Here is a 96,193-nt window from a genome sequence, read left to right on the forward strand (position 1 = left end):
AAACCGTCTTGTTCAACAGACAGCCCTGCGACCTGAATCTGCGTCTTTCCGGGGGCGGAGAAACAGGAGGGCTGTGGGCGCTTCGGGCGGTATGGTGGAGCCAGCGCGGGCTGCTGAACAATGCGCTGCAATTTTTCGACGCCAAGCTTGCCGGCCGCAGGCTTCCGATTACGATTGCCGTATGGGAGGGCGGAACGAAGCAGTTGGAAGCTCATGCCGAGTGGATTGAAGCGACCTGCGCTTCCGGCCGGATCGCGATGGTGCTCAACCCGACGGGAATCGGCTCGCTGCTGCCGTACCTGAATTCGCCCGAGGAGCGCCCCTTCAAACGCTTCGGCATGATGGACCGGTACAGCGACGAGCTGATGTGGCTGGGCGACAGCATGGCCGCTGTCCGGACTTACGACGTATGGAGAGCGGTCGAACTGGTGTCCGGCATGAAAAACGTCGATCCGGATGACATCAGACTGTTCGGCGGCGGTCGGTACGGCATCTACGCGGAACTCACCGCTTTGCTGGAACCGCGCGTCCGGAGCGTCGGCACGGATAATCGCATGAGCAGCATCGCCGATTGGATCAGGGAGCCGTTTTACGATGAGCACGATTCCCTAAGCTTTATAATGCCGGGAATGCTGCGGCATTTCGACCTCCCGGATGCGGATCGCTGGCTTGCGGAAGAAGGGAGGCTTGCCGATTCATACAAGACGATCGGTTAGTCTGCGTTATAGTCCGCAGGTTCCCGGCGCTAACGAACTGGTCCGTTTAAGACTTGTACGGCTCGTCACAGCTTTAGGCCTATGCTTGGATAACCGGCCCGCCGGTGGAGACCCGCCATCGGCGGGGCTTTTTCCCGCTGAACCGGGCAAATCGGCAACGAATAAAACGAAAGCGGTTTCAAGCTGTTTGCTCTGCCGGTTTTCAAATCATTTGCTCTGCGGCTTCAATTCATCAGACTTTCAAATCATTTGCTCTGCCGGATTCAAACCGCTTTCAAACGATCTAATCCATGGAGGTGTCATTCATTGTGCGTAGTCTGATTTCGCGTATGTTATGCTTCCTGCTTTTGCTCCAGACGTTCCAGGCGGTCTGCGGGGGCGGGGCATGGGGCGCATCGGCCTCTGCGGCGGCAAGCGGATCGTCCTCTGTGACGAACAGCGCCTACGAGCCGGTCACGATTTTTAACAAAGATTTTTCGCAAGCGGTTATAGGGCAGACGGCTTCCCAGCTCGGCTTCGATTATTCCTCTTACACGGCGGGCACGGCGACGGCGGTCATTGAAGCCGATCCGGTGACGCCCGAAGCGAACGCGCTGCACCTTACGGTGTCGGGACTCGCTTCCGCGCTTAACAACGAATTTCAAATCAGCAAATCGTTCAGCGAGCCGCAGACCGGAACGATTTCGACGGAGCTGACCTTCATGCAGTACGGAACGGCCAAGCAAAAGGACCGCATCCTGCAATTCGTTCCGTCCACCGGGACGATCAATTTGATCGGCGTCGGCGCGGATAAGTCGAAGGACGGCATCGTGTATTATGCGACGACGGCGCCCTCAAGCTCCCTCGCATCTTACACGCTGAATCAATGGCATACGCTGCGGGTCGATTTTAATACGATTAACCAGAAATACGACATTTATTTGGACGGGACGCTGTACTGGGCGCGGCAAAAGCTCAACAACGTAACCAAGTACGACCTTAAAAAGCTGGTCATCGCCACGCCGCAGGAAAACGGCGATCTTTACATTCGCAGCGTTAAAGTGACCCGCACCGCTTTTAACCCGAAACCCGCACCGCCGGAAATCGTCAGTGTCACCGGGCGCAACGCGAAGATTGCCTGGTGGTCCAAATCGTACGTCTATGCGACCAAATACCGGATGCGGATCAGGGAAAAAGGTCAGAGCGCGTGGCTTATGCAATCCGCGACGGTCAATTACAAAGATTTGGCGAACAAAACGAATATCGTTCCCGCTTCCGACATCAGCTCCTACTACGATCCGGCGCAAAACAAATCCGTAGCGCTCACGAACGGCAAAACGTACATTCTCGGCTTATCTGTAGCGATCCGGGATGAAGCGGGCTTGTATACTTCAGGTGTCCCGCAAGATTATGAAAGCGATTCCGTGGAGGTCGAAGTGACTCCCAATACGACGACGCCGATCGATGCGCCGGATGCGAGCGTGTTTGGCGGCGTTACCGCTTTTGCCAACTATAACGCGTACCAGTGGTCGGTCAATTCCGGTTTAAACGCGGGCGATCTGGTGTTTGCCGATAAAACGATTCTGTTTACCGACATTCCCGCCAAATACGCGGGTATGGATTGGCTGAGAACTTCGCAGGCCGATACGATGATTTATCCGCTTACCGCCGAAGGCGCCGTGCAGCCGCAAATCGCCCAATTCCGGGTGCGGGACCGCGCATCCGTCTACGTGGCCGTCGACGAGCAGGAAACGCCGCCGCCTTCATGGCTGTCCGATTGGACCGCTACCGGAGATACGATCAAAATGGGCGACAAGGCAACGGCCTATTCGTTCAAAGTCTACAAAAAAGATTTCGCCTCCGGCGATAAAGTGACGCTCGGGTACAACAACTACAATGACTACAAAGCGGGCAAAAACGCCGGTTACTTTGTTATGGCGCAAAGAATTCCGACCGGCTTGACGATCGATCCCGTACAGGAGTGGGTGCCCTCGCCTTTATATTCGGTGACGGGAACCGTAGCCGAGAATGTGTATGCGAGCAGCGTCATATTGAACGTGTATCAAAATCAAAATCCGGTTCCCGTATACAGCGGCCAGCTGGCGGACAACCGGTTTAAAATCGACTTGAATTTGCTGCCCGGAGCCAATCTCATTGAAATGTACGCGATGCGCAGCGATTCCGCATTCACCGATAAAGCGGCCGTGACGATCCACTACGATAACGTTCCGCCGGAAATCCGCATCGCCGCACTGCCGGCCGCGGTCAAGGATGCCGTATATACGCTGCAAGGCTCATTAAGCAAGGCGGCGAATTTGACGGTAAAACTGAACGGGGCAACAATCGTCGATTCCGTAGCCAAAGCGGTGTACGAACCGTTTGCTTATCCGCTGACCCTGACGGAAGGAAGCAATTCCATCGAAGTTTCGTCCGTCGATATCGCTGGAAATACAGCGTCCGCCAATTATTTGGTCCGCTATGAATTTTGGGCCGGGCAGGCTGCGGCTTACGATTTCAGCGGAAACCGCCATGACTCGATAGCGGCTGCCGCAAACATTTTTGCCCAAAGACAGGTCACCAACACGACGGCGTCCGCCAAGCAAATTACGCTGTGGTTCGTGCTCTACGGCGGGAACCGTACGATGCTTGATTATTCAAGCGCCGCCGCCGATTTCGAGCCGGGAGAAACCAAAACGTTAAGCGCCGGTTTCACGCTGCCTGCCCAGGTGAGCGGCTGCTATGTAAAAGCGTTTATTTGGGACAGCCTGAACGGCATGAAGCCGCTGTCGGACGAATTTATTTTGCAGTGATTGCGGAAAAGGAGGTTGCAAAATGAAGAAAGCGATTCAAATAACAATTTGCATGTTGTTATTGATGAATGCCTGGCTGTTTCCCGTCATGGCTGCCGCCGCAGATGCGGCTTCGGTGCTGGGAAGCCCTGCGCAATTGACGGCCGCCCCCGGCAATAATCAGGTAGTCCTGACGTGGAACACGGTAACGGGAGCCGTCTCCTACAAGCTCAATCGCAGTACGGTAAACGGCGGGCCTTACGATACGACGGTAGCCGCGGGCGTAACGGGTACGGCTTATACCGACACTTCCGCCGTGAACGGCACGGCGTATTATTATGTGGTGACCGCTGTCAATTCGGCCGCCGAAAGCATGATCTCCAATCAGGCGAAAGCCGTTCCGTATGCGCCGATTGCCGGCGCACCGCCGGTTCCCGCCGATTTTGCGGCCACGGCCCGCGACGGCAGCGTCGATTTGACGTGGTCGGCGTCGGCAGGGGCGGCCTCCTACACGGTCAAAAGAAGCTCTGCGAGCGGGGGGGCGTATACGACGGTAGGAAGCGCGCTGGCTTCCACGTCTTTTACCGATACGACGGTCGTTAACGGGAACGCGTATTACTATGTCGTCTCCGCTGCGAACGCCGGCGGCGAAAGTCCGAACGCGGAAGCGCTTATCGCGGTGCCCGCTCCGGTCATTACGGTGGCCCAGGACGGCAGCGGCGATTTTGCCAATATCAAGGAAGCGATTGCCTCCATTCCCGCCGCGAATGCGAGCCGTAAAGTGATTTATATTAAAGCGGGCGTTTATCATGAGAAGCTTTCGATCACGGTCCCTTATGTCAGTCTCGTAGGTGCAGGCAGGGATCAAACGAAAATCGTATACGACGACAACGAAACGACCGTCAATCCGGCGAATCCGGGCGTCAAATTGCAGCCGCTGGAAACGGCAACCGTCTCTGTCGGGAGCAGCGCGAGCCCGGCCAACCAATTCAGCGCGGCGAATCTGACCATTGAAAACAGTTCCGCCGCCTCCAAGGGGCGTGCCCTGGCTGCGCTGGTCGTTTCCGATCAAGTCGTCTTTGAAAACGTCCGTTTTGCCGGGTACCAGGATACGCTGTACGCAGGGGTCGCCTACAATACCAAAAAAGGCCGGCAGTACTACCGCAACTGCGAAATTATCGGCCGTACCGATTACATTTACGGGCCGGCTACCGCAGCCGTGTTCGATCATGTCGATGCGGTCAGCATCAACTCGGCTGATGCGGCCGATTCGGGCGGGTATGTGACGGCGGCGTCCACGCAAAATCCTGGCGGTGACGTTCCGGGGCTCGTCTTCGTCAACTCCCGCCTGCTGAAGGACGGCACGACCAAAGGCAAGCATTACTTGGGCCGCACATGGCAGGATCAGCCTACGGTTCGTTTTATCAATACGGAGATGGGGGATCACATTCATCCCGAGGGCTGGACGACGATGAGCGAGCCGCTCAGCACGTATTATTTGTCGGAATACAACAGCACCGGCCCCGGAGCAAGTCCGTCGAAACGCCAAATGGGCATGCAGATGACGGCCGGGCAAGCGAGCGCCCTGACGATTCCGCGCATGTTCGACGGGTGGGACCCCGCGCAAACGGCAGCCATTCCCCAAAAGTCCGGCTCCGTTGCGCCGATTGTCGACCCTGCGCTGCCGGACGGGCAGGCGGGATCTTACACGAAACCGGTGACCGTCTATATGGAAGTGAACGGCGGGCTGCCGGAAGCGGGCCGGGTGCAGTACCGGATCAACGGCGGTCCATGGACGGCGTATACCGCTGAATTTGCAGTCGGTCAAGCGGGCGCGAACGTCATCGAATACCGCTATGTGGACAGCTCCGGAACCGCAGCCGCCAGCAAAACGCTAACGTTTGCAATCGATCCTCGCGAAGCGGCCAAAGTTCCCGCTTTTCCGGGCGCAGAGGGCGGGGGCATGTATGTGAAAGGGGGCCGGGGAGGCACCGTGTACGTCGTCAGCAATCTGAACGATTATGCCGCCGACGAAGCGCCGATTCCGGGATCGCTGCGGGATGCCGTCAGCGCGGGCAATAGGACGATCGTTTTCAGCACGTCCGGTACGATTCAACTGAAGCGCGAGCTGGCGATAACGCAATCGCACATCACGATCGCCGGGCAAACCGCTCCTGGAGATGGAATCGCGATCGGCGGCTACATGGTGAAGATCGGAAATAACGATACCGGAACGGACATTATCGTCCGGTATATCCGGTTCAGGAACGGAACGAATTCGTTAAGCGACAGCGTGGACATTACGGGCGACAACGTCATCATGGATCACTGCTCGCTCAGCTGGAGCACGGACGAAGCGTTTTCCGCCAAAAACCGCAAAAACTTTACGCTCCAACGGAGCTTTATCAGCAACAGCCTGAACCACTCGATTCATACGAAAGGACCGCACGGGTACGGGGGCATCTGGGGAGGCACGAACGCCACTTATACGCACAACCTGATTATGAACCATACGAGCAGGAACGTGCGCTTTGACCGGGCCACAGATCCCGACAATTACCCTACGAAGGTCGATTACCGCAGCAACGTGATTTACAACTGGGGCTTTAATTCCGCATACGGCGGGGAGCAGGCGACAGGGATCAATATGATCAATAATTATTACAAGCCGGGCCCCAATACGTTTGACGGCGTAAAAAGCCGCATCGTCAACCCTTCGGCCGGCGATGGAGGGGGCGGCGGAACTTTTTACATCGACGGCAACTACGTGGAGGGCGCGCCCGATGTGACTGCCGATAACTGGGTGCCTGCAACCGGCGGCAAATATGCGTGGAAAGCGATCAACCCGGATCAGTCGTTCACCCGCAAATACAAACCGATCGTCATTCCCGATGCAAAAGATCCCGTCGGCGGGGCGGTTACGACGGATTCGGCAGAGGCCGCCTACGAGAAGGTGCTGCAAAGCGGGGGCGCTTCTTTACCGAAGCGGGACTCCCTGGATGCCCGTCTCGTGAACGAAGTCAAGAACGGTACGGGCAGAACCGTCAACACGATCGCAAGCGACGGCGGCCTGCCGGAGCTGAATTCGCTCCCCGCGCCCGTCGATAGCGATGGCGACGGCATTCCCGACGCCTGGGAGAGCACACATGGTCTGGACCCGAACAATAGCGCAGACGGCGCTTTTACAAGCAGCAGCGGGTACACGAATCTGGAGCTTTACTTGAACTCGCTGGTCGTAACGCCTCCGCCCAATCCGAACGCCGCTATCGTGAGCCCTGTCATGCATCAGGCTTTTACCGCCGGCAGCGCGATCCCGGTTACGGCAAGCGCATCGGCGGCTGCCGGCGGCGCGGCTATCGCCAAAGTGATCTTTTATGACGGCGATCAAAAAATCGGGGAAGCTGCGGCGGCGCCTTACACGTTCACATGGGCGAATGCTTCCGAAGGCCAGCATTACTTGTACGCCAAAGCGGTGGACGCAAACGGCGTGATGACGTTGTCCTCCGCCGCCGTGATTTACGTGAACGGCCCGAATAACGTGGCGCCGTGGACGACGCAAGATATCGGCCAGGTCAGCATCCCGGGTGCGGCGAGCTTGAGCGGGACGACTTATACGGTCAAAGGATCGGGGAAAATCGGCTCGTCATCGGACGCTTTTCAATATGTATACCAGACGGTTCAGGGCAACTTTGAAATGGTCGCGAACGTCGACTTCGCTTCCGAAATCGACGAGGATGCGAAAGCGGGATTCATGATCCGCGACAGTCTGGACCCTGCATCAAAGGCGGTCGCACTGGCCCTGTCCACCGATCCGACGAGCGATTTCGGCGTAGATACGAGCGGGCGGAAAATTTCGTTCCTGAACCGCAGCGAAAACGGGGGAAGCTACAAAGAAAGCCTGATCAGGGGCGCATCGCTGAAAGCGCCGTTCTGGCTGAAAATCGTTCGCGACCAGAACACGATTTACGGTTACGAGTCCAAGGACAAGGCGAACTGGCTGTTGGTCGGCTCGGCGGCGGTCAGCTTTTCCGACAAAGTGTACGTAGGCATGGCCGTTGATGCCCCGAAATCGACGAGCAACATCGATTATGTAACGGCGGCGACTTTTGCCGATGCGAAGTTCACCCGCTCAGCGCTCTTTACGCTCAGCAACCCGGCGAGCGAGACGGTGGATATTCCCGCTTACACCATAAAGGCGCATGCCATGGACCGTGCGCAGTTCTCGGTAACGAACAATGGCGCCGCCGTCACCGATGCGGTGTATGTCGAAGCCGGGGCCGATTTCTCGGCCGCCATTAAGCTGACCGAAGGCGTCAACACAATCGTCTTCTCGGCCCGCAACAGCGAGTTGTTCGGAGACGCCGTCAACGCCAAGACGATTACCGTGACTTATAACAAGTCTGCGGTCGTGTTTACGCCTTCGGCGGAGCTGCCCGATGCGGTCACTTCTTCGGCTTTCGTATTAACGGGAAGCGTCAATCGCAACGCGGCCGTCACCGTCCGGTTAAACGGAACGACGGTTCTCGACCATAGCGCGAAGCTTGCCGCGGTGCCGTTCGAAATTCCGCTCGTTTTGCAGGAAGGCGTCAACGAAATTGTCGTCTCCGGCGTGGACGATTACGGCAACACCGGCTCCAAAACGTACCGGATCACCTATAACAAAAACTGGGGCGCGGGCGTCTTTACGGTTAAAAGTTTGATTTTAAGCGATCTCGGCGGCAATGCGCTTTCGGGTCTGACCCGATCCACCGATACCGTAGCGGACGTGCTGGTGTACAACAATTCTTCGGTCAGCCAGAGCGGAACGCTCGTCATTGCGCTGTTCGATCAGCAGGACCGGATGGTGCGGTATTCCTTGCTCGCCCATTCGATTTTGCCCGGGAAAACCGCTCATTTGAAGGCGCTGCTGAAATTGCCGGATATCGTCATGGGCTGCAAACTGAAAGCTTTTGTATGGGATTCTGCGCTCAGCCAAACTTTGATTTCCAATGTAGTCGCAATGCCTTAGCGCCTGATGGATACAATTGAGCGGGCAGATGGGGAGGCGGACGTGCCGCCCTTTCCCATTCCCCCATTCGGAATTCGGAGGAGGAATCTGTTTGAAAAGAACGATCATCGTCCTGCTGACGGCTTTGATGTGCTTTGGCATTTGCATTCCGGGCGCGTCGGCTTCGCAGGTCACCGTACAAGCATCGCTGGATGAAAATTCGGAAAAAGTGACGATTTCGGGCTCGCTGGGGACGGCCGCTGGAAGCATCGTGACCGTTCAGGTGCGGAATCCGCTGAATCAACTCGATTATTTGGACCAGGGAACAACTGCGGCCAATGGACAATTTCAGTTCAGCTATACGCTCAGGCAAAAAATAAACGGAACTTATACCGTGAAAGCGGGCGGGCAGGACGCCGACGCGGTGGAGAGCGCGGCTTTCAAAGTCGCGACGGATTCCGGTTCCGGCTCCTCTTCTTCGCCATCGCCGCCGTCCGCTGCGAGCCTGCCTTCGGCGCAGGGGGAAGTGAACGGCAGTGAGATTATTTTGGAGGCGCAGCTGGATAACGCGACCGGCATGGCGTCGGCCAGGCTGACTGCCGACATTTTGAACAAAGTGAGAGAAGCCGGCGGCAACGATGTTACGGTCAAAATTGCCCGAATCGCCGGGGCCGACCGGTATGAGCTGATTGTCGACGCCGGCCTGTTCTCGCCCGCATCGAAGGGCCTGACCTTGTCGCTGATCACCGATATTGCGGCCGCGACGATACGCACGGACATGTTGAGCGGCGTCGATTTGTCCTCGGCCAAAGAGGTCGGTTTACGCATCGGCCGGGCCGACACGAGCCGGTTGCCGGGCGAACTCCGCAGCAAAATCGGCGGCAGGCCGGTTATAGAGCTGCATGCTGCCGTAGACGGCAGCGTCATCCCGTTCAGCAATCCCGATACCGCCGTGACGGTTGCGATCCCATATCAGCCTGCGGAAGGAGAGTTGAAAAATCCGGAGCATATCGTCATCTGGTATCTGGATGCGCAAAACCGGGCGCAGGCGATTCCCAGCGGCAAATATGATCCGGCTAGCGGAAAAGTCAGCTTCACGACGACCCATTTCAGCGCCTTTGCGATCGCTTATGCGGTGAAAACGTTCGACGATCTCGGTTCGTTCGGCTGGGCCAGGCGAGCGATCGAAGTCATGGCATCCAAAGGAGTCATATCCGGTACCTCCGAGACGGCCTACAATCCGGGCGCTATCATCACCCGGGCGGATTTTATGATTTTAATAACCAAAGCGCTCGGCTTGAGCGCCCGGGTTACAAGCAATTTCAGCGATGTCGCTTCCGCGGACTATTATTTTGAAGCCGTAGGCGTTGCCAAGCAGCTGGGGCTTGCGGAGGGCGAGGGGAACAATCGCTTTAATCCGCAGTCGCCCATTTCCAGACAGGATATGATGGTGCTCATGTCAAGAGCTATGAAGCTGGCCGGCAAATCGAGTCCTGGGGGCGCCGAGGCGGACCTTGCGCGGTTCGCGGACAGGGCGGAAGTCGCTTCCTACGCGGTGAACGACGTAGCCGCCATGGTCAGAGCCGGAATCGTGGAGGGGGACGGCAGCGCTTTACATCCGCTAGGCAGCGCCACGAGAGCGGAAGCGGCGGTTTTGTTATACAGAATTTATAACAAATAACCGCCAACCGTACGCGCCCCGGGTCCGGCCCGAGTCCGGCTGATCCCGCCCCGGATTTCTGCGAGTGTCTCGCCGAGTCGCGAAACGCCAAACAAGAGGCTACCCCGCAACTGAGGATAGCCTCTTGTTATGTCCGTCGGCCGGCCGCGCCTACACATCCGTTAGATGAGCCGGGCCCGTCATTCCGCAAAACTAGTCAGACTGCCGTGAAACTCGTCCGCCGAAGCCTGGCTCTGACTCCTGTCAATGCACTGCTGAAAACCTGTAAAAAATTAGACTGAAAAATCGCCCGCCAGGAGCTGGGAGTCTGTCCGACGGAGCTACTTTTGTGGTTCATCGGACAGACTCCCAGCACATCTACTTGCAACGCGCAGAAAACCTGCAAAAATACATCTTTTTGTTCCGTAATACGCTTGCCTGAGAATATTCCTGCAAATGTGCAGCTTTTTCTACTAAAACTTCGCGATGAGCCCTTCATGAGCGAAAAAGCCTGCACATTTGCAGGCTTTTCCCAAAATCGAGCCATTTCCATCGAAAAAGCCTGTACATTTGCAGGCTTTGCACGCCACCGGGGCACTTGGTGGATCCCCCGGTGCCTGAGCGACCTCCCGGCGTCCGGCCGCTGCGCGAATGGCTTGGACGTCGCTTTGGCGGCAGCCCGAGACAGTGCTGCTTCGTCCTTACGCGTGGAATGTTACACGAGCCGGACATTCAGGCAGAGGGCAGAAGGCCCTCCGCCTCTGCTATTTCGCTCCGCCTTCGGCCAAAATCGTCTCCCAAATCGCGCCTTTGCCGTACAGCTCCTTATTCACCTGGTTCCAGCCGCCCAAGTAGTTGATATCGAACAGGCCTTCCGGCGTTTTGTAGTTTTTCTCATACTGCTTCGCGATCTCGGGATCGACGGAGCGGAAGCCTTTTTCGGCGAAAATCTTTTGCGCTTCAGGGCTCCACAGGAAGTTGAGGAACGCTTCGACGGCTTCGCGGTTGCCGTGTTTGTCTACATATTTGTCGATGAGCGCGACCGGATTCTCGATGGAGGTCGTATATTTCGGCACGACTTCCTCGTATTTTTGGCCGCTTTTGATGCGGGCGATCAGCTCGTTCTCGTAAGTGACGATGGCGTCGCCAACCCCTTTGTCAAAAGTCGTCAACGAATCCGCGCCGCTTTTGTCCAGCACCTTAATGTTTTTGTACACTTTGGTCAGCAAATCTTTCGCTTGCGCGGGATCTTTTTTGCCGGCTGCTTCGGAAATTTTGAGGCCAGCTCCGTATATGGCGTTGATGTCCCATTTGGCGCCGCCCGACGTGCTCGGGTTCGGAATCAGCACTTCGACGCCCGGTTTCGTCAAATCGCTCCAATCCTTGATCTGCTTGGGATTGCCTTCGCGCACGCCGATGGCGGCAATGGAGGCGGTGATCATCCCGCCGTGCGGTTTGCTTTTCCAGTCGTTCGTGATCAAGCCTTTCTCGGCGATTTTCTGGATATCTCCTTCCAGCGACAGCGGTGCGATGTCGGCTTCAAAGCCTTGAATGATTGCCGTCGCCTGGGAGCCGGATGCTTGATACGACTCTTTGAACTCGACGGTTTGCCCGGTTTTCTTTTGCCATTGCTCTTTAAAAAGCGGGATGATGGCGTCAAGCGAATCTTTCAAAATCGAGTAAGCGCCGATGGAAATCGTCACTTTGCCGCCTTCCGCCGTTTTAGGCGAACCGGCTGCAGCCGGAGCGCTGCTGCCCGCCGCAGCCGCAGGGCTTGCCGCCGCCGGCGAGCTTGCACTGTTCCCCGCAGAACCGCATCCGGCCAAGGCAACGCTTGCCGTCAATAGTGCGGCCGCCATCATGCCTAACGTTTTCTTGCTTTTCATAAAATCCAACTCCCCTTCGCTTGATCAATTTGTTTAGATAAAAACAGGCATCGGATCTTGCTTCGCCTGATTTTCCAGCAGCTTCGTTTCATTTGCCGTAAACACCGATAGGTGATGGATTAAAATGTTGACTTCATCGCCGGGCCGGTACTGCCTTTCTTTAATGGACTGGTAGGCGAAAAGCTTGAGCGAACCGGTCTCGATTTCGAGGTACCACGAGTCGCCCCGGAAATGCGCATGCGTCACGGTGCCGGGCTGCCCCGCCGACGCCAAATACGTCGTATCGTGCGGGCGCACCTCGATCGCTTCGGGCCGGATCAGCACCTTCGCGTCGGTTGGCCACCGGCCGTCCTGCTGCAGTTCGTCCAGATAAGGGAAGCCGTTCAGCGGCACATAGTGCGAAACCGTATTCGATTCCCCGATAAAAGTAGCGACGAACGAGGAGGCCGGCTTCGTATAAATTTCCCAAGGCGTGCCCTGCTGCTCGATTCGGCCCTGCTGCACGATGATGATCTCGTCGGCGACTTCGATCGCTTCGTCCTGATCGTGAGTGACAAACAGCGTCGTCACCTTGAACTCGTCGATCAGGTTGCGCAGCCACAGGCGCAGCTCCTTGCGGATTTTGGCGTCGATCGCGGCGAACGGCTCGTCGAGCAGCAGCAGCTGCGGCTCCGGAGCAAGTGCTCTGGCGAACGCGACCCGCTGCCGCTGGCCGCCAGACAGCTGATGGGGGTATTTGCGCTCGCTGCCGGCGAGCCCCATCAAGCCGAGCAAGTGCGATACGCGGTCGGCGGTGTAATCGCGGGGCTTTTTCAACACTTTGAGCCCGTAAGCGACGTTGTCGAACACCGTCATATGCTTGAACAGCGCATAATTTTGAAAGACGAAACCGATGCCCCGCTTTTGCACGGGCAAATCCGTCGCAAGCTTGCCGTCGAAAAAAATGCTGCCGGTGTCCGGGCTCTCCAGGCCTGAGAGCATGCGCAGGATGGAGGTTTTGCCGCCTCCGCTGGGACCGATAAGCCCGACCAGATGCCCTTTGGCGATGCTGAAGTTGACGTCTTTGATCGCGTGAAACTGTCCGAACGATTTGTTCAGGTTATTGACCTCAATGTGCATGGAGCTGCCTCTCCCTTCGTTTTTTCATCCATTCCAGTATGAGCAAAATCGTAATCGAAACGAGACCAAGCACGAATGCCAGGCTGTTTGCGGCAACGAGATTGAAATTTTCCGCATCTTGGTACACGAGCGTAGTCGCCGTCTGGGTTTGGCCGATGACGTTGCCGGAGACGACCAGAATCGAACCGAATTCGCCGAGTGAACGCGCAATCGTCAGCACGAGTCCGTACAGGACTCCCCAGCGGATGGAAGGCCACGTAATTTGCAGGAACGTGCGCCAGGAGCCGGCGCCGAGCGTCGTGGACGCTTCCTCCGACTGCGTGCCGATTTCCTCCAGCAGCGGAACGACTTCGCGCACCATCAGCGGGAAGGTGATGAACATCGTAGCGATGACCATCCCGGGCAGCGCGTACACGATTTTCATATTGTGCGCCTCGAAGAAAGTGCCGAGCGCTGTGTTCGGACCGAACAGCAGAATGACCATCAAGCCGACGATGATCGGCGAAACCGCAAACGGCAGGTCGACGACCGCATTGATAATCGGCTTCAGCCAGCGGGCGATCCAGGCGCCGCGGACGATTTCTATCGATAAGTAGATGCCGACGATCGCATTGAGCAAAGTAACGATGACGACGATAAGCAAAGAGATGTACATCGCGTGCAAAGCTTCCGGACGAGACAGGGAATCGAAAAATTCGCCGGCCCCGTTTTGAAACGCGCTGAAGCCGATGCCGAGGAACGGTAAGATGATGAGCAGAAAAATGACGGCAAAAGTAAATCCGATCAGCAGCCTTCTCATGCCAGTCGCCCCTTTCCGCGCGTCAGCACGTTGATCGCCCACAAAATGAGGAAAGACAATGTCAGGAGCACGATAGAAAGCGCGGCCGCGCCCTCCGGGTTAAAATTTTGCGTCTCGCCGTAAATGTAGACGGAGACGACCATCGTCTTGCCGGGCAAGTTGCCGGAGATCAGCGAGATCGCGCCAAATTCGGCGAGCGCCCGCGAGAAGGCCAGCATGCTTCCGGCGACGATGCCGGGGACGATGGCGGGCAAAACGATTTTGCGGAAAGTGTGAAATTTGCCCGCGCCGAGCGTGAAGCTGGCCTGCTCCTCCGCAGGATCGAGCTGTTCCAGCAAGGGCTGCACCGTGCGCACCACGAACGGAAAAGTGACAAAAACGAGACCGATAACGATAGCCGTCTGATTGTACAGCAGATGGATTCCGAGCTGATCCAGCCAAATACCAAGCGGGCTCTTCGGACCGAGCAAGGTCAGGAACATCAGTCCGGCTACGGAAGTCGGGAGCGAAAAGGGGAGGTCGACCATGCTGTTCAAAAGGCCCTTGCCCGGAAAAGAGTAGCGCACGAGCACGTAAGCAATCAGCGTGCCGACGACCGCTTCGATCAACGTGGAGAAGACGCTGAGCTTAATCGTCAGCAGCACGGATTTCCATGCGAGCGGGCCCGTCACTTCCGCCCAAAAAGGCTGCCATCCGAAGGAAAAGCCTTTTACATAAATGGATCCGATAGGCAGCAGCAGCAGAACGATCAGATAGCCTATCAGCACGGAACGAACCGTGGCTTTGAATACTTTATTACCCACCGTGACACCACCCAATTGCGATTAATCTCATTAGATTACTTGGAATTATACATTGAATAATAACAGGCGTTTTTCTTTCTTGTCAATCATAAAATATTTTTGAAATAAAGTGCTGCGCGGTGGGCATCGGAGGGCGTTGTCCGAAATGCAGGGATCTCCGGGGGGCTGGCCGCCGATCGGAACGCAGATCATGGGGATTGCGGCAAAAGCAGCACGCCACCCAAGAGAAAGCGGACGCGGCGGGCTGGGCCTGTACTTTGTACCAAAAGTATAAGAACTTTTTTGGCGCGCCCTGCCCGTAAGTTCGCCGTTTTCGCGCAAAATCGAACGGCGGAAATAAAAATGTAACAAAACTGGAACATTGCCGTTACGCTCCGATAACAATTGCAGGGTATGATGATTAACAAGACCCCCTTTTTAATATAAACTCTTTGGACCCGACCCCGCCGGTTGGGTCCCCTTTTTTTGTTCGGGGCGATTGGTGCACTTCCTGAGGATGGACGAGGCGATCTCGATGGACTAATTCAACTTCGATGCTTTGGTAATGATATACCGTTTGTGCTCTTTGTTGAGCATCTTGGTATAACTTTCGAAACTAAGATCGGCTGGGCAAATCGACGCCTTGTCAGCTTGTCGTTCTTCTATGACGAGAATCTCAGCATTCAAAGAAGGCTGATGAATTCATCCTTTATCCAATACACAATTTGTTTTTCTGATGATTTTATTGACTATGAAACTTAGATAGTAAGGAGTTATGCTATGGAAAATAATATTTCAATTAAGAGCGCAACTAGAGTATATTTCTCGGTCCAGCATATTATTTCAGCATCTTATATGGCAAAGAAGAGCTATGAAGTTGAGAATCAATTTCAAAACGATTTTATTCAATTTCCCTCAAGCTTAGTATCAATAAACAAAGCTTATGTAACAGGAAGCATATTTTCGGCAACATCTTTTTTAGAGGCATCAATAAATGAGCTTTTTTGTGATATACAAGAGATGCATGCTGGCATTCATCCACGAAATGAAAAGTTTGCAAGGTTAGATTTGAGGTCAGTTGCTATGATGGGTGGTATGTGGGAGTTGGATTTTGAGCGGAGACCGATTTTAGAAAAGTATCAAATTGCACTTACACTGGCCAATAGAAGTAAGTTTGATAAGGGACAACAGCCATATCAAGACATTAACTTTTTGATTAGTTTAAGGAATGATCTTATACATTATAAACCAGAATGGATTGCTGATGAAACGCTAGATGGTTCTACTCCGCGGCATAAGTTTGAGAAAAATTTAAAAAACAAATTCGAATCTTGCAGAATATTTTCACAATCAGGGAATGCTTATTTTCCAGATAAGTGTCTTGGATTTGGATGTTCAAAATGGGCAGTGGAATCTAGCATTAAGTTTACAGATGAGTTTTTTAATAGGTTGGGGATAAAACCTGCATATGATTTGATCCGTGAGAATCTGTTATTTGAGAGATGACATGTTAACGTTAAGGATTGGTGTTTCCGCGGGATTAATCGGGATTCTACTCTCCTAACTTCCATCATTAAAGAAGCCACGATAGGCACTTCTTCAATGTATGGAAGGCTACACGAGAACCATATTTCACTTGGGGAAATGGCTTTTTGCTGTATGGTACGGTGAAGCACTACTAAGAATATTCAAGCTCATCAGTTCAGCCTAATCGTTACTAACGCAATTTATCGAGAAGATTGTAATAGTAATATGTTTTAGATCTTTGTTTGCCATCCGAAAAAATGATTCTTTGGGTTTCAAGAATTGACAAATATCTTCTGCAGGTTGCTTCTGATAACTCAGCGGTTGAAGAAATAGAGTGCACGGTGAATATTGGTTTTTGAAAAATTGCATCAATCAATTTTTTCACGTTACTACTGTTTATTAACGACTGGGCGATATTCAAATCATGCTCGTAGAGTTGGTTAACATCATTGATTAAATGGATATTTTTGTTAGCCTGGAGTATAATCGCCTCTAGAAAAAATTTGATCCACTGGTTCCAATCCCCTTTATATCTTGTATCATTTAGGAATCGATAATACTTATGTTTATCCTTTTCTAATGCTTCACTTAAAAAGAAATTAGGATAATCAATGACTTTTTTATTAAATAAGTATAAAGGTATTAGAATTCTTCCAATTCTCCCGTTGCCATCAAGAAACGGATGGATAGTTTCGAATTGAGCGTGGATGATGGCAACCCGAATTAATTCATCAAAGTCGTCTTTAGGCTCGTTAATATATTTTTCAAGATTACTCATAAAGTGATCTACTAATTGAGGCGAAGGAGGGATATAAGTGGCTGTCTCTATCGTACAACCTTCAGGACCTATAAAATTTTGTATTTTTCTATACTCTCCAGGAGAACGATTGCTCCCGCGAACATCATTCGACATTAATGTAATATGCATCGTCTTGAAAAGCCTTGTAGAAATGGGGAGGAACGCTAACTTGTCCATTCCTTCGCGAAGTGCGTGATAATAGTTTAAAACTTCTTGAATGTCTTTATTGTTTTTCCTGCTCTGGGCCTCGACCTCCAAAACCTCATCAAGAGTTACCTGGGTGCCTTCGATTTTGGTTGATTGAACGGCCTCATGCAACATAACAGGATTCAATAATAATTGTGAAGGGAGTTTGGTGTTTTGCAGCAACACCTGATACTGAGCTACTTTTTTGTTTGCTTCAATCAATTCCCGGATAAAAAGCAGCGGATTAATTCGTTCATTTTTTAATGGCAGCTCTTCTGCAGCAAAGGGTGTTTTTGCCATAGTCATACCTCTTTTCTCAAAACCTTATACTTTATCTTTATTATCATCCTAACCGATTTGTGACGATAAATACAGAAAATATATAAATAATAAACAAAAATATAGAAAAATGATTTTAAAGTATCGGATATATGAGCTATCGAGGAGTTGTTAGAGAAAACAGCAGTTTACGTTTTTTTAACATTCGATTTATCATAAGTTGATAAAAGCTTTCTACAATTAAACAAGTCTAGACATCCTCGTTTTACATAATCCGGGTGACGATGAATTCGCTGAAGCGATATTTTACGATTAGGGCGGTTGAATGCGGGAATGAAGCACAATTACATCAAGATCAAAGAGGAATTGGCGAGGCAAATTAGGACGGGCGAGCTTCCTGTGGGCGCCAGGCTTCCGTCGGAGATGGAGATGGCCGACCGGTTCGGCGTCAGCCGGGAGACGTTCCGCGCCGCGGTTAAGCAGCTTGAGCGCGAGGGCCTGCTTCGGGTGAAGAGCGGCATCGGGCGCTTCGTCATTCGTCCGGTGCAGCCTATACCGAGCGCTCTCGACCGGCTGAGCTCGACGTCGGAAATGATTCGCAGCGCGGGTTTGGAGGAAGGCGAGTGCGAGGAGAGCATTCGCATTCTTGCGGCAGAGGAGGAGTGGGCGGACTTTTTGGAAATCGCTCCGGGATCGAAAGTGATCGTGAACGAGCGGGTCCGGACGGCCAACGGCGAGCCGGTTTCCTACAATGTGAACATCATGCCGTATGCAAAAGTAGGCGAAGCGTTCGCGCGCAGCAAGCTGAAAGGCTCGCTGATGCAGTTCCTCGAATCGGAATGCGGAATCCGCCTGGTCAGCGCCAATGCCGAGCTGATCGTGCCGCCCCAGGATGATGCGGGAGCAGCCAAGCTTCGCATGCATGCGGGCACGCCGGTGCTGTTGATCAAGCAGACTCATTACGATGAGGATCATTTGCCGATTTTGTTTTCCAACGATTATTTTCGCAACGATGTGTTCAAATTTTGGGTGCAGCGCGCCCGCTGAAGCTCATAGAAGCGGCGAACAAGGTTATCCGGGTCGTTATCGGCCCGGGTAGCCTTTTTTGTTTGGGACTCGCCCGCAGCCGAGCCCATACGAACCGGGAATCGGGCGGCATCACGCCTCCCCGCACTCCGATTTACTAAAGCTTAACCTGAGGATGATATTGGAATAATACTTCATTTGCATAATAGGACATACAGGGTGTCTAGACAGCATACCTGGCAAAAAATTTGAATGCAAGGATGGGGAATATGCGTAGAGGAATCCAAATTGCGATGGCCGGTATCATGATGCTCTCCCTGCTGGCGGGCTGCGGAAAGGCCGACAATCAGGCAAGTTCGGCTCAGACGGCGGAAACGGCCGGGACGGCGAAGAAAGAAGAGAACAAAAGCGCCCGGATCGGGGCAATCAGCGTCGCCACAGCCGGGGACACGAACATGACGGAACTGCAGGAAAAATCGGTCGCTCCCGAATTCAAAAAGCTGCACAGCGGCGCCGAGGTGACTGTCGTAGGCACAGGCCCGGGGGATGCGGGCTCGCAAAAGATTTTTGAAAAGCTGAAAGCCCAGAAGGACGCCGGAAAAACGGAATGGGACATCGATGTGGCGGTCGTTCATCAAAGCATTATGAAACAACTGATCGACAACGATTTGCTTGAAAAATGGGTGCCTCAGTCGGCCAATAAATCTTACGTAGTATCCGCGGACAGCAAGAACAGTCTCGGAACGAATGTCGACGGCTACGTCATTCCGCTTTTTCACAGCCAAGTGGCGCTGGCCTACAATCCCGATAAAATCAAGCAGCCTCCGAGCAGCATGGAGGAAGTGAAGAACTGGATTCAGGCGAATCCGAAGCGCTTCGGGTACAACGGCGTTAAAAACGGCATGAGCGGGGTTGCCTTCGCGACGGCTTATACATACTGGAAAACCGGCGATTACAAGACGCTGAGCGAAGGTCCTTTCAAAGCAGATCCGGAAAGCAAATGGCCTGCCGCTCTGAAAGAGCTCAAAAGCTTGCCGGTCACGATAACGAACGGAAACAACGGCACGCTCGACATGCTCAACCGCGGCGAGATCGACATGGGCCCCGTATGGGTGGATATGTTTTACCTGTGGAAAGAAGACGGGCGTCTGAATCCGAATATGCGCCTGAAAGTCGTCGATCCGGGACTGCCCGGTCAGCCGATGTACGTCGTCGTCACCAAAAACGCCAAAAACAAAGCGGCTGCCGCTGCGTATGCGGACTATCTCACATCCCCGGAAATTCAGGCTTCGGTCATTGTGGAAAAAAACAGCTGGTATCCCGGAATCGATGCCACGGCCGTGCTTCCGAAAGTGAGCGACAAAGGCAAGGAGAAGCTGTTCAAGGATGTAACTGCGGAAGATCTCAGCAAACGCGGACAATCGTTCCCGCTCGCTGAATATTTGAAAGACTTGCAAACGGCATACGAAGCGAACTGAACATACTGACGCATAGGCGGTGAAGACGAATGCAAGCAGATGCAGGCAAACTGCAGACTGTTCGGCAGGCGTCCGGCCGAAGCGCATGGCTGGGGGCCGCTTGGGCGGCTCCCGCTGTCTGCTTGGTGGGCGCGTTGTTTGTGTATCCTTTTTCCAAATCTTTTCTTGCCAGCCTTCAAGCTGCAGACGGCGGGTGGACCTGGCAGCATTACCAAACGGTATTTCGGCTGTACGCCGGGGATATCTGGTTTACGCTGGTCGTGTCGGCCGCAAGCCTCATCATCCTGCTGGCGCTGTCCGTTCTGCTCGGAGGGCTGCTTCGGCTGCAGGCGCGGCCGTTTGTCGAGTTTTTGTTCAAAATTCCGCTGTTCGTGCCGTTTGTCGTGGTCGGCCATGCGATGCGGGTGTTTTTGGCCCCCCACGGGACGCTCAATTCGGGGCTGATGACGCTTCATCTGTTCGACCCGGATCAAATGCCGTCGATCGCTTTTACGACCGCTGGCCTTATTATCGCATTGGTGTGGAAAAATATCGGCTTTGCGCTGCTGCTCATTCTCGGCTCCTACAGATCGGTCAATGAAAGCTACCTGGATGCCGCCAGAAATATGGGCGCGGGCCGGATCAGGCTGATCAAGGACATTTTGCTGCCTATGGGTAAAGGCTCGCTGGGCGTCGTAACGGTGTTGACGTTCACGTCGATGATGGGCAGCTTTTCCATACCTGCCATGATGGGAGACGGGGGCGGCCGTCAGATGCTGATGATCGATCTGTATTATCAGCTTATTTATCAGCAAAATTCGGGTGCGGCCAATGCCATCGGCGTTATTGCGTATATCGTTTCCATGGGCGCAGCCGTTTACTATATAAGGAGGGTATCGAAAGTATGAACATAGGGCGGTTGTCGCTGCGGTTGGCCGGATATGCGGCGGCGCTGTTTTTTATATTGGGCCCGATTGCCAGTCTGGCGCTGTGGTCTTTTGCGCATAAATGGTTTTGGCCGCATGCCTTGCCGACGGAATGGGGGCTGCGCTACTGGAGCAAAGTGTTCGAGGGCAAAATGGTGCATGCGCTTTCGCTCAGCTTCGGCATTGCCGTCGTTGTCACCGTCGTGTGCCTGCTGATTTCCGTGCCGGTCTCCTATTGGATCGCACGGTATCGGGTTCCGGGCCGTTCGGTGCTGCTGCTGCTGTTTTTGCTGCCGCAGGCGTTCCCGCAGCTTCCTGTTTTTACGAATACGATGGAGCTGATGTACCGCTGGGACCTCGTCGGCACGAAGACCGGACTTATTTTGATCCATCTGGTCGGCGCCGTCGTTTTCTGCGTCTGGACGATGGTGTCCGTGTTCCAATCCGTCTCGCTGTCGATGGAGGATGCGGCTGTCAATTTGGGAGCGTCGCGCAGCCGGACGTTCTTCACGATTACGCTGCCGCTCAGCGTTCCGGGGATGATCGCGGCGGCGCTGCTCGTATTCCTGTATTCTTTGGACGAATTCACCGGAAGCCTGCTGATCGGGGCGCCGTTCCAGCTGACGATGCCGGTGTTTATGTACAATGCGGCGATGGGCTATGAAATGCAGGTTGCTTCCGTTACCGCCCTGCTGCTCATGGTTCCGGGCATCGCGCTGCTGCTCTTGCTGCAGCGATTCATGCGCTCCGAATATTTGAGCGCTTTCGGGAGGGTGTAAACCGATGCAAATTCAGCTTCAAAATTTGACCAAAAACTACGGCGGCAGCCGGGGAATTGCCGGCATCAGCCTGGAGCTGCCTTCAGGGGGCCTGACGGCGATCGTAGGCCCCAGCGGCTGCGGCAAGACGACGCTGCTCCGCACGCTCGCCGGCTTTCTAGCGCCGGACGCTGGCGTTATCCGCTTCGGTGAGCGGGACGTCACCTATGCGAGCCCGCAGCAGCGCGGCGCGGCGATGGTGTTCCAAAACTATGCGCTGTGGCCGCATATGTCGGTTTTCGATAACGTCGCGTACGGACTCAAGCTGCGCAAAGTACCGGCCGCCGAGCGGGAGCGGCGGGTGCTGGACGTGCTGCGGCGGGTGGAGATCGACGTCTCCGAAGTCCGCCGCCGGCACCCGCAGCACTACTCCGGCGGCCAGCAGCAGCGCATTGCGCTGGCCCGGGCGCTCGTCGTGCAGCCGGACCTGCTGCTCATGGATGAGCCTTTGTCGAATCTCGACGCCAAAGTCAGACAGCGGCTGCGGGTGGAGATCCGCAGCATTCAGCAAGCTTTCGGCATCACGGCGCTGTACGTGACGCACGACCAGGAGGAGGCCCTCTCGATGGCCGACTACGTCGTCGTCATGAACGAGGGCCGCATCGAGCAAGCGGGCACGCCGCAGGAAGTGTACTGCCGGCCTGCGACTTATTTCACGGCTCACTTCCTCGGCGAGAGCCATACGCTGTGCCTGCTGCGCGGCAAGGAAGAGCAGCGGCTCGTCGTCCGCGCCGGCGATGCGCGCATCGGCGAACGTCTGGAGCAGCCGCATAGCGCGCAGCCGCTGCAGGCGATCGAAACCGACGGCGAGGTCGTATTGACCGGCGCCGTGCGGGGCCATCTATTCCTGGGCTCCGCGTACAGGCACATCGTTCACATCGGTTCGCAGTCTTTTTTTGCGGACAGCGAAGTGCCGCATCCCGAGGGGACGTACGATATCCGCATCCCCCGGGACAAAGCTTACTGGTTCGCAGCCGAGGCCGGCGAACCGCACAAGGAGGTGTCCGCATGAGCAGCGCTTGCGTACACATGTTGAACGTCGGATGGGGCGATGCCCATTTCATCCGTCTCCCTTCCGGCAGCCTCACCCTCATCGACGGGGGCGACGGCGCACCGGGCGAGCGGGAGGATACCCCGCTCGCCTGGATGAACCGGAACGGCGCTGACCGGCTCGACTGGATGATCCTCACGCATCTGCATGAGGATCACGTCAACGGCCTGCTCGAGATTGCGGCCCATAAGCAGGTGGGCTGCGCGATTTTGCCCTATGCCCGGTTTGATCTGCCCGCCCGTTCCGTCGTACAGCCGGAACGCGATCCGGGCGTCGAACGGGCGTACCGGGTGCTGGAGCATTACATCCGGCTGGTCGATCTGCTGCTTGAGCGCGGCGTTCCGATCGTTTGGCGCAGCGTGTACGATCAGGAAGCTTCCGACGTCGTCTGGAGCCGGGAAGGTTTCACGCTGCGCCATCTGTACCCGTGGTCGGACGATCCGCTGCCCGGGCTTGCGATGCTGGAGGCCGCGCTGGACGCTTACGAGCGGAGAACCGCCGATGCGGACGGGCTGCTCTGCGAGTTTTTCGAGCTGTCCAACGACGACAGCTCGGTGTACAGGCTGTGCGCCGCGGAAGGAGACGCGGCGTCTGCGGTGCTGTTCGGCGCCGATCAGGTCGAACCCGGCTGGGCGCGCCTCGCCCGGCGCGCCGATCTGCACAGCGCCGTGTGGAAAGCCTCCCATCACGGCATGGAGGACGGACTGAGCGGATTGACGCTTTCGCTGATCCGCCCCGGGCATGTCGTCGTGCCGATCAGCGAAAGCCTCTCGACGCCGCTGCTGGCTCGCTGGCGGGAGCTCGAGGCTGCCAGCGGCAGCAAGCTGGTGCGCACCGGCGACGTACCCGCCGGTAACAGGCGGCACGTATTCACGGCGGGCGCCATTGAAGTTTACATCGGCTGAGGCTAGGGCCCGGCTGATGAAAAAACGCGCAGGCTGCGGGCATTGACCGCAGCCTGCAGGCCGTGGCCCCAGCCAGCTGCGAGGGTCACAGCTAGCGTCGCGAATGCGACAGCTTGCGGCGAGAGCCACGGCTAGCGTCGCGAAGGCCAGAGCCAGCGGCGAGAGCCACGGCTAGCGTTGCGAAGGCCCCAGCTAGCGGCCAAGACCACAGCTTGTGCGTTAAATTTTTGTTCGTATCCTTCCAGAATTTATGATAGTGTTGGAGTGGAGACAAACGGTTATTTCTTCATTTTGTTCACTATAAAACGATGACGGGGGAATGGATTTTGCAGCACTATCGACAGGAACTTGAGCTTGTATGGGACGGTAAAGCGACGCTCGGCGAAGGGCCTGTATGGGACCATCGTACCCGGCAGCTGTTGTGGGTGGATATTATGGGCAAGCGCGTACATACGCTTAATCCCGTTACCGGTGAGGAACGCGCCATTCATGTCGGCCACTTGGTCGGGGCGGCGGTTCCGCGGGAGCAGGGAGGCTTGGTGCTGGCGCTGCAGGACGGGTTCTACTCGCTCGACCCGGCGGGGGAGCAGTTAACCCGGCTGGCCGGACCGGAGACCGGCAACCCGGGCAACCGGTTCAATGACGGCAAATGCGATCCGGCAGGGCGCTTTTGGGCCGGTACGATGGACATGACGGAGCAGCGCCCGAGCGGCTCGCTGTACTGCCTGGACATTCACGACGAGTGCCGCAAGGTGCTGGACAACGTCACGGTATCCAACGGGCTCGGCTGGAGCCCCGATAACCGCGTGATGTATTATATCGATTCGCCGACGAAGCGGGTGGTCGCTTACGATTACGATCTTGAGAGCGGGACGCCGGGTAATCCTCGGGTTGTGGTGTCGATCCCGGAGGGAGAAGGATTCCCGGACGGCATGACCGTTGACGCTGAGGGGATGCTGTGGATCGCGCAGTGGGACGGTTGGCAGGTGTCGCGCTGGAATCCGGCAACGGGAGAGAAGCTGGGCTGCGTCCGCATTCCTGCGGCAAGAGTATCTTCCTGCTGCTTCGGCGGGGAGCGCTGCGACGAATTGTACATAACGACGGCGCGCATCGGGTTAAGCGAAGAGCAACTGAAAGAGCAGCCGCACGCCGGGGGCGTGTTCCGGGTCAAGCCGGGCGTGCAGGGTATGCCCGCCAGCTTTTACGCCGGGTAGGATGCGGCCGGCAGCGATCGGTAAACGGCTCGGGCAAGCAGCTCCGCGGGCGAAATTGCCGCACTGCCGCGCTCGGACGCGGCGGCTGCTTCTCCAAGGGGCCGTCCCCAAAGGCCCCCTCACGCCGCGACATGAAGGGAAGCCTGTCCGGCAGCGCGAAAAACGGGCACCACTGGCAGTGCGCAGAAACCTGCGCTTTTGAGACACTTGGAAAGCTGCACCCGCTAAGGCAGCGCAACTATTTGGCAGCGCGGCGTGCAGAACTGCTGCAAAAACACCCAAGACGTCACCCCACACGGTGCTGCAGCGAGCAAAAAGCCTGCAAAAGTGCAGCTTTTTGCTCGTCAATACGCCTGCAGCAAAATATTCCTGCAAAAGTGCAGGCTTTTCTGCCGATACGCAGGGCTCAGGCCATTTTGAGCCGAAATTCCTGCACAATCGCAGGCTTTTCCGCCAAACGGGCCGTTTCCATCGTAAAAGCCTGCACTTTCGCAGGCTTTTGCCACGTCCGCCAAACCGCTAGCACCCGCGCCGGCTCAAGGCGGCGAAGTACACCCGCCCGCCCGGTGCGGCGAATTCCAAAAACGCAAGCGCTTCGCTAGCGCAGCGAGCAAAAAGCCTGCAAAAGTGCAGCTTTTTGCACGCCGATACGCCTGCAGCGAAATATTCCTGCAAAAGTACAGGCTTTTCTGCCGGTTGACAGGATCGGGCCGTTTTGAGCCGAAATTCCTGCACAATCGCAGGCTTTTCCGCCAAACGGGCCATTTCCACCGCAAAAGCCTGCACTTTCGCAGGCTTTTGCCAACGTCCGCCAAACCGCTAGCACCCGCGTCGGCTCAAGCCGGCGCTCTCGCCGCACCGCCGGCGCTGTAGCGGATACGCTCTTGCCGCACCGCCGGTGCGAGAGCGATCCCGGCGATCTCCGCTTCGCGGCCCGCCTTCGCGCGCGCCGCAAAATTTGTTTCGCCGCAAGCACAGGTCCGGCGAATCTCCCTATGCAAGCCGCCCCCGGCGGCTTTTTTTATATTGATATTGATAATTATTATCAATATAATATTTTTAACCGAACTTACAGTTCCAATGATTGAAGAAGGGGAACGCAGACAATGTCTTTTCAGGATCATATGCTGTTGTGGAATCATGCGGCTCTCCGCGTGCTGGACGTAAGGCAGGCCGTGTTGCAGCCTGGCGATAGCTTGCGTGCTTATCAGCTCCCGGCCAACGTGTTTTTGTTTGCGGCTTGCGGCAGGGCTCAGGTGCTGTTGGAAGAGATCGCATACGCTGCGGACAAGTGCTTTGTTTGCCACGCGGGCAAAGGCGCATTTTTGGATATCGTTCAGGTGATGGAGACCTTCGAGTATTTCATGGTTTACTACAACGCGGTGATGGTTCTGCCGTGCCGGCAGGAGCTGCTGCGCCTGTACAAGGAAAGCAATCCCTTCCAACTGCAGTACGGTTTGGCGCCGCATTATCCGATTCCCCTTTTCACGCATATAGAGCAAATGAGCCGTCAATGGCAGCAGGGAGGCCCCTTGCAAAAATTTCATGTTAAAGGGCTGTTTCACCAGTTTGTTTATGAGCTGCTCGGGCAGCTGCAGGCGCAAGGGGGAAAGACGACGCAGCCGGATTTGGCCGCCCGGGCCATCCGTTATTTAGAGGAGCATTACGCGGAGCCCGTCACGCTTCATTCCCTGGCCTCCGTATTTCATTGCACTGCACGGCAGCTGCAGCGAATGTTCAAAAAGAGGCTTCAGATGGGGCCGATGGATTATTTGATCCATATCCGGATGCAAAGAGCCAAGGCTCTGCTGCAGCATACGGACGCTTCACTGCCGCATATCGCCGAATCGGTCGGTTATACCGACAGTTACTATTTCAGCAGGATGTTCAAGAAATATACCGGGGCTTCTCCGCTTCACTTCAAAGAGCAGGCACGGACAACGGAAGTTCGTCGTTTTAATCCATCCCGTCCGTCGCGATTTCCCATTGGCGCAGGGAAGCTGCGAATGTATAGTTTTACTGGTGATGAAAATCATTATCAATACAAAGACGGAGGAACTGCACCCATGTACAAAAATTTCATAGCGGCGCCGACGGTAGGTCTCATGCTAACTTTGCTCCTGCTGCTTGGTGCCTGCTCCAATGCGGCGGGCGGCAGCGCCGGGGCGGTGAGCGGAGGAACCGGCCAGACGGCTTCGCAGGCGGCTCCATCAGGGACAACTTCCCAAACGCCGGCCAAGCTGAGCGCTCCCGTAACTATCAAGCATCTTAAAGGCGAGTTGACGCTGGAACGCCGGCCCGAGAAGATGGCTGTTCTCGATACCCAGTTCGCGGATCAATTGCTTGCGCTGAACGAAAAGCCCGCCGGCACGGTCATTACGACGTTCGACACGGCACAGTTTCCGGACTATTTGGCCGATAAGCTGAACAATGTCAAAGTATTGGGAACCAAGGAAGAGCCGAATCTGGAAGCGATCATAGCCATGGAGCCGGATTTTATTATATGTACCGAGTTTCAGGAGAAAATTTACGACAGGCTCGTCAAGATTGCTCCGACTGTCATGATGAACCGGAATGAAGATTGGCGCGATACGCTGACGACGTTGGGGAAAATGGTCGATAAGGAGAAGGAAGCCGAGAAAGTACGGAATGACTACGATCAAAAAATCGGCAAGCTGAAAGCCGAGCTGGCGGCTAAACTGAAAGATCGGACCGTAGCCTTGATCCGCCCAAGGGACAACAGCATCAGACTTCACACGACAGGGCACCGCACGGCGTCCATCTTGTATAAAGACCTGGGGCTTACTCCGCCCAAACAGGCCGTCAATGATAAAGACACGAGCACGATGATTTCGTTAGAGGCTTTGAGCGAAGTGAATGCGGATCATATGTTTTTATTGACGGATAATCAGTTTCAAAAGCTGACGGAACAGTTCCAAAGCACTGCCGTATGGAAAAATCTGAAGGCGGCCAAAGAAAATCATATTTATCCGGTCAATTCGACCTTGTGGATCGCTTATTATGGCCCTATAGCCATGAGCATGGTCGTGGATCAAATCGCCGAGGCGCTGCACGTTGACGTTTAGGATCGTCGGAAGCAAATATTTGGCGGTTTGCAGATTGCCGATGATCCCGCTCGCGCCGAAAAGAACTAATATGATGCTGACCGCTTTCCCCATAGGATAATTTGCCTTTGACCGGCAATGATGGAATAAAGGCTAGAATTCCAAGCAGGGCAATTGCACCCATTTTGAAAAAATGAACGGAATATAAACGAAAACCTATTTCGTGAGACCCAAACTCCACATAATTTATTACAAACATTTGTGGAGGGGCAATGACATGAAAAAAATACCGGTAAAGGGTTTTGTTCTGCATTCAGAAGAATCCGGCAATAAACATTCTCATGGACTATATATTACTTCCTGGGACGGTCGTCCTGTAAAGCATGTACATCCTTTTTCAGGTGTTACTTCCTATGAGGATGGACACGTCCATGAATATGCGGGAGTAACAGAACCGGCTCCAACGGGCGTCCCTCATGTGCACAATTACCATACCGTGACGACTAACAATCATGGTCATACTCACAGCATTTGCGGGATAACGGGTCCGGCAATCGACCTCCCCGGCGGCGGTCATATTCACTTTTTTGAAGGGTTTACAACCATAGACGGCAGGAGTCCGCATGCCCATCATTATCAGGGAACTACCGGTAATGAAGCTTAATATGATTTGCCCATCGAAACGTAAATTTGGATATATGTACAAGCAAAAGTGAAGTCGACGACATATGAATATGACGGGTTTAAAAATGGATTGCGAAAGGAGGATATGAACATGGGCGCTAGTTGTGCAGGTTACGGTATGGGAACAAATGTGGCTGCTATCTTGGTTCTTTTTATTCTTTTGGTCATCATTTCGGTAACTTTCGTTTGGTAATTTAATGTGATCTTCTCAGCCCAAATAAACGAGATGCATGTGTGCATCTCGTTTATTTGGGCATTGAAAATTGACCGACTCAGCTTTAACGTTGAGTCCCCTTTGTCCTTATCGTATGTAATTATCCAGGGCTTTTTGTAAATCAGATAATACTTGGCTTCGATGCTCATCTTGAACGGAAGAGACCACGCAATGTTCCAAATGGTCTTTTAATATTACTTTAGCGACACCGTCTAATGCTTTTTTAACTGCAGCAATCTGAAGAAGTATATCCGGGCAATCTCTGCCACTATCAGACATTTCTTTTATAGAACGAACATGGCCTTCTATTCGAGCTAATCGATTGGTCACTTGTTTCCTTTGCTTATGAGGGTGCGTGTGATCGTGACTATGTTCGTGTTCTTTATCCGGATTGTGTTCATGTTTATGCATAAGCGCCCTCCATTCCACTAACGTATATTGTATCCCCCCTTGTATAAACGTGTCAAAGTGAAGAATATCATGAGTTGACTCCTTGTAAATTTTGTACATTAAACAAGCGGAAATACGCCCCGCCTTCCTTCATCAACTGTTCATGCGTTCCTTTTTCTTTGATCTCGCCATTTTCTATGAGAATAATTTGGTCTGCGTGGGTAATGGTCGAAAGTCGATGAGCGATGATTAAGGTCGTTCTGTTCTTCGCCAATTTTACGAGAGATTCTTGGATCAAATGTTCGGATTCTAAGTCAAGAGCGGAAGTCGCCTCATCCAGAATCAATATGCTTGGACTTTTAAGAAAGACCCGAGCAATGGCGACCCGCTGCTTCTGTCCTCCTGATAATTTTACCCCGCGCTCACCGATTTCCGTATCGTATCCGTTTGGCAGATTCAAAATAAAATCATGAGCATTTGCAGCTTTAGCCGCATGTATAACTTCTTCCTCCGTAGCGCTTGGCTTACCGAAAAGTATATTTTCACGAACCGTTCCGCTAAACAAAATATTATCTTGTAACACCATGCCGATTTGGTCGCGCAGGCTCTTTATTGTGGTGTCCTTAATGTCCGTATGATCAATCAAGATGCGTCCTTCTTGAATATCGTAAAAGCGAGGAACTAGACTAATTAGCGATGATTTTCCGCCGCCGCTCATTCCTACAAAAGCAATGGTTTCGCCAGGCTGAATTTGGAGCTGAATGTTTTTTAGAACCCACTCCGATGAACGATCATATTTAAAACTTACATTTTCGAAATCTATTTTTCCTTTCATCTTTTGAAATGCTTTGGCATTAGGTGAGTCAACGATATCGTAGGGTTCATTCATAAGTTCTACAACACGATCTAATGAAGCGCTCGCTTGAGTTAATTCAGTCGAGGAATTCACCAAACGGCGAAGCGGACTGTACAAACGATCCAGATAGGCAAAGAAGGCTATAAATGACCCTATGGTCAGGTTCCCTTGGATAACTTGATAGCCGCCGTAGGCCAGTACAAGCAATGGAGCAATATCGGTTAGTGTATTTATAATGGAATTGGTCAAAGCATTCCATTTCGTTAGAGCAAGTGCACGCTCCAGAAATTTATTATTTCTTTGGCCGAATCGTTCTTTCTCGACCTCTTCTAACGCAAAGCTCTTAATAACCGGAATACCATTAACCCGTTCATGCAGGTATCCTTGCATTTCGGCAAGAGCTTGAGAACGAGCCTTGGTTAGCGTTCTAAGCTTTTTATATAGCTTTTTTACGGAGAAGGCATACAAAGGAAATACGGCTATAGCGACAATTGTCAGCCAAAAATCCATTTGAATCATAAATGCCGCAGCGAAACTTAGAGTAAATAAATCGATCCAGATATTCATTAAGCCTGTTTCGACGATGCTTTTCGTTTGCTCGGCATCATTGATCATACGTGAGATAATTTCGCCTGTTTTATGATTCTGATAATAACGCAAGGATAGCTTTTGAATATGTGAATACAGATGGTTTCGCAGGTCGTAAAGGATACGGCTTGTTGTTAACTGGGCAAAATATTGGCGAAGATATTCGATTGGAACCCGTATGATAACAAATAGGACAAAGGCACCTAAGAGCACCTCAATTAGTTTTCTTGTCTTTTCTACAGAAGAAATGGAACCTAACAATATATCATCAACGATATATTTCATTATTAAAGGCAGAGTCAAAGGAATTCCGAATTTCACCATTCCAATGAGTACAGTAATTAGAACAAGCTTCCAATAAGGTGTGATAAACTTGAAATAGATCTTGAAACTGGACATTTAATACTTCCCCTTTTGTAAGACATACCACTTGCAACTAATTATCGCCTATAATTTCCCAGTGGATTGGGTCTGATATTTATTATAATATCCCCCTATGGGGGATATGTAAAGAGGGGGATATAGCTGTATTTCGCGAATGGTCCTAGACAAATAACCCCAAAGCCTTAAAAAATGGCAATGGGGACATTCATTGAAATGAAAAAATGTGTGACATAAGACGGCGGCTTCCCGCTGTAAGTGCTACGACAGCATATCCAGAAGACGACGGGCTGCTGTGGAAACGGGGACGTCGTTTAATGTAATCAAGCCTATCTTGCGAGGAGGGGGTGGGTTTTTCAGCAAAAGCTCTACAACTTTCCCCTGCTCCAATTCATCTCTGGCAAAATCGCGAATGATGCATGCAACACCGAGTCCCGCTTGCGCGAATTGCAACAATAAATCAAGGCTGCCCAATTCGATTTCAGGACGAAGAACGGCTCCTTGACTCTCTGCAAAATGATCTATGAAGGCGCGGGAATTGCATCCTCGTTCCAGCATGATAACAGGATAGGAGCTTAATTCCGCCCAACCTATCGGCTTGTCAGCAAGCTCTTTATAGGCTCCCCCGACTACAAAGCAGTCATGGATCTCGATACTCTCGCGAATACGCAGCTGCTTGTCGTTTAGCGGCAAGTTTACGATGCCGAAATCGATTTTTCCTTGCTTGAGCAATTCTACGGTTTTTCGAGATGTACGGTTCGTTACCTGGATTTTGATTTCCGGGTACGCTGTATGAAAAGACGATAAGAACGGCAGCAAGTAATGTTTGCATAACGTATCTCCTGCACCGATTCTGATCTCTCCGCTAGTGAACTGCTGCATCTCGGCTATTTTGCTCTCTCCGGTTGTGATGAAATGATACGCCTGCTCGACGTATTTGAACAATACCTCTCCTTCGGCAGTCAACTTGACGCCTCTGGGGGTACGGAAGAAAAGCTGGCCGCCTAAGCGAGATTCCAGCTGTTTAATCGCATGGCTGACGGCCGGTTGTGTAATGTACAGTTCTTCCGCCGCTTTGGACAGGCTGCCCCATTTTGCCGCGAAATAAAAGGTCCTATACCATTCCATGTTTGCGAGCATCGGCAATCATCCTCGTGATCATAAAATATTTTATACCAGATATAATTAATATTAATTTCATTTATGTCTACTTGCTCCATTATAATCATCCTTGGGCGACAAAATCAACGTTAGCTTCTGAATCATACGAGAATGCGAATCCAAAATATGAGGTGACAAAATGGAGCCAATGTCTCAACGCCAAAAAAGAAAGCTATTCGCCATGAATCCGGTCATTATTGTTCTCGGGTTTGTCAGTTTACTTACTGATCTTTCCAGCAACATGATCGTGCCCATCTTGCCGCTGTATTTAACGACTGTACTGCATGTTCAAGTCGGGTCCATTGGAATCATTGAAGGAATCGCAGAAAGTACCGCGAGCATTTTAAAGCTGTTTTCGGGTTGGATGACCGACCGCACCCGAAAGCATAAGCTTTTGATGTTGGTTGGCTATGGATTGTCGAATCTGACAAAGCCGTTCTTTGCTTTAAGCAGCTCCTGGGGACAGGTACTCCTGATTCGATTCTCCGATCGTTTCGGAAAAGGAATACGCACTTCGCCGCGCGATGCCTTAATCGCCGATTCCACTACGAAAGAGGAACGCGGAAAAGCATTCGGATTTCGTCGCGCGATGGATGCGTTAGGGGCTGCATTAGGTCCGTTAGTTGCTTTTGGTGTACTCGCCATATTTACGAACAATTACCGCCTTGTATTTTGGCTATCCGTAATCCCTGGGCTTATAGCGGTAGCTCTTATCTTCATTTTCTTAAAAGATAAAGAGCCTGGTGGTAACGGAACCCAAGCGAAGCTTCCCAAAATCGGGTTTAAAAACTTAAATCGGCGCTTCATATGGTTTTCCTTAATTTCGACACTATTTGCGGTCGGCAATTTCTCTGATGCGTTTTTGGTGCTGCGCGCCCAAGATGCAGGGATGCTTCCTGCCTTAATTCCGCTCACTTTCTTCGCATTTAATATGAGCAGCAGTATCTTCTCAATGCCGGTAGGCATGCTGTCTGACCGAATTGGCCGTCGACCGGTGCTTATTTCCGGATTCATTATCTTTGCGCTGATTTATTTTGGATTTGGGATGGTTAATAGCGTCATTTGGATCTGGGTGTTGTTTGTATTGTACGGACTTTACTACGCATTTACGGATGGTATACAAAAGGCATATATTGCCGATATTGTGCCGGAAGGGCAGCGTGGAACTGCGATGGGTACATATAACGCATTGACCGGAATAGCCGCATTACCGGCTAGTATAGTGGCAGGGTTTTTATGGCAAACGTTTGGTCCTATGGTTGCTTTTAGCGCCAGCAGCATCATTGCGATATTGGCTGCACTTTTAATGATTATTTTTCGGATTTAAGGAGTTCAATAATAGAGGAAGTGAGCAAATAGAACAGTCTTCCAATAGAAATATAAAAGGCCATCCAACACTGTTATCGTTACCAGTGTCGGATGGCCTATTCTGCTTTTAGGAAGTACTATGATATTTTGTACTTTCCCTTAGAAGAAAAACGGGGATCTTCTAAAAAAGAACGGAGATTCCTCAATAGCCAACAAGTCAAAAAGTACAAGTGGAGTGAACGGGTTGAAGAAAGGAGTGAACGCGCTCGTCTTAACCGACTTTTTATTTTGCTGAAGGTAGAGTTTATCTCCGTTGACCTTGTGCAAAACACCATCCAAAATTTGTCCATTTCGTGTCATGACGTACACATGTTTTCCAATGTGAGGCTTAACCTGTTTTTTAGTAATTGCCATTTCTAACACACCTCCTATCAAGTATGAAGAGAACGAAGATCGGTTGTCATAAGAAATTTACGGAACCGAAATACCTTCCCTTTTATAACATAGATTATGAAATACATTAAAAAAGCGCTTGGACACTATGATCTGATAATTGATGGGATTCTGCTGATTTTGTCAATGACTGCCGTAGTGCCCTGCAAGCTGGATATTCCTTATGCAACTGTAATCCGCTAATTAGCGTTTATACATAAAATTCCCATAATCGATCACAACGATTTCACCATTAGGCTTTAGACGTATATTTTGATAGTAGGGGCCATGAACATCTAAAATTTCATAAGGAATAATTTTATTTTTTCTAAACTTAGCTTTCATTGCGGAGAGTTTTTGCCTATTTGTTGTTGTATTGCGATATGGACGATCATACTTTTTCATGATTATCCAACAATATCCTTTCCCATACTTAACTACAGGAGCAAGGTGTTTTTTTAGCTCAAGCGGAGACAATTTGTACATTGTAACTTCTTTTCTATTGCTTTTAATCCCGCTTTTGGCTTTAGCCAGCTTTAATACAAAACCATTTCCCAGGTCGTACACAACACGCCTTGCGCCCGTACCAATAATGTTTTTTCTACGAATCATTTTATGATACGATTTTTTACTAAACAACCGAACTCACCTCTTCAGGACACGGATAAACTTTTTTTATTATATTCAGACAAAGTAATAAATCACAGTGCGTTAATACAACTCCAATCGTGCATTTTCTTAAAGTGAGTCGATAGGATCGATTAATGTTCATATATCCAAACCGATCTACAATCCGCGGCATATACTAGATTTGACAAGAGAAACGGTAAACGGTGGATAGCGGGAGATCATGCGGGGAAATGGAGGATATTGCCTTGATGAAAATGACAGCGTACATGAAAAGGAAAATAAAGGGGAAGAAATGCATTGGGGAAGGCGTTACACGAGTTGTATACGATTTAGGCAACGGCTATGTACTGAAAATGGCCAAATCCAAGAACGGGATTATATGCAACCGGACGGAAGTAAACCTGTATAAATCATCTTCGAAGCCGATTAAAAAATATCTTGCCAAAATTATCGAATATGATAAGGCAAATCGCTGGTTAACTATGGAAAAGCATAATATAAAATTTCCCAATAATCCTGTATATAGAAGAAAACTTATGATAGTAGTGAAGAAGTTTGTGGAAAATGGAATTATTCCGTCAAAAGGTGTTAGTCGTTATAGCAGCCCATATTGTCCTAACCTACGTTTAAAGCGGAATAAACAGATCGTGGTCATTGATTACGGCGGCTTTAAAATTAACCGTTAACGGTTGCGTTAAACACCGTCACGATTCAATGATATACTTAAAAAGGAGCTGCCATGGCAGCTCCTTTTGCTTCTTAACAACTCATACGATTTTGTGCATTTACCAGACGAAAGTTACCGAGATGATGACCAAAAGAATAAACAGAACCAAGATAGCAGCCACGTTTGTTCCCATGCCGTATCCTGCACAACTAGCGCCCATGTTTATATCCTCCCTTCATAAATCCATTTTCAATACGTCATATTCATATGTCGCCGACTTCACTTTTGCTTGTATATATGTCCCCAAGTTACGTTTATGTGTCATTCTCAAATAACGCCGCGTTCTGACCGTCTTGTGTTGCTCGCTAAAAAATACAAATATTTCCCCTCTTGAAAGGCGAATATTTGTTCGGTATTCTATATATAATGAATAAGAACAAATATTCTTATTTTGGAGTTGGTGTTATGTCAAAAGTAGTGATGATGTCGGATTGCCAGTCCTTCTATGCATCGGTCGAGAAAGCCGCACATCCGGAGTATGCCGATTATCCCGTCATTGTTGCAGGCGATCCGGCGCGACGGTCGGGCATTGTTCTGGCCGCTTGCCCAATTGCAAAAACGTTTGGCATCACTACGGCTGAAACTGTAGGAGAGGCGGTTGCAAAATGTCCCGATGTAGTTGTGCTGCTTCCGCGCATGCAAACGTACCTCACTTGTTCTTTGCTAATTACTGAAATTTACGAAAAATTCACGGATCTGGTTGAACCCTTCAGTATCGATGAGCAGTTTATTGATATAACAAACAGCACAACAATTTTTGGTACTGCAATTGAGATCGCGAAGCAAATCCAAGAGCGAGTTCTGGTATCAACCGGAGTGTTTGCAAGGCTGGGCATTTCGGAAACCAAAATCCTCGCTAAAATGGCCACTGATATACATGCAAAAAAACGTGAGGATGGCATTTACGTACTACCTAAATCTGAAATTGAATCCTCATTATGGCCGCAACCGGTGAACAAGATGTTCGGAGTGGCCGGCAAGATGACTGCACATTTTGCAAGAATGAGTATTTATACGATCGGAGATATTGCAAAAATACCACTGCCTGAGCTCAAAAGAAGAATGAAGATTCGCTTCGGAAAAAATTGTGATATTCAAGCAGAGGTGTATTGGCGAACAGCTCAAGGCTTGGATGACTCACCGGTATCTCCAGGAACTTTTGACCGAGGACATCAGACTATCGGTCACGGAATGACGCTGCCGCGTGATTATGGTACTAAGGAAGACATCAATGTTATTCTTCATGAACTTTCAGAAGAAGTATGCAGGCGCTGCAGATCAAAAGGGTATGCGGGACGGGTTATCCATGTGGGAGTGCAGGGGGCTAACTTTGACCTTCCTACAGGATTTTATCGCCAAGCTACTTTACCGGATCCCACCAATATTACTCGAGAAGTTTACGAAGGAGCCTGCCGCATATTCTATAGACACTGGGATGGTTTGCCCGTACGAAAGCTTTATCTCACACTTTCCAATTTCAGTAAGGACACTGAGTATCAGATTTCACTATTTGGCAACCGAGAAAAACTCAGAGAGCTGGAGCGTACAACTGACGAAATTAAAAATCGTTTTGGAACAACGTCTATACTCCGTGCATCCTCTCTCTTGCAGGCCGGGCAAGCGCTTGACAGGTCTCGAAAAATTGGAGGACACTACAGATGAATAGCAAGAAATTATCCGGGAATGGATTGTGGGAATCCAGCAGAATGCTTTTGCCTGAACACCGCGAGGCTCTTATTCAGAGGAGACAGAAAGAACCGGAGCGTAAGGAGCAGATGCCCTCTTTTGAAGAATTGGTTTTGGTTAAAAATTCAATGATTTTACCCATTATGCTTACAGTAGCTGAAAGCAACCTCCGTAAAATTGAACTTTCCGATTATTCTTTGAAAAAGCTTTATACAGTTATAACAAACATACTGGTAGATCGAATTATTCAAGATATTTCGGAGACAAAAAAAATGCTTAAAACACAAGGAATAAAGATCTATGAAGAGGAGAAAGTGGATGATACCCTTCGAGTTAAATTCAATTGCCGCGGCTATGAAGACAGCATATCTATAATACGCGATGTAGTGAAGTCAGAGATTAGAGTCAAAATTCAAAGATATATGGAGGAAATTTTAAAGCCACTTATGGCAAAAAAATAAGCAGGGAACTTGCTGTCATGGTAGTGTAGAAATTCCTACTATGGAAAGGAAACTGTTACAGCATACGCATCACAGGTTTATTCGACTTATAGCATGAAGCATTATTGACATAAAGTTTAAGAGTTAGAAAATGATCAAGTTGAAGTCGCAAATTGTCCCGAATTCTGGTGCTGGTAATCGCTTAACAGCCGCTGCATTTTTTCCACCGTGCCGTCCCGATGGGGAACGTGGATGGAAACCATCAAGCTTGGATCCTCCAAATATTGAAACGAAACATGATCGAAATTTAAGATCCCGAGATTCGGACAACGAAGCGCCTTTGGGGCATCAATAGCGTCGAGAACCTCATGCGACTCCCAAAATTCCCGGAATTCGGGGCTGGCTTGGCACAGCGCTTCGAACTGTTCAGACCACCAAGGGTCGTCAACGTGACGCGCATACCCTGCATGGAATTTAGCGGCTATCCGACGCGCATGCAGCTCCCATTGATCTCCCTTGATGTAGCGAAAACGGGGAGAAGTAAAAGTCATCCAAACAAAATTTCGCTCTTTGTCCGACAAGGCGGCGAGATTCCCGTTCAATGCGCAGTAGGCCGCATTCCAGGCAATGATGTTCATGCGTGCATCCATGACATTCGCCGGAGAAGTGTGTTGGCTATCCAAAAAACTTTGAAGCGCCTGGCTCACCTGAGCAGATATCTTCGTTTCTGCTAAGGGGAGTTGTTTGCGTGCAAGAAAAAAAAGGTGCTTGCGCTCCGATTCATCAAGCCTCAACACAATGGCTATTCGCTCAAGGACCTCAGCGGATACGTTGATATGACGGCCTTGTTCCAAATAGGTATACCAATCCAATCCTACGTCCGCCAACAAGGCAACCTCGCCGCGGCGAAGTCCGGGCGTGCGTCTGCGTCCGGACTCCGGCAATCCTACTTGCTTAGGGGTAATCCGTTCCCGGCGTGTGCGCAAAAAACGGGCTAATTCCTCATAACGGTCCAGCTTGATCGACATGATCGCCATCCCTCCTATCGAACGATGAAAGTAGGACTCCCAATCCTACGATAACCAGATCTCTTCCTAGCTTAGTCGAGTCCATATACACTAGCTTATATCATCCTTCTGGATGAAAGCAAGAATGGCAAGGGGCAGAGATCAGCGGTTGAACCTTGATCTCGTAGCGGAAAACTTCGTGGAATGGATGAAGGAGCAATCCCGTATGAAGCAACTGCAAACCGTAGAATGAACATTCTCAACAGAAACCGTGGAGGGCAGAAAGATGTATGAACATATCGTATTATTGAAACTTAAGCCTAATGTTACGATTGACGAACAAGAAGAAGCGGTGAAGCAAGTCCAAGCCTTTAAGAATAAGATCCCGGGCATTGTAGACCTTAGCGCCGGGATTAACGTCACGGAAGAAGTGGAGCATAAGCAAGGCTATACGTTAGGCATTCGGGTAACCTTTGCGAATCGGCAGGCTTGCCGGGATTATACCCAGCATCCGCTGCATCAGAACTTATTGCAGCGAGTCGGCCCATTTGTGGAAGGGATCGCTGTCGTGGACTACCCGTTTTCTTGAACGCATCCCTTTATCGCTCTTACGCAAGCGTGGTTGCTGACATTATCCTTCGGCTTTTTGGCCATGCTGTTTTATGGCATTACGGCGTGGCTGCCGCAAATCATCCAAAGCATGGGATTCAGCAAAAGCTATGCGGGCAGCGTATTGACGATTTTCGTGATCGTTCAAATCCCCGGGAGGCGCCGCGAGTAATCGATGCGCTCAAGGCGGGCCAGACGAAAGGACGCGTGGCCTTCCTGATCGACTAGGCTCTTTGCTTTTACCTGTCGACGCTACAACGTCTGCAATGGATGTTGCTGTATACCCCTTTTCTATTCGGTTAGCAAGAAAAACAGAGCAGCGAGGTTAACCCTCCTGCTCCTGTTGTTTTATGCTATGGTTTCAACTCCGATGGGGATAACTTAATCACGCTTTACTGAATACTTCATCCACAAGCCGTCATTATCGAGCTTTTCAACATCATTCAAAACGAAGTTTACTGACTTGAAGTTTTTAAGGGCAGGATTCGTATCAAAAATTGTCTTGGAATTAGCCGAACCATCCACAACCGGCAATACCAGCAGACTCAATTCATCAATTAATCCCTCGTTCAAAAGGGAGCCATTAATAACGCCGCCGCCTTCTACCAATATTTGATCGATATGAAATAAATCTTTTAGTTTTTTTGCTACAACATTGAAATCTAATGATTCTTTTCCACCGAAAATATAGGAAATACCTAGATTTTGCAGGTGGGCTAGATACGCATCGGAAACTTTTTCTGTAAGAATCTCTATTATATGGTCTCCAATAGCGTTTTCTCCTCCTTCTGTAATATGTTCATATTTCCAATCAAGTTTACCAGTAGAATCGATTACAACAATATACTGATTCGCATTTTCGTTTGCAACATAGTCAGTTCTAGGGAAATTTGGTGCATCATTTGTTCCCGCAATAAAATCGCTCATACCTAACATTTCTTGCAAAGTAATTCTTCCTAATATCGATGCTTTACACCCGTAAGCAGTATGAATTTTTCCGTACTGCTCTAAAAAATATGCCGTCCCGTCCTCGTTCATAAAATCTCCAACGATTTTCCCGTCCAATGACGCCATCATGTGGCAAATAAAGTTGTGTGAATTAGCATTAAATATGGATGTTAAAGAAGCAAATCTTGTTTGGTTTAAATACTTTGAAAGCAATTATTTATTCTTTTCAACGATGATAACAGGCCAAGGAATATTTGCTTTCCGCAGTCATTTTCTTGAGTTTGTCATTGAGGAAATAAAGGGAAGAGTGGATACAACCAGAGGGAAGAATAAAGGACTAAATGAAGATGTTATTCTTAGATTCTTTGGATCAGCTATTGTAGGAATAGTAGAATCTTATTTCACAGAAGGTATACCTAAATCACCTGAAGTGGTAGCAGAACAAGTAGGGATTTTATTAGATAGGAACCTTTACTAGCTTCACGATCTGCGCTTAATTTGTTTTGGTACGATAATTCCCGTAAAAACTTCCAACAAGCAACTTTTTCAACGGCCGCGCGTTTAATTAAAAGGAAACAAATGGATGATGGAGGCGCTATGAATAAGCTATCGATTATGCTGCTAAGTGTGTTTCTGCTATCAATCGCTGCCGGATGCAGGGAAGAAGCTGTGAAGAAGCCGGAAATTGACACCATATCGCAAATACCTCAAACTTCCGGGTCTCCACCGAAAAAGACGCCACTAGAGTCTGATAAAGAAGGGCTGGAACATAAGAGTAATACTTCTTCCCAGCAAGCTTCGGACTCCTCCGAAAAGTTGAACTTGGATCGAATCGTATATTACAATAACGGCGAATTGTTCTGGGCTTTGGGACACGGGGCGGTTTATTTCTCAGATAACATCGGTAAGCAGTGGACCGATATGACGCCAAAGGGAGTTAGCATCGATACAGCTGGTGCAGGGTTCGACTTGTTTGCTTTTCATCACGGAGCGGATCGAATCGATGTGTATGAACACTCTTTCGACCCGCAGCAAGAGTGGACGCACTCTGTTCTTCCGACCAAAGAAAAGTGGGAGATCTCCGGCACTTTACTATTTGCAAACTACTTGGTCGGGGCTGACAATTGGCTTCTCGTCGAATCTGATTCTACGAATGGGACGGAAAAAAAGGCGCTGTATCGAATCTCAGAGGACGACAGACAATGGACGAGGATCCAAGATATAAGCGGCCAAGTTGTCGGGAGAGCGAGCGGCATCACAATCCGCAGCTCCAAGGAAGGGTGGATCACTTGCAGCGGCGGGAATAACGATATCATTCTTTATCATACGACGGATGGAGGGCTTCATTGGACGAAAGAAAAGCTCCCCGTTCCCGAAGAAACTTCGAAAGTATCTTTTACAGCAAATGTATTTGCACCGGTATTCGATGAGGAAGGAGATTCAAATTTGATTCTCCCAGTCGAGATCATCTATGGCTCTGAACAAATGATGACGTATTACTATACCTACGATGCCGGGAAGAGTTGGATCTTATCGACAAGCCGCTATAAGAACGTCAAGCCCCCGCCTGCTTACTACCCGGATCAAACATACGGCAGAGGGACGGCGCTTGGCGAGCAAGGGGAGAAATTATACCATTTTGCTCTTGACGATTACAGCGATTTTTTCGATGGGCCCGTCCCTCAGCCGCTCGAAATCAAGCTAAAAACAAATTTAAGAAAGGCAACGCAGCTCTTTTTTCGCGTAGAATCGAACGAGGGCAATGATAGGGTGGGACGGGGCTGGGCGTTGCTGGACGGCGAGCTTGTGGTCGCTCAGGACGGCGGAGCGATTTGGCAAAGACAGTAACATATCATAGCATTTACCTTTAGTTGCATTGAGGTGAAAAACCAGTTGCATTCCCCACCCCTCTCCAATATGTAAAAGAGGTCATTTCGTACCGTCATAATCCGGATCTGCGTCGCGACTTCCTCTTGGCTTAGCAGGTTTCGTCAATCCTAGCTCAAGGGAACGCTCATTAATAATACTTAGCTGGTGGGATGATACCGTGGAAGGGATAAAGTGTTCCTTGATTTTTAAAGGCAGGTGCTCGTACACATCAGATGGGCAGGTGAATAACATATTATCGGCGACCAAATTAATCAAATCATCGTCAAGGTTCTCAGCCGTAATATATTCGCCATCATCCGTTTCATCCATATCTTCATTGTTCCTATGAATTTCCTCCAATTTCTTAACGACTTTTTCGGCCACACCTTCGTCATCAAAATTAAATGCCTCTTGCAATGCTTCAAGCATGTTTTGAGTCGTCTTTGTTTTAGGATTTAACATCTTCGATAACATCTTTCTTGCATGTTTGCGACGATTTTTGTATTCTCTTTTGTAAGCAGCGACCATAGCAGCCATGCCGCCGGAAATGTGAGATTTGTCTTGACCAAATGGCCCGCCCGGAAAGTTTGTCAAGAAATCGATTCCGGAGAAATTGGATTGAAAGGCATTCGTTGAGATTGCTTTCGTTTCTTCCATAGCTGAGTCTGCTAACGTTGTACGTTCAAACACATTGCCCTGGAACTTGGTCAGCGATTGGGGACCTTTATTATCTTCAATTCTTTCTTCTGCCATTTCTATTTCAGGCGATACAGCCTCTTCAAAATGGTCCAGTTCCTCCTGCAAAGGAAAGTAATCTATGTCTACGTCGTCCTCATTTCCGTCCATATACTCACCGTTCTCCAGAGCGTCCTTTAATTCTGCTGCCGCTTTTTCATCGTAGAAATTCAGAAACTCTTGAACGCGTTTCAAAAAATCCCGGGTATATCCCTCCGTTTTGAATTCCTCAAGTGTGCCGTCTTGCAGAATATTAACCGGAATTTTACGCATCTGAATAAGCCCCGAGGCGTTATTCGGAATCGGTGCGCGCTTCGCCTGCAAGGGCGGTCTTGCCCCCCCTTGCTGCAGCATTTGGCCCACGGCCCTGTTGCCGATCGTTCGCTGCAGGTAAGTAATGGGAAGTTGCCCGGCCAGTTGGACGTTCTGCTCCAACGTAGAGCCAATCTTTATATTTTCTGATGATTGCGTTGTGCTCACATTGCTCGTTTTAAGCTTGGATTGGAAGCGTGAATGTTCCATATGTCCTCCGGACTCTAGGATTCGTTTATATTCCTTGAATGGATTTGGGTTAATAATAGAATGGCTTCCTCATTGACAGGATCATATATAAGCACTTTCTCCAACAAAAGTTCGGCTTGCTCGAACTCTTCAAGCAAAAAATAACATAACGCCATATTATACAGCGTACCCGTATGCTCCCCGTAAATATGAACGGATCGTTGAAAATAATCATTGGCTTGCGAATAACAGCCCATCTCGTAAAACATAGCTGCTATATGATAAGCCAAGTCCATATCCTCGCCTAACGAAAAGTACGTCGCCCAAACCTTATGAACCGTATCGATCACCAAGGCACGTTCCCTCTCGGAAAAAGTAGGCGCCAACTCGAACAGTCTCGGTAAATAGTACGAGAAATGGTGGCTATCATAACAGCTGAGGCGAATATAGGCCATCATTTCCTTCAGGCCCATGTCTGAATATCGGTTTCGTGCATGCTTGGCAATATTGTAGAAATCGTCCGGACCATATTCATTGACATACCGCTCATAAGCCGCACAGGTATCTATATACTGCTCCGGATTGTCCAGCATCAGGAGGCATCCTACATCGATATGATGATGGGGATGTTCCGGAAATAAGGCCCGCCCCCTGTTTCTCTCGCACAACCAGCGGAAAGCATGGAAATTAACAGGAAGCGAAAAGCTGCCGTGACGCACCAGACCGGAGGCCGGCTTGTATGGCAGTAAAGTGGGATCGTGGTTGCCTTTGTCGGCGGTAAGCAGCATTAGCCCTTTACGCGATAAGGACTTCATATTCTGCAAGCAGCGCAAGCCGACGGTTGGAACTAACAAGTGGGTGCTGTTCAGCATATTCCCGTACTCCAGAATGAGCTGATTCCAATCATGTTCTGGAAAAGTCGGTGTCTGGATAGAACGATGCGTGTATTTCACATGCACATTCGATAGTACTTCCTCAGGCGCAAGCGTGTCCGGATCTTGGTCGTGGGACAGAGTCACTAAGCATTGAAACCAGTTGCGTTGTTCGAGATAATACAAATCCTGAGGGATACTATCGAATACGTAATTGGCAATCACCACAAGCGGATTGGCCAGTTCGTTTGCGGCGATCTCCCGGTTGCTTATCTGTAATTGAAGCCGATTCGATTTATTTATATCAAACAAGGCCATATCTAATAAACCGCGGTGAAAAAAAGGAGCAAACTGAGGATGCCGCTTCCAAAAAGCAAGATTGCTGCAAGTAAAATCCGTCATTACATAACAAATCGGTATCGTTTCCTGTTGAAATTGTTCGCAGATCTTGACAAACCGCGTTATAAAATGAAATGCAAACCGCCCCGACCCGGCGCCTAATTCGCAAATGTAAAGCGGTTCATCCCGAGAATGCCCTAAACTCTCTCCGGATGACGTCATCCTCTTCCGGTCGCGCAAAAAAGCAAATACGATCTCGGCGTAGCTGTTTGCCAACGTGGGACTGCTTGTCACATAATGCGGCACTTGGCCGGATTGCCAAGCAGCGGCCCCCTTTTCGTCGAAAAAATCCCGCTGTAGCTGCCAGAGTAACGATTCGGAAAAAACTTGCTCTTCTTCCAGCAAATATTTACGCTTACCGCGTACTTTCGCTATTGAACCTATGTTATCCATAGGTAACATGTCATCACCCTTTGTATCAGCCTTGCAAAACGCATGAAAGCTATAATGTAAGTGTAGATCAGCCCAATAAAAGAATAATGAAAGATTCTGCCGATAATTAGCAAAAAACCGCGCAGCATCAAGCCTTCACGGTTTTTTTAAAATGGCGATTTTTTCCTGTACGCCAAATAAGATTATCAATTAAAAGCGACATAAGCCAAAGAGGTGATTCGGTCGAAAATACAATCCTTTAGTTCACCGCAACCGCCCCCGCATATTCATCAGCGCAGTCATCAGCTCCGCTTTGACCAGGCTCCTCAGCATGGTGAAATGACGAACGTAGCCGCGGACTTTGTATTCGACGTGGATGCCTGAAGCATTCGTGTTCGTACTGAGCACTTTCATGTCCCGTTTCTTCATCTTGCTTTTGATGTTTTGCAATTCGGGATAAATGGAATTTTCAACTTCCCGAAGATAAAAAATAAGATGATTATACACGATCTTATCCTTGTAAACTTTCAATTCGTCGATATCCCTCGCCAACATATCCAGCAAAATAGGCAGCAACGTGTATTCCTTGATGATCTGAACATCTTCTTCCGTTTCGATTCTTGAATTAACACTCATAATGAACACCACCATAATACGAACGTTTATTCTTATTATATACCGAACATACGTTCCTTATACAGTGGTATTTTACGGAATTCCGCTTTCTGCCCGAGCGAGTGCGGCAAAGCGGTGGTATCGGCTTGCGCAGCCGCGGCGAGCGGGTCGGATCGCTTTTCGCATTGCCTGTTTGTTAGCGAAATCCGGAAGAGGGAAGCGGAAAAAGGTTGGGAGGTAGAATTTGGTTTGTTTTTGCCCGGGAAGTACATAAAGAGCAGGGTGGCATGATCGGTTTACCGCATGGAAAATCGTCTGTTTCCAGATTTTATACTTCCGGGTTATAAAGGAGTTGTTGCATCGACTGAAGGAGGACGCGGTTACGCAACATAGGAGCAGCTTAAAAGCCGCTTCGGATGCATGCCTGGAACGGAAGTTTTCCGGGAATGCTGTGCGGTGCGCTTCTATGCAATCTGTTGATCGGCTGTTCCGGCGGATCGAAGATTGCGACCGGACGGAAAAGGGAGGGGAGAATAGCGCCAAGCCGAAAGATGAGGTCGCGCTTAAGGTTAAAATCTATGAGCGCGGTACAGCGCCTGCAGGCGTATCCGTCGCGAAAAACGGCTGGGCAAGCGCCCGACATTATTTTTTACTTATGATGAAAATTTGGTGTACAACTACGCCGGGCAGGACGGTATTTTACCGGCCGTGAAGAAGCAGACGCCCGCAAAAAAATTCGTGAATATAAAAGGAGATGTAACTGTGATGCGTAAAATCGGAAGTAAGATTTTGACCTTTAGTTTGATGTTGGCACTGGCTGTGCCTTGTATCGCGCCGGCGGGGCTTGTTTCCAAGGCGGAAGCGGCGACGGCAGAGGAACAAAGCAAATTTGCCGAAATTTGGTCCCCGCTGCTTTACCAAGATATCGGCAGCGATCCGCAGCAGGATATCCCGACGCGCGTTGACTACGACGGCGACTGGAATACGACAAACAACTGGGAAAATATCGATCAATACGGTCTGGGCGGCAAAGCGTTGTATCCATCCGTGTACTATTCTTTCGTTTCGTCCAAAACGCACTGGTTCATCGGCTACTATTTCTACTACGCGAAGCAGGATGTTAGAGGCGTTGTTGCAGATCTCGGGAACGGTCTCGGCGACCATGAGAACGATATGGAAAGCATGATGCTGGTCATCCGCAAACCCGGCGGCACGGACTTGAACGGCAACAAAGTCGACGATCCGAACGGCAAGCTGGAAACGGTGCTCATGGGACGGCACAAAAAGCTCCGCATGTATTCGTCCCCTTGGTCTACTGACAAGACGTATACACCAGGGCTGAGCACGGTTTATTTTGACGGCAAATACAGTATGTCCGGCAGTCATCCGAAAATTTACAGCGCCCAAAACGACTCTCCGATTACGGAAAGCGAGCAGGATTTCGGCCATGCGCTGCGGGTGTATGACGATAAAGGAGCAAAAGGCAACAGCGGTATCGTGTTCAAATCGGGCACCGATGTACAAAACATGAGCGACCGCAGCAAAAACTATTACGCCAACTATTCCAATGACTTCAAAAGCGCGCCGCTGACCTACGGTCTGATTCCGCTGGAAACTTCCCTATGGCCGCATCGCAACGATAACAACCCGAATCTTTGGTCCAGCTACGGAACGTTTGCCGGAGATAACGGCAGCGGCGACGCCAGCGCGCCATGGGGCCGCTCTTTCGAAAATTACCGCGACCTGGGCGCAGGCACATTGCTGACCGATCCGGCGCGCTTCGTCGACGCGCTCTTTGACGGGCTGGGAGAGTTCTCCCGCGAGTATGTTACAAACGTTTATCGTTAAGAGATCTAACGAATAGTTTTTTGAAAAAAAGTCTGCTTGCCCTGTCCATATGGGGGAGCAGGCTTTTTTAGCATACAATTCCGCCAATAAACTCTCGTTACACTACCCGATACGATAAGAAAAATCATTGAAAAATTGGAAATGGTATTATTTTCTTCTTGGAGCTATTTTCATTACAAATGATAAAATAAACAAATGTAAATTATTGTTTATTCAAAATTTCACTTTTTCTATTCTATCATGTAGTTATTGGTATTATGCATAGTTTGCGATATTCGATAAGGCAGATTTCCAAATATTAAGATTATGCCAAAAACCGCCTTAACAATCCCTTAACGCTGTGCTAATATACACAAAACAAATGAAGTCTAGAATAGCTAAGGGACGTTTGAAAAAATGTTTACAAAGTGATGAATTAATGTCATTGGAATCAATTGTAAAAAAAGTATTTTTCAAATGTTCACTTTAGCAATTAGCAGGTTAATTCCTGAGGAAAATGGGAAAGCGCTTTCGTTGTGGGGTGCTTAATTCTATTGAGGGGGTAGATAGAGGATTAGGCGGCGCTTGTTGTGTTGTTTTTTTTGTTATGCAATTTTATAAGGGAGGTAATCGCCTTAATGTTAAAAAGGATAGGTAAGTACAAGAAATGGTACAGCCTTATGATGGTTGTGATGATGCTGGCCACGATGATTTTGCCTAATGGATTGGTTCAGAAGGCATATGCAGGCGTACCCGAGACTGTAGCAGGGTGGACCTTTTCGTCGACGAACGTGGATACTGCAACTGCCGGTAATGCCAATAATAAAGGCATCGCCAAGCTGACATTAAGCAATAGTAGAACAGCTACTTACTCAGCTACAGGCAACACTATATATAAAGATGGCTGGGCTACTCCTGCAGGAGGGTATTGGCAAGCGCAATTCAGCACGGCTGGATACTCTGGATTAACACTTTCTTCAAAGCAATATGGTACAAATGGCGGTCCGAAGGATTTTCAGCTTCAGTACAGCCTAGATGGTACTAATTTTGTTCCATTTTCAGATGTCTATTCACTTACGACAACGATTGCACAAAAAGATGTAAATCTGCCTAGCGAATTGGACAATCAACCAACTGTTTATATTAGATGGGTCAATACGTCTAATTCTTCGATTAATTCATCAAATGCCGGTACCAATGGAACAGGGACGATCTCTCAAAGTAATGGCAACAGCAGAATCGCTGATATCGTCATCAATGGGACCTCGTTGTCGGGCACCGTTAGTGTAACTGGCGTAACGCTCAATTCGAATACTGTCAATATGACGGTCGGGGATGCTGTGTATGGTCTGGTCGCAACGGTAAGCCCGGCGAATGCGACAAACAATGCAGTGAATTGGAGCACAGATAATGCTGCTGTAGCTACGGTGAACACCAGTGGCGGAGTGACGGCAGTGTCCGCAGGAGCGGCAAAGATTACAGCGACCACGGTAGATGGCGGTTTTACAGCAAGCAGCATGGTGACGGTTGCGCCTGCCTCCGGTAAGACGAAAAATCCGGATTCTTCAAAAATCACGTTTTCGAGTTTGAACGCAGTTAGTGGTTTGGCGGGAGCTGTTGGAGCCAGTGTACAAGTAGCCGTATACTGGGACGCTGCATTGACTACGTTAGGTGGAACTGGAATTGCGGCAGCGGATGGGTCGTTTGCAATTTCAAACCTGAATAACGTTCTATCCAAGACGACGGCTTACATTACGGCGCAGGGAACTGGGCAAACGCAGAGCGATCCGATTTCGGTCAATCTTACCGTTACTCAGAGTATCAAACCCGGCGATGTCGTTTTCAGCCAATTGTATGTAAATGGCGGTAACAGCGGAGCCTTTTATAATACGAAGTTTTTCGAGCTGTACAATACAACAAATCAGGATATCAATTTCAATAATCAGTGGGCAATCATTTATGTGTCATCATCAGGTACAAGCTTTGGAGCAGGCACCAAGCTGACCGGCACAATTAAAGCTCATGGATATTATCTTGTATCAGGTAATGTTGGAGCAACGGGTGCAAGTCTTCCCGTAACACCGGACCAAACAAGCACCCTTAATCCCAGCGGGTCTGCAGGGGGGATTCTTGCCATTGCTAATTCAACAACCGGATTAAGCAGTCAAGATGATCCCAAAGCGATTGATATTGTTACTTTCGGCAACGGAACCAACTCCAGTTTTACCACGAAAACCGATCATTGGGGATCGCCCTTCTTTAACACCGGTGTCGGAGGCGGGACTATACTGCGTAAAACAGATGCAGGCTCCGATCCAAGAGTAGCACTTGGCTTGGGCAATGGTTTTTTCTCGAAGGATCCGTCCAAGGATTTTGTTTTGAATGCACCAAGCAGCCCAAGTAATCCTGTAGAAGTTAACATCCGCAACTCGAAGTTCATGGGTTCTCCCAACGCCGCGAAAATCAGCTTCACGAATTCAGGCGGCAATGCAACCGCAACAGGAATCGCAGGTTCTGTTCCTGTTTCGTCGACAGTCAAAGCCTATGTGGTAAATGCCGGCATCGTTTCTTCAGCGGGACAAACCACGGCAGCGGCAGATGGGTCATTTTCACTGAATTTCTCAGATTCGAATAATAATCAAACGGTTTACCTTACTTATACGGATACAACGCAGCCTGTGCCAAAAGAAAGCATCTATGTGCGTGTTGACGCAGCGGGAAACCCGAACGCGATAGTTCCTATTAATCAATTGCGTTACAATGACACCAACGGGCTGCCGCTTCATATCGGATTCTCTACGACCATCGAGGGCGTAGTGACATCGGATAATAACGCGCTTGGAACTGAAAAAGCAAATTTCTACGTACAAGACGCTACAGGTGGAATCGAGGTTATTTCCGGCCAAGCACAATCAGTCACGATCGGACATAAAGTTAAAGTTGCCGGAAAATTCGTATCTACTTCGGGTATGGCACAATTTGTTCCGACCATGATTACGGATGAAGGGTTGGATACGGCGCCTGTTGCGAGCGTGATTACGTTACCTGCTTTAAGCGCTTATGCAACAGCGGAACCGTTGGAAGGGAAATTGGTCTCTGTTAGAGGAAAGGTATCCAATATTCCATCCACTGGTCCGGACTATAACGTGACGATTATTGACGATTCAGGCAATACAGCTATCGTCAAAATATTGGGGTCTACCGGGATTGATATTAACAGTGCAATTGCGCTGGGCGATACGTTAACTTTTACAGGGATCGTGGGTCAATCCAAGTTAGCTTCTCCTTATACGAGCGGATACTATGTTCTGCCAAGGAAAGCTTCTGATATTAAAGGGGATCTGCAGTTCAATCATGTTCCTCTGACGAAATATTATATCGGTTTGGATGTACCTATCAAAGCAACGGCGAAATATGCGGATTCCATTACCCTTTACTATAAGTATTCGGGGGATTCCTCTTTTGCTTTAATCCCATTGCTTACGGCCGCTAATGACAATGTGAATTACAATGCCAAAATACCGGCGGCAACGGCGCCTGGAAAGTTGTCCTACTATATTGTAGCTCAAGGCAACGGACAGACGCTGACTTCCGGAGACTCTAATACTCCAAACAGCGTGGATATCGTAGAAGATACGGACGGCCCGGCGTATTCCAACGAGCTTCCGGCTAATAATGACAATATTGAATCATCCCATCCGGTCGTTTCCGTCAATTTGGACGATCCAAGCGGCGTGGATGTGAATTCTCTGAAGATTTCCATTGACGGCAAAGATTTCACTGCGCAAGCTGAAAAATCGATTAGTCAAATCAAGTTAACTTTAACTTCGAACGATGATATGGCTGTCGGGACTCATACTGTCCAAGTTTCGGCCAAAGATTTGTCTTTACGAGGCAATCTTTCGACATATTCCTGGTCATTCCAGATTGTTCCGAGGTTTACCGGAGGCAACCATTATCGGGGAACAATGCATAATCATACCAGTATCTCACACGATACTGTGAAAGATGCAACAGGCACCCCTGAAATGGCTTTAAAAGCGGCTCTGGCTCATGGTTACGACTACTTTGCTTTCTCCGATCACTCGCATGATATCGATTCTTCGCTTGTTGGTACAGATAGTGTCGATCATAAAGGGATGCCTGAGCGAACAGGCGGATCTGATTGGCAGCTAACGAAAGACCTTGCGAAAGAATATACGAAAAACGGAAGCTTTGTCGTATTCCCGGGATTTGAAATGACTTCAACCACTTGGGGTCACTCTAACGTCTTTGGAACCGAAAACTTCATCGATCGTGTCCAAGATGGAGGGAAATATCAAAATCTTCAAAATTATTACAATTGGACGTTGACTTATGATAATATTGTAGCGCAGTTCAATCACCCGGCGATGTCGGCGAATGCGTTCGACAATTTCATTCCTTATGATAAAAATGTCGACAAGCTCTTCACAATGCTTGAGGTAGGCAATGGGTCAGGACAGTATGCATATGTCAACGCGGAAAACAAATTTTTCAGCGCCCTCGACCTGGGATGGCATGTAGCGCCGACGTACGGTGAAGATAACCATAACGCGACTTGGGGACAAACGAAGAAACGTACGATTATTGTCGCTAATGATCTTTCTACGGATTCTTTGTTTGATGCAATGCGCAAAATGCACGTTTATTTCAGTGAAGATCCGAACTACCAACTGGATGTATTGGCAAACGGATACTACATGGGTGCTACGGTCGACTCCAAGACGCTGAACTTTAATGTTACAGGCAGCGATAAAAGCCCCTCCGATCCGAAATATATTTCTGTACCGGCAAGCGATAATACCAACATTGCTAAAGTCGAGTTGGTTACCAATGGCGGCAGAGTTTACGACAGTTACACGCCAGACGGAAATACGTCGTCGTTTAACTGGAAGCCGTCAGTCAATGTCATAGGAGGACAGCAATGGTTCGTTATTCGTGTCACGCAAAAGGATGGCGATAGAATCTACTCTTCGCCGATCTGGTCGCCGGAAGATCCGTTGTCCGTGAAAGTAAACGATTTAACAGTTGTAGAAGGAGCTGCCATAGCCGGCATGCCTGTCACTTTGAAAGCTGGCGTCGCCAATCTTGGAACGATCAATGTGACAAATCTTACCGCACATTTCTATTATGACAGCATTGATTCGGCTCATTTAATCGGAGATGCTACGATCGCTTCACTTGCTGCTAATAAAAATGCAGATGCCAGCGTCATTTGGTCGAATCCGCCTTCAGGGAGTCACAAGTTGATTGTCGTGCTTGCGGCTGGGGACGGGAATGACCTGGGAGATAATAAATATGAACAAACGATCACTGTGAAACCGCCGCTCGGCATCAAAGTTATGATTGATGCTACGCATAATAATGAAAATACGACGAGCGATACCGGTACGTACGGCGATAACCTTAAAAACTTCACACTCAATTTGAAGCAACAGGGATATACGGTTATTGAAAATAAAACTGCGCTTACCGATCAACTCTTAAGCGACGTCAATGTATTGATGGTAACTCATCCAAGCAGTGCGTATTCTGCAAGTGAAATCACTGTATTAAAAAGTTTCATTGATCGCGGCGGATCGTTATTATTGACCGAAAAGAGCAATTACAACGGAACTCCCCAAAATCTAAACAGTTTATTATCGGGTATTGGTTCAAGTATTTTAATTAACAACGATGGAGTCTTTGACGAAACAACAAGCGGTAATTTCTGGGGGACTCCGTTAACTTCTAATTTTTCAGTGCGGCTCCATTTGAAGCCTGTAAGTAACCGTTTGACTGATTTCGTATCCTTATTGGACTTTTACAGTGGAGCGAGTCTTGCCCAAAACGATGGGGCAGGAAACAAAGTTCCGCTTACGGACAGCAGTTCAGTTACTGTTCTTGCAACGGGGAACGAAACAACGTTTCAAGACTCTCCTCAAGTAAAAACTGATACGGTGAAATATAATGTCCGAACAGCTAATGGCAAAAATGGTCCAGCTTTGACCGATGTAACCGGCGGGTCGGCTATACCGTTAGTAGCTTCGGAGCAGCTTGGAACTGGCAGGATTGTTGTGGCGGGAATGAATATTTTCAACGACAAGCAAATGACACAAAACGACGGCCCGACTAACAATGTTCCATTCGCGTTAAACGTAGTCAATTGGTTAGCGAAGAATGAACAGAAAGTGATTCCGATCGCCGATGCCCGCAAACTGTCGGATGGTACAAATGTGGTTGTCCAAGGGAAGGTAACTGCTCAGGCAGGGATATTCTACGACGCTGCTTACATTCAGGACGATAGCGGCGGAATTATGGCATTTAACGAGGTGCCAAAAGATTCGTTACAACTTGGAGATACGATACGAATATACGGTTATATCGGCACTTTCGACAATGACAAGGAAGTCATGTTTAATGGGTTTGATAAAAGTATCGTTAAAGTAAGCTCAGGACCGCCTGTTCCACCTAAGCTAGTCACAACGGGAGAATCGATTTCCGATCAGTATCAGGGTCAGTTGGTTCAGGTAAAAGGGAAGGTAACTTCCATTCCCGACAGTTTTTCATATGTAATTAACGATGGCAGTGGAGATGTCCTCGTATTCGTAGACGGATATGTTCTCGAAGAAACCGGAGTGGCGATTCCTAAGCTATCCATTGGGGATACGTTATTAGCGACAGGCATGAGCAGCAAATACGCTAACGGCGACCGGATTCGCGTCCGCGATACAAGGGAATTGATGAATGCGACTGAAATAGTCTCAGTTACCGGAGTGGGGCTGAACACGAGCGCAATCAACCTGACGGTGCAGGGGGCTGTATATGGACTGACAGCAACGATCGCACCTGCGAATGCGACGAATCAAGCGGTCACTTGGAAATCGAGCGATACATCGGTTGCGACGGTAGATGCGACAGGAAAAGTTACGGCAATTCGTACAGGAACGGCGACGATAACCGTAACGACTGTTGACGGAAATTATACAGCTTCCGCAGCAGTAAATGTAGCGATTCCAACAACCGGAGGAGAAACCGGGGGCGGAAGCGGAAGTGGAAGTGGAAGTGGAAGTGGAACCGGAAGCGGAACCGGAACCGGGACAGGCAGTACCACCCATAATACAAGCGATGGAGATCATTCTTTCATGATTACGGCGGATATGCTCACCGGGAACGGCAAAACAACCGTCGAAGTTCCGGCAAGTACTTGGGAAGTTAAGATTCCATCGAATACGGTCGATCTGATTAAACAAGACAACTTAGCGATCAAATCGGATAAAATCGTTATGAATGTACCTTCCGATCTGTTCAAGCAGTTAATAAACAAGCTTTCTACAGCTGAGTCGAAAGACAGTACAATTTCGTTGAAGCTAAATCCTTTGAACGATGCCGAGGCGAAAAATATCGTAGACAAAGGCAGAAACATAAGCAAAACGGACATTAAGCTTTCCGGAGAAGTTTATGAATTACACCTGTCCATTACTACTGCGGATGGCAAAACTGTCGATCTTTCGAAGTTCGACAAACCGATAACGATTAAGTTAAAGGTCGATTCTACCGTGAATCCGAAATTGGCCGGTATTTATTATATTCCTGATGATGGAAAGCTAGAGTACATTGGAGGAAAATATATAGATGGCTACATGGTAGCTCAGATTAGTCACTTCAGTAAATATGCGGTTTTTGAAGTGACAAAATCATTCACTGATATCCCGGAAAAATATTGGGCAGCGAATGTAATCAAAGAGCTGGCGGCGAAGCAAATTGTGAGCGGGACGAGCGCAACAATGTTTGAACCGGAACGCAACGTAACGCGCGCCGAATTTACAGCCATGCTGGTCAGAGCGCTGAATCTGACAGCGAAAGGCGATGTAGCTTTTACTGATGTGAAGGCCGGTGACTGGTATGCCGAAGCTATCTCCATTGCAGTGAAAGCAGGCATCGTACAAGGAAAGAGTACTGAACTTTTCGATGCAAATGCGCAAATTACTCGTGAGGAAATGGTCACGATGCTAATGCGGGCGTACGAAAATCAAAGCGGCAAAGCGTCTGTGAAAGCCAGTACGACGACATTTGTAGACGAATCTCTAGTTTCACCTTGGGCAGCACAATTTGTAAAAACGGCAGCGTCGCTGAACTTGATTCAAGGACGCGCGGCGGGCAAGTTCGATCCGAAGGGGATCACAACCCGTGCTGAAGCCGCTCAAGTCATTTATAACTTATTAAGTAAATAAGCATCTAAGCATTACTTCAATGATAGCAGGATGCCATTCGCAAGAATGGCATCCCCTTATCTTTAACAAGGAGGAGAATTATGTTCCGTCTTAATGGTACATTGAGACTTTTCATTTGGCTGATGTCAGTTTTGTTATGCATTCTCCTACCGTTCGATCGGTCAGTATATGCACATGCTTACAGTGCCAGTTATACGACGCTAAATTTAACAAAATCTAACATTGAAATGACCTATTCGCTTGACGAATTATCCGTTATTGAATTAGTCGGCGGAGATGTAAACAATAATTCTATGCTCGAACAGGATGAATTCGATGCAGTGAAAGATAAGCTTAAATCGCTGCTGCAAACAAAAATTTCTTTAAAAATTAACGGTGAGTTGCAGGACTGGAAACAAGTGGACAGTTTTATTCTCGATCGACAGGGGGATGCAACGAAGGTTGTATTGAAGCTCACTTTCCCGCCAGTCTCCGCATCGCAGCCGATTTCTTTGGTGGACAATCTATACTTAAATGACGCAATGACCAACTACGTTGATTTGCTTACTATTAATTACGGCAAGCAAAAAAGTACGTCGGCTCTATCCGGGAAAAACCGGGTATGGGCGATGCAAATGACTGAAAATGATTATGCCGGTTTGCAACAGGATGCTCAGCTTCAGCAAAATATCCCCAATAATCAAACAGAAGAACCTCAGAGTGATGGTTCAAGCCAACCGACTTCAGGTACAGGCTGGTTCTCTTTCTTTACACTCGGAATGAATCACATTTTAACCGGCTATGACCATCTGTTGTTCTTGTTTTCATTGTTAATCGCAAGGCAAAAATTTAAGCAATATGCGACCATGATCACAGCATTTACGATCGCTCACAGCATTACCCTGACATTGACGGTGCTGGGGATAATTAATGTATCTTCGAGAATTGTTGAGCCTGCGATTGCGTTAAGCATTTGTTTTGTCGCAGTAGAAAATATCGTTCGTAACCGTGTCAGCCACCGCTGGGTACTTACATTTTTATTCGGCTTAATACACGGAATGGGCTTTGCAGATATTTTGAAAGAGATGGATATCCCGAAAAGCGAACTGGCTGCTGATTTGATCAGCTTTAATATTGGGATTGAAACCGTCCAGGTGACGTTAGTCGCAATGCTGCTGCCGCTGCTCATACTATTACACCGTTGGAAATATTCAAGGCGGGCAGTAATTGCAGGTTCCAGCGTAGCGCTTGTGCTGGGCGGAATCTGGCTAACGCAGAGGGTATTCTTCAATTAAACAAAATCAAGAGGGGATATTCATGCAAAATACGGCAGTATCAAAAAAGTCAAACAGGTGGAATAGCAATTTACTCGCTGTCTTTTCTTTGGTGGCTATAGTGATCTTATATTTTTTCTCTACCAAAGCACCCGAGACGATTTTGAATGACCCCAAGCTGCAAATATTTAAAATGATGTTTGTCAGCATCATTATTGAAGCAATGCCCTTTATACTGGTTGGAGTTTTAATTTCAGCGTTGTTGGAAGTTTTCGTTTCAGCGCAGACCATCAGAAGAATGATTCCGAAAAATCCCATTTTGGGTATTGTTGCCGCGAGCGTGATTGGCATTATTTTTCCTATATGTGAATGTGGGATGATTCCGGCTATTCGCAGACTGATTCAAAAAGGAATGCCCCTGCATGTTGCCACGACATTTATTTTGGTCGGGCCGATCATAAATCCGATTGTATTCTGGTCTACGTATACGGCTTTTCGCAACAAACCCGATATTGTTTTTTCGCGTATGGGATTGGCTTTTCTTGTGGCGCTCGTTATTGGGCTTATCGTCTATTACTTCGTAAAAACGGATCAACTAAAGATAGGTCCGCCCATTCAGCAGCATACGACTAAGCACCACGAGCACCATGAGCATAGTAGCAAGAACAAACTGCTGGAAGTAATGGAACATGCAATTAGCGAATTTTTTGAGATGGGTAAATATTTGATCTTTGGTGCATTACTAGTTGGATTGCTTCAAACGTTCGTATCCAAGAGCACTTTGGTGGAACTTGGACACACTCAAGGAAGCGCAAACTTGCTGATGATGGGCCTCGGATTTCTACTTTCGCTTTGTTCAACCTCGGATGCATTTGTCGCGCAATCGTTTGTCACGACATTTTCGAAAAGCTCGCTTGTCGCATTTATGGTTTTCGGTCCCATGCTTAACTTGAAAGGGATTTTGATGATGTCGGCAGTTTTTAAAACAAGATATGTAGTATTATACAGTTCACTAGTTATCGTTTGCGTCTATACAAGCACTTTGATTCTCGAAAGGTTCATATTGAAATGAGCAGGGAGAACAATTTAATGAAAAACTCGTATGTTGTGCATCATTTTTTGAGATTGACGATTTTACTGGGTTTCTCAGTACTCTTAGCATATTTAGCGTTGTCGGGGGAAATTCTTCTTTTTATTGCACCGCAGCTTGTGAAATATGTAGATATTGCTGCAGGAGGATTATTTATCTTTGCAGTTTTCCAACTCTACATCTCAATTCGTTCGTTCAAACAGCCGGCAGCTTTTTGTGCTTGCGGCGGGCACGATCACAGTCATGAACCTTCACGGTCTTTATGGAAAAACACGATCATTTATGGATTGTTTATATTACCGCTGTTATTTGGAATATTCCTTCCTAACCAGTCCTTTGCTAGTTCGCTAGCCAAAAATAAAGGGTTGAATTTGGGAGGAACGTCTGCCTATAACAATGGTGTTCCTGCCGATTTGGCTCAGTTGGCAGGAAATGAAGACCCAGCGGCGAAAGAAATGTTTAAAACAGACAAATACAACCGAGACTATGCAAAGTTAGGGATGTTATTATATAAGCAAGATCTGATAGAAATGAAAGATGAATGGTTTATCGAAAAGCTGCAGGCTCTCAATACATTCGCCTCTAATTTTGAAGGCAAGCAAATTAAGGTTAAAGGATTCATTTATAGAGAAAATGACTTGGCCGGAAATCAATTTATTATCGGCAGAATGGCGATGACCCATTGTATAGCAGATATATCTCCTTATGGAATGATTGCCGAGGCTCAAAATGCAAGCAGTTATGCGAACGACTCATGGGTAACTATTACGGGTACCATTGCAACAACAACCTATCTTAACCAGACAGTAATTAAAATCGTTGTTCAAAATGTAGAACCTGCTGCCGCTCCAACCATTCCTTACGTTTATCCGGATTGGGACTTTGCTAAAAAACTGTAATGAGACCGCAATATTTAAACGAGCAAAGATGGAGTGATGGTTGTTATGCTGCTTAACATAGGAAGTTTCATACTAATTGTTCTGATCACAGGCTATCACATTTTTTATATGGTTCAAAGAAAAGCCATGTTGACTAGAACTGCCGGACTGACCGCAAGTTCTGCTTTTGCCTTGTTATCAAGTTTTGCATTTGGTGTTGTCGCGGCACAGACGTTGGATTTTAAATTGAGCTTAATTGTGACGATTACGATATTGTTTGCTATCATCACCGGTTTTCCCGGCGGTATACCATTCGGCGTTCAATCAGCCATAAATGGAGTATTGGCCGGTTCGATGGGGGCGATGCTTGGAGCTATCATAGGCAGTCTGTTTTTCAGATCGAATCTGGTTGTCATGGTTGCAGATATTGTGTTCGTTTCGGCTGTATTTTTCGTTCAGAAAACTATGGATTGGCGCCTAAATAAAAACGTTAAAAAAAAGAAATCCAAGAAGCCTTCGCTTCGGAAGCCTGTATACACCAGTACAATTGTACTAATTGTATGCATGACGGTTTCTACAGGGTATTTTTTACTGCAAAAAGATCAAATCCGCATCGGAACCATTGGCCAGCCGCAATCGCAAAAAGCGACGGTCGATGAAGAAAACGATATGCAAATCGCGACAATCGACGTCTCCGCTTCCGGGATTACCCCTAAAAATACGGAATTTAAAGCCGGTTCCATGATTAAAGCCATATTTGATGTGAAAGCGAACGCAGGAACCGATCTAAAGCTTGTTTCAAAGGATTTGAATTTTAGCGCTGATTTAAAACCAGGGAAAAACATGTTTTTATTGAATAATCCGCAGCCGGGAACCTACGAAATTATGATACAATCAAAACCGTATAAGGGCACATTTACAGTCAAAGCGGCAAAATAATTGAATTGGCTGCTGTTAGCGCGCTTAAGACTTCTTACCCTTAGGAGAGACGACTCTTACGAGAGCGGCTCTCTTTTTATTGATATACAGTTGTTGACGATTTTGCTTGTGGGCAAGCCAAAACGATGGATCGAGTGAACAAAATTTCATGTTAAGGCATTGTGTTTTTGACAAAATCTTCGTATAATTAAATATGAAATTATGCTAATCAATACTGAACATAATTTCAATTGAGAGCGTAAGGGCGGAAACGTATGAGCGGAGACAAGCTGGAGAAAATCATTGATGCAGCCAGAATGTACTATCAATTGGACTATAGTCAGCAGGATATTGCCAAAAAGCTGGGGGTATCCCGCCCGACGGTATCGCGGTTTTTGCAGCAGGCCAAAGCGGAAGGCATCGTTCAAATAAAAATTATGGACCCTACTGAAAATAACGGCAATCTGGCTTCCCAACTGGAAGAGAAGTTCCAGCTGCAAAAGGCGATTGTCGTCTCGGTTCCCCAGTACGAAGATCCCGTCGTCAAAAAATATTTGGGCGAAGCGGCCGCGGCATATTTGTATGAAATCGTCAAAGACGGCGATACGATCGCGGTTACGTGGGGCACGACTTTATATGAGGTAGCCGTTCAATTGCAGAACAAGCATGTGAGGGACGTATCGGTCGTCCAGCTTAACGGCGGTGTCAGCTACTCGGAGACGAATACGTACGCCTCGGAAATCGTTCATCTTTTTGGCGGGGCGTTCAATACGAATCCGCATTTTTTGCCGCTGCCCGCGATCGTCGATCACGCTGTCGTCAAGCAGGCGATTGAAGCCGACCGGCATATACGCAAAATATTGGATATGGGCAAGAAAGCCAATTTGGCGGTATTTACGGTTGGCGTGCCGACCGAGGATTCCGTTTTGATCAGAGCGAACTATTTTTCCCCGTCCGATTTGGAGATCATTCACGCCAAGGGCGCCGGAGATATTTGCTCCCGGTTCATCGATCTGGAAGGCAATATTTGCAGCGAAGAGCTCGACCGGCGGACGATCGGGATCGATTTGGCGGAGCTGAGAAACAAGGAAAAGTCGATTTTGGTAGCCGGCGGCGTCAAAAAAGTGGATGCCATCCACGGCGCTATCTGCGGGAAGTATACGAATACGTTAATTACGGATCAATTCACGGCAAAATATTTGCTTGAATACCAGTCTTGATCATACAATTCATAGAGCAGTTGAAAAATAGGAGGAGAACAAAATTGGAAGTAAAGGAATGGATCGAACAAACTGTGCAAAAAGTGTTGGCTGAAGCCGGGAGCCAGCCTGCGAATACGGGAACGGCCGGTTCGCAAGGAAACGAAACAGGGCCGGAGATTGCTGCGCTTATCGATCATACGTTGTTGAAGCCCGATGCCTCCAGGGATGAAATTGTAAAGCTGTGCGGCGAAGCCAAGCAATACGAGTTCGCGACGGTTTGCGTGAATCCGCATTGGGTGCCTTTGGCTGCGGCGGAGCTGGCAGGCTCGAAAGTCGGCATTACGACGGTCATCGGATTTCCTCTGGGCGCGACTACGACTTTTGCCAAAATGGCCGAAGCGCGGGACGCTATCGCAAACGGCGCTACCGAAATAGACATGGTCATGAATATCGGCGCGCTCAAATCCGGTGATCTGGACGCCGTGAAAGCGGATATTGAAGGCGTCGTGCTTGCGGGCCGCGGGCAGGCTGTAATCAAGGTCATTTTGGAAACGGGCCTGCTGACTGACGAGGAAAAAGTGAAAGCAAGCCTGCTCAGCAAACTGGCCGGGGCCGATTTTGTCAAAACGTCGACCGGCTTCGGACATGGCGGCGCTACGGCGGCAGACATCGCTTTGATGAGAAAGACCGTAGGCCCGGAAATGGGCGTAAAAGCGTCCGGCGGGGTCAGAGATATCGATACGGCCCGGAAAATTATCGCTGCCGGCGCCACCCGCATCGGAGCCAGCTCCAGCATTGCCATCGTTACCGGAGGCAAAGGCGAAGGATATTAAAAAGAAACAGGCCGATTGCTGCAATCGAGCCTGTTTTTTATTTAAGCAGCGCTGCCGGAAGCGGGCGTCAGCCGATCGTAATTTTGCCTTCCGGGTAGCGGTACAGCTCTTTTTTCGTTTTGGGGGTCAACGTGTAGGCCAGCGTGACAGGTCCGAGACGGCCGATAAACATCAGCGCCATGATCAGTATTTTGCCGAAAGTGGTGAGTTTGGGCGTTAAGCCCAGCGACATGCCTGCCGTGCCGTAGGCGGACGTCACCTCGAACAAAATGCCGAGGAAAGGAAAGCTTTCGGTCGTTGACAGCACCATGGAAGCGACGACGATCACGATAAACGAAAGCAGGGCGAACGTAATGGCTTTGTAGATGCGGTCTTTGGCCATGCGGTGCCGGAACAGGACGATATCCTCTTTGCCGCGGATCATAGCGATCAGTGCGCCTATAAGAATGGCGAAAGTGGTTACTTTAATGCCTCCGCCTGAAGATCCGGGAGCTGCGCCGATGAACATCATAATGATGACAAAAAATTGCGTCGCCTGCCTGAACATGCTAATGTCGACGGTACTCATCCCGGCGGAGCGGGCGGTCACCGACTGGAACAGCGCGCCGAATATTTTGCCTGTTGCCGATAACGGATTCAGCGTCAGCGGGTTCGTATATTCGAATACGAAAATGACAACCGTTCCGATGGCGATCAATCCGCCGGAGACGGACAGCACGACTTTGCTGTGCAGGGTGAGTTTCTTTGTGCTGCGGTAGCTCAAAAGATCGCCGATAACGATAAATCCGACCCCGCCGAGCACAATCAGGACGATTGACACGATATTTATATAAGGATCGTCTACATAATACATCAAACTGCCGGGTCTGTCCGGCATGCCGCTGAACAAGTCGAACCCCGCATTGTTGAAAATGGAAATGCTGTGAAAAACGCCGTAATATACGGCCTGACCCGGCGGCATTTCAAAGAGCCAGCGGATCGACAGCAGGACGGCACCCGACAATTCGATGACCAGAGCGTATACAATCACTTTGCGTATGAGCCGGACGATTCCTTCCGTGGAACCGTGGTTCATCGCTTCCTGCAAAATGAGGCGCTCCTGAAAGGAAATCCGCCTGCGGAAGACGAGGGCGATCAAAGTGGCTACCGTCATAAATCCGATCCCGCCGATTTGCACAAGAACGATGATCACCGCTTGACCGAAAATGGAGTAGTGTTCCCCGATATTGACAAGGGAAAGTCCTGTCACGCAAGTGGCCGATGTCGCCAAAAACAATGCGTCGATATAAGCGGTGCTTGTCCCGTCCGCGGAGGCGATGGGCAAAGACAAAAGCAGGGAGCCGATACAAATAATAGTTAAAAAACCGATGGCTAATACTTGCGGCGGATTCAGCCGGATTCGAAACATGAAGTCTACCTCGCTTGAATGAATTGCGTATTTTAAACATCCAACATGCGATCTATTCTAGTATCCCGGGATTGGATTGTAAAGAAAAAAAGCGGTTTTCACAACATCTTCAAACGAGCGTCCTGCGAAAAAGTTCATAAAAGTTAAAAATGTGCACAAGGCAAATCTTCGAAAATAGCATAAACATGTCCCGAAATTCAGTTTCCTTGGCCGTACGCGCTCTGAAATAATCGGAATTGTACGTGAATATGAAGGAAATGGGGGTAACACATGCAAAAAAGAAAGAACAGATTCTTGTCTATGCTCGTCATCATTGCGCTGGTCGCGGGCTTGTTTCCGTTTGTACCGGCCGTGAACGTATCGGCTGCGGCTGCGGATCCTAATTTGAAGCTGTGGTACAAATTCGACGAGACGAGCGGGACGACGGCCGCGGATTCGTCCGGCAACGGCAACGACGGCACGCTCAGCGCAGGCGCGGCATTTACAGGAACGGGCGCCGTGCAATTGAACGGCTCGACCGGCAGCGTGCAGATGCCTAACAATCTGCTCGCCGGAGTAACGGACGTAACGGTTGCGACGAACGTCTGGGTCGATTCCGCCAATGCCAGACCTTCGTGGATTTTCAGCTTCGGCAGTGCGGCGGATGCCGGTTCCGCAAGCGGCACGAAGTATTTGGGCCTCCTGCCCGCCGACAATGGCAGCGGCAACGGAAGCTTCCGCTTCGCCATTACGACGAACCGCTGGACAGCCGAGCAGGGCGCGGGCCGGAGCGGCAATCCTTTGGCCAAGGGCGCATGGAAAAACATCGCCGTCACGATGGCCAAAAACAGTTCGGACGCTTATTATACGGGGATTTTGTATGAGGACGGCGTCGAAATTGCCAGGAACGCGATGATGACGACTACGCCCAAAGATTTGGGCAATACGGCGTACAATTTTATCGGCAAGCCGGCTTACTCCGGAGACAAATGGTTCAAAGGACAAATCGGCGATTTTCGCCTCTATACCCGCGCTTTGAGCGCGACGGAAATCCGGGGCGTCATGATTGAAAATGTAAGCGACAGCCAGGGCGTGCAGATGGCCAAACAGGTTTTGGATTTGGGCGATCTGTCGGCCGTTAAGGCCAATATCGCGCTTCCGGTTGCGATCGATGGCGGGGTTGCCGTTTCATGGAGCTCCGACCGGCCGGATATCATCGGGAACGACGGTACTGTGCACAGATCTCCGGACGGGGACACTACCGTGCATTTGACGGCCACGATCAGCAAGGGAAGCGCGAGCGACACCAAGACTTTTACGGCAACCGTCCTGCAATTGAAAACGATCGTTTCACTGGATTCCATTTCGTATGCGCTTCCATTCGTCAATGCGACGCACACTACGGTGCTTACGGCTTCCTACCCGGACGGCACGACGGAAGACGTTACTGCCAAAGCGGCGATCGTCTCCTCCGATCCGACAGTCGCGACAGTCGATGCAGCGGGGGTCGTCAAAGGAATCCAACCGGGGACGGCCACGATTACGCTGACGTATCTTGGAAGCGATTACCAGGTTAACGTGAAAGTGGCACAGGAACCTAATTTGAAGCTTTGGTACAAAATGGATGAGACAAGCGGCACGACAGCTGCGGATTCGTCCGGCAACGGCAACAACGGCACGCTCAGTGCAGGCGCGTCTTGGACGGCCGGCAAAGGAACCTTGGGCGCCGTTTCTTTGAACGGGTCGTCGGGGTCCGTGCAAATGCCGAACAACCTGCTCGCTGGAGTTACCAATGTAACCGTCTCAACGAACGTATTCGTAGACCCGGCCAATGCCCGGCCTTCATGGATTTTCAGCTTTGCAAACGTTGCCGACGCCGGTTCTGCAAGCGGTACCAAGTATTTGGGACTTATTCCCGCGGATAACGGCAGCGGCAACGGAAGCTTCCGTTTCAGCATCACGACAGACCGCTGGTCCGCGGAACAAAGCGCATCGCGCAGCGGGGTGCCGCTGGGCACAGGTGTCTGGAAACATATTGCGCTCACAATGTCCAAAAATAGCTCGGACGCGTTTTACACGGGCATTTTGTACGAAGATGGGACGGAAATCGCCAGAAACACGACGATGACGACCACCTCCAAAGATTTGGGCAATACGCTTTATAATTTTATCGGCCGACCCGCTTATTCCGGAGACAAATGGTTTAAAGGAAAAGTTTCCGATTTCCGTCTGTACGACAGGGCGCTCAGTCCGGCGGAAATTAAAGGGATTGCCGCAGAACTGGCGTATCAGGACGTTCTGACGGATCAAGCCCAACTGACGCTGGGCGATATCGGCGCAGTCAAGGCGAAGCTTGCGCTGCCCGGGTCGGGCGCGAACGGTACGGCGATTACGTGGAAATCGGACGACGAATCGACGGTTAACAGCCAAAGCGGAGCCGTCGTTCGCCCGGTACATGGCGCCGGAGACCGCACGGTTACGTTGACGGCCACCTTGGAGAAAGCAGGCTTGAAAGAAACGAAAGCGTTCTCAGTCAAGGTGCTGGAGCAGGCCAGCGATGCCGATTCGGTCGCATGGGACGCGGCTGCCCTAACGCTTGGCGGCGATATCGCTGCGCTCAAGCACGATCTGGCGCTGCCGACGGTCGGGGTGGAGGTTTCCGCGATCTCATGGGCTTCGAGCGACAGCGCGGTCATCAATCCCGCCACAGGCAAGGTGCGCCGCCCGGCCAAAGGATCGCTGAGCGCGATCGTCACGCTGACGGCAACGCTGACCAAAGGTAGCGAGCATGCGCAGAAGACGTTTACCGTGACTATGCCGGCGCAAGAAGCTTATGCGGGCTTCCTGCTTTCGTATTTTAAAGCGGCCGACGAGTCGCTGTATCAGGCGTACAGCCGCGACGGCCTGCATTGGACGACTCTGAACAAGGGCAAAAGCGTGCTCAAAGCCGATGTCGGCAACAAGTCCGTCCGCGATCCGGACATTATTCGCGGCCAGGACGGCGTATACCATTTCCTGTCCACGGATTCATGGACGAGCACGAATTTGCTGATCTACGATTCGACGGATCTTGTTCATTGGACGAACGGCCGGACGGTGCCTTTTGCGCCGGGCAACAGCACGGATGCATGGGCGCCGGAAGCGTATTACGACCCTGCCCACAACAACTACGTGGTGATCTGGTCGTCCAAAGTCCCGGGGAATCCGGTATCCGGCGAGCACAGAGTTTATTACAGAACGACGACTGATTTTGTCAATTTTTCAGCTCCCAAGCTGTTTGCCGATCCGGGCCACGATCAAATCGATTCGACGGTAATCGAAGATAACGGCATTTACTACACGTATTACAAGGATGAAAGAGCGAACGATCCCGCGGCGGCGCCAAGCGGCAAAGGGATCAAGATGGCCGTATCGACGACCGGGCTGACCGGAGCTTATGATACGGCAAGCTATCCGAACGCGGTTATTCCTCCGCAGGTGGAGGGTCCTTCCGTCATCAAATCGCCGACATCCGGCAAATGGTATATGTACGTGGACGGATTCAACAACGGAACATATACCGGATACAGCGCCACCGATTTGGCATCGGGGAACTGGACGCTTATGAATGCTGCCGATTACCAGCTTCCGACTGGCGTGCGGCACGGCAATATAATGGAAATCACGGAAGAGGAGATTCAAAAGCTTCTCGCCGGTTATGCGACCTTGACGGACATTCCGGCCATCGATCTGACCATCGACGTCGGAGATCCCTTGAATTTGCCGGCGGCCGTGGACGCCACGTTCAGCGACGGAACGGTCAGCCGCGTCAATGTGACCTGGGACGCCGTCGATCCGAGCCTGTACCAGACGGCCGGAAGCTTTGAAGTAGCGGGCAAAGTGGCGGATTCGGCCCTCAAGGCGAAAGCCAGAGTGACGGTAGGCGCTCCTGTCATCAAGCGTCCGGCCGGAGTCAGCGTTGCCGCGAACGCGTCGGACTCGATGAGCCTTGTGTGGAATGCCGTTCCGGGAGCAACCGGCTATAACATCTACCGGTCGTCCCAGCTTTACGGGACGTATACACGCGTGAATGCGTCGCCGGTAGCGGCAAACGCTTTTACGGACACAGGCTTGAGCGCAAGCACCACGTATTATTATGCGGTGTCCGCGGTAAGCGCGGCAGGCGAGTCGGCCAAATCCGACAGCACCGTCGCCAGAACAGGGTCTGCTTCGATCGACAGCGGCACATTCTGGTATGACAACAACGGCAATAAAATCCAGGCCCATGGCGGCGGCATCATCAAAGTGGGCGATACGTATTACTGGTTCGGCGAAGACAAGTCTACGGATCAGGCGCATTTTTACAACATCAAGGTTTACGCGTCCAAAGATTTGAAAAGCTGGACGTTCAGGAACAACGTGCTTACGACGACGTCCAAAGACCGGAACGGCAATCCGGCTGCGGATCTCGCAAACAGCAACATCGAGCGGCCCAAAGTGATTTATAACGAGGCTGCTCGTAAATACGTGCTGTGGATGCACTATGAAAATGCGACGGATTACGGCTTGGCCCGGGTGGCCGTAGCTACCTCCGACACGGTCGACGGGGATTACACGTACATCGCCAGCTTCAGGCCGAATCCCGCCGATCCGGATCACACGGCGCCTTCGGTCGGCAACGATTCGCGGGATATGACCGTATTCAAGGACGATGACGGTTCGGCATACCTGATCTCATCGTCGAGCGTGAATGCCGATATGATTTTGTACCAGCTTACGGACGATTATTTAGGCATTAAAAAGCAGATAGGCAAAATATATACGGGCCCTTACCGGGAAGCCCCGGCCATCGTGAAAAAAGACGGCATCTATTACCTGATCACGTCAGGAGCAAGCGGCTGGTATCCGAATCAGGCGATGTATTCGACCACGACGAACATTCAGGATATCGCTTCCTGGACGCCGCTCGCGAACTTGGGCAATTCCTCCGCTTTTTATTCGCAATCGTCGTATATTGTGACGGTCGAAGGAAGCGAGAAAACGTCGTACTTGTTGTACTCGGACAGGTGGGTCCCTTCCAAATTAGGCGATTCCACGTATATTTGGCTGCCTCTGACCTTGAACGGCACCAGTGCGTCCATGGATTATTATGACAGCTTCCTGCTGGACGCGGCGGCGGGCACGATCACGATTCCGCCGTCGAATCCGCTCATTTCGCAAGGGAAGCCGGCAACGGCAAAATCGGCAGCCTCAGGCTATCCGGCGACGAATGCGAATGACGGCAGCTACGGCACAAGCTGGGTATCTTCCGGCAACTATAACTGGCCGCAATGGTGGCGGGTTGACCTTGGCGCCAATTACGACCTGAGCAATATTCAAATATCGTGGTTCATGGTGAAGGGCTCGGAAGCCTATTACAAGTACAAAATCGAAACGAGCACCGACGATGTCAACTACACGGTCGCGCTCGACAGAACGAATAATACGACCTACGGATTTACGTCCGACAAGCTTACGGGCAAAGCCAGGTACGTCAGAGTCAATATGGTCGATGCCGTGCTGTGGAACAATCCGAACAACAACTGGTATACGCCGCAATTGGCGGAAGTCAAAGTGTTCGGCACGCTGGACGCCAAGCCGTCAGGACTTGCGGCGGGAACAGTGACTTCGTCATCGGCACAGCTTGGCTGGGATGCGCTTCCCGAAGCGTCGGGCTACAACGTATACCGATCCGCGATTGCGGACGGAACGTACGTGTTGACGAACGCTTCGCCGGTGCAGGGGAACTCCTACACCGACGCCGCTCTGAAGCCTGCGACGACTTACTACTATAAAGTGGCCGCTATTGTCGATGGTGCGGAGACCGGCAAATCGGATGCCGTTTCCGTAACTACCGAAGCTATGGCCGGGCCATCCGCACCGACTGGCCTCAGTGCATCGGCGTTCGGCACGAGCGCGATCCAGCTGTCGTGGAACGCTGTGGCAGGCTCGGATGCGTCGGTAACGTACAACGTGTACCGTTCGATGGCTGCAGACGGCGTCTATGTAAAAATCAATGCGTCGGCGCTGCCGGCGAACTCTTATCTCGACACCGGCCTGAGCGCAGGGACGACGTATTACTACAAGGTGACGGCTGTGGGCGTCGCCGGGGAATCGGCGTTGTCGGCCGCTGCCGGAGCAACGACTGAAGCTGTAGTCGTGCCGGGAGCGCCAGCAGCCCCGACAGGCCTGAACGCGACAGCGTTCGGCCCGGGCGCGATTCAGCTGTCGTGGAACGCTGCGGCAGGCTCGGATGCGACGGTGACGTACAACGTGTACCATTCCGCGACAGCCGACGGTGTCTACGTGAAAGTCAACGCAGTTGCGCTGCCCGCGAATTCTTATCTCGACACGGGCCTGAGCGCAGGGACGGCGTACTTCTACAAGGTGACGGCTGTGAACAGCGCCGGGGAATCGGCATTATCGGCCCTTGCCGGAGCAACGACCGATGCTATAGTCCTGCCGGGAGCGCCGCCGGCCCCGACAGGCCTCAGCGCGACAGCGTTTGGCACGAGCGCGATCCAATTGTCTTGGAACGCTGTGGCAGGCTCGGATGCGACGGTGACGTACAACGTGTACCGTTCCGCGACTGCTGACGGTATCTATTTCAAAGTCAACGCGGTTGCGTTGGCCGCGAACTCTTATCTTGACACGGGCTTGAGCGCAGGGACGGCGTATTATTACAAGGTGACGGCGGTCAATGCATATGGGGAGTCGCTTGTATCGGAGCGCGCTTTGGCTGTGACACAAAGCAGCGGCGACCATGGCGGCAGCGATAGCGGAAGCGGCAATGGAACCGGCAGCGCAAATAGTCAAGGCGGCGATCCAAAAGCGGACCAACCGGGCACCGTAACCGTATCGCCTGATCGGCTGCATCCGGGAACGGACGGCAAAGTCAAGGTAGAAGTAAAGGCTCAAACTTCCGAAGTGAAGCTGCCTGCGAATACCGCGGACCTGCTGACCGGGAACAAGCTGGAGGTAAAAGCGGGTGGGCTGTCATTGTCCATACCGTCCGAACTGTTCAAGCAGCTGGCAGGCATGGCTGCCGCAGAGGATAGCCGGAACGGCAGCATCTCGCTGAAGTTCAAATCCTTGCCGGCGCAGGACATTCAACATGCGATAACCAAAGGCCAAACGGCCGGACAGCAGCAAATCAAGCTTGCCGGAGAAGTCTACGAGCTTAGCTTGACCCTTACATCGCCAGACGGCAAAACAGTCAGTTTGACGAAATTCAATCAGCCGATTACCGTCCGCTTCAAAGTGAGTGCGTCCGCAGATCCGAAATTGACCGGCATTTATTACATCGCTGACGACGGAAGCATGGAATATGTCGGCGGAACGTACGATAACGGCGAGATGGTTGCGGAGATTCACCATTTCAGCAAATATGTGCTGCTGGAAGTAACCAAGACGTTTACCGATGTACCCGGTACGCATTGGGCCAGCAAGGTGATCAGGGAGCTGGCGGCGAAACAAATCGTAGCCGGCACCGGGGCCGCCGTGTTCGAACCTGAACGCAGCGTGAACCGCGCCGAGTTTACCGCGCTTTTGGTGCGGGCGATGAAGCTGACCGGAGCCGGAACCGTGTCATTCGCAGACGTGCCGGGCAATGCCTGGTACGCGCAGGACCTTGCGGCCGCGGTAAAAGCAGGCGTTGTCAACGGCAAGAGCAGCGAGCTTTTCGCGCCGGACGCTTCGATTACCCGCGAGGAAATGGTCGCGATGATGCTGCGGGCTTACAACGCCGTTCACGGTGAGGCTTCCGCAGGCCAGGCCGGCGCTTCGTTTGCGGATGAATCGCACATTTCATCCTGGGCTGCACCGTATGTGCATACGGCTGCGGCGATGCATCTGATTCAAGGCCGCGAGTCGGGCCAATTCGACCCGCAGGGAATCGCCACCCGGGCGGAAGCGGCGCAAGTTATCTACAACCTGCTGAATCCGTGAGATAAACCTTTATCGAGGTCTTTCGAAGATGAGCGACCGCGGTTAGAGGTAGGTTTATTCGCCAATAAGAATGCTGTTCTACGCGCTTTAGCGCTGTAAGAACTTAAACATTCTTATGTGGTAAAAAAAGTTGGACCGCCCATCAAGGGCGGTCCAACTTTTTTACGTTCCGTCTTCCGACGAGATCCCGGCGGATTGCGTGTGCTGCCGGCGGAAATCGTTCGGCGTGATGCCGTTGTACTTTTTGAACTTTCTGTAAAAGTACGAATCGCTCGTAAATCCGGTCTTTTCCGCGATTTCCGCCACCGAGAGGGAACTGTGCATGAGCAGTTCTTTCGATTTGTTCATCCGCACGTCCTGGATGACATCCGTAAGCGCTACCAGCGTATGCTGTTTATACAGCCTGCTGATGTAAATAGGCGACATATCAAGCTCGTCGGCTATGGAGTTCAGGGACAGGTTCTGATTGGCGTAATCTCTCTCGATGATGTCGTTCATTTTTTTAATCAATTCCACATGCTTCGTGCTTCTTTTTTCATCCAGCTTTTTGTGCAGCTGCTCGAACAAGCGGTAAAACTGCGCGTTGATTTCCTCGATCGTTTCCACTTGATTCAGCGAAGCGATCGTCGTATCGAGATAGAGCGGAATTGACATTGCGTTGTTTTTATTGATCGTATTAAGCACGTTATTAACGGTCAGCGTTAAATGCGATATGGCCAACTGCACGACGGAGTAAGGAAATTCGGCGGTTTCGCGCACGATTTCCGCGTAAATGGCTTCAGCTTCGGCGGAATCCCCGGTCATCAGGCTGTCGACCAGCTGTTTTTCCTTTTGCACGGGGAATTTGTATTCTTTGGACCGGTAGCCCATAACTTCCTCCGAACGGATGATGCAGCCGCGGCCTCTGAACAGCCTGTGGTACGAAGCTTCCAGCAGTTGTTTGTAAAGAAGGATGCACTGGCCGGCATTATCCTGCAACGGGCCGATCGTGATGGAAACCGACAGCTTGAGATAGGCGGCAATGGACGTTTGCATTTTGTGCAGCATATCAGTGAAAGCGTCTTGATCCCAGACGAAGTCGGAGTTCTGCGCGGAGAGCAGCAGCAGAATGTGATCGTCTCCCATGTCGATCCCTTCGGCTTCAAAATAAGCGGAAACTCCAATTTCCGAACATATGTTCATCACCGCATACCGCAGCAGCTTGAACTGATCCTGAAATTTATCGGTATTGTCGGCAAAATGATCGATCTTCACCATAATGAGCAAAGACGGGTGCCCGATGTTGACTTTTGAACCAAAATAACGCAATTTTTCCTGCAGCGCGACGGGATGGTACACTTCTCTGCCCATAATAATATTTCTCAGGAAATCTTGCCGCAATATTTGCAAATTGTCGCGTTTCTCGATTTCCAGCGTTTTCAATTTGCGGATGACTTTATCGATCGGATCGAACAGTCTACGCGACGTGAAAATGGAAATCAACAGGCCGGCAAGCAGAATCGTTGCGCTGATGTAGATCGTTTTCGTCCTCATGCTCGTAATTTCTTGCGTGATGACCGAGTACGGGGTCGTGCGAACGTACCGCCAGCCTAGCGAATCCGGCGCCGTGTAGGTAATGAGCGATTTGACGCCGTCAATGGTGTCGACAACATATCCCGGTGACGATGCGTCGGCTGTAATTTTCGCAATGTAGCTTTTATCCGCATAGCTGGTCAATATCGGGTTGTCGCCATCCGTGGACAGCAGCACGCCGTCTTTGTTAATGATGAACTCTTTGCTGGAGCGGTTGTTCGCCACGCTTTTCAAATATTTATTGAAAAAAGATTCCGAAATGTTAACGATAACGGCGGAATTGAGCGTTTTGTTAATGTTGATGGCGTCGTAGCACAAATAGGAATAAATGCCGACCTTCGGAGCTCCCGGCAGCCCGTTTACTCCCGGATTATACGCCCTGGGTATCGGCAGAAAAGGCGTGTAATCCTGAAAATGGTCCAAAATTTCCACCATGCTTTGATCGCCCAACTGCGATTTGGTCTGGGTTCCGCTCTGAAAATTGTTGGAGCTTACGTAGAAAAGTTCCGATTTGCCGTTATACACGTAGATCGAATCGATGAAAGGCATGGCCAGACGGTAATTGTTCAACTGTTCCATAGCGCTGGTTACATCGTAAATATCAGGCTTGTCATAAAAGAGCAGCTTGGAAACAACGAAATCCCGGTAAATTTGAAACGATAGGGAGGTAGCAGTTTCCGTCACTTTTAAAATTTCCTGACTGGTCTGCATCAGGCTGTTCGAGTCGGATTCATACACCTGCTTTAGCGCGATATTATCGAAATTAACATAAAGAATCGTTGAGGATACAAGCAAGGTAACGACGATGCACAAAATGATGCTGATTAAAATATTGCGGTACACGTTCTTGTTGTCTTGCGTACGCTCTCTCATGTAACCACCCCCCCCTTACTCGTAGAAAAGTATATCGTACCTATTTTGCTCTTGCAATGGAAATCGGATGGGCCGAAGGGCGGGAATGGCGCCAAAAAGCTGAAAAATCCATGAATGTTTAAAATGTGCATACCCGGAAAAGCCGCCAAATCTGCAAATAATTCATGTTTGGTCGCATATATTCAGTTTCGCTGACGGATTTGTTCCGTATATAATTCGAACATGACCCGCAGATATCGACGCAATTAAATTTTCTTAGTAGGGAGGCTTTTCAGCATGGTGCGAAAGAATGGGTTCTTGTACGAGCTAAACAAAAACAAAATTTTGTTTCTCATGATAGCGCCAACGTTATTGTTTTTCTTCATCAATTCATATGTGCCGATGGTGGGTATTTACTTCGCCTTTACCCGGTTCGATTTCAACGGGGGGCTGTTCGGAAGTCCGTTTGTCGGGCTGGATAATTTCAAATTTCTTTGGAATTCGGGAGCGCTGTGGACACTGACGAGAAATACGGTCGCTTACAATCTTGCTTTCATTGTGTTTGTGAACGTAGCCGCGATTTTCTGTTCCATTATGTTAAGCGAGATGAGAGGCAAGTGGTTTAAGAAAATAACGCAATCCGTCATGTTTTTGCCTTACTTCATTTCGTTCGTATTATTGAATGCGATCGCTTATAACATGTTCAACTACGATACGGGCTTTGTGAATACGACGCTCAAGGGGCTCGGCTCCAATCCGGTCGATATTTACAATACGCCTGTCGCATGGATCTTCTTGCTGGTCGCCTTTTACGTATGGAAAAACTTGGGTTACACGATGGTCATTTATCTCGCTTCCATTACGGGGATCAGCGACGAATACTATGAAGCCGCGAAAATCGACGGCGCGAACATCTTCCAGAGAATCTGGTACATTACGCTGCCGATGCTGAAGCCGACCTTCATTATTTTGCTTCTGTTCGCTTTGGGCAGCATTATGAAAGGCCAGTTCGACCTGTTCTATCAGCTCATCGGCAACAACGGGATTTTGTACAATACGACGGACATTCTGGATACTTACGTATTCCGTTCGCTTAAAGTGACGTTCGACATCGGCATGGCGACTTCGGCCGGATTGTTCCAATCCTTGTTCGGATTTGTTTTGATCATGACGGTAAACTACTTCATTAAAAAATCGAACGAAGAATACGCGCTTTTCTAGGAGGTGGCCGCATTGAAAATCAAGACTATTGATTCTACGTTGTTCAATATCATCGCATATTTGATTATTATCGGCCTTTCGATCATCTGTATCTTTCCGTTTCTTCTGCTGCTGTCGGGGTCGTTCACGGATAACGAATCGATTGTCCGTGACGGCTATCATTTGATCCCGAAGGTGTACTCGCTGGCAGCGTATGATGCCGTACTGACGTTTCCGCAAAAAATATTGAAGGCTTACGGGGTAACGATCTTCGTTACGGTCGTCGGAACAACGCTAGGACTGTTCATGATGACGATGGCCGGATACGTGCTGCAGAGAAAAGATTTCAAATACCGCAACCAGCTGTCCTTCTACATCTATTTTACAACGCTGTTTGGCGGAGGGCTTGTGCCTTGGTACATTATGATAACCAAATATTTGCAGCTGACCGATAGTTTCGCGGCGCTCATCTTCCCGGGGTTGATGACGCCATTCCTGATCATATTAATGAGAAGCTTCATTAAATCGGCGGTTCCCGACGAGCTTACGGAGTCATCGAAGATCGACGGAGCCAACGATTTTACGATCTATTACCGCGTGGTGCTGCCGCTGGCGATGCCAGGTATCGCGACAGTAGGCTTGTTCCTGGCATTGCAATATTGGAACGGCTGGTTCTCGACTTCCCTGTTCATCAACGACCCGAATAAATATGAGCTGCAGTATTTCCTGTACGACATCATTAATACCGCTTCAGCCGTTTCGCAGCTGGGCACAAGCACCGGGGTGTCGTTCGGGCAGGAAATTCCTACGGAATCCACCAAGCTCGCCATGGCGATGATTGTTACCGGTCCGATCCTCTTTTTGTATCCGTTCGTGCAAAGGTTTTTCGTCAAAGGATTAACGATTGGCGCTGTCAAAGGTTAGAACTGAACCGGATTCGATCCGTCAGCTAACATATATCATTCATAATAAAAAGGGAGGATTTGCATGAAAAGCAAAACAAAAAAAATGTACAGCGCATCGCTGGCGCTGGCACTTGCAGGCTCCGTCGTTGCCGGCTGCAGCAGCTCTACCGCACCCGCAGCCAGCCCGGCGGCAGGAGGTCAGGCATCGCCTGCGTCTTCCGCAGCCGCGGGGTCGACAGGACTGGATACTTCGAAGAAAGTCGAATTGCAGTTTTATATGTTAGGCCCTGCTCCTAAGGATCTTCCGGTTATCGAAGAAGAAATCAACAAAATGGCGCTCAAGGACTTGAACGCGACCGTCAAATTTAATTTCACGACGTGGACCGACTGGGATCAAAAATACAAGCTGCTCCTGTCATCCGGCCAGCCGATCGACCTGATTTTCACAGCCGAATGGACACAGTATCAAGCCTATGCGAAAAAAGGAGCGTTCCTGCCGCTGGACGACCTGCTTCCTAAAGCAGCTCCCAAATTGAACAGCTTCGTGCCGAAAGATATGTGGGATGCCGTTAAAATCGACGGAAAAATTTACACCGTTCCCGCCACATACAAAGAGTACGTGACAACAGGCTTTATATGGCGCGAAGATCTACGTGCGAAATTTAATTTGCCGAAGCCGGACTCGCTGGCCAACTTTGAAGCTTACCTGGACGGCATCAAGAAAAACGTGCCGGACATTACGCCTCTGGCGGCAAACAGCGACGTGAGGCAGAACCTGTCCGATTTGTACAAAAACTTGACGATCGATCCGATCGGAGCGGTTCCTTACGGTCTTCAAATTCCTTATAAAAACCCTACGGAAGTCACTTCTTACTGGGGTTCGCCTGAACACTTGAAAGAGCTGCAAACTTACAAAAGATGGCAAGACAACGGTTACATGACGAAAAACGTCCTGAACGTGAAGGATTCGATGACAGACCTGATCACCAACGGCAAGGCCGCAGCCAACTTGGGCGACAATCCGAGCCGTTATAACGATCAGAAGATTAAAATCGCTGCCGCCCATCCGGATTGGCAAATCGAATACTACCCGGCTCCTCTGATCAAAGGACATGCAGAGCCGGTGCATCCGATCCACAACGGTTTTGCGATTCCGAAAAGCAGCAAAAATCCGGAGAGAGCGCTTGCTTTCTACGAAAAATTGGTTACTGATAAATCGTACAATCTGTTGACGCAGTATGGTATTGAAAACAAGAACTACAAGGTCGAAAACGGTTACTACACGATGATCGGCGATGCGAACAGCAACGGCTTCCCAAGAGAAGGCATGCAAAGCTGGGCTTGGAGAAATCCGGAGTACATGTTGTTTGACAAAGGCTACGACGGCGTTAAAAAGATTTTCCAAGAGTTGGACAAAATCCAGTCTCCTGACAAGTTTACCGGCTTTGCCGAAGACTACACCAGCTATCAGGCGGAGAAAGCCGCTTTGGAGCAAGTTGAGAAGCAATACCTGTATCCTTTGGAAGCGGGCCTTGTAGCGGATGTAGAAGGCGGACTCAAAACATTTATGGAAAAAGCGAAAGCGGCCGGCTTGGATAAAATCCAGGCGGAATACAAAAAACAATGGCTGGAATACGTGAAAAACCAAGGAATTAAATAGTTCGGAACGCTTAGGGGCGCGCAGCCGATTGTCATCCTGTATGACAGTTGCTTGCGCGCCTCTGTCATTTTTTTCTGCATAAGTCTACAAAAAACAAAGGAATTTGACACCGCTGAATGGAAATAGTACATCAGAACTAAGATGCAGGGGTAAGCAGTGATGAAAAGATTTCATTTTTTTGCGGTCATTCTCATATTCGTCGTTTTAATTTTTTGTATCGAAAATGTGCTTAAAGACTACCAGTCTTCTTTGATGCACGAATTGCAAATTTCCGAGCAGTCGCAGTTGAACACCCGGGCCAATGCGCTGAAGTCGGCTATAGACCGGAATGTGAACTTGATGGGGGCGCTGGAGGCTTACGTCAAATCGGGCTATTTGCAAAATAGGAACGATAGCGAGGTACAATATTTTTTATCTTCCCTTTACGGCGAGGTGAAAAGCTCGGCCCTAAATTTAATTATCGCCCCGGATGGAATTGCCAGGTATGTGTATCCTGTGAGCGGAAATGAAAGTTTTGTTAATTGGAATTTGCTGAAAGATCCGCGCGAGAACGTCCAGATGCAAATCAAGCGGGCTCTGCAAACGAAAAAAATGACGCTGGACGGACCGTTCAAGCTTGTACAGGGAAATAACGGTCTGATTGCGCGGGAAGCGATCTTTCGGGACGGAGTTTTTTGGGGACTGGTGTCCGTTGGCCTAGACGTGGACAACATGCTGCAGGAAGCTGGAATCGGCGGCGGGAAAAACGGAGATATGGAAATAGCTATTCGCAGCAACGGATTTCTTGCGTTTTATGGCGACGACCAAATTTTTCAGAAGCAGCCGATGGTTGCGACAATCGTGTTTTCCGACAATGTATGGGAGCTTGGAGCGCTGCCTCAGGCAAGCGGCACGCATCGCATCGCCGAACAAATTACGCTCATTCGCGCCGCTTATTTGAGCATTTTGCTGATGGGCTTGCTGTTCTATTTATACATTGCGAGGCAGCGCAGCAAGCTCAGCGGCATGGTAGAGGTGCGTACGCAGGAGCTGCGGCATGCCAATGAAAATTTGACGGCCGTGAACGAGGAATTGCTGGCCGGGGAGCAGGAGCTTCAGCAGTACACCAGCCTGCTTCAGGAATCCGAGCAGCAGCTGACGTATTTGGCTTATCATGACGTGCTGACGGGCCTCTCGAACAGAACGTATTTTCAGTCGATCCTGAAGGAAATGATCGAACGCGCCGAAAAGGATGATGCCTCGGTCAGCATCCTGTTTTTCGATCTCGACAACTTTAAAATCGTAAATGACTCCCACGGCCATCTTACGGGGGATGTGCTTCTGCAGCAATTGGTAAACCGCATTTTAAAAGAAGAGCTGCCCTATCGCTCATTCGCACGGTTCGGCGGTGACGAGTTCGCGATGCTGTTTTCCGAGCCGTATCAGGAGCAGGAGCTGCAGCGTCTTAGCGAGCATCTGCTGGAATTGCTCAAAGCGCCTTTTCACATATCCGACAAAATGTTCTTCGTCAATACGAGCATCGGCATCGCGCAATATCCGAGTGGCGGCACGACGAGCGAAGAGCTGCTGAAAAACGCCGACAGCGCCATGTATATGGCAAAAAAAGAGAGCGGAAGCACCTACCGGTTTTTCAACAGGCAGATGGAAACGAACTCACTGTTCAAGCTGGAGATGGGAAACCATCTGCGGGAGGCGATGGAACGGGGGGAGCTGGAAGTCGTCTACCAGCCGCAAGTGGACTGCCTGAAAGGGGAAATCAGCGGAGTGGAAGCGCTGCTCCGCTGGAACCATACGACCAAAGGCGGCATATCTCCGGCGCAATTTATTCCGCTGGCCGAAGAGACCGGCCTGATCGTGCCTATCGGCGAATGGGTGCTGCGGGAAGCTTGCGCGCAAATGAAAGCATGGCACCGGATATTCGAGCGGCCGCTATCGATTTCGGTCAACCTGTCGGTGCGTCAGCTGCATGACGACAAGCTGGTCGATAAAGTGCGCCGGATTTTACGGGAAACGGGCCTGGATGCGCAGTATTTGGAAATGGAAATTACCGAAAATGTGGCCATGCAGGACGAACAGCTTGACGTGCTGCGCGAGCTGCGCAATTTGGGCGTAGCTATCTCGGTCGACGATTTTGGGACGCAGTACTCGTCGCTCAGCTACTTGAAGCGGTTTCCGGTGACCAAAATCAAGCTGGATCAATCATTTGTCCGCGGCGTTCATTCGGACAACAAAGACCAGGCGATGATCAGGGCGATCATCTCCGTCGCCAGATCTTTCGAACTGGAAATTATCGCCGAAGGCGTAGAAACCGAAGAGCAAGCAAGTTTCCTTGTAGCCAGCGGCTGCAGCCAGATTCAAGGGTACTACTTTTTCCGCCCCATGAAGGCGGAGCAGGCCGTGCAAGTGCTGCAGGACAGCTTGCAGGCCAAGCTGTCCTTCCTCGAAGCGCCCGCCGCCAGGCCGGACGGGCCGCAAGAGTAAAAACCGTCCGTAAGTACGGACGGTTTTTTTGGCCGGCGGCTGCACGCGCGCCGCAGCCGAGGGCGGAGCTGCAGCATGCGAGCAGCCGCCGCGGCTGAAGGCGCAGCTGCTCTGCACGCTTGCTGGGCGGCAAACCCGCCCGGCCGCTTCGCAAGCGCGCCGCGGGACAGCACCGCGCGCAAAAACCTGCAAAAGTACATCTTTTTGCACCTAAAACCGCTTGCCGGGAAAAATTCCTGCAAATTCGCAGTTTTTTTCGCCCAAATTCAATCTCAACCCCACCAAGAGCGGAAATTCCTGCACAATGCAGGCTTTTCCTCCAAACGAACCGTTTCCGGCGCAAAAGCCTGCACTTTTGCAGTTTTGCGGGCACCCGGCCGCCTCGCAAGCGCGCCGCGGGACGGCATCATGCGCAAAAACCTGCAAAAGTACATCTTTTTGCACCTAAAACCGCTTGCCGGGAAAAATTCCTGCAAATTTGCAGTTTTTTTCGCCCAAATTCAATCTCAACCCCACCAAGAGCGGATTCCTGCACAAATGCAGGCTTTTCCTCCAAACGAACCGTTTCCGGCGCAAAAGCCTGCACTTTTGCAGTTTTGCGGGCACCCGGCCGCTTCGCAAGCGCGTCGCGGGACGGCATCATGCGCAAAAACCTGCAAAAGTACATCTTTTTGCACCTAAAACCGCTTGCCGGGAAAAATTCCTGCAAATCTGCAGTATTTTTCGCCCAAATTCAATCTCAACCCCGCTAAGAGCGGAAATTCCTGCACAAATGCAGGCTTTTCCTTCAAACGAACCGTTTCCGGTGCAAAAGCCTGCACTTTTGCAGTTTTGCGGGCACCCGGCCGCTTCGCAAAACGTCTGCGCTTGTGCCGTCTTGAAATCTTTTCTCCCCAACTATACGCGATAAAAATCACTAGTTGCTACCGAAGAGGCGAAGCCTGTACTCCTGCTATACCGGAATGTTGTACTTGTCATGGAACTGTCCGATTATTTGTCTTAGTTTGAGATCGAGTTTAAGCATTACTTCCGATATCATATCATGCGGTATTTTCTTGTAGTAGGCATGCGCAATGCCGCCGGTAATGCACGCTATCGTGTCGCTGTCCCCGCCGATGGATATAGCTTTTCTGATCGCATCTTCAAAGTCGACCGATTCCAAAAAAGCAATTATCGCTTGCGGGACAGAGCCCTGACAGCTTGGATCAAAAGAGTAGTGAGGCCGGATGTCGTCCAGCTTTTGTTCCAAATTGTATTTGAATCTACGTTGGATGAACGATTGAATTTCACTTTTCGATTTGTTGTTTTTCGCCAAAAATACGGCACAGGCCGCTGCTTGAGCGCCAATGATACCGTGTCTGTGATTGTGGGTTACAATGGCTGAGCGCCTGGACTCGATCAATGCTTCTTCCAGTGTGCTCGAAGCAAATCCAATCGGACTCACCCTCATTGCCGACCCGTTTCCATAGCTTCCGTACGGTTTGGAACGGTTGCTTGCAGACCACTCTTCAAACTTTTGACCATACCCGACATGAGGATACCATCTTGCGTACTGCCGCAGTTTATTTGCATACAGCTTTTTGCTTGCCCAATAATCTACAAGCTTAACTGGATGCTTTTTCCTGCTAAGGACAGCGTCGGCTATGGCTACTGTTAAAACAGTATCATCGGTAAATCTCGTAAACCTGTCATATAGTTTAAAGTCCGTAGTTTTGGTGTTATGCCATTCAAAAACAGATCCAATTACATCTCCGATGACCGCACCTAACATAACTCACCTCAACCAAAGTCCAACTCAATCCACCACGGCACATACTTGGAAATGGACAAGCCCGTCTTCATCTAAAACAGCCAAGCAACCTGAACTTGCATTACCGGATTAGGGCTGCCCCAAATGGGGGGGAATGCCGCCATGCAGCGCAGCAACGCAAGCGCGGGATTCGCACGCTTTTGGAGCCAGCCTCGCGCCCGCAGGGCCGGCCACCCAGCTTGCTGCGGAACCGCCGCTTGCCGAGATACCTCCACGCCCCTGGCCGCGTCGACCCTGCTTGCTAAGGTACCGCTAGGCCCCTGCCGCAGTGCCGTCCGGCTTGCCGCGCCCGGGCCGCCCCGCCGCACGCCGCGTAACCGCCCCGCGGGATGCGGCAAATAGCAATCGCCCTCTACCTGGCCCAAAAGACCACAATAGAGGGCGATTTTCGCCTGCGAAGCGCGAGGCAGGCTTTTGCCAGAGGTAAGCCTTTGCCATCCATGCTTTCGCAAATGGCTACAACTGAACGACCTGCTTCTGCTGCTCTTTAAAATATACCCAATGTTTAAAGCCGATTTCCTTCAGCTTGGCTTGCACGAGCTCCCACTCATCGCCGACGCGGCTCGGGATGTGGGCATCGGAGCCGAACGTTACTTCGACGCCGTAATGGAGCGCACGTTCGAGGATTTCGTCGGACGGGTACCAGCCGCCTACGTCTTTGGTTTTGCCTGACGTGTTGATCTCAATCGCAACGCCGCATTCGCCGATCACTTGCAGCGTTTCATTGACTTTAGGCGTCGCAATGTCGGAAAAAGCGGGATAGAATCCCTTCATCGCATCGATATGTCCGAGAATGTGGAACATTCCGGCGCGGGCGGATTCCTGAATGAGGCGGTAGTATTCCTCTTTGTGCTCGATTTTCTTCTGTTCGTTCAATCCTTTCCAGCGGTTGCGGTTGAAGATGCTCACCCCGCCGGACAAATGCACGGATCCGATAATGTAATCGAACGGATATTTCGCATATTCCTTCTTGTACGTTTCGGCATGTTCGGGAAAGAAGTCCGATTCCACGCCGAGCAGAACATCGATTCGTCCGGCATATTCCTGTTTCAGCTGCAGCACTTCCTCGATATAGCGGGGGAATTCGCTTTTGGCCATAGCGATTTGCGGCTGTGCATGATCTTCCGGACTGCCGAAATAGGGAGAATGGTCGGAAATTCCGATCACCGACAAACCTCCTGCGATGGCCGCTTCAATATAATCCCGAATTTCACCCTGCGCATGACCGCAGCGATCGTGGTGCGTATGTAGATCAAATTTCATGGGGCTCCCCCTCCTCATAAGCGTAATCCTTATTCCGAGCCGAGAAACTGCGTTTCCGGCATGCCTTTCAAATCCCGTAAAAACTGCTGCATGGCAGAGCTTAAATAACGACCTGATTTATATACTACACCTACGGGGTGCGTAATATCCAGTTCATTGACCTTGAGCATTTTCAATGTGCCGTGGCGAAGCTCGTCGGTGACCGAAAGTTTGGAGATGATCGCGACGCCGAGGTTCAATTCGACCATTCGTTTCACTTCTTCGCTGCTGGACAGCTCCATTACAATATGGGGAGAAACGTCGTACGATTTGAAAACCTGATCGACAAACCGGCGTCCGGCCGTTTCCGGCGAAAGCATGATAAACGGAATGTTGCGCAGCTTTTCGATCGATAAATGAGAGAAACGGCTGAGCGGGTGCTGGGAAGAAACGATCAGTTCGAACGTGTCATAGTAAAGCACGGACGTCTCCAAAGACTGATTTTTTTCAAACAAATAAGTGATCCCGATATCAATCTGGCCATTTTCCACGCTGTTCATAATTTGCGAAGAAGTCGTGGAATGAATCGTCGTTTTGATGAGCGGAAACTGATCCTGGAAGTAAGACAGCACCCGGGGAAGAATTTGCATGGCGATCGAAGTCGTTGTGCCGATATGAATATGGCCTTGAGGGGTCTGGTTGAGGTCGGCCAAACGCTGCTTCAGGTCGCCTGCGATCCGCAATATTTTTTCGGCGTGTTCAAGGAACAGTTTGCCGCTGTCGGTCAAGGTTACGGGCTGGTTGCGGTCGATCAACACGGTGCCGAATTCATCTTCAAGGCTTTTGATCTGCGCGGATACGGCGGGTTGCGTCAAGTTAAGAATTTCTCCGGCTTTCCGAAAACTCATCGTTTTGGAGATAGTGAGCAGCGTTTCCAACTGGTTCATATTCATGCGCACACCTCCTTCTTCATGTTAGGATACAAATAAAATTTATCGAAATTGTAAAGGGAATAAAAACCTTTTCTAACCTCATTATAAGTCATGAGCGATGTGTCGGCAATGCTTCTGTATGGGATAGGGGAATATTGGGGATTAACAAAATATTAAGAGTGTCAATTTTCGTTGCAAGTTATTCAAATTTGAATATAATAATTTATGTATATAATGACGTACATGAGATAAACCTCTATCGAGGTCTTTTCGAAGATGAGCGACCGCGTTCAGAGGTAGGTTTATTCGCCAATAAGAATGCTGTTCTACGCGCTTTAGCGCTGTAAAGAACTTAAACATTCTTATGTGGTAAAGAAGGAGCTGGTAAGCATGTCAGAACGCAAGTCGAATACTACCTGGGTCGTCGTGGGGCTGCTGCTGGGACTGTTGCTGGCTTCCCTCGACCAGACGATCGTTTCAACGGCCATGCCTACCATCGTTTCGAAGCTGGGCGGCTTCGAGCAATTCGTATGGGTATTTTCGGCCTATTTGATCGCCAATGTAGCAGCCATGCCGATCTTTGGCAAATTGTCCGATATGTACGGGCGCAAATTGTTTTTCCTCATCGGAATCGTCGTGTTTATGATCGGTTCCGCGCTTTGCGGAACTTCCGCTTCGATGACTCAATTGATCGTATATCGCGCCATTCAGGGAATCGGCGGCGGGGCGCTGATGCCGATCGCGTTTGCGATTATTTTCGATATTTTTCCGCCCGAGAAGCGCGGGAAAATGCAGGGGCTGTTCGGCGCCGTATTCGGCATCTCCAGCGTGCTGGGGCCGGTTATAGGCGCTTATTTTACGGATTACGTGACGTGGCAGTGGATCTTTTATATCAATTTGCCGCTTGGCGTTATTTCGCTGGTGCTCATTATTTTCTCGTACCACGAGTCGGTGGAACACAGCAAGCCGAAAATCGATTGGGGCGGCACTATTTTGCTGACCGCGGCCATACTTTCGCTGATGTTCGCTCTGGAACTCGGCGGCAAAGAATACGCTTGGGGCTCCTGGCAAATCGTAAGCCTTTTTGCAGGCTTTGCCGTTTTACTATTACTGTTTATCGCAGTGGAAAAAGCCGCTTCGGAGCCGATTGTGCCGCTCGATTTGTTTAAAAACCGGCTGTTCACCTCCAGTATGGGAGCCAGCTTTGCTTACGGGGCTATTCTGATCTCCGCAGGCACTTATATTCCGATTTTCATCCAAGGCGTCTTTGAAGGCTCGGCTACAAGCTCAGGCTCCGTATTGACGCCGATGATGCTGGGAGTTGTCGCCAGCAGCGCCTTGGGCGGCCGCTTTATCGGCAACTTTTCATACCGCAACGTCCTGCTGGTTTCCATCGCCGTAGTCATCATCGCCACGTCGCTTTTGGGCGGGATTTCCATCGAATCCAAGCGCTGGACGCTGACGATTTATATGGTGCTGCTCGGACTTGGGCTGGGCGCCAATTTTCCGGTCATATCGATGTCCGCTCTGCACAAAATCGACTTCCGCCGCCGGGGCTCCGTCACATCGCTGGTCGGTTTTTTCCGCTCGGTCGGTTCGGCCATCGGGGTAGCGGTGTTCGGAAGCGTGCAGGTGAATTCGCTAACGGAAAAAATCAAGGCAGCCGTGCCGAATCCGGCCATGGCCAATCAATTCCACGATGCCAGAGCGCTGCTGCAGCCGCAGGTGAGATCGCAAATTCCTCCGGACGTTTTGCACAAATTGCTTGCCGCGCTTGCCGATTCTATCGCGACCGTGTTCCAAATTACGATCATTTTGGCTGTGCTCGGGCTTATTTTTATTTTGCTAATGGGCAGCGCCAAACTTGAAGTGGGCAAAGCTCCGGTTAAAGGCAGCGTGCCTTCCGGCCACTAGGAGGTGATTGCCATGTCGATAAAGCTTGTCATTCTCGGTTTGCTGATGGAGAAGGACCGCCACCCTTACGAAATCAGGCAGACGATGAAAGAAAGAGGCATGAACAATTATATGAAGCTGCAGGACGGATCGCTGTACTATGCCATCGACCAGCTCAAGAAGGACAGGCATGTCGAGGCTCTGAAAGTAGTACGGGATACGAATCGTCCCGAAAAGACGATCTACCGGATCACCGAGTCGGGGAAAAGTTTTTTTCAAAAGCTGCTGCTGGAGCAGTTCCACGAGGAGATTCGTTTCGACCATCCGCTGTATATCGCTCTGCCTTTTTCCGTCTATGGCAATCAGGATAAAATCGCCGAAATTTTGGAGTACAAAATTTTGGATCAAAAAGCGCTCATGCTGAAGATGAAAAGCTTGTACGAGGAGCACATCTCCAGCGTTCCGCGCGTCGTACTGCATATGATGATTGGCGGCTACAGCCGGGCCCAGACCGAGCTGAAATGGCTGCAGCGGCTGCAGGCCGACGCGAAGGCAGGCCGCTTGCAGGAAATAGGAAGCCCGCTGAATATAGAGTGGGAAACGATCGATTGAACGGGCCCAAACTGGGCCGTCCTAACTTAAAGAAAGGACCTCATTCTCCACTTGGCAGTGGAATTTGAGGTCCTTTCGTGTTCCCGTACCCCCGCGCAGCTTCCAGTATGCGTTGCTGCACTGCATGACGGCGGTCGGCCGACCACTGTGCGAACGCGCTTGGATCAGCGCTGGCAAGGCACAAGCCTGCGCAGCCATTCGCCAAGCGGGCTGGCAGATGGATGGCAACCCGCAAAAAGTAGCATGCCGGTCTGCAACCCCTGCCCTGGCAGATGGCAACCCGCAAAAAGCAGCATGCCGGTCCGCAAAACCTGCAAAAGTGCAGTTTTTTGCTCGTTGATTCGCTGGTAACGAGATATTCCTGCAAAAGTGCAGGTTTTTCAGCTCACATATGAGCTTAGGCTCATTTTAATGGAAAATTCCTGCACAATCGCAGGCTTTTCCGCCAAACAAACTGCTTCCCGCAAAAAAGCCTGCACTTTTGCAGGTTTTCAGCTCGCCATGCCGCTTTAAGATGGCTGGCCCCCAATTAGGGCGCCCCACTGAGAGCTGCCCTAACAACAGAGCATCGTGTCTTTCCCGGACAGTCTGACTTCTGCAAGCAGCGTTGCTGTCAATGCGCCGGCTCCAGCCGGCGAGCCGTTCGGCCGTTCCCCGCACCGCGCAGGGAGCGGCCGAACGCTGTCCCGCCGGGCGCGCCCGGGCCTGCAATGACCGCGCGGGAAGCCCCCGTGCGCGATTCAATCGCGTGCTATCGCGGAGCTTCCGCCGGATGGTCCCGCAGCAAAATCTGCCTCCGCACTGCCGGCGATAACGCTCAGCGCGAAGGCGCGCAGATCTTCGCAGACGAGGTCCGGCGTGACGCCCGCCAGCGCCAGCTGCTCCTGCACGTTGCCGGCGTTGGCGACGCCGGTCAGCACGAGAGCCGTGCGGCATCCGGCCACCGCTCCGCCACGGATGTCGGTCGCCGCATTGTCGCCGATGACCCACACGTCGCCTGCCGGCAGCCCCAACAGCGCGATGGCGTACGCCATAATGATCGGCGAAGGCTTACCGATCACGGTCGGCTCCGCGCCGGACGCGGTGCGAATCGCCGCCGCCAGCGAGCCGGCGCCCGGCATCAACCCTCCGTCCGACGGCAGCAGGTGGTCGGGATTGGTCAATACGTACGCCGCGCCTCTGCTCAGGTGGCGTACCGCTTCCGTCAGCTTCGCGTAGCTGAAGCTGCGGTCAATGCCCTGGACGACGTAGTCCGGCGTGTCCGCGTCCAGGATGAAGCCGGCCGCCTCCAGGGCTGTGCGCAGCCCGGCTTCGCCGATCATATGGACGCGCCGCCCGGCCCGGCGCTCCGCCATATACTGCGCCGCCGCCTGCGAGGACGTGTAGACGGCTTCCGCCGGCACTTCGATGCCGAACTCCCGCAAATGGTCGGCCACCTGCTGCGGCGTGCGGGAGGAATTGTTCGTGACTAGCAAATAAGGCAGTCCTTTGCTTTGAAGCAGCCCGATAAAAGCTTGAGCATGAGGAATCGGCTCATGCCCCCGGTATAAAGTTCCGTCCAAATCGATCAAAAATCCGTTCATGCTGCAAATGCGCTCCCTTCCGTCAGCCGACGCTTGCCTGCGCCGGAAATGCATCGTCTTGCATGGAAGGCAGGGTGATTTCCACCGTCGTTCCTTCCCCAAGCTTGCTGCGTATTTTCATTGTACCTCCATGCGCCTCGATAATGCGATAGCAAACCATGAGCCCGAGCCCGGTCCCTTTTTCTTTCGTGCTGTAAAAAGGTTCCCCCAGCTTGGGCAGCCGTTCCGGAGCAATGCCGCAGCCGTGGTCGATAAAACGGATGCACAGCGTTTTGCGGTCATCCGCCGGAAACGCCTGTATGCGCATCGTGCCCCCAAGCGACATCGCTTCGAGCGCATTTTTTAAAATATTGATGAACACCTGCTTCAACTGATGCTCGTCGCACGAAACGAGCGGCAAGCCGGACGACAGGTCCGCTTCAATCTGAATATTATTGAGCAGCGCCTGCGGCTGCAGCAGTTCGATCGTGCTCAGCACGATGGAATCGAGGCCGCGGGCTTCGAATTGGATCGCTTGAGGCTTGGAAACAAAAAGAAATTCGTTGACGATAAACTCGATGCGCTGCAGCTCTTTTTGCATAATTTCAATGTAATATTTTTCCTTGGGGTTGTCCGTTTTCATCAGCTGCAAAAAGCCCTTCAATGCCGTGAGCGGGTTGCGGATTTCGTGCGCGACGCCTGCGGCCAGCTGTCCGACCGCCGAGAGCTTGTCGGATTTGAAAAGAAGCTCCTCGGTTTTCTTTTGCTCGGTAACGTCTTTAAATGTTATGACCGTCCCAAGCAGCTGCCCGTCCCCTTCGAGAATCGGACTGCACATATATTCGACAGGGAAACCCGACCCGTCCTTGCGCCAGAACTGCTCCTCCTTCACTACGCTGACCTCCTGATTCAAAAGCGAGCAGAGCAAAGAAGATTCTTCGTCCGAACCGGAGGTATTGTCGGAGGAGGGCCTGGGCCGCATTACGTTCTGGATTTTGCGCCCGAGCATTTCATCGACTCTCCAGCCTGTCATCGCTTCTGCGGCTTTATTCCAAAATATCGTTCGCCCGCCCGTATCGACACCGTAAATGCCTTCCGAGACGGAGTTCAGAATGAGCTGGTTTTGCCGGTGCAGCTTGTCGATTTCTTTTTTCTGTTCCTTGACTTCCGTCAAATCTTTAAGAATCGCGTAAACCCCTGTGATCTTGCCGTCCACCTTGGTAGGAACGAACGTGACGTTCGACTGGACCGGATATCCCTTTTGATGGATAAAAGCGGCTTCGAAATGCTGGGGCATTCCGGCGGAAGCTACTTGAAAGTGATGCAGCGCCTTGAGCAGATCCGGCGGGTTGATCATAGGAATGAAGGAGGTGCGGCGCGCACTGCCGGTATCATGGCCGATCAAGCTTTCGAGTCCGTGATTGACGGAGAGCACTTCGCCGTCCAGGCTAAAGGAAATGATCGAATCGGGGTGGTTGTCGTACAGGGACTTGTACCTCTGGGCTTGTTCTTTCATGATGCGGTCTTCCGACTTCAAATGCATGAGACAATAATACGCGAGACCGGCGATCAGGCATATGAAAAATATGTCAATGGCGATTCCCGCAAAGCGGAAATCCTGCAAATAGGGGATGCGATGCAGGAAAAACAAGTCTACAAGCAGAAGGAAAAAAGCGGCCAGATGATATACGAGAGCTATTCGGAATAAAGTCCAATGCTGATTCGGCCCATTCTGGTTAGCGGTCATAGACTCTCATCTCCTTGAGGGATTTTCTACCATAATTGTATCAGGATTCGACAGAAAATCATACATTTTGCCAACATTTTCTGAAGCTTGCACCTTGTCGGCCGCTCGCCCGGTGCGTTTTGAATTTCAGCCTTTTCGCAACTTTCAACGAACCTCTAGCGTCTAGTAAAATGAGGTGAAAATAACCATAAATGGGATAAGGAGGATTTTGAGATGCACAGTGAAATACATGCGGACATAGCGGTTATTGGCGGTGGCGTAGGCGGCTGTGCGGCGGCTCTGGCCGCTTGCAGCATGGGGAAGAGAGTATGTCTGACGGAGGAATACAATTGGATCGGCGGTCAGTTGACGAGCCAGGCCGTGCCGCCCGATGAGCATAAGTGGATCGAGCAGTTCGGGTGCACCCGAAGCTATCGCTTGTTCCGGGAGCATGTGAGGAGCTATTATCGACAATATTTTCCGCTATCCGATTATGGCCGTTCGGCCGTGTATCTGAACCCCGGCAACGGAGGGGTGAGCCGGCTTTGCGCCGAGCCCCGCGTCATGCTGGCGGTGTTGCAGCTGATGTTAATTCCTTATATGAACAGCGGTTTGCTAACCATTCAAACCCGCTCTAGAATCGTCAAAGCCGAAACCGATTCCGATCAAATCCGCGCGGTCACTGTCAAAAACGACTGCGGCGACAAGCTGACGATCCACGCCTCGTATTTCCTTGATGCGACGGAATGCGGAGATGTGCTTCCGCTTGCCGGAGTGGAATATGTCACGGGAGCGGAGTCCAAAAGCCAGACGGGAGAACCTCACGCACTGGACGGAGAGGCCGATCCGCACGATATTCAAGCGTTTACCTATTGTTTTGCGATGGATTATTTCGAAGGCGAAAACCATACGATTGAGAAGCCCAAGGACTATAACTTCTGGCGATCGTTCCGGGCCGACTTTTGGCCGAACCCTCAGCTTAACTGGGTATCGCCCGATCCTAAAACCTTGGAGCCGACGGAGGAAACGTTGTTCCCGGGCACGGACAAATACCCGCTGTTCATCTACCGCCGAATAACGGATAAAAACAATTTTGTTCCGGGAACTTACCTGTCGGATATCACTTTGGTGAACTGGGCGCAGAACGATTACTTCCTGGGCAACATCTATGACGTTTCGAAGGAGAAGAAACAGAAGCATCTTGAGGAAGCGAAGCAGCTCAGCTATTCGCTGCTGTACTGGCTGCAGACCGAAGCGCCGCGTCCGGACGGCAAAGCCGGTTATCCCGGATTGAGGCTGCGACCCGATGTGGTCGGCACCGAAGACGGGATGGCGCAGGCTCCGTACATCCGCGAATCGCGGCGGATTAAAGCGGAGTTTACGGTGCTGGAGCAGCACGTGAGCACGGCGGTTCGCGGCGAGCTTGGCGCCGTGCCGTTCGACGACAGCGTCGGGATCGGCTGCTACCGGATCGATCTGCATCCGAGCATGAGCGGACGCAACTTCCTCGATATTTCGTCCGTCCCGTTCCAAATTCCGCTCGGCAGTCTCATTCCTAGAAGGGTGAACAATTTGCTGGCCGCATGCAAAAACATCGGCACGACGCATATTACGAACGGATGCTACAGGCTTCATCCCGTGGAGTGGAATATAGGCGAATCGGCCGGATATACGGCTGCCTACTGCCTGGATAACGGCTATACGCCCAGTCAAGTCCGCAGTGACAAAACGAAGCTGGAAGGGCTGCAGTCGCTGCTGACAGCCAGAGGGATCGAACTGGCCTGGCCCAAAATCGGACCGGTATAACCGCAGGATCGGGACCGTCCCGTCCCATACGCTGCGCTTGATAGCGAGTGAAACCGGGACGGGCGGAACGGATGCACGGCGCACCGAAATTGGCGAAAGAACGCACGAGCCTGGCCTCCGGCCAGGCTTCAGGCCGTTGAGCAAGCGGAAAGCGATGAACGGCTCCGGGAAAATGGTCGGCATGCGGTCGTAAGCAATTTGCACTATTTTGTGAACAAAAGCAGTATACTTGTCCTAAAAATTTAGGTATAATGTAGAAAAACGTCGAGGGATCATGTTCACGAAGGAGACCGGAGCAGATGAAGGCTGAGTATATTACCCCCTTTTTAGAATCGGCTAGAATCGTCATCGAGCAAGTTGCCAACATTCGTCCTACAACAGGGCAGCTCGGCGTCAAAGACGTCAAATTTGTGGAAAATTACATTTGGATTCAGATCGGTATGACCGGGCAAATGGAGGGCGACATCGTATTCGGGATTGCCGAAGAAGTCGCGCTCAAGATGGTTTCCGCCATGATGGGCGGGTTCGTCATTACCGAAATGGACGAAATGGGCAAGAGCGCCATATCGGAGCTGGGCAATATGATCAGCGGCAACGCCAGCACGATGCTGTTCAACCAGGGAGTTCGCGTCGACATTACCCCGCCGAAGCTCATTCAATCCGTAACCGCAGCAGGCTTTGTGCCCAAAAAAGCGTTAACGATTCCTCTTATCATGGAGAGCATCGGCGAGCTGGATATTCAAGTCCTCATTACATAAGGAACGGCAAGCAGTTTTGCAGGAACATATGATACAATGAAATGGAGTGCTGCATGCCGCGGTTCTCCATTTTTTTATTATTTTACAAATAAGGAGCAAGCGCCTTTGAACATTGCGAACAAAATCGTTCTTATTACCGGAGCGTCCAGCGGGATCGGCGAGGTCATGGCGCAGCAGTTTTCCGCCAAAGGAGCTATCCCGGTTCTGACGGCCCGAAGCAGGGACAAACTCGAACGGATTGCCGCCGGCCTGCCGGGGGAGAGCGCGGTCTACCCGCTCGATGTGACGGATACGCAGCAAGTGAACGAAACGGTCCGGGACATCATCGGCAAGTTCGGGCGGATTGATATATTGATCAACAACGCGGGATACGGCCTTTTCGAGACGTTTGCGGACGCGCCGTTGGAGCATTTCGAAGACATGATGAACGTGAATTATTTGGGCATCGTGCGCTGTACCAAGGCTGTTTTGCCTCATATGCTGCAGGCGCGCTCGGGCCATATTGTAAATATTGCATCGATGGCGGGCAAAGTCGGCACGGCCAAATCCACCGGCTATTCGGCGACGAAGCATGCGGTGATCGGCTTTTCCAACAGCCTTCGCCAGGAGCTGGCAGGCAGCGGCGTATCGCTGACGACGATCAATCCCGGCCCTATCGCTACGCCATTTTTTGACAGAGCCGATCCGACCGGCAATTATGTGAAAAATGTGTCCTGGTTCATGCTGAAGCCGGAAAAAGTCGTGCACGAGCTGATCCGCGCCATCGAGAAAAACATACCGGAAAAAAATTTGCCGTTCGTCGCGGGAGTCGGCGTCAAGCTGTTCAACCTGTTCCCCCGCGCGTTCGACAAAATTTCAGCCTCGCTGCTGAACAAAAAATAGACGCGCTCCAGATTTGCCCGCTGCCAAGCCCTTTAAGCGACCGGATGCGTCCCTATTTTGAACCCTCGCCGTTCGGGCCGGCTGCTTTCAGCGCCTGGTTCAGGCTGCGAATCTCCTCGAAAATGCCGCGCATCGCCGCCTTGCTTTCCGGGTGGGTTTGGTTCCAGTGCGAGGTCAGCGCCGGAAGCGATTTGTGGATGTGGCTGTACATCGCCCAAATTTTTATTTTGGCGATCATTTCCGGGGACGTATCGCCTGTCAGGAGCTCGGCCGCTTTTTCCATCAATGCGTCAAATTCCTTTTCCAATTGTGTATTCATACGTTTTAGCCTTTCGGTGGATGATAAATATAAAGATCGATTCAGTTTAAGTCTAGCGCAACCCCGCACTACTGTCAAAAATAGGAGGGCCATCATGTCCATATCGGAAACCGCGGTTCGCGACGGCCAACTGCTGGAGAGGCAGGAGCTTCGCTGTCATGCCAAACAAGTGAAGCTGTACTTGATTACGTACGGCAGCCAAGGGCTCAAAGTCAAGGGCTATTTGGCCGTGCCGGAAGGCGAAGAGCCCAGACCGGCCGTTATTTACTGCCGAGGCGGCATCAGACGGGTCGGCATGGTCCGCAAAAGAAGAATCGTCTCCATGGCGCAGCGGGGGTACGTCGTTTTCGCCCCTTTTTATAGAGGGAACGTAGGAGGGGAAGGGCGGGAGGATTTCGGCGGCGAAGACCGGTTTGACCTGTTTCATGCCATCCCTATGGTGCAATCCTTGGCCGAAGTAAAGCCGGGGCCCGTGCCTTTGATCGGTTTTTCCAGAGGCGCGTTGATGGCGCTGCGGGCGGCCAAAGAATGCGACGGTGTCGGACCGGTCGTCGTATGGGGAGGCGTGAGCGACTTGTTTCAAACGTATGAGGAGCGGGTGGATTTGCGCAGAATGCTGAAACGGGTGGTCGGGCATCCGGTCAAAAACCCGGAAGCCTACCGGGAGCGCTCGCCCGTTCATTGGACGGAGCAGGTGCGGACGCCCGTTTTTATTTTGCACGGCACCGAAGACAAGCAGGTTAGCGTGGACCAGGCGAGAAAACTCGCGACAGCCCTTGAGCAGGCAGGCAAAACATATACGATGGAGCTTTACGACGGACTGGAGCACCGCTTTCCGCGGGACCGCGAGGAGCAGGCGCTGCATGCGGTATTTGCCTGGCTGAATAAGAAGCTGGCGGAGGCGGAGGCCGCGAAATGAGCCCTAAATCTTTGACAACAATGCAACAAAAGGAAGTATATTCCACTTTTTTTATGTTTAATATTGTTTACTATCTGTTTATGCCCTAATATAAATAGGAAGAGAGGATGTCGAGGGTCGGGTCATGCTGGGAGGCTTTTATGTCGAAGTATTTGAAGCTGATTTTCACTAGTGATTTTTATACTTTGGATAAGGGCATACAGGAGCAAGTCTATCAAGAATTTTATATGCTGGTCTATCCGATGATTTATTTTATTATGCGCGATCATTCAAGCGTTGAAGACATTATCCAGGAATCTTTTTTACGGGCTGTGCGCAAATCGCCGACCTTGAAAGAGCGGGATAAGTACGAGAGCTGGCTGAGGAAGCTGGCCCGCAACGTGACGCTTAACCATGTGAAAAGGCATAAGCGCAATCGCGAGGAGCTTGAGGCCGAACTCATCATTGCCGGCAAGGAAGCGGCTCCGGGAGCCGAACCGACCGTTCCGCTCGAGAAGGAAGTCGAGCTGAGATTTATGAGGGAAGCGATTATTACGTACATCAATCAACTGAGTCCTTCCTATAGGCAAATTATTGCGATGAAATGGATACATAACTTGTCGTACAAGGATATGGCTGAGGAGCTTGGCGTAACCGAAGGCGTTGTCCGCCAGCGGTTATTCAGGGCGAGGGAAGCTATCCGGCAAAAGCTGGCCGAAGACTGGGGCACTCCGAACGAGTAAAAGCCCGGGAGCCCGGCCGGCTTGAGCGCGCACTTTTTTTAAACCACATAAGAATGTTTAAAGTTCTTTACAGCGCTAAAGGGCGTAGAACAGCATTCTTATTGGCGAATAAACCTACCTCTGAACGCGGTCCTCACATCTTCGAAAAGACCTCGATAGAAGTTTATCTCATTTGTATCCGTTTGAAGGGTCGCTTATAATTGGTGAAAAGGTGAAGGAAATGAGGAATTGATGTGACTACAAGCTTTGATGGCCTGCAAATCGGGCAATCTTACGTACATAAATTGGCGGAGATGGGGATCAAACAGCCGACTTCGATCCAGGAGGAAGCGATCCCCGTGCTCTCGCAAGGAAAAGATGCGATCATCCAGTCGCAGACCGGCACAGGCAAAACGCTGGCTTATTTGCTGCCGGCGCTTCAGCGGATCGATGTCCGGGTCAAGCAGCTGCAGGTGCTCGTTGTCGTGCCGACCCGCGAGCTTGGCATGCAGATCGTCCAGTGGATCGAGAAGCTGACCGACGGGGAACCGATCCGCTCGCAGTCGTTGATCGGCGGAGCCGCGTTAGCCCGGCAAGTGGAGAAGCTGAAGCTTCATCCGCACATTGCGGTAGGTACGCCCGGGCGTATTCTTGAGCTTGTCAAAATGCGCAAGCTGAGCTTGCACCATGTGCAGTTGGCCATTGTCGACGAAGTGGACCAAGTATTCGAATTGGGCGCGATGAACGAAGTGGAAGCGATTTTGAAAGGGATGCTGCGGACGAGCCAAACCGTATTCGTATCGGCGACGATACCGGACAGCATCATGGACGCCGCCGGCAAGTGGATGAAGGAACCGGCCGTTCTCAAAATAAATCCGGGGCAGCGCACGGCGGAAACGCTGGAGCATCTTTATTTCGTATGCGAGGAAAGGGACAAAATCGATACGCTCCGCAGGCTGGTGCGGCTCATTAATCCGCCTTCAGCGATCGTTTTTGTCAACGCGACTGCCGATATCGCCGAAGTGGTGCAGAAGCTGCAGTATGTCGGGCTTTCGATCGAAGCTTTGTACGGCGAAGCAAGCAAACAGGAACGTGCGAAAACGATGCACGCTTTTCGCGACCGCAAGTTTCAGCTGCTGCTTGCTACGGACATCGCGGCGCGGGGCCTTGACATCGAAGGCGTCACGCACGTCTTCCATCTGGACCCGGCGACCAATGCGGAGTATTACCTGCACCGGGTCGGCCGGACAGGCCGGATGGGCCGCAAGGGAACGGCCATTTCGATCGTGACGCCGAAGGAGCAGTTCATCCTCGGCAAGTTTGAAAAGCAGCTCGGCATCGATATCGTGCCGAAGGCGATGTACGAGGGCCGGATCGTCG

The 96,193-nt window shown here is 50.6% G+C and carries 70 protein-coding genes (1 of these 70 cut by a window edge); 46 read left to right on the forward strand and 24 right to left on the reverse strand.

Annotated elements, in window-relative coordinates:
- The 4 genes from AC6RNO_RS11035 to AC6RNO_RS11050 all read left to right on the forward strand — a co-directional run.
- Nucleotides 1-716: the end of an alpha/beta hydrolase family protein gene (locus AC6RNO_RS11035; protein WP_497105483.1), read on the forward strand. Its footprint begins 1,264 nt before the window's first position; only the last 716 of its 1,980 coding nucleotides appear in the window; its start codon lies beyond the left edge, outside the window; it ends in the stop codon at nucleotides 714-716.
- Between the two features lie 308 nt (nucleotides 717-1,024).
- A complete protein-coding gene (locus AC6RNO_RS11040; protein ID WP_497105484.1) occupies nucleotides 1,025-3,505 on the forward strand; it encodes a hypothetical protein in 2,481 nt (826 codons plus the stop codon).
- Between the two features lie 22 nt (nucleotides 3,506-3,527).
- Nucleotides 3,528-8,492 (forward strand): pectinesterase family protein, encoded by a 4,965-nt coding sequence (locus AC6RNO_RS11045; RefSeq protein WP_497105485.1) that lies wholly within the window; start codon nucleotides 3,528-3,530, stop codon nucleotides 8,490-8,492.
- Nucleotides 8,493-8,583: 91 nt separating this feature from the next.
- Nucleotides 8,584-10,152, forward strand: coding sequence for an S-layer homology domain-containing protein (locus tag AC6RNO_RS11050; RefSeq protein ID WP_497105486.1), 1,569 nt, complete (start codon nucleotides 8,584-8,586; stop codon nucleotides 10,150-10,152).
- Nucleotides 10,153-10,895: 743 nt separating this feature from the next.
- On the opposite strand, the gene AC6RNO_RS11055 is transcribed toward AC6RNO_RS11050, so the two are convergent.
- The 4 genes from AC6RNO_RS11055 to cysT are packed head-to-tail and all read right to left on the reverse strand — an operon-like array spanning nucleotide 10,896 to nucleotide 14,738.
- Nucleotides 10,896-12,017, reverse strand: coding sequence for a sulfate ABC transporter substrate-binding protein (locus AC6RNO_RS11055; protein ID WP_474680222.1), 1,122 nt, complete (start codon nucleotides 12,015-12,017; stop codon nucleotides 10,896-10,898).
- A gap of 33 nt (nucleotides 12,018-12,050) precedes the next feature.
- Nucleotides 12,051-13,136 (reverse strand): sulfate/molybdate ABC transporter ATP-binding protein, encoded by a 1,086-nt coding sequence (locus tag AC6RNO_RS11060; RefSeq protein WP_474680223.1) that lies wholly within the window; start codon nucleotides 13,134-13,136, stop codon nucleotides 12,051-12,053.
- Nucleotides 13,126-13,935: a sulfate ABC transporter permease subunit gene (locus AC6RNO_RS11065; protein WP_474680224.1), complete on the reverse strand. Its 810-nt coding sequence runs from the start codon at nucleotides 13,933-13,935 to the stop codon at nucleotides 13,126-13,128. The genes AC6RNO_RS11060 and AC6RNO_RS11065 overlap by 11 nt, the downstream gene beginning before the upstream one ends.
- Nucleotides 13,932-14,738, reverse strand: coding sequence for a sulfate ABC transporter permease subunit CysT (gene cysT, locus AC6RNO_RS11070; RefSeq protein ID WP_474680225.1), 807 nt, complete (start codon nucleotides 14,736-14,738; stop codon nucleotides 13,932-13,934). Before cysT ends, AC6RNO_RS11065 begins: the two co-directional genes overlap by 4 nt.
- 759 nt (nucleotides 14,739-15,497) lie before the next feature.
- On the opposite strand from cysT, the gene AC6RNO_RS11075 reads away from it, so the two are divergent.
- A complete protein-coding gene (locus tag AC6RNO_RS11075) occupies nucleotides 15,498-16,223 on the forward strand; it encodes a hypothetical protein (protein ID WP_474680226.1) in 726 nt (241 codons plus the stop codon).
- A 211-nt stretch (nucleotides 16,224-16,434) separates the two neighbouring features.
- Here the strand turns inward: AC6RNO_RS11075 and AC6RNO_RS11080 are convergent, their stop codons facing one another.
- Nucleotides 16,435-17,529: a Fic family protein gene (locus tag AC6RNO_RS11080; RefSeq protein WP_474680227.1), complete on the reverse strand. Its 1,095-nt coding sequence runs from the start codon at nucleotides 17,527-17,529 to the stop codon at nucleotides 16,435-16,437.
- A gap of 312 nt (nucleotides 17,530-17,841) precedes the next feature.
- Between AC6RNO_RS11080 and AC6RNO_RS11085 the strand changes: the two genes are divergently transcribed.
- The 10 genes from AC6RNO_RS11085 to AC6RNO_RS11130 all read left to right on the forward strand — a co-directional run bounded on the left by AC6RNO_RS11085 (nucleotide 17,842) and on the right by AC6RNO_RS11130 (nucleotide 28,847).
- Nucleotides 17,842-18,555, forward strand: a complete 714-nt coding sequence (locus tag AC6RNO_RS11085; RefSeq protein ID WP_474680228.1) for a GntR family transcriptional regulator — start codon at nucleotides 17,842-17,844, stop codon at nucleotides 18,553-18,555.
- A gap of 248 nt (nucleotides 18,556-18,803) precedes the next feature.
- Nucleotides 18,804-20,012 (forward strand): extracellular solute-binding protein, encoded by a 1,209-nt coding sequence (locus AC6RNO_RS11090; protein ID WP_474680234.1) that lies wholly within the window; start codon nucleotides 18,804-18,806, stop codon nucleotides 20,010-20,012.
- A 29-nt stretch (nucleotides 20,013-20,041) separates the two neighbouring features.
- Complete coding sequence (locus tag AC6RNO_RS11095; protein WP_474680235.1) at nucleotides 20,042-20,899, forward strand: ABC transporter permease; 858 nt, start codon at nucleotides 20,042-20,044, stop codon at nucleotides 20,897-20,899.
- Nucleotides 20,896-21,696, forward strand: coding sequence for an ABC transporter permease (locus tag AC6RNO_RS11100; RefSeq protein WP_474680236.1), 801 nt, complete (start codon nucleotides 20,896-20,898; stop codon nucleotides 21,694-21,696). The genes AC6RNO_RS11095 and AC6RNO_RS11100 overlap by 4 nt, the downstream gene beginning before the upstream one ends.
- A 4-nt stretch (nucleotides 21,697-21,700) precedes the next feature.
- Nucleotides 21,701-22,747, forward strand: a complete 1,047-nt coding sequence (locus AC6RNO_RS11105; protein ID WP_497105487.1) for an ATP-binding cassette domain-containing protein — start codon at nucleotides 21,701-21,703, stop codon at nucleotides 22,745-22,747.
- A complete protein-coding gene (locus AC6RNO_RS11110; RefSeq protein WP_497105488.1) occupies nucleotides 22,744-23,691 on the forward strand; it encodes an MBL fold metallo-hydrolase in 948 nt (315 codons plus the stop codon). The genes AC6RNO_RS11105 and AC6RNO_RS11110 overlap by 4 nt, the downstream gene beginning before the upstream one ends.
- A gap of 326 nt (nucleotides 23,692-24,017) precedes the next feature.
- Nucleotides 24,018-24,905 carry an SMP-30/gluconolactonase/LRE family protein gene (locus AC6RNO_RS11115; protein WP_497105489.1) on the forward strand — a complete coding sequence of 296 codons (888 nt, stop codon included), beginning with the start codon at nucleotides 24,018-24,020 and terminating at the stop codon, nucleotides 24,903-24,905.
- 1,106 nt (nucleotides 24,906-26,011) lie between these two features.
- On the forward strand, nucleotides 26,012-27,991 hold the full coding sequence (locus tag AC6RNO_RS11120) for an ABC transporter substrate-binding protein (protein ID WP_497105490.1): 1,980 nt from the start codon (nucleotides 26,012-26,014) through the stop codon (nucleotides 27,989-27,991).
- A gap of 256 nt (nucleotides 27,992-28,247) precedes the next feature.
- Entirely contained in the window at nucleotides 28,248-28,634 is a 387-nt protein-coding gene (locus AC6RNO_RS11125; protein ID WP_474687275.1) for a YmaF family protein, read from the forward strand.
- 111 nt (nucleotides 28,635-28,745) lie between these two features.
- Nucleotides 28,746-28,847: a YjcZ family sporulation protein gene (locus AC6RNO_RS11130; RefSeq protein WP_474683085.1), complete on the forward strand. Its 102-nt coding sequence runs from the start codon at nucleotides 28,746-28,748 to the stop codon at nucleotides 28,845-28,847.
- A 108-nt stretch (nucleotides 28,848-28,955) separates the two neighbouring features.
- On the opposite strand, the gene AC6RNO_RS11135 is transcribed toward AC6RNO_RS11130, so the two are convergent.
- The 3 genes from AC6RNO_RS11135 to AC6RNO_RS11145 all read right to left on the reverse strand — a co-directional run bounded on the left by AC6RNO_RS11135 (nucleotide 28,956) and on the right by AC6RNO_RS11145 (nucleotide 32,223).
- Nucleotides 28,956-29,279, reverse strand: a complete 324-nt coding sequence (locus AC6RNO_RS11135) for a metal-sensing transcriptional repressor (RefSeq protein ID WP_474687273.1) — start codon at nucleotides 29,277-29,279, stop codon at nucleotides 28,956-28,958.
- 67 nt (nucleotides 29,280-29,346) lie between these two features.
- Nucleotides 29,347-31,101 (reverse strand): ABC transporter transmembrane domain-containing protein, encoded by a 1,755-nt coding sequence (locus AC6RNO_RS11140; RefSeq protein WP_497105491.1) that lies wholly within the window; start codon nucleotides 31,099-31,101, stop codon nucleotides 29,347-29,349.
- A 243-nt stretch (nucleotides 31,102-31,344) separates the two neighbouring features.
- The gene (locus AC6RNO_RS11145; protein WP_474687269.1) at nucleotides 31,345-32,223 is read right to left on the reverse strand and encodes a LysR family transcriptional regulator; all 879 of its coding nucleotides are present in this window, start codon (nucleotides 32,221-32,223) and stop codon (nucleotides 31,345-31,347) included.
- Nucleotides 32,224-32,383: 160 nt separating this feature from the next.
- Here AC6RNO_RS11145 and AC6RNO_RS11150 point away from each other — a divergent pair, with 160 nt between their 5' ends.
- Nucleotides 32,384-33,571, forward strand: coding sequence for an MFS transporter (locus tag AC6RNO_RS11150; protein ID WP_497105492.1), 1,188 nt, complete (start codon nucleotides 32,384-32,386; stop codon nucleotides 33,569-33,571).
- Nucleotides 33,572-33,711: 140 nt separating this feature from the next.
- Here AC6RNO_RS11150 and AC6RNO_RS11155 read toward each other — a convergent pair whose 3' ends face one another.
- Together AC6RNO_RS11155 and AC6RNO_RS11160 are read right to left on the reverse strand one after the other, a co-directional pair.
- Nucleotides 33,712-33,966: a hypothetical protein gene (locus AC6RNO_RS11155; protein ID WP_474687265.1), complete on the reverse strand. Its 255-nt coding sequence runs from the start codon at nucleotides 33,964-33,966 to the stop codon at nucleotides 33,712-33,714.
- Between the two features lie 222 nt (nucleotides 33,967-34,188).
- Nucleotides 34,189-34,623, reverse strand: coding sequence for a hypothetical protein (locus tag AC6RNO_RS11160; RefSeq protein ID WP_488438570.1), 435 nt, complete (start codon nucleotides 34,621-34,623; stop codon nucleotides 34,189-34,191).
- A gap of 221 nt (nucleotides 34,624-34,844) precedes the next feature.
- Here AC6RNO_RS11160 and AC6RNO_RS11165 point away from each other — a divergent pair, with 221 nt between their 5' ends.
- Nucleotides 34,845-35,300 (forward strand): hypothetical protein, encoded by a 456-nt coding sequence (locus tag AC6RNO_RS11165; protein WP_488438571.1) that lies wholly within the window; start codon nucleotides 34,845-34,847, stop codon nucleotides 35,298-35,300.
- Nucleotides 35,301-35,399: 99 nt separating this feature from the next.
- Here AC6RNO_RS11165 and AC6RNO_RS11170 read toward each other — a convergent pair whose 3' ends face one another.
- Entirely contained in the window at nucleotides 35,400-35,501 is a 102-nt protein-coding gene (locus tag AC6RNO_RS11170) for a YjcZ family sporulation protein (protein ID WP_474683085.1), read from the reverse strand.
- Nucleotides 35,502-35,746: 245 nt separating this feature from the next.
- On the opposite strand from AC6RNO_RS11170, the gene AC6RNO_RS11175 reads away from it, so the two are divergent.
- Both AC6RNO_RS11175 and AC6RNO_RS11180 read left to right on the forward strand, forming a co-directional pair.
- A complete protein-coding gene (locus AC6RNO_RS11175) occupies nucleotides 35,747-37,003 on the forward strand; it encodes a DNA polymerase IV (RefSeq protein WP_497105493.1) in 1,257 nt (418 codons plus the stop codon).
- The gene (locus AC6RNO_RS11180; RefSeq protein ID WP_474686040.1) at nucleotides 37,000-37,488 is read left to right on the forward strand and encodes a YhjD family protein; all 489 of its coding nucleotides are present in this window, start codon (nucleotides 37,000-37,002) and stop codon (nucleotides 37,486-37,488) included. The genes AC6RNO_RS11175 and AC6RNO_RS11180 overlap by 4 nt, the downstream gene beginning before the upstream one ends.
- Nucleotides 37,489-37,622: 134 nt before the next feature.
- Here AC6RNO_RS11180 and AC6RNO_RS11185 read toward each other — a convergent pair whose 3' ends face one another.
- Nucleotides 37,623-38,495 (reverse strand): MmyB family transcriptional regulator, encoded by an 873-nt coding sequence (locus AC6RNO_RS11185; RefSeq protein WP_497105494.1) that lies wholly within the window; start codon nucleotides 38,493-38,495, stop codon nucleotides 37,623-37,625.
- Nucleotides 38,496-38,760: 265 nt separating this feature from the next.
- Between AC6RNO_RS11185 and AC6RNO_RS11190 the strand changes: the two genes are divergently transcribed.
- Nucleotides 38,761-39,063, forward strand: coding sequence for a Dabb family protein (locus tag AC6RNO_RS11190; RefSeq protein WP_474686044.1), 303 nt, complete (start codon nucleotides 38,761-38,763; stop codon nucleotides 39,061-39,063).
- Nucleotides 39,064-39,096: 33 nt separating this feature from the next.
- Nucleotides 39,097-39,255 carry a hypothetical protein gene (locus tag AC6RNO_RS11195; protein WP_497105495.1) on the forward strand — a complete coding sequence of 53 codons (159 nt, stop codon included), beginning with the start codon at nucleotides 39,097-39,099 and terminating at the stop codon, nucleotides 39,253-39,255.
- A gap of 209 nt (nucleotides 39,256-39,464) precedes the next feature.
- On the opposite strand, the gene AC6RNO_RS11200 is transcribed toward AC6RNO_RS11195, so the two are convergent.
- A complete protein-coding gene (locus tag AC6RNO_RS11200) occupies nucleotides 39,465-40,160 on the reverse strand; it encodes a dihydrofolate reductase family protein (protein ID WP_497105496.1) in 696 nt (231 codons plus the stop codon).
- Between the two features lie 13 nt (nucleotides 40,161-40,173).
- Between AC6RNO_RS11200 and AC6RNO_RS11205 the strand changes: the two genes are divergently transcribed.
- Nucleotides 40,174-40,509: a TetR-like C-terminal domain-containing protein gene (locus tag AC6RNO_RS11205; protein WP_488438107.1), complete on the forward strand. Its 336-nt coding sequence runs from the start codon at nucleotides 40,174-40,176 to the stop codon at nucleotides 40,507-40,509.
- Between the two features lie 119 nt (nucleotides 40,510-40,628).
- A complete protein-coding gene (locus tag AC6RNO_RS11210; protein ID WP_497105497.1) occupies nucleotides 40,629-41,879 on the forward strand; it encodes a DUF6242 domain-containing protein in 1,251 nt (416 codons plus the stop codon).
- A gap of 81 nt (nucleotides 41,880-41,960) precedes the next feature.
- Here AC6RNO_RS11210 and AC6RNO_RS11215 read toward each other — a convergent pair whose 3' ends face one another.
- The 3 genes from AC6RNO_RS11215 to AC6RNO_RS11225 form a co-directional block, all read right to left on the reverse strand.
- Entirely contained in the window at nucleotides 41,961-43,157 is a 1,197-nt protein-coding gene (locus AC6RNO_RS11215; RefSeq protein WP_497105498.1) for a hypothetical protein, read from the reverse strand.
- 14 nt (nucleotides 43,158-43,171) lie between these two features.
- Nucleotides 43,172-44,809: an SAM-dependent methyltransferase gene (locus AC6RNO_RS11220; protein WP_497105499.1), complete on the reverse strand. Its 1,638-nt coding sequence runs from the start codon at nucleotides 44,807-44,809 to the stop codon at nucleotides 43,172-43,174.
- Nucleotides 44,810-45,043: 234 nt separating this feature from the next.
- Nucleotides 45,044-45,415: a YhjD family protein gene (locus tag AC6RNO_RS11225; protein ID WP_474686057.1), complete on the reverse strand. Its 372-nt coding sequence runs from the start codon at nucleotides 45,413-45,415 to the stop codon at nucleotides 45,044-45,046.
- A 445-nt stretch (nucleotides 45,416-45,860) separates the two neighbouring features.
- Between AC6RNO_RS11225 and AC6RNO_RS11230 the strand changes: the two genes are divergently transcribed.
- The 9 genes from AC6RNO_RS11230 (at nucleotide 45,861) to deoC (ending at nucleotide 61,629) form a co-directional block, all read left to right on the forward strand.
- Nucleotides 45,861-46,106 carry a hypothetical protein gene (locus tag AC6RNO_RS11230; protein ID WP_474686059.1) on the forward strand — a complete coding sequence of 82 codons (246 nt, stop codon included), beginning with the start codon at nucleotides 45,861-45,863 and terminating at the stop codon, nucleotides 46,104-46,106.
- Between the two features lie 53 nt (nucleotides 46,107-46,159).
- On the forward strand, nucleotides 46,160-47,242 hold the full coding sequence (locus AC6RNO_RS11235; RefSeq protein WP_474686137.1) for a hypothetical protein: 1,083 nt from the start codon (nucleotides 46,160-46,162) through the stop codon (nucleotides 47,240-47,242).
- Between the two features lie 617 nt (nucleotides 47,243-47,859).
- Nucleotides 47,860-55,455, forward strand: a complete 7,596-nt coding sequence (locus tag AC6RNO_RS11240; RefSeq protein WP_497105500.1) for an S-layer homology domain-containing protein — start codon at nucleotides 47,860-47,862, stop codon at nucleotides 55,453-55,455.
- Nucleotides 55,456-55,535: 80 nt separating this feature from the next.
- The gene (locus AC6RNO_RS11245) at nucleotides 55,536-56,729 is read left to right on the forward strand and encodes a HupE/UreJ family protein (RefSeq protein ID WP_497105501.1); all 1,194 of its coding nucleotides are present in this window, start codon (nucleotides 55,536-55,538) and stop codon (nucleotides 56,727-56,729) included.
- Between the two features lie 22 nt (nucleotides 56,730-56,751).
- The gene (locus AC6RNO_RS11250) at nucleotides 56,752-57,780 is read left to right on the forward strand and encodes a permease (protein ID WP_474686065.1); all 1,029 of its coding nucleotides are present in this window, start codon (nucleotides 56,752-56,754) and stop codon (nucleotides 57,778-57,780) included.
- A 17-nt stretch (nucleotides 57,781-57,797) separates the two neighbouring features.
- The gene (locus AC6RNO_RS11255; protein WP_497105502.1) at nucleotides 57,798-58,697 is read left to right on the forward strand and encodes a TIGR03943 family putative permease subunit; all 900 of its coding nucleotides are present in this window, start codon (nucleotides 57,798-57,800) and stop codon (nucleotides 58,695-58,697) included.
- A 45-nt stretch (nucleotides 58,698-58,742) separates the two neighbouring features.
- A complete protein-coding gene (locus AC6RNO_RS11260; protein ID WP_488438100.1) occupies nucleotides 58,743-59,615 on the forward strand; it encodes a cupredoxin domain-containing protein in 873 nt (290 codons plus the stop codon).
- A 254-nt stretch (nucleotides 59,616-59,869) separates the two neighbouring features.
- A complete protein-coding gene (gene deoR, locus AC6RNO_RS11265) occupies nucleotides 59,870-60,814 on the forward strand; it encodes a DNA-binding transcriptional repressor DeoR (RefSeq protein WP_474686071.1) in 945 nt (314 codons plus the stop codon).
- A gap of 158 nt (nucleotides 60,815-60,972) precedes the next feature.
- Nucleotides 60,973-61,629, forward strand: coding sequence for a deoxyribose-phosphate aldolase (gene deoC, locus AC6RNO_RS11270; protein ID WP_497105516.1), 657 nt, complete (start codon nucleotides 60,973-60,975; stop codon nucleotides 61,627-61,629).
- Between the two features lie 67 nt (nucleotides 61,630-61,696).
- Here the strand turns inward: deoC and AC6RNO_RS11275 are convergent, their stop codons facing one another.
- Nucleotides 61,697-63,037 (reverse strand): TrkH family potassium uptake protein, encoded by a 1,341-nt coding sequence (locus AC6RNO_RS11275; protein WP_474686073.1) that lies wholly within the window; start codon nucleotides 63,035-63,037, stop codon nucleotides 61,697-61,699.
- A gap of 270 nt (nucleotides 63,038-63,307) precedes the next feature.
- Here AC6RNO_RS11275 and AC6RNO_RS11280 point away from each other — a divergent pair, with 270 nt between their 5' ends.
- Nucleotides 63,308-70,981, forward strand: a complete 7,674-nt coding sequence (locus tag AC6RNO_RS11280) for an immunoglobulin-like domain-containing protein (RefSeq protein WP_497105503.1) — start codon at nucleotides 63,308-63,310, stop codon at nucleotides 70,979-70,981.
- A 162-nt stretch (nucleotides 70,982-71,143) separates the two neighbouring features.
- On the opposite strand, the gene AC6RNO_RS11285 is transcribed toward AC6RNO_RS11280, so the two are convergent.
- Entirely contained in the window at nucleotides 71,144-73,426 is a 2,283-nt protein-coding gene (locus AC6RNO_RS11285) for a helix-turn-helix domain-containing protein (RefSeq protein WP_474686077.1), read from the reverse strand.
- 276 nt (nucleotides 73,427-73,702) lie between these two features.
- On the opposite strand from AC6RNO_RS11285, the gene AC6RNO_RS11290 reads away from it, so the two are divergent.
- From AC6RNO_RS11290 to AC6RNO_RS11310, 5 genes are all read left to right on the forward strand, one after another.
- Nucleotides 73,703-74,626, forward strand: coding sequence for an ABC transporter permease (locus tag AC6RNO_RS11290; RefSeq protein WP_474686079.1), 924 nt, complete (start codon nucleotides 73,703-73,705; stop codon nucleotides 74,624-74,626).
- Nucleotides 74,627-74,638: 12 nt separating this feature from the next.
- Nucleotides 74,639-75,529, forward strand: a complete 891-nt coding sequence (locus tag AC6RNO_RS11295; protein WP_474686081.1) for a carbohydrate ABC transporter permease — start codon at nucleotides 74,639-74,641, stop codon at nucleotides 75,527-75,529.
- Nucleotides 75,530-75,592: 63 nt separating this feature from the next.
- Entirely contained in the window at nucleotides 75,593-77,170 is a 1,578-nt protein-coding gene (locus tag AC6RNO_RS11300) for an extracellular solute-binding protein (RefSeq protein WP_474686083.1), read from the forward strand.
- Nucleotides 77,171-77,329: 159 nt separating this feature from the next.
- Nucleotides 77,330-79,651 carry a bifunctional diguanylate cyclase/phosphodiesterase gene (locus AC6RNO_RS11305; protein ID WP_474686086.1) on the forward strand — a complete coding sequence of 774 codons (2,322 nt, stop codon included), beginning with the start codon at nucleotides 77,330-77,332 and terminating at the stop codon, nucleotides 79,649-79,651.
- Between the two features lie 119 nt (nucleotides 79,652-79,770).
- On the forward strand, nucleotides 79,771-80,403 hold the full coding sequence (locus AC6RNO_RS11310; protein ID WP_497105504.1) for a hypothetical protein: 633 nt from the start codon (nucleotides 79,771-79,773) through the stop codon (nucleotides 80,401-80,403).
- Nucleotides 80,404-80,603: 200 nt separating this feature from the next.
- Here the strand turns inward: AC6RNO_RS11310 and AC6RNO_RS11315 are convergent, their stop codons facing one another.
- From AC6RNO_RS11315 to AC6RNO_RS11325, 3 genes are all read right to left on the reverse strand, one after another.
- Nucleotides 80,604-81,422 (reverse strand): ADP-ribosylglycohydrolase family protein, encoded by an 819-nt coding sequence (locus AC6RNO_RS11315; protein WP_497105505.1) that lies wholly within the window; start codon nucleotides 81,420-81,422, stop codon nucleotides 80,604-80,606.
- Between the two features lie 495 nt (nucleotides 81,423-81,917).
- Nucleotides 81,918-82,724, reverse strand: a complete 807-nt coding sequence (locus tag AC6RNO_RS11320; RefSeq protein ID WP_497105506.1) for a histidinol-phosphatase HisJ family protein — start codon at nucleotides 82,722-82,724, stop codon at nucleotides 81,918-81,920.
- A 29-nt stretch (nucleotides 82,725-82,753) separates the two neighbouring features.
- Nucleotides 82,754-83,656, reverse strand: coding sequence for a LysR family transcriptional regulator (locus AC6RNO_RS11325; RefSeq protein WP_474686092.1), 903 nt, complete (start codon nucleotides 83,654-83,656; stop codon nucleotides 82,754-82,756).
- Nucleotides 83,657-84,025: 369 nt separating this feature from the next.
- Between AC6RNO_RS11325 and AC6RNO_RS11330 the strand changes: the two genes are divergently transcribed.
- Both AC6RNO_RS11330 and AC6RNO_RS11335 read left to right on the forward strand, forming a co-directional pair.
- Nucleotides 84,026-85,549, forward strand: coding sequence for a DHA2 family efflux MFS transporter permease subunit (locus tag AC6RNO_RS11330; RefSeq protein WP_497105507.1), 1,524 nt, complete (start codon nucleotides 84,026-84,028; stop codon nucleotides 85,547-85,549).
- A 12-nt stretch (nucleotides 85,550-85,561) separates the two neighbouring features.
- Entirely contained in the window at nucleotides 85,562-86,140 is a 579-nt protein-coding gene (locus AC6RNO_RS11335; RefSeq protein WP_497105508.1) for a helix-turn-helix transcriptional regulator, read from the forward strand.
- 740 nt (nucleotides 86,141-86,880) lie between these two features.
- Here the strand turns inward: AC6RNO_RS11335 and AC6RNO_RS11340 are convergent.
- Nucleotides 86,881-87,723: a TIGR01457 family HAD-type hydrolase gene (locus tag AC6RNO_RS11340; RefSeq protein WP_497105509.1), complete on the reverse strand. Its 843-nt coding sequence runs from the start codon at nucleotides 87,721-87,723 to the stop codon at nucleotides 86,881-86,883.
- Between the two features lie 22 nt (nucleotides 87,724-87,745).
- Nucleotides 87,746-89,449 carry a PAS domain-containing sensor histidine kinase gene (locus AC6RNO_RS11345; protein ID WP_474686103.1) on the reverse strand — a complete coding sequence of 568 codons (1,704 nt, stop codon included), beginning with the start codon at nucleotides 89,447-89,449 and terminating at the stop codon, nucleotides 87,746-87,748.
- 213 nt (nucleotides 89,450-89,662) lie between these two features.
- Between AC6RNO_RS11345 and AC6RNO_RS11350 the strand changes: the two genes are divergently transcribed.
- The 3 genes from AC6RNO_RS11350 to AC6RNO_RS11360 all read left to right on the forward strand — a co-directional run bounded on the left by AC6RNO_RS11350 (nucleotide 89,663) and on the right by AC6RNO_RS11360 (nucleotide 92,874).
- Nucleotides 89,663-91,234: an FAD-dependent oxidoreductase gene (locus AC6RNO_RS11350; RefSeq protein WP_497105510.1), complete on the forward strand. Its 1,572-nt coding sequence runs from the start codon at nucleotides 89,663-89,665 to the stop codon at nucleotides 91,232-91,234.
- A 299-nt stretch (nucleotides 91,235-91,533) separates the two neighbouring features.
- Nucleotides 91,534-91,992 (forward strand): chemotaxis protein CheX, encoded by a 459-nt coding sequence (locus tag AC6RNO_RS11355; protein WP_474686107.1) that lies wholly within the window; start codon nucleotides 91,534-91,536, stop codon nucleotides 91,990-91,992.
- 105 nt (nucleotides 91,993-92,097) lie between these two features.
- Nucleotides 92,098-92,874 carry an SDR family NAD(P)-dependent oxidoreductase gene (locus AC6RNO_RS11360; RefSeq protein ID WP_497105511.1) on the forward strand — a complete coding sequence of 259 codons (777 nt, stop codon included), beginning with the start codon at nucleotides 92,098-92,100 and terminating at the stop codon, nucleotides 92,872-92,874.
- 52 nt (nucleotides 92,875-92,926) lie between these two features.
- Here the strand turns inward: AC6RNO_RS11360 and AC6RNO_RS11365 are convergent, their stop codons facing one another.
- A complete protein-coding gene (locus tag AC6RNO_RS11365; RefSeq protein WP_474686111.1) occupies nucleotides 92,927-93,193 on the reverse strand; it encodes a DUF2573 family protein in 267 nt (88 codons plus the stop codon).
- A gap of 94 nt (nucleotides 93,194-93,287) precedes the next feature.
- Here AC6RNO_RS11365 and AC6RNO_RS11370 point away from each other — a divergent pair, with 94 nt between their 5' ends.
- The 3 genes from AC6RNO_RS11370 to AC6RNO_RS11380 all read left to right on the forward strand — a co-directional run.
- The gene (locus AC6RNO_RS11370; protein WP_497105512.1) at nucleotides 93,288-94,112 is read left to right on the forward strand and encodes a prolyl oligopeptidase family serine peptidase; all 825 of its coding nucleotides are present in this window, start codon (nucleotides 93,288-93,290) and stop codon (nucleotides 94,110-94,112) included.
- A gap of 140 nt (nucleotides 94,113-94,252) precedes the next feature.
- On the forward strand, nucleotides 94,253-94,834 hold the full coding sequence (locus AC6RNO_RS11375; RefSeq protein WP_474686115.1) for an RNA polymerase sigma factor: 582 nt from the start codon (nucleotides 94,253-94,255) through the stop codon (nucleotides 94,832-94,834).
- A gap of 233 nt (nucleotides 94,835-95,067) precedes the next feature.
- Nucleotides 95,068-96,193 (forward strand): DEAD/DEAH box helicase (locus AC6RNO_RS11380; protein ID WP_497105513.1); only part of this gene is annotated, 1,126 nt, incomplete at its 3' end.

Source organism: Paenibacillus sp. sgz302190 (genome assembly GCF_059820445.1).

Coding starts and splice junctions, on each gene's coding strand:
- AC6RNO_RS11045 (WP_497105485.1), top strand. CDS start 3,528: ATGAAGAAAGCGATTCAAATAACAATTTGCATGTTGTTATTGATGAAT.
- AC6RNO_RS11055 (WP_474680222.1), bottom strand. CDS start 12,017: ATGAAAAGCAAGAAAACGTTAGGCATGATGGCGGCCGCACTATTGACG.
- AC6RNO_RS11060 (WP_474680223.1), bottom strand. CDS start 13,136: ATGCACATTGAGGTCAATAACCTGAACAAATCGTTCGGACAGTTTCAC.
- AC6RNO_RS11065 (WP_474680224.1), bottom strand. CDS start 13,935: ATGAGAAGGCTGCTGATCGGATTTACTTTTGCCGTCATTTTTCTGCTC.
- AC6RNO_RS11075 (WP_474680226.1), top strand. CDS start 15,498: ATGGAAAATAATATTTCAATTAAGAGCGCAACTAGAGTATATTTCTCG.
- AC6RNO_RS11080 (WP_474680227.1), bottom strand. CDS start 17,529: ATGGCAAAAACACCCTTTGCTGCAGAAGAGCTGCCATTAAAAAATGAA.
- AC6RNO_RS11085 (WP_474680228.1), top strand. CDS start 17,842: ATGAAGCACAATTACATCAAGATCAAAGAGGAATTGGCGAGGCAAATT.
- AC6RNO_RS11090 (WP_474680234.1), top strand. CDS start 18,804: ATGCGTAGAGGAATCCAAATTGCGATGGCCGGTATCATGATGCTCTCC.
- AC6RNO_RS11095 (WP_474680235.1), top strand. CDS start 20,042: ATGCAAGCAGATGCAGGCAAACTGCAGACTGTTCGGCAGGCGTCCGGC.
- AC6RNO_RS11100 (WP_474680236.1), top strand. CDS start 20,896: ATGAACATAGGGCGGTTGTCGCTGCGGTTGGCCGGATATGCGGCGGCG.
- AC6RNO_RS11105 (WP_497105487.1), top strand. CDS start 21,701: ATGCAAATTCAGCTTCAAAATTTGACCAAAAACTACGGCGGCAGCCGG.
- AC6RNO_RS11110 (WP_497105488.1), top strand. CDS start 22,744: ATGAGCAGCGCTTGCGTACACATGTTGAACGTCGGATGGGGCGATGCC.
- AC6RNO_RS11120 (WP_497105490.1), top strand. CDS start 26,012: ATGTCTTTTCAGGATCATATGCTGTTGTGGAATCATGCGGCTCTCCGC.
- AC6RNO_RS11125 (WP_474687275.1), top strand. CDS start 28,248: ATGAAAAAAATACCGGTAAAGGGTTTTGTTCTGCATTCAGAAGAATCC.
- AC6RNO_RS11130 (WP_474683085.1), top strand. CDS start 28,746: ATGGGCGCTAGTTGTGCAGGTTACGGTATGGGAACAAATGTGGCTGCT.
- AC6RNO_RS11135 (WP_474687273.1), bottom strand. CDS start 29,279: ATGCATAAACATGAACACAATCCGGATAAAGAACACGAACATAGTCAC.
- AC6RNO_RS11140 (WP_497105491.1), bottom strand. CDS start 31,101: ATGTCCAGTTTCAAGATCTATTTCAAGTTTATCACACCTTATTGGAAG.
- AC6RNO_RS11145 (WP_474687269.1), bottom strand. CDS start 32,223: ATGCTCGCAAACATGGAATGGTATAGGACCTTTTATTTCGCGGCAAAA.
- AC6RNO_RS11150 (WP_497105492.1), top strand. CDS start 32,384: ATGGAGCCAATGTCTCAACGCCAAAAAAGAAAGCTATTCGCCATGAAT.
- AC6RNO_RS11155 (WP_474687265.1), bottom strand. CDS start 33,966: ATGGCAATTACTAAAAAACAGGTTAAGCCTCACATTGGAAAACATGTG.
- AC6RNO_RS11165 (WP_488438571.1), top strand. CDS start 34,845: ATGGAGGATATTGCCTTGATGAAAATGACAGCGTACATGAAAAGGAAA.
- AC6RNO_RS11170 (WP_474683085.1), bottom strand. CDS start 35,501: ATGGGCGCTAGTTGTGCAGGATACGGCATGGGAACAAACGTGGCTGCT.
- AC6RNO_RS11175 (WP_497105493.1), top strand. CDS start 35,747: ATGTCAAAAGTAGTGATGATGTCGGATTGCCAGTCCTTCTATGCATCG.
- AC6RNO_RS11180 (WP_474686040.1), top strand. CDS start 37,000: ATGAATAGCAAGAAATTATCCGGGAATGGATTGTGGGAATCCAGCAGA.
- AC6RNO_RS11185 (WP_497105494.1), bottom strand. CDS start 38,495: ATGTCGATCAAGCTGGACCGTTATGAGGAATTAGCCCGTTTTTTGCGC.
- AC6RNO_RS11190 (WP_474686044.1), top strand. CDS start 38,761: ATGTATGAACATATCGTATTATTGAAACTTAAGCCTAATGTTACGATT.
- AC6RNO_RS11200 (WP_497105496.1), bottom strand. CDS start 40,160: ATGATGGCGTCATTGGACGGGAAAATCGTTGGAGATTTTATGAACGAG.
- AC6RNO_RS11210 (WP_497105497.1), top strand. CDS start 40,629: ATGAATAAGCTATCGATTATGCTGCTAAGTGTGTTTCTGCTATCAATC.
- AC6RNO_RS11215 (WP_497105498.1), bottom strand. CDS start 43,157: ATGGAACATTCACGCTTCCAATCCAAGCTTAAAACGAGCAATGTGAGC.
- AC6RNO_RS11220 (WP_497105499.1), bottom strand. CDS start 44,809: ATGTTACCTATGGATAACATAGGTTCAATAGCGAAAGTACGCGGTAAG.
- AC6RNO_RS11225 (WP_474686057.1), bottom strand. CDS start 45,415: ATGAGTGTTAATTCAAGAATCGAAACGGAAGAAGATGTTCAGATCATC.
- AC6RNO_RS11230 (WP_474686059.1), top strand. CDS start 45,861: ATGCAATCTGTTGATCGGCTGTTCCGGCGGATCGAAGATTGCGACCGG.
- AC6RNO_RS11235 (WP_474686137.1), top strand. CDS start 46,160: ATGCGTAAAATCGGAAGTAAGATTTTGACCTTTAGTTTGATGTTGGCA.
- AC6RNO_RS11240 (WP_497105500.1), top strand. CDS start 47,860: ATGTTAAAAAGGATAGGTAAGTACAAGAAATGGTACAGCCTTATGATG.
- AC6RNO_RS11245 (WP_497105501.1), top strand. CDS start 55,536: ATGTTCCGTCTTAATGGTACATTGAGACTTTTCATTTGGCTGATGTCA.
- AC6RNO_RS11250 (WP_474686065.1), top strand. CDS start 56,752: ATGCAAAATACGGCAGTATCAAAAAAGTCAAACAGGTGGAATAGCAAT.
- AC6RNO_RS11255 (WP_497105502.1), top strand. CDS start 57,798: ATGAAAAACTCGTATGTTGTGCATCATTTTTTGAGATTGACGATTTTA.
- AC6RNO_RS11260 (WP_488438100.1), top strand. CDS start 58,743: ATGCTGCTTAACATAGGAAGTTTCATACTAATTGTTCTGATCACAGGC.
- deoR (WP_474686071.1), top strand. CDS start 59,870: ATGAGCGGAGACAAGCTGGAGAAAATCATTGATGCAGCCAGAATGTAC.
- AC6RNO_RS11275 (WP_474686073.1), bottom strand. CDS start 63,037: ATGTTTCGAATCCGGCTGAATCCGCCGCAAGTATTAGCCATCGGTTTT.
- AC6RNO_RS11280 (WP_497105503.1), top strand. CDS start 63,308: ATGCAAAAAAGAAAGAACAGATTCTTGTCTATGCTCGTCATCATTGCG.
- AC6RNO_RS11285 (WP_474686077.1), bottom strand. CDS start 73,426: ATGAGAGAGCGTACGCAAGACAACAAGAACGTGTACCGCAATATTTTA.
- AC6RNO_RS11290 (WP_474686079.1), top strand. CDS start 73,703: ATGGTGCGAAAGAATGGGTTCTTGTACGAGCTAAACAAAAACAAAATT.
- AC6RNO_RS11300 (WP_474686083.1), top strand. CDS start 75,593: ATGAAAAGCAAAACAAAAAAAATGTACAGCGCATCGCTGGCGCTGGCA.
- AC6RNO_RS11305 (WP_474686086.1), top strand. CDS start 77,330: ATGAAAAGATTTCATTTTTTTGCGGTCATTCTCATATTCGTCGTTTTA.
- AC6RNO_RS11315 (WP_497105505.1), bottom strand. CDS start 81,422: ATGTTAGGTGCGGTCATCGGAGATGTAATTGGATCTGTTTTTGAATGG.
- AC6RNO_RS11320 (WP_497105506.1), bottom strand. CDS start 82,724: ATGAAATTTGATCTACATACGCACCACGATCGCTGCGGTCATGCGCAG.
- AC6RNO_RS11325 (WP_474686092.1), bottom strand. CDS start 83,656: ATGAATATGAACCAGTTGGAAACGCTGCTCACTATCTCCAAAACGATG.
- AC6RNO_RS11330 (WP_497105507.1), top strand. CDS start 84,026: ATGTCAGAACGCAAGTCGAATACTACCTGGGTCGTCGTGGGGCTGCTG.
- AC6RNO_RS11335 (WP_497105508.1), top strand. CDS start 85,562: ATGTCGATAAAGCTTGTCATTCTCGGTTTGCTGATGGAGAAGGACCGC.
- AC6RNO_RS11340 (WP_497105509.1), bottom strand. CDS start 87,723: ATGAACGGATTTTTGATCGATTTGGACGGAACTTTATACCGGGGGCAT.
- AC6RNO_RS11345 (WP_474686103.1), bottom strand. CDS start 89,449: ATGACCGCTAACCAGAATGGGCCGAATCAGCATTGGACTTTATTCCGA.
- AC6RNO_RS11350 (WP_497105510.1), top strand. CDS start 89,663: ATGCACAGTGAAATACATGCGGACATAGCGGTTATTGGCGGTGGCGTA.
- AC6RNO_RS11355 (WP_474686107.1), top strand. CDS start 91,534: ATGAAGGCTGAGTATATTACCCCCTTTTTAGAATCGGCTAGAATCGTC.
- AC6RNO_RS11365 (WP_474686111.1), bottom strand. CDS start 93,193: ATGAATACACAATTGGAAAAGGAATTTGACGCATTGATGGAAAAAGCG.
- AC6RNO_RS11370 (WP_497105512.1), top strand. CDS start 93,288: ATGTCCATATCGGAAACCGCGGTTCGCGACGGCCAACTGCTGGAGAGG.
- AC6RNO_RS11375 (WP_474686115.1), top strand. CDS start 94,253: ATGTCGAAGTATTTGAAGCTGATTTTCACTAGTGATTTTTATACTTTG.